This is a genomic window from Caenimonas soli (genome assembly GCF_013155545.1).
GTDB classification, from domain to species: domain Bacteria; phylum Pseudomonadota; class Gammaproteobacteria; order Burkholderiales; family Burkholderiaceae_C; genus Ramlibacter; species Ramlibacter soli.
On sequence record NZ_JABJVV010000008.1, the window covers coordinates 57,672 to 168,751 of the forward strand.

Below are 111,080 nucleotides of genomic sequence, written 5' to 3' on the forward strand. Positions count from 1 at the left end.
GTTTTCCACGGCGCGGCGGATGATCTTGTCGTCGATGTCGGTGATATTGCGAACGAAGGTCAGCTTGTAGCCACTGGCCTTGAGCCAGCGCTGGACGACGTCGAAGGCCACGTTGGCGCGGGCATGGCCCACGTGGCACAGGTCGTAAACCGTCATGCCGCATACATACATGCGAACATGGCCCGGCTCGAGCGGGGAAAAATCTTCCAGGGCACGCGACAGCGTGTTGTAGATGCGCAGGCTCATGGATGTGGGTAGGCGCCGTGTCGCGAAGTGGTGATCGGGTGGCGCGGGTTCAGATTGTCTCTCGCTACAATCCAGCGGATTATGACGCACGCCGGCTCCTTCCTGCACGCAACCTTTCGCCTGCTGGCCCTTGCAGCGGCGCTGTCGGTGGCGCCTGCCTTTGCCGATGACTATGCCGATGTCAACCAGTTGATGCGGTCCGGCAAGCCGGCCGAGGCCTTGGCCAAGGCCGACCAATACCTGGCGGCCAAGCCCAAGGATCCGCAGATGCGCTTCCTCAAGGGCGTGATCCAGACCGAAGCCGGCCGCACCGACGATGCCATCGCCACCTTCACCAAGCTCAACGAAGACTACCCCGAACTGCCGGAGCCCTACAACAACCTGGCCGTGCTCTATGCCGGGCAAAGCCAGTTCGACAAGGCACGTGCGGCGCTGGAATCGGCCGTTCGCGCCAACCCGAGCTACGCCATCGCGCACGAAAACCTTGGCGACGTGTACGCCAAGTTGGCCGGCATCGCCTACAGCAAGGCCCAGCAACTCGACGCGGCCAACGCCAGCGTGCAGCCCAAGCTGGCGCTGATTCGACAACTGTTTCCCCCGGTTGCCAAGGCCAGGTAACTGCCGGCGTAGCTCTGCAACCCCCACCGGGTCCGCGGCGCCGCTACCATGCTACTTTCGGTGTTTTCAGGAGTGTTCCGTTTGATGACTGTCATGACTCGCCGCGCCGCGGCCTTTACGCTGTCCCTCATGCTGGCGGGAGCGGCCTGGGCCCAAGAGGCCCCCAAGGTCAAGTTCGCCACGACTGCCGGCGACTTCGTCGTGGAGGTCTATCCGGACAAGGCGCCCAAGACCGTGGAGAACTTCCTTCAGTACGTGAAGGACAAGCACTACGACGGCACCATCTTTCACCGCGTGATCGAAAATTTCATGATCCAGGGCGGCGGTTACGACGCCAAGTACGTCGAGAAGCCCACGCGGCCGCCGGTCGCGCACGAAGGCCAGGAGGCGCTGGCCAAGGGCGGGCCGCGCAACGTGGTGGGCACGCTGGCGATGGCGCGCACCAGCGACCCGAATTCGGCCAGCTCGCAGTTCTTCATCAACGTGCGGGACAACGCATTCCTCGACCCGGTCGTCATCCCGCCGGGCGACCCGGTGCCGCGCTTCGAGTTCCAAGGCCGCGTCTATGAAAACGTGGCGCGCTCGCAGTTGACGAAATCGCCACAGCTTTACGGCTACACCGTGTTCGGCAAAGTCGTGAGCGGCATGGACGTGGTCAACAAGATCAAGGCCACGCCCACCGCCGGTGCCGGCCCCTTCCCCAGCGATGTGCCCAAGACGCCCATCGTCATCAATTCCGCAACGATCATCCAATAAGGCAGGCAGCCCATGAGCAACCCTAAAGTCGAACTTCATATCGCCAAGTACGGCGTCATCACCCTCGAGCTGGACCAGGAGAAGGCGCCCAAGTCGGCGGCCAACTTCCTGAACTACGTCAACAAGGGCCACTACAACAACACGATCTTCCATCGCATCATCCCGGGCTTCATGGTCCAGGGCGGCGGCTTCGAGCCGGGCATGAAGCAGAAGCCGACGGACGCGCCGGTGGAGAACGAAGCCAACAACGGCCTGAAGAACAAGAACTACACGGTGGCGATGGCGCGCACGCAAGATCCCCACTCGGCCACGGCGCAGTTCTTCATCAACATCGCCGACAACGAGTTCCTCAACCACACGGCGCCCAGCGCGCAAGGCTGGGGCTACGCGGTGTTCGGCAAGGTCGTGGGCGGCGCCGATGTGGTCGATCGCATCAAGGCGGTGAAGACCGGCCGCAAGGGCTTCCACGACGACGTGCCGAACGAGGACGTCGTGATCGAGAAAGCGGTCGCGGTCTAGCGCGCGTGACCGCCACGGCCCTTCCCCGGTTCGAGGAGCTGCTGGCTCCGGGGACGTGGCGCACCATCGATTTCATTTCCGACCTGCACCTGCAGGCGGCGGAACCCGAAACCTTCGACGCCTGGCGCCGCTACATGAGCGAGACGCCGGCCGATGCGGTGTTCATCCTCGGCGACCTGTTCGAAGTCTGGGTCGGCGATGAGCCGGCGCAGGAGCCGGGCTTCGCGGCGGATTGCGCGGCTGTGCTGCAGGCCACCGCCGACCGCGCCTCCCTCTTCTTCATGCATGGCAACCGCGACTTCCTGGTCAGCGATGGATTCCTGCGTGCCTGCCGGACCACGCCGCTGCCCGACCCGACGGTGCTGGGCTTCGCGGGCCAGCGCTGGCTGCTCACGCACGGCGACGCGCTGTGCCTGGCCGACACCGATTACATGAAGTTCCGCGAGCAGGTGCGCAACCCGGCGTGGCAGCGCGAGTTCCTGTCGCGGCCACTGGCGGAACGCCAGGCCATCGCCAGGGAACTGCGCGAACAAAGCGAGGCGCGCAAGCGTTCGGGCGTCGAATACGCCGACGTCGACGGCGCCGCCACGCAGGCGTGGCTGGAAGCCGCCGACGCGCAGGTATTGATCCACGGCCACACGCACCGGCCCGCCGACCATGCACTGGCGGCGGCGCGCCAACGCACGGTGCTGAGCGATTGGGACGCGCGCGCCGAGCCCGCCCGCCAGGAAGTGCTGCGCCTCACGGCCGCGGGCCTGCAGCGCATCGCATTCGACTGATGTTCGGCTGGCTTCGCAAGCGCCGGGCGGCACGTCCCATTCCCGACGAGATGTGGCAGGCCGTGCTGGCCCGCCACCCGTTCCTGGCGCAACGTCCGCAAGCCGAGCTTCAGCGGTTGAGGGAGCTGGCCGCCCAGTTCCTGGCCACCAAGGAGTTTCATGGCGCCAACGGCTTCGTGATCACCGATGCGGTGGCGCTTGCCATCGCAGCCCAGGCGGTGCTGCCGGTTCTGAACCTGGGACTGGGCTGGTACGACGACTTCGTGGGCATCGTGGTGCATCCGGATGAAGTGCTGGCGCGCCGGACCGTGACCGACCATGACGGCGTGGTGCATCACTACGACGAAGTGCTGGCCGGTGAAGCGATGGACGGCGGCCCTGTGATGCTGAGCTGGTCCGATGTGGACAGCGCAGGCGCGAGCGCCGAACGCGGCTACAACGTGGTGATCCACGAGTTCATCCACAAGATCGACATGCGCGACGGCGCGCCCGACGGCTGTCCGCCCCTGCGATCGAAGGCCGCGCGCCAGGCCTGGCTGGCCGTGATGCAGGCCGAATACGATGCCTTCCGCGAGAAGGTGATCATCGCCGAGCGCTTCGGCGGCGAAGAGCCCTGGCTGGACGCCTACGGTGCGACGGGGATCGACGAATTCTTCGCAGTGGCCTGCGAAGCCTATTTCGTCAACCGCCATCGCTTCGAGACCGAGTTCCCGGCCCTGCTGCCCTTGCTGGACGGCTTTTTTGGCTTGTCTTCTAGCGCCGCAGCAGGTTCTTGAGAACCGATTGCAGACGGCGCGCCGTGCCCGCGTCGTAGCCCGAGGCCAGCACCCGCGCCGTATCTTCACCCCAGGTCTGCGCGGGCGACGGATCGTTGCGCCGCGTGAGCAGCTTCAGTTGCAAGGCGCGCCTTGCATCCAGGTGCTCGGCCGGCGTCGGCGCTTCGGCCGCGATCTCCAGCCGCAGCAGGGATTCGGACGCATCGCCGTTGGGCGCTGATCCAAGCGCCTTCACCCAGGCGCCGCGCACGGCCGGTGTCACGGCCTTGCCCAGTTCCTGCTGGCTGGGCACCTGCTCGGCGGTGCGTTGCTCCCACGCCGTCATGAGCTGGGTGAGCGCCTCGCCATGCGCCTGTGCCGCCAGCTTCTTGAGGGCCAGTTGCGCATGCTCCAGGGCTTCGCGCTGCGCGCGGAAGGCCACGTCGCCCAGGCGCGGACCACGGTCCTCTTCCGGCCTGTCGCCGAAGCGGCCACCACCGAAGCGCCCATCGCTGCGTGCATCGCCGAACTTGCCGCCGGGTCCGCCCTTGCGGTCACCGAACTTGCCGCCCCTGCCCATAGGCATGGGCTCGGCCTTCTTCATCCCGGGCCGGTCGTCGCCGCGCATAGCGACCACGGGCTTGGGTGCGGGCTTCTTCGGTGCGACGGGCTCCGCCGCAGGTTGCTCTTCGCCCTGCGTCTCGGTTGAGTCGGCCTCGCCGCTCGGCTCGGCCGCAGCTTCGGCCGCTTCGGGAGCCGGTCCCTCGGCGACCGGCGCAACCACGGCCGGCCCGGCAGCTTCGACCGCCGCAGCCGCCTGGGCCTGACCGCGCAGCGCTGCTTCCAGCGCCGCCATCGCAGCCTTGATCTTCTGCGCATCGCCGGTGGCGTTGGCCGCTTCCAATGCCTTGGATGCCTCCAGCACCGTGCGATCGCGATCGCTCAACGCCGATGCGGCCTTCTCGCGCTCTTCACTCTTACGGTTGAAGGCTTCGTCGATCGGCTTGCGGAACGCGTCCCACAGTTTTTGCTCGTGCTTGCGGTCCAGCGGGATCGTCTGGGCTTCGGCCTGCCAGCGCTGCTGCAGGGCTTTCACGGCATCCACCCGCAGTTGCGGCGCGGCGCCGAGCACCTTGGCCTCGTCGATCATGGCGTGGCGGCGCTCCAGGCTTTGCTTCTGGATGGCTTCCAGCGGGGCGGCGGCCCCCTGGATGGCTTCCTTCCACACCGGCTGCAGTTCGGCAAACGCCTTCTCGCTCAGGTGGCCGGCGTCGCGCCAGCGTCCTTCAAATTGATGCAGGATGCGGCTGAAGCCCTTCCAGTCGTCATCCTTGGCGGTGCGGTTTTCCGCGCCCCAGGCTTTCACTTCCTCGATCAGTGCCAGGCGCTGGGCCTTGTGTTCCGCGGCCTCGGTCTTGACCTTGTCGAGCCAGGCTTCCACGACCTTGTGAGCCTCGTTGCAGGCGTCGTCGAAGCGTTTCCACAAGCCGTGGTTGGGCACCCCACCCTGGTCGGTCTGCTTCCACTGCTCACGCAACGCGCGAAGCTGCTCCTGCATCTTGCGCCCGCCGTAGCGCGGCTTCGGCGGCTGCGGCTCCTGGCCTTCCACCGGGGCGGGGTGTTCGAACAGGGCCTCGGCCTTGGCCACGAGTTCCTGGCGCAGCTGGTCGGCGCGCCAGCGCTGCCAGCCTTCCATCTCGCCGGCGGCAGCCAGCGCCGCGTGGGCCTGGTTCTCCAGCTTGTCGTCGATCAGCTTGCCGTGCTCCTTCAGCGCATTGCGCAAAGCAGCGGCAGCGCCGGCGCTGGCCTTGCCATGGCCTTGGGCGATTTCCTGCTCCAGCTTGGAGAGCACATCGCGCACCGCCTGCGAGGCTTGCGCACGCAGCTCGGGATCGACCTTGGGTTTAGAAGGTTTTGCCGGCGCTTCCACGGGCACGCCGCGCGCCACGCGCAGCTCGTCGGCCCACACCGGGACCGGCGGCAGCGGCGCGGCCGCATCCTCGGCGGCCTTCACCGCCTGGGCCAGTGCGCTCTGGAACGCATCCCACACGGCCTGAAGCTGGGTGCGCGAAGCATCCAGCAACGGCGGAAAGCGGGTGTCGACGCTGGCCCAGTTCGGGTCTTCCAGCAGGGCCTGGGCCTGGGCTTGCCAATCCGGGATGTCCGTGGCCAGGGCGCCGGCGGCCGCCTGTGCGTCCCGCCACGATTTGGTGGAAAGCACCTCGATGCGCTGGGCCAGCAGGACCGCGGCCTCACGCTGCACCTGGACGTGGTGCTGCAGATCTTCAATGCCCTTGATGCGATCGGCGAGTTGGGCCTTCAGCGAAGCCAGCGGTTCGCGGCTCAGGGGAGCGCCTGCCTTGGCGGCATCGCGCTGCCAGGCCATGGCATCGGCGATATTGAGCTTGCCCAGAGCGAGCAGCGCCGTGGCTTTCTCCGACCATTCGGCGGCGAGCACCTCCTGGCCCCTGCTGCGCTTGATTTCGTCGAGCTTCTCGCGAAGCAGCTTGGCCGCGCCCTTGTCGCGCCCACTGAGCTCGCGAAACACCTCTTGCATCTGCTCCAGGCTGGGATTGGCGGCCAGCCACTCGCGCACGCGCGCGGCGCGTTCGCCCGACGTGGGGGCAGAGAAAGCGCCGCCGGTGAGCGTATCGAGTGAGCGGGTGTCGTTGGGTTTCAGGGTGGCTTGGGTCACTGCGATTTCTTGAAGCTAAGGGTGAACGCCCACGATCAGGGCAAACCGCTATTCTCGCCGCGAAACATAGCCGGGCGCAGAAGCCGGTAACTACGGCTCACATACATAAAGAGGAATAGATGGGGAAGAGCAAACGAGAAAGCCCGGACAGACAGCGAAACCGCCTGCCGGGCTTGACGGCTGACGTAAAGTCCTTCGCCGCCGGGGTTCGCGAACAAGGAGTTTTGATGTCCTCGGTCGCGTCGGAAGCAACGGATTGCCTCCAAGTGGGGCCGGGGCTACCACCGAAGTGGCCCTACCGGCTATTTGCCTGATCGCTCAGACCCTATGAAAGTAGATGAGGAGGGACCCCTTTTCAAGAACGCCTTTTCAATGACGAGGACGCCCGCGATTGCGGATATTGGCTTGACAAGAACGGCTGCTCTAGGGTGAAACCCGTAGCTCGGCAGTATTTAGGGTACTCAGCCAAACCCTGTTACCAACGGGCCATCCGACGAGCGGTGGCTTGACAGGCGTTTTTCGTAATACGAAATATTGAGAGGCCCATTGTGGTCGAGCGGTTCTCAGCCAATCCGCCCCATAATGCCTTTAGTCATAAGGGCTTTATGCTATCTAATTTGCAGCAATCCAGCATCGGATCGGCAGGATGTGGGGCCCGTCCGACACGAAAACGGCCGCGCAGCCGACACGAAACAGTGGCTCAGCAGGCGTAAAGTATCTCTTCATTATGTTAATGGAGAATGAAAAGGTAACTTGATATTCTTGACTCGATATTAAGTCGGCACCTAGAATCCGCCCGTCCCCAGCAAAAGTACCGGGGACCCCGAACCCGCTGCCGACCCCGGCTAAGTTGAATCGCTGCGGCGAGCCCCAGAAAAAGGCTCCCGGCAATTTGATGGCGTACCAATCCAAACGAGAGCCTGAGGTGTGATGCTGCCGACGCCGCATCGCGAACCAGGCCCGCGCGTAGAAAGGAAGTGCTATGACAGCGTTAGGAAAATTGGCCGACGGCCTGCGGACCTTTGCGTCCGACATCGCCCAAGGCTTTTTTGAGATCACGCACAACAGCTTCGCCCTCGTCGGCCTGGCCACAGTATTTGCCGTGATCACCCTGACTGCCCGGCCTGACCTGCGTCAAGCCGGCGAATCGAGACTGATGGGCTGGCTGCAGGCTCGCCATGAGGCGACCATCGGCATGCCCGTAGAGCTGGGAGCGATCGACCGCGCCACGGCTTCCCATCCCCAGGACCTGCCCAAACAGCAGGCGGCTGTGGCCTATTGGCTCAGCAAGAAGTACCGAGTGGCGCCCGAGCCGCTGAGCGCCCTGGTAGCCGAGGCTTACGAAATCGGCGAACGCGCCAAGCTGGACCCGACGCTGATCCTGGCCATCATGGCCATCGAATCGGGCTTCAACCCGTTCGCCCAGAGCCCGGTCGGAGCCCAGGGGCTGATGCAGGTGATGACCGGCGTCCACAAGGACAAGTACGAGAACTTCGGCGGCCAGCTGGCCGCTTTCGATCCCGTCACCAACCTGCGCGTGGGCGTGAAGGTGCTGCAGGAATGCATACAGCGCGCCGGATCCCTGCACGCCGGGCTGAAGTTCTACGTGGGTGCGGCCAACCTGGAAGGCGACGGCGGCTACGCCGACAAGGTCCTGGCTGAGCATGCCCGCCTGAAGCAAGTGGCCTCCGGCAGGTCGGTCCCCCTGCTCCAGCCTCCGGTGCTGCGCACGAGTACCCCGATCGAGGCGCCGCGGGCGCCGGCCGAGGACAAGGTCGCCCTCATTTCCGTCTCCTAAGCCGGCGGGCCGGTGGTCCGCTACACTTAGGCTGTACGCGACTGGCGATAGGCGCGGCGCCCCCTGGGGCGACCGGCGCTGACGTGGGATCTAACCACTGGGAAGCGTACCGCCGTATCAGCAATGGGCCGGCGTTCAGCCGTTCGCCTGGGCAGCCCTTGTTTCATATAACAGGGACCACCGTCTTAAGGACTGCCGCATGTACAACCGCAACATCCTCGTCGAACAAACCGATCCCGAACTCTGGGCCGCCATCCAGTCGGAAAACAAACGCCAGGAAGAGCACATCGAGCTGATCGCCAGCGAGAACTACGCCTCCCCGGCCGTCATGGCCGCCCAGGGCACGCAGCTCACTAATAAGTATGCCGAGGGCTATCCCGGCAAGCGCTACTACGGCGGCTGCGAATTCGTGGACATCGCCGAACAGCTGGCGCTGTCGCGCATCAAGGAAATCTTCGGCGCGCAGGCCGCCAACGTGCAGCCCCATTCCGGCGCCCAGGCCAACGAAGCCGTTTTCCTGGCCTTCCTCAAGCCCGGCGACACCATCATGGGCATGAGCCTGGCCGAAGGCGGCCACCTGACCCACGGTATGGCCCTGAACATGAGCGGCAAGTGGTTCAACGTCGTTTCCTACGGCCTGAACGAGAAGGAAGAAATCGACTACGACGCCATGGAGCGCAAAGCCCATGAGTCCAGGCCCAAGCTGATCATCGCCGGCGCCTCGGCCTATGCCCTGCGCATCGACTTCGAGCGCTTCGCCAAGGTGGCCAAAGATGTCGGCGCCATCTTCATGGTCGACATGGCCCACTACGCCGGCCTTATCGCCGCCGGCGTGTACCCCAACCCGGTGCCGCATGCCGACGTGGTGACCTCCACCACCCACAAGAGCATGCGCGGCCCGCGCGGCGGCTTCATCCTGATGAAGCCCGAACACGAAAAGGCCATCAACAGCGCCATCTTCCCGGGACTGCAGGGCGGCCCGCTGATGCATGTGATCGCCGCCAAGGCCGTGGCCTTCAAGGAGGCCCTGGCCCCGGAGTTCAAGGTCTACCAGCAGCAGGTAGCGAAGAACGCCCAGGTGGTCGCCGAAACCTTGGTGCAGCGGGGCCTGCGCATCGTAAGCGGCCGCACCGAAAGCCACGTGATGCTGGTGGACCTGCGGGCCAAGGGCATTACCGGCAAGGAAGCCGAGGCCGTGCTGGGCGATGCCCACATGACGATCAACAAGAACGCCATCCCCAACGACCCGGAAAAGCCGATGGTCACCAGCGGCGTGCGCATCGGCACCCCGGCCATGACCACCCGCGGCTTCAAGGAAGAAGAAGCGCGCATGACGGCCAACATGGTTGCCGACGTGCTCGACAACCCGCGCGACGCGAACAACATCGCGGCGGTGCGCGAGAGGGTCAACGCCCTCACCCGCCGCTTCCCGGTTTACAGGTAGCGCCATGAAGTGCCCCTTCTGCAGCAACGATGAGACCCAGGTGGTCGAAACGCGTGTGGCGGAAGACGGCGACTTCATCCGCAGGCGCCGCCAGTGCCTGAAGTGCGAGAAGCGCTTCACGACCTACGAGCGCCCCGACGTGACCTTTCCGGCGATCGTCAAGAAAGACGGCCGGCGCATCGACTACGAGCGCGCCAAGCTGCAAGCTTCGATGAACCTGGCGCTGCGCAAGCGCCCGGTGAGCACCGAGCAGATCGACAGCGCCGTGGAGCGCATCGAGGAAAAGCTGCTGAACCTGGGCGTGCGCGAAATTCCTTCGGCGCGCATCGGCGAACTGGTGATGCGCGAGCTGAAGAAGCTGGACAAGGTGGCCTACGTGCGCTTTGCCAGCGTCTATCGCAGCTTCGAGGACATCGACGAATTCAAGACGCTGGTGGACGAAGTCAGGCGCTGAGGCGCCCGCTCAGGCGCAGTCGGCAACTTTGATCTTGTTGACGCGCATGCGCCCCACATTGTTGAGAACGACTTCCCGCCCCTCGCTGCTGCTGGCGGAGGCTTTGCAGAGCGTGACTGTCCCGGCCTGGAACGCGCCGCCTACGGTGCGCGTCGTGCCTGTGGGCGAAAACGAGATATAGCGGCTCAGCAGGTGGTTGCCGGAAAGCCGGAACCCGGCCGGCAAGGCCTGGACGCGCTGGATCACCTGTTCCCCAATTTCGGCGGCGCCGTCATTGTCGGCGTCGTGGAAAACGATCCAGCCCTGCCCCCAATCGCCCGTGGCGGCGCAAACGTTCCCATCCATCGACTTGCACAGGGCCACGCGACCATTGCGCTTGATCGCTTCGGCGCGCGCCAGGTGCATGGACGAAAGGAACTCGTTGGCGATCGAGCGCATGCGGATCGAGTCCACGACCGCAGCCAGGGAGGGAAAGGCGACGCCCGAAAGGATGCCCGCAATCGTAAGGACGATCAGCATCTCGATCAGGGTAAAGCCGCGTACGCGGCGGGGAAGATGGGTGGGCGGTGTGGTCATGACCGCACGATACCCAGGATGAGCTATTTAGACTTATGAGAAAAAAGACCTTATTTTGGTGACAAGTTCACATCGCCCAGTATCAATCGGCCGTGTTGGACTTCCAGAAGATCGTCTTGCGCTTGGAGCTGATCGGGGGCTTGACCTCCTGCGGGGCGATACCGGCGCTGGCACCGCCGCTGCGCTGCGCTGCGCCGATGGCTACCGTTTCGTCCTTGTCGCCCACGCGCACGGTGGCGAGCGTCGGGGAAGGTGTCAGACCGCCGCCCGCAAAGACCGAGGAACGGGAGCCGCCACAGGTGGCGCTGCTGACGCCGATCGATCCGCTGGCGTTGAACAGGTTGACCCAGTAACCGCGCGCCTCACCCAACGGGTTGGTACAGGCGTTGGTGCCGCCCGGGGTGGCGCGGTTGGTGTTGAAGGTGACCATGCCGGCCGCAATCAGGGCCGACGTGACGCTTTGCTCGCCCCGGCCGGGCAACCCCATGTACCAGCCCTTCAAGCCCGAGCTCGGCGTGACGCCGGGCGTGGCGCAGGTGGAGGCCGTGGCATCCGTGAAGTTCTTCATGCCGGTGTCGGTGTCCATGTTGACTGCCGTAGCGGTGGTCGATGAGGCCGGGACGGTCAGGTCGTCCAGGTACACGTAGAAGCGGTTGGTGATCTGGTCGTCGTACGGGTACTGGCTGGACAGGGGATGCTCCCGGTCGCCCGAGCCCACCGCGACATACATCTTGGTGCTGGTCCGCAGCAGCGCCGGCGGATAGAGGAACTTGCGTCCGCCACCGGTGGTGTAGGCCACTTTACGGATGCTCCACGCGGCATCGGCCTGGGGCACCAGGGTCGCATTCGAAAAGTCGATGCGCCAGATGTCGCCGGTGGTCGTGACCGCGTAGGCGTAATCGACGGAACGGTCGCCATTGGCATCGGACATGGCGATGTCCGCGACTACGCTGCCGCCGGGGGTATCGAGGTGCTTGATCAGGGCCCCGGTATCCGCATTGATGATGTAGACCCCGGTGCCCTTGCGGCTAGCGCAGGTCGGCGAGGCGTCGTCGGTGTCCTCGCAGCTGTCGTAGCCGCCGCCCACGACCACGACCGGGGTCGTGGTGGAATGGCCTTTGAGGAAGGCCACGCTGGGAATGGACCAGGTTTGGCCCATGTTCTCGAAACCAGTCGTGCATCCGGTGTTGTCGGTGAGGTTGGGACAGCCGACACGCCACTTGAGCGTGGGCGCCGTGGGGTTGGTCACGTCGAACGCGTACAACATCCGTCCACCCCGGCGCTGGCTCGGGAAAATCCAGACTTTCGAGTTATCCGCGGTCTGGTAGATGCCCACAGAACCATCGAAGAAGTAGTCCTTCGACTTGGGGGTCAAGGCGGCGGGAACGTTCGGAAAGTTCAGGAAGGGCGAGTTGTCGTGCAGCCGCTGGAACTTGGTGTAATGCTCCGGCGCCACAAAAGCCCAGCGCTCCTGGCCCGTCGCGGCATCCACGGCCCGGAACATGCCGTCGTTGGAGCCGTAGTAAACGGTCACGCCGTACGTCGCGGTGCCGTAGTTCACCGGCAAAGGCCGCGAGTGGATCACATCTCCGTGGAGGGACGGACGGGTTCGCGCAGTCGCCGAGGGGGTGATGAACTCAGAGTACGGATACGTAGTGACACCGTCCACCACCGTCGACGTGCCGTCGTCGTAGCCCTTGACCCAATTGAGCATGGTTGTCGACCACCCCGTGTTCGTGGTGGTGATCGGCTCCAGCTTGGAGGTTGTGGAGGTCGAGTAAGTCTGGATCGAGCGGCTGACGGTCCAGGTGGGCGAAGCATTGGTCACGGAGGGGTTGTTGCCCTTGCGAATGACCTCGGCCACGCCGCCCTTCTCCACCACCGGGCCATCGGGCATGTCGGACCATTGACTGCCTGTCACGCCATTCAATGTGGGATAGACCGTACAGCCGCTGCGCGACAGCGCGTTGTCCCGGGTATCTGTCCAGAAGCTGCCGGAATCGCTGGTCCAGTGGCTGATGGCGCAGCCCGTCACGAAACCGGTCTGAAGGTTCACGACGCCGGTGCCGAGGACATCGCCCAGATCGATGGCGCCGCTGGCAGTCTTGATCAGCTGGTACTGCTTGAGGTTGCCCAGCCAGCGCGGCTCGGCCGTCGTGTTCGGCCTGAACATACCGATGAACACCTGGTTCAGGCTCTGCGAGCGGTTGGTGGCGCTGATCGGAAGGCTGGCCGCCGCGAAGTTGGAGTTCACGGCATTGATCTGGGCCAGGATCTTGTCGAACCCAATCTCGATATCCGCCTGGTTCTTCACCGCGAAATACATACCCCCCGCCGAGATCGCCGCGCGCTGCAGGACCGCGGAATGGGAGACGTTGTGCTGCTTGTTGTACGCATCCAGGATATGAACGGTGATGCCGTTCTGATAGAGCATGCGCGCCCACTCGTCCGTCCAGCTGACGTCGGATACGCCTGCCAGCAGCGGAAGCGGATCCCCCGCGCTCACCGACTCATAGCTCTGGCTGCCCGTCGGGATAAGGCCCTGGGCATTGTTGACGACGAAGATGACGTGGTTGTTGCCGCACGAGTTCGCGACCGGGCCGAGGTAGTTGCCGTTCGACTTGAGCGCGAACTCGCTGTTCAAGCCCTGCGCGAACGCAGTCGGCTTGTTGGTTCCGCTCGAGGGGTTGCCGAGGTTATTGTCCTTGTCGACGTTCGACGCCGGGTCATTCCCGCTGACGTACCCGCCGCGGAAGGGCGACTGGGCCTTGAAATACTTGTACACCTCATACAGCGCGGCGGCCTCGGCGTTGTCGTTGACCTTCTCGGCCGGGCTGTTGATGTCGGCCTTGATGTGGTTGAGGATGTTCGTCAGGGCGGTCTTGTTGGCCGCGGTGAGCATGTCGCGCAGGCCGAACCGGATATAGCCACCCGCCGAGCTGCCGCTGCCGGTGAAGCCCGCGAAGCCCATGTTGGCGTCCCAGGCCTTGGCATTCAATACGTTGATCAGCGCCTGGAGTTCGGCCGCACCCTGCTTGCCGCCGTTGTCCGGCCAATCTTGCGCGGAACGTGCCCAGTTGGACGAGTTGTCCACCATGATCATGATGTTGGGTTTGCCGCCCCCGGTGGTTCCCGCCATGAAGATGTCGATGTCGTCCGCCTGGGCGGGTGACATCCACGCCAGGGCCGCGAACGCCCCGGCGCAGCAGCCGACGGCGCGGGCCGTGGTCCGGAGTCGGGCGTACAGCTTTTGGTACATGGCGGGCTTCCTTTCGGGATCTTTCAATCGATGCTTGTTCTTGGGGCTGTCACGGGCAGGCGGTGCTGACGGCGTCGTTGGACACCCGCATCTCGATACCCTGTGTCACCACGGCCTTGGCCTGGGAAACCCGCTCGGTCGCTTGGGCGTTGAGCTCCCACATGCTGTCCGAGCAAAGGGAGGCGCCGGAGACGACGCCCTCGATGCCGAACTGCTGCTTTTCTTCCACGATGCAGGCCTGATCCTGCTCCTTGGTCAGGTCCAGGCTGGCGGCAGGGATCGACTTGACCTGCGTACAAAACGGCTGCGGCGACATCGCCACCACGATCACCGTCTTGCCGTCGCCGTAAAGGTCGACGCAGCGGCTATTGGGCGGAGGCGCCGTGCCGGCCGGACAATTCGAATTGTCCAGCACGTTGCCAGGCGCCTCCGCGAATGTCGGTGTGCTCACGACTTGGTCCAGCATGGCCTGAGCTGCGTTCTCAGCCTGCGCCTGCTGCTGCGCGTTGTCCACGACCTGCAGGCTGCTTTTGCCGATGGTGAAGGAGGACAGCGCCATGATGGTGAGCAGCACCAGCATGATCAGCGACAGGATCAGGGTCACGCCCTTTTGCTTGTGTCTCATGATGGCGAAAACCTCCTGCCGCTCGCATTCTGGAAACGCACTACTTCCTGGAACACGCTGCGCTTGTATGCATCGTTGAACGGACCCACCGAATTGGTGCCGGCGCTGCCCGTCGTGGCATGCGCGAGTTGCCCCAGCACGTAGGTCTTGGAGTCGATATGGCCCGGCGACGGGTCCACGCCGCGGCTGAGGACGAACACCTTCGCCGACACCACCGATGTCCAGTGCCCAACGCAAGTCGGCGTGGTGGCATTCGTGCAGTTCAGGTACAGGTCGGGCGAGGCGCTGTACACATCGGCGTTGCCGTCGCCATTGGTATCCATGCCGTATTCCAACTGGAGGTTCTCCACCCCTTGGACCAGCGAAGTGGTGGTGAAGCCGGTCGGCCCGAGTTCGGCCCGCTTGAGGGTCGGGATGCCGTCCCCATCCTTGTCGTTGGAGGCCACGTAATAGATCCTCACCAGGAAGCGCCGGATTTCTGCCTGGGTGGTGCAATCGCGCTTGGTCAGCGTGAACGTGGCGGTGCTGGTGCTGAGCTTGTAGTAGTTGTCCACCACGCCGGTGGCCAGCTCCGGGTTGACGGCATCGTTGCAGGACGACGCCTGGAACGCCGGCGCTCCCGCCGAAACGGCGGGACAGGTGCCCACGCCCGCCACGCACCCGCTGGCGCGGCGTGTCACCACGATATCGGTGTTGGCCTTCAAGCCAGTGAGGCATGCCGCCAGCGTGGTAGCCGCCGCGTTGTCGTAGCCCTGCACATAGAGGGCCATGGCCGACTGGAACGCCGCACCGGCCACATCGGTGTCGCACGCGTCGGGCTTCGCAGCCGGCGCCGCGAGCTGCCGCGGGTCGAACACGGAGAAGTAGCCAGCATGGTGCAAGTCGCTGCCCATGACCTCCAGCGCGTAGCGGCCGTTCTCGATCTTCTGGTTGGCACGCTCGGTTTCGTTGCGGCTGCGGCTGTTATTGGCGAACAGGATGGCCATGGCAGTGACGATCACCATGCCGATGCCGATCGCCACCAATAGCTCGACGAGGGACATTCCGCGCGCGTGCCGCGCGGCGCTGGGGATGATGCGGGGCTGAGTGTTCATGAGCAAGTGGGCAGTGGGATCACCACCTGGGTAGACACGGCCTTGCGCAAGGTTTCGTCGCCGTATTGGTTCTGGCCGCAGGTCACGGCGGGAGCAACCGTGGAGTTCATTCCCTGCCAGACGACGCTCAGCCGGTACTTGCCAGGCTGGCAAATGCCGATAGCGGGATTGGGCGCTTGCAGCTGTTCCACACAGCCGCGCGCACCTACCATGGCGCCGATATTGGCATCGGTGGCGGTCTTCTCCGCGGCTCCCTTGAGAGCGTTGCTCCATTCGCACAGGTCGATCTGCGCCCGCGTTCCTGCCGCAGCGCACGATACTGGCGCCGCGTCACCGGTGCCCACCGCTGACGCGGTGATATAGCTGGCGTTCTGGTCCCGGTTGGCTTGCAGCCGCTGGGTCATGTCCTGCACCAGGGTCAGGGCCTGCGCGCGCTGGTACGACTCCAGCAACGCCGCATTCATCTTGGTCTGCAGCCCCGCCAAGGCCAGCAGGCCGAATGAGGTGATCAGGATGGAAACCAGGACTTCCATCAGCGCGGCGCCACGCTGGCGCCTGATCGGCAAGGTGGATCGCCCACTCAGCATGATGAACCCTCCTTGACATAAGGCCGGCCGCTCGGGTCCGCCGAAATGCACCGCACCACATCCGTGCGCGATGAGCTGAAGACAAATTGCGGGACGGCGGCCGAGGCCCGGCCCGTCGAGCGGAAGATGACGCTGGTGGCGCTGGTGGTCACGGTCACGCTGGATGTCGGCCCACGGACATCGAGCGCCACCCCGCCATCGGGATCGAGAATGGACCAGCCGTTCGCCCAGCTCCCGGCCTCGGGGCTGATGGTGACGTCTTTATTGCGCTTGACCGCCTCGGATCGCGCCTTGACAAGCGTGAGGTGCAGATCGCCCGCCGCCGACCGCAGGCGCTGCGTGGCCACCAGCTTGCTCATGGAAGGCGCCGCCAGGCCGGCCAGGATGGCCAGAATGGAAAGCACGACCATCAACTCGATCAAGGTGAAGCCTTTGACGTGAGCTGCTCGCATGATTGGCTTACCACTTGCCCACTGGCAACTTGGTTCCGTTGTGGGTGATGCTCAACGACCCGTCCGGCACCTGGGACTTGCCTGCAATAGGCGCAGCCGTCGCGGTGAACGTGGGTACCGTGCTGGTTCCGACCGTGATGCTCAGCGTGTAATAACCGGTGACGTCCGGCGGCTGGGCGACCTTGAGATCGGTGGCGTTCGCCGCGTAGGACCTGTTGTCCATCAGGTACTGCTGCTGCTTCTGGGCCACGTCGGACAGATACGCTTGGGCAGTTGACCGGCGATTCTTCATCACCGCGTTGTTGTAGGACGGATATGCGATGGCAGCCAGGATGGCCACGATCGCCACGGTGACCATCAATTCGATCAGCGTGAATCCCTCCTGCTTGACCTTGCGCATGCCTTCTCCTCTTTTTGTTGCCATAGACCGAGGCTGAACCATAACTGAAGCCCGTGACAGCCTAACCGCCCGCCCGACAACCGGTCGCTTTCCCCGGGCGAGTGGTTTGCCCGAGAATAGGCCGTGATGGAATCGATGGACCCGTTCATGCAGCAAGCCCTGGCCCTGGCCCGCCTGGCCGTGGGCTTGTCCGAGCCCAATCCGCGCGTGGGATGCGTCATCGTTTCCTCCGACGGGCAGCGCGTGCTGGGCGAGGGCCACACCCAGAGGGCCGGCGAGGCCCACGCGGAGATCATGGCCCTGCGCGATGCCCAGGCCAAGGGCCATGCGGTCGCCGGAGCCACTGCCTATGTGACGCTGGAGCCCTGCTCGCACCAAGGTCGCACCGGCCCCTGCTGCGACGCCCTGGCCGCCGCCGGGATCGGCAAGGTGGTGGCGGCCCTGCCCGACCCCAACCCGCTGGTGGGAGGCCAGGGCTTCGCGCGGCTGAGGGCAGCGGGCATAGACGTCGTGGTCGGCCCCGGGGCTGCCGAGTCGCGCGAGCTCAATATCGGGTTTTTCAGCCGGATGGTGCGCGGCACGCCCTGGCTGCGCATGAAGGTGGCGGCCTCCCTGGATGGAAAGACCGCCCTGGACAACGGCGCCAGCCAGTGGATCACCTCCGAGCAGGCGCGCGCCGACGGCCACGCCTGGCGGGCCCGGGCCGGCGCGGTGCTGACCGGAATCGGCACCTTGCTCGAGGACAACCCCCGGCTCGACGTGCGCCATGCGCCGACGGCCCGCCAGCCCGACGCCGTGGTGGTGGACAGCCGCCTGGAGACACCGCCGGATGCCAATATCTTCCAGCCCGGGCGCCGCCTTTATATCTACAGCGCGGTAGGCGATGCCCAGCGCCAAGCGGCGCTCGAGGCCCGTGGCGCCACGGTCATCGCCATGCCGGGGCCGGGTGGCAAGGTCGATTTGGCGGCCATGCTGCGCGACCTGGCGCAGCGCGAGGTCAACGAACTGCATGTGGAGGCGGGCCACAAGCTCAATGGATCGCTGATCCGGGAGGGCCTGGTGGACGAAATGCTGGTCTACCTGGCTCCCAAGCTCGTCGGCCAGGGCCGGGAAATGGCGCATTTCGGCCCCTTGGCCGACCTGGCCCAGGTGGTGGCGTTCGAGTTCCTCTCGAGCCGGATGACAGGGCCCGATCTGCGCCTGATAGCCCGCATTCCCGGTCGCGACGCGTTCTAGGGGAAAATACGGGCATGTTCACCGGAATCATTACCGGCGTGGGGCGCATCGCCGCCGTCCACGACCTGGGAAGCTCTTTACAGCATGGCAAGCGTCTCACCATAGAAACGCCCGCCGGCTACCTCGACGACGTGGGCCTGGGTGACAGCATTGCGCTCAACGGCGCCTGCATGACGGTAACGGCCGTTGACCTGGCCAAAGGCCAATTCACGATCGATATCTCCGCCGAGTCGCTGGACAAGACCGCCGGCCTCACGGAGCCCGGCCCCATCAACCTGGAAAAAGCCTTGCGCGCCCACGACCGGCTGGGCGGCCACATCGTGGCGGGCCATGTCGATGGAATAGGCACCGTGACGCGCTTCGCCCAGATCGGCGAGAGCTGGGAGCTGCGCTTGATGGCGCCCCGGGCGCTGGGCAAATACCTCGCCTACAAGGGCTCCATCACGGTGAACGGCGCCAGCCTCACGGTGAACAGCATCGCCGACGTGCCCGAAGGCACCGAGGTCAGCATCAACCTCATCCCCCACACCGTGCAAAACACGGCGCTGGGCCAGCTCAAGGCGGGCAGCCGCATCAACCTCGAGATCGACCTGATCGCCCGCTACGTCGAACGCATGCTCACCGCCGAGCCCCAAATCCTGAAAGCATCCGCATGAGCGCCTCTGTTTCCATCTCCCCCGTCGAAGACATAGTCGCGGATATGCGCGCCGGGCGCATCGTCATCCTGGTCGACGAGGAAGACCGCGAAAACGAGGGCGACCTGGTGCTGGCCGCCGACCATGTCACGCCTGAAGCCATCAACTTCATGGCGCGCTTCGGCCGCGGCCTGATCTGCCTCACCCTCACCCGCGAACGCTGCGAGCGTTTGCGCCTGCCGCCGATGGTGGCGCGCAACGGCACCAAGATGAGCACGGCCTTCACGGTGTCGATCGAGGCCGCCGAGGGAGTGACCACAGGCATATCCGCCGCAGACCGCGCCCGCACGGTACAAGCCGCGGTTGCCAGGGACGCGAAGGCCGAGAACCTGGTCCAGCCCGGGCACATCTTCCCCCTGCAGGCCGTGGATGGCGGTGTGCTGATGCGCGCCGGCCATACCGAAGCCGGCTGCGACCTGGCCGCCATGGCGGGATTGACGCCCGCCTCCGTGATCTGCGAGATCATGAAAGACGACGGCACCATGGCGCGCCTGCCCGACCTGCAGCTGTTCGCAGCCGAACATGGCCTGAAGATCGGCACCATCGCCGACCTGATCGAACACCGCAGCCGCAACGAGTCGCTGATCGAGAAGGTCGGCACGCGGCCGCTGCAGACCGCGCATGGCGAATTCATCGCCCACGCCTGGAAGGACAGGCCCAGCCAGGGCCTGCACCTGGCGCTGGTCAAGGGCCAGTGGTCGCCCGACGAAACGGTTCCGGTCCGGGTGCATGAGCCGCTGTCGGTGTTCGACGCGCTCGAAATCAACCGCTCCATGCACTCGTGGAACCTGGACGCCAGCCTCGAGTACATCGCCGGGCACGGCAAGGGTGTGGCTGTATTCCTGAACTGCGGCGAAGACGCACAGCAGCTGCTGGCGCAGTTCCAAGGCACGGCCAAGGCCTCGCACGCCCCCGAGCGCGGCCGCATGGACCTGCGTACCTACGGCGTGGGCGCGCAGATACTGCGCGAATGCGGCGTGCACCGCATGAACCTCATGGGCAACCCGCGCCGCATGCCCAGCATGGCAGGCTATGGCCTCGAGATCGCAAGCCATATCGCCCCCCACGGACCTCAATAGAACACGAAAGAACAACAATGTTTGGCGCAGAAAAAGGCAAGGCCGGCAAACTGGACGGCAAGGGGCTGTATATCGGCATCGTCCAGGCCCGCTTCAACGAAAGCATCACCAACGCGCTGGCGCAAGCCTGCAAGGCGGAGCTTGCGGCATTGGGTGTCGCCGAAGACCACATCGACCTGGTGCACGTGCCCGGGGCGCTGGAAGTCCCGGTGGCGCTGCAGGCCATGGCCGAAAAAGGCGGCTATGACGCCCTGGTCGCCCTGGGCTGCATCATCCGCGGCGAGACCTACCATTTCGAACTGGTGGCCAACGAATCGGCCGCCGGCGTGACGCGCATTTCGCTGGACTACCAGCTGCCGATCGCCAACGTGATCCTCACTACCGAGAACCTGGAACAAGCCGTGGCCCGGCAGACCGAGAAAGGCCGCGATGCGGCCCGTGTCGTGGTCGAGATGTGCCACGTGCTGGACGACCTTTGATGAGCGACGACAACAAGCCGGCCACGGGCCCCGCCCCGCGCCAAAGCCGCACCGGGCTCACCAGCACCGGCGCCCGCAAGGCCTCGGCCAAGTCCGCGCGCAGCCGTGCCCGCGAGTTCGCCCTGCAGGCTCTCTACCAGCACCTGGTCGGCCACAACGATGCGCAGTCCATCGACGTCTTCACCCGCGACCTGGCGGGCTTCCACAAGGCGGATTCGGTGCACTACGACGCCCTGCTCCACGGCTGTATCGGGGAAGCCGCGGAACTCGACGCCCTGATCCTGCCGCTGCTGGATCGCAAGATGGAAGAAATCTCGCCTATCGAGCACAGCGTGATGTGGATCGGCGCCTACGAGTTCCTGCACTGCCCGGAAGTCCCGTGGCGGGTGGTCCTCAACGAGTGCATCGAGCTGGCCAAGGAATTCGGCGGCACCGACGGCCACAAGTACGTGAACGCGGTGCTCAACGGCCTGGCCGCCACGCTGCGCACGCCCGAAGTGGAAGCGGACAAGGCTTCCGGAAGGGCCAAGGGATGAGAATCTCCGCGCGCGCCGAGAAGATCGAGCCGTTCTACGTGATGGAGGTCGCGAAGGCGGCTTCGCAACTCGCCCGCGAAGTGGCGCACACCGACCGGCCGATGATCTTCCTGAACATCGGCGAGCCGGATTTCACGGCCCCGCCGCTGGTCCAGGAGGCCGCGGCCAAGGCCATCCGCGACGGCGTGACCCAGTACACCCAGGCCACCGGTCTGGAGACGCTGCGCGAGCGCATCAGCGGCTGGTATGCCGACCGGTTCGGCGTGCAGGTTCCGGCGCGACGCATCATCGTCACCGCAGGCGCATCGGCGGCCTTGCAGCTGGCCTGCCTGGCGCTGGTCGAGGCCGGCGACGAGATCCTGATGCCGGACCCCAGCTACCCCTGCAACCGGCATTTCGTGAGCGCCGCCGACGGCCAAGCGGTGCTGGTGCCCACGACCGCAGCCGAGCGCTTTCAGTTGAGCGCCGCCAAGGTGCAGGAGCATTGGGGCGACAAGACCCGCGGCGTGCTGCTGGCGTCGCCTTCCAATCCCACCGGCACGTCGATCCACCCGGACGAACTGCGCCGCATCCACAGCTTCGTGAGCGGCAAGGGCGGCATCACCCTGCTCGACGAGATCTACCTGGGCTTGAGCTACGAAGAGACTTTCGGCCACACCGGCCTGGGCCTGGACGACCAGGTCATCAGCATCAACAGCTTCTCCAAATACTTCAACATGACGGGCTGGCGCCTGGGCTGGATCGTCGTGCCCGAGGCGCTGGTGCCCGTGGTCGAGCGGCTGGCGCAGAACCTGTTCATCTGCCCCAGCGCGGTGGCGCAGCATGCGGCCCTGGCCTGCTTCGAAGCCGAGAGCCTAGCCGAATACGAGCAGCGGCGGACGCAGTTCAAGGCGCGCCGCGACTACTTCATCCCGCAGCTCGACGCCATGGGCCTGTCGGTTCCGGTCGTGCCCGACGGCGCTTTCTACGCCTGGGCCGATTGCTCCAAGGCTTGCCAGAAACTCGGCATCCGGGACAGCTGGGAATTCGCCTTCGAGGTGATGAAGCGCGCCCATGTGGCCGTGACCCCGGGCCGCGATTTCGGCACCGCGCAAACCCCCAACTTCGTGCGCTTTTCCACGGCCAACTCGATGGCGCAGCTGCAGGAATCGGTGGCGCGGCTGCGCGCCCTGCTCGCCTGACGATGTCCTTCGAATTCCCCATTCGCGTCTACTGGGAAGACACCGACGCCGGCGGCATCGTCTTCTATGCCAATTACCTGAAATTCTTCGAACGGGCGCGCACCGAATGGCTGCGCTCCCTGGGGATCGAGCAACGCAGCCTGCGCGAAAGCTCGGGCGGAATCTTCGTTGTCGGGGAAACCTCGGTGCGTTATCGGCAGCCGGCGCGCCTCGATGACGAACTTCTTGTTACGGCCCGCGTCAAAGAATCGGGCCGTGCGTCTTTGATAATTGCCCAGCAGGCGTTCCTGCGCGGCAGCCACACCCTGCTTTGCGAAGGAACGATCCGCATCGGGTGGGTCGAGGCCGACACACTGAAGCCTGCGAGAATCCCGCCCACTATCCTGGAAGCACTGAAACCATGAACCAAGACCTGTCGATCCTGCAACTGGTGCTCAATGCCAGCTGGGTGGTGCAACTCGTCATGCTGCTGCTGATAGGGGTATCCATCTCCAGCTGGGCCGCCATCTTCCGCAAGCTGTTCGCCCTGAAACGGGTCAACACCCTCAACGACGACTTCGAGCGCGACTTCTGGTCCGGCACCAGCCTGAACGACCTGTTCTCGGCGGCGGCGCAGAACGCCAAGACGGCCGGCCCGATGGAACGCATCTTCGCCAGCGGCATGCGGGAATACAGCAAGCTGCGCGAACGCCGCATCTCCGACGCCGGCACCCTGCTCGACGGCGCGCGCCGCGCCATGCGCGCCAGCTACCAGCGCGAGCTGGATGCCGTGGAGACCCACCTCTCGTTCCTGGCGTCGGTCGGCTCCGTCTCGCCTTACGTGGGCCTGTTCGGCACCGTGTGGGGCATCATGCATGCCTTTATCGGCCTGGCCAGCCTGCAGTCCGTGACGCTGGCCACCGTGGCCCCCGGCATCGCCGAAGCCCTGGTCGCCACCGCCATCGGCCTGTTCGCCGCGATCCCGGCCGTCGTGGCGTATAACCGCTTTGCCCGCGACATCGACCGCGTCGCGATCAAGCTGGAGACCTTCATCGAAGAGTTCTCCAACATCCTGCAGCGCAACCTGGGCGCGCACTCGGCGTCCGGGCACTGACACCGGAGCACCACATGCCAGCTACTGTCAGCCGGGGCCGCGGCCGCCGCACCATCAACGAGATCAACATGGTCCCGTTCATCGACGTCATGCTGGTGCTGCTGATCATCTTCATGGTGACGGCGCCGCTCATCGCTCCAAGCATGATCGACCTGCCCAGCGTGGGCAAAGCCCCCAAGCAACCCGACCAGGTCATGCAGGTGATCATCGGCAAGGACGAGACGCTGGACCTGAAGATCAACGACAGGACCGTGCGCCTGACCCTGCAAGGCGTGACCGCGGCGGTGACCGAGGCCCAGGCCGGAACCACGCCCGGCAGCAGCGCCGTCGTGATCAGCGCCGACCGCAACGTCAAGTACGACAGCGTGGTGAAGGTCATGGACAGCCTGCAGAAGGCGGGCGTGCAGCGCGTCGGCCTGTCGGTGCAACTGGCCAAATAAGCACAGCATGCACGACAGCGCCGATCGCCTCGATTTCGCGCCGCCGCCGGAACCGGCCGCCATTCGGGCTTTCGTGCTGGCCATCCTGGCCCACGTGCTGCTGATGATTGCCCTGACCTGGGGCATCAACTGGAACCGCGACGCCGAAAACGTCGCCGCCGAGGCCGAACTCTGGTCCAGCGTGCCGCAGCAGGCCGCGCCCAAGGTCGTCACGGCGCCTCCGCTGCCGACGCCGCCCCCTCCTAAGCCCGAGCCGAAGCCCGAGCCCAAGGTCGAGCCCCCGCCGGCGCCACCTGTGAGCAAGGCACCGGACATCGCGCTGGAGCGCGAGAAGAAGCGCCGAGAACTGGCCGAACGCCGGCAGGAAGAACTGGAACGCCAGAAGAAGCTCGAAGCGCGCAAGAAGCAGGAAGAACTCAAGCGCCAGGAAGAAATCGCGGAGCAGAAAGCCGAGGAAGAGAAGAAAAAGAAGAAGGCCGAAGAGCTGGCGAAGGCCAAGGAGAAGCAGGAGGCGGCCAAGGCCAAGCAGGACGAAGCCAAGATGGCCGCGCTGCGCAAGGAAAACATGGAGCGGATGATGAAGGGTGCTGCGGGCACCGGGCCGCCTTCGGCAACGGGCACTGCCGCGCGTTCATCCGGCCCTTCCGACAGTTATGCCGGCCGGATTCGCGCGCGCGTCAAACCGAACATCGTGTTCACGGACGACATAGCGGGCAATCCGACAGCCGAAGTCGAGGTGCGCCTGGCACCCGACGGCACCATCACCGGGAAACGCGTCGTCAAGTCCAGTGGCGCCAAGTCCTGGGACGAAGCCGTGCTGCGCGCACTAGACAAGACCGAGATCTTGCCTCGCGACGTGGACGGCCGTGTCCACTCGCCGTTGATCATCGAGTTCCGGCCCAAGGGCTGAGGGCCCTGCTCTACTCGTAGACGATCTGGGCACGGCCCTGGTCGGCTTGGGCCATCCAGCTCGCCAGCGCCGCATCGCTGGGAAAGAATTTCGCTTCCTCGCCCAGCTGCAGTTCGGCGACCGCTGCATCGCGTTTCAGCCAAAGCCGCACGCCCAGGCCGCGCACCAGCTCACCCTGCTCGGAGATTTCCCGCTTGGGCGGAAACTCCCGCACCAGGCGCTTGATGTCCGGCGCCTTGCCGTTGACGGCGACGCGCAGGAACTTGCCGAAGCGGCAACGCGCCGTGGCCAGGTCCCACACCTGGGTGATGCTCAGGCGAAAGCCGCCGGAGAAGCGATCAGGCTGCATCTTGGCCATCACGATGATCAGTTCATCGTCCTTGAGCAGGTGGCGATTGGCGTTGATCACGCCCTCGTCCGCCGTGGCCTCGATCATCCCGGACTTGTCGTCGAGCTTGAACAGCGCCAGCTTGCCGCGCTGGCCGTTGATCACGCGGAAATCGTTCACGATGCCGGCCAGCAGCTGGGGCTCGCGCGTGTCGATCAAATCGTCGATCTGGCGCTTCACGAAACGCCGCACTTCGAGCGTCACTTCGTCGAACAGGTGCCCCGACAGATAGAAGCCGACAGCCGTCTTCTCCAGGGTCAACCGCTCCTTCACGCCCCAGGGCATGGCCTCCACCAGCGGCGGCTCCTGCGTGCTGGCCGCGTGCGAATCGCCCATGTCGAACAGCCCGCCCTGGTTGGCGTTGGCTTCAGTGGCGTTGGCGAAGTCGAAAGCGCGATCGATCGAGGCCACCATGGATGCGCGATTCAGCTGCAGTGCGTCGAAAGCGCCGGCCTTGATCAATGCTTCGACCGTGCGCTTGTTGATCCGCGTGCGGTCCACCCGGACGCAGAAGTCATAAAGGCTGGTGAAGGGTCCACCCTCTTCGCGCGCCCTGACGATCGCGTCGATCGCCTGCTGGCCGGTTCCCTTGACGGCGCCCAGGCCGTAGCGGATGACCTTGTCCGAAACCGGCTCGAACCGGTAAACCCCGCGGTTGACGTCGGGCGGCTCGAAGGTGAGCCCGAAATTCTTCTGCGCATCCTCGAACAACACCTTGAGCTTGTCGGTGTCGTCCATTTCCACCGTCATGTTGGCGCAGAAGAACTCGGCCGTGTAGTGGACCTTGAGCCAGCCGGTGTGATACGCCAGCAGCGAGTAGGCGGCGGCGTGCGACTTGTTGAAGCCGTAGCCCGCGAACTTCTCCATCAAGTCGAAGATCTCGTCGGCCTTTTCCTCGACGATGCCGTTCCTGGCCGCGCCATCGCGGAAGATCTGACGGTGCTCGGCCATCTCCTCGGCCTTCTTCTTGCCCATGGCGCGGCGCAGCAGGTCGGCGCCGCCGAGCGAGTAGCCGCCCAGGATCTGCGCGGTCTGCATCACCTGCTCCTGGTAGACCATGATGCCGTAGGTCTCCGACAGCATTTCGGCCACCAGCGGGTGCGGATACTCCACCTGCTCGCGGCCGTTCTTGCGGGCCACGAAGGTGGGGATCAGGTCCATCGGACCCGGGCGGTACAGGGCGTTGAGCGCGATCAGGTCTTCCAGCCGGGTGGGCTTGGCATCGCGCAGCATGCCCTGCATGCCGCGGCTTTCAAACTGGAACACCGCCTCGGTCTTGCCGTCGGCGAACAGCTTGTAGGTATGCGCGTCGTCCAGCGCGATGTTCTCGAACGCGAACTCTTCCTGGCCCTTGTGGCGCGCGCGGATGAAGTCCTTGGCGATCTCCAGGATCGTGAGGGTGGCCAGTCCCAGGAAGTCGAACTTCACCAGGCCGGCGGCCTCCACGTCGTCCTTGTCGTACTGGCTCACGGCCGAGTCGCTGCCCGGCTGCTGGTACAGCGGGGTGAAGTCGGTCAGCTTGCCCGGCGCGATCAGCACGCCGCCGGCGTGCATGCCGACGTTGCGGGTCAGGCCTTCCAGTTTCTGAGCCAGCGCCAGCAAGGTCTTGACCTCGTCTTCGCGCTGCAGCCGTTCCGCGAGGATAGGCTCGGCCTTGATGGCATCGGCGATCGTGATGTGCTGGCCCGGCTTGTTGGGGATCAGCTTGCTGATGCCGTCGCAGAAGGTGTAGCTCATGTCCAGCACCCGGCCCACGTCGCGGATGGCGGCGCGCGCCGCCATGGTGCCGAAGGTCGCGATCTGGCTCACGGCCTCCTTGCCGTACTTGTCCTTGACGTAGTCGATGACACGGTCGCGGTTGGACTGGCAAAAATCGATGTCGAAGTCGGGCATCGACACCCGCTCCGGGTTGAGGAAACGCTCGAACAGCAGGTTGTATTGCAGCGGATCGAGGTCGGTGATCTTCAGCGAATAGGCGACCAGCGAGCCGGCGCCCGAACCCCGTCCCGGCCCTACCGGGCAGCCATGGCTCTTGGCCCAGTTGATGAAATCGCCCACGATCAGGAAGTAGCCGGGGAACCCCATCTTCAGGATGGTGTTGATCTCGAACTCCAGCCGCTGCACGTAGCGCGGCATCTCCTTGTCGCGCTGCGCCGCATCCCGGTACAGGTGCTGCATCCGCTCCTTCAGGCCCTCGTGCGAGGCGAAGCGGAAGTACTCGTCGATCGGCATGCCGTTCGGCGTGGGGTAATCCGGCAGCCGGGGCTTGCCCAGTTCCAGCACCAGGTTGCAGCGTTTGGCGATCTCCAGCGTGTTGGCCACGGCCGCGGGCACATCCGCGAACAACTGTTCCATCTGGGCCTGCGGCTTGAAATACTGCTCGCGCGTGAACTTGCGCACCCGCCGCTGGTTGCCCAGGATCTCGCCCTCGGAGATGCAAACGCGCGCCTCGTGGGCCTCGTAGTCTTCGTCGGTGGTGAACTGCACCGGATGCGTGGCGACCACCGGCAGGTTGAGTCGCGCGGCCAGCTGCACGGCAGCGGCCACATGGGCCTCGTCGTCGGGACGGCCGGCGCGCTGCAGCTCGATGTAGAAGCGATGCGGAAAGATCGATGCCAGCTCGAGCGCCATGTCACCGGCGCGCTGGGGATCGCCTTGCACCAGGGCCTGGCCCACCGGGCCGGCCTGGGCGCCGGAGAGCACGATCAGGCCCTGGCCGTACTCGCGCAGCCATTCGAGCTTGCAGACGGCCTGCGCCTTCACGACGTTCTGCGTCCAGGCGCGTGCCAGCAGCTCGCACAGATTCAGGTAACCCTGCTTGCTCTGCACCAGAACCACCATGCGCGACAGCATGGTCGCGTCCTTGGCCAGGCCCTGCAGCAGGATTTCGGCGCCGATGATCGGCTTGACACCGGCGCTACGCGCGGCTTTGTAGAACTTGATGGCGCCGAACAGGTTGTTCAGGTCGGTGATGGCGAGGGCGGGCTGGTGATCGCCCGCCGCCGCCTTGATGGTTTCGTCGATGCGGTTGGTGCCGTCGACGATGGAAAACTCGGTGTGCAGGCGCAAATGGACGAACATGCACGCATTGTAGAAAGGGCGCGGCCCTTGACAGTTTCCTAAAATGAGCGACCGTGAATTCCGTCCTCAATATTTCCGCCTATCGTTTCGTAACGATTGAAGACCCCCAGGTGCTTCGGGAGACGCTGTCGAGCCGCGCCTCCTCGCTGGGCCTTTTGGGCACGATCCTGCTGGCGCAAGAAGGTATCAACCTGTTCCTGGCAGGCGACCCTGATGCGGTGCACGAATTTCTCGGTCAACTGCAAGCAGATGAATGCTTTGCCGACCTGCAGGCCAAGGAGAGCTGGTCGGACCGGCAGCCGTTTCGCAAGCTGCTGGTCAAGGTCAAGCCCGAGATCATCCGCATGAACCACCCCGCCATCCAGCCGGCCCAGGGCCGCGCGCCCGCCATCGACGGGCCCACCGCCAAGCGCTGGCTCGACCAGGGGCACGACGACGAAGGACGCCCCGTCGTCACGTTGGATACCCGCAACGCGTTCGAGGTGGATCACGGCACTTTCGAAGGCGCTGTCGATTGGGGCCTGAAGAAATTCAGCGATTTCCCCGCGGCCTTCGACGCCCACAAGGCGCAGCTCGAAGGCAAGACCGTGGTGAGTTTTTGCACCGGCGGCATCCGCTGCGAGAAGGCGGCGATCTACATGCGCGAAGCCGGGCTGGACCACGTGTGGCAGCTGGATGGCGGCATCCTCAAATACTTCGAAGAAACCGGTGGGGCCCACTTCAAGGGCAACTGCTTCGTCTTCGACGAGCGCGAAGCCCTGGACCCTGAGCTCGACCCAGCAAGGGAAAGCTGATCAGTCGCGCAGGGCGTGCAGCACCTCGGAGTGGAACTCTCGCGTGTAGAGCACGCCCACGACCAGCGCCGTGGCCACGGCAAAGATCAGTGGCGAGAAGAACCAGGCAATTGCGGCGAACGAGAAATAGTAGGCGCGAATGCCGTCGTTGAATGTCTCGGCGGCCATGCCCAGCAGCTTGCCGGCCCGGTCGGCGAAATGCTCGCGCTCGAACTTGTTTTGGGCAAAGTCTTCCGGCGGGGGCATGGAGCCCAGCACCAACGCCCCGAAGGTGTACTGGCGCATCGACCAGGTGAAGCGAAAGAAGGCATTGACGAAGATGCCCAGCAGCACCAGCACCTTCAGCTCGAACACCACCATCGTGGTGCGGGTCGCGAAGGGAATCTCGCGCACGAACTCCGCCGCCTTGTCCGTGGTGCCAAGCAGCGCCAGCAGGCCGCCCATGATGATGATCGTCGCCGAGGCAAAGAACGAGGGACTGCTGGACAGGCTCTGGATGATGATCCCGTCCAGCACTCGCGGGTCCCGCCCCGTCGCCTGCAGCATCCAGTAGCGGCGGTAACGGTTGGTCGTGGCCAGCAGCGACGCCCGGCGCACGCCCCAGTGCCGCGCGAACCACGCGTAGCCTGCCCAGGCCGAAAAGAGCCAGACTACGGCCAGCCAGTCGTACCAGGGCAGCAGGGTGAGGACTTGCATGGGCGCATCATAGATTGTCATTGCGGGCTTGACCCGCTACTGTCCGAGATTTCAGAGCGCTGGCAATTGCTCGTGGATGTGAGCTTGCCCCGGGACCCATGGTCGCGGCGGTTCGCTGCTGTTGCCGGCCTGCGGGCGGGCGGCGAAGCCACGTGTGGGCGGGCTGTGACGCGCGGTCAGCCCGTTCCGCGCCTTTTCAAGGCGCGAAAGCGGCGCCGGGGAACGGACTTGCGGGCTTCGGACTCATCGTGGACTGTCCTCGCACTCCGGAGAGGCCCGCGCGCTGATCACGCGCAACGCCCGCAAGTCCATTCCCCGACGCCTCGGGCAGCCCTGATTGCGCGCCCCAGCCCGTCCACACGCGGCTTCGCTCGGACTTGGCTGGCGCGCCGCAGCCAACCGGCGCACAGCCTTGCCGCGAGGTGTTGGCGCGCAACAGCTGGATTGCGGGTCGCATCGAGCGAAAGAATGAGCGCCGGCGAACAGACCTCTAAGACAGCGGTTCCGGCGGAGTGAAGCGCGTCGGCGGCAACGGGATGAACTCGTGCTCGCCCGGCACCTGGCCCATGCGCTGGGCTTCCCAGTCGGCGCTGGCTTCGATGATGCGTTCCTTGCGGCTGGAAACGAAGTTCCACCACATGTGGCGCGGGGCATCCAGCGGCTCACCGCCGATCACGACGAAGCGTGCCGGCCCGCCGGCTGTGACCACCGTGGACGCCCCCGGCTGCAGCACCGCCATCGCCTGCGGAGCGAGCAGTTCGCCATCCACCGACACCTCCCCCAGCACGGGAAAGAGCGCCAACTCGGGCGCCAGCGCAGGTAGCTCGATGGACCCGCCTGCGGGCAGTGTCACGTCAAGGTACAGGGTCTGCGAGAACACGGCCACGGGAGACGAAGCCCCGAAGGCCTGGCCGATCAGCACCCTCACCTTGGCGTCGCCGAGCGCTACCTCGGGGATGGCCGAAGCCGGCGTGTGCGAGAACGAGGGCTCGTCTTCCTCGTGATCAAGAGGCAGGGCAGTCCACAGCTGCAGGCCGTGGTTGACGTAGCTCTTGCCCCGCAGCGCGTCCGGCCTGCGCTCCGAATGCACGATGCCCCGGCCCGACGTCATCCAGTTGATGGCGCCCGGCTCTATGAGCTGCTCGGTACCCAGGCTGTCGCGGTGCATCATGGCGCCGTCGAACAGGTAGGTCACCGTGGCCAGGCCGATGTGCGGATGCGGGCGCACGTCGTGGTTCGCGCCCGGCAACTCGGTCACCGGCCCGAAGTGGTCGAAGAAGATGAAGGGGCCGACGCTTCGCTGCCGCGCCGCCGGCAGCAACCGGCGGACCTTGAATCCGCCCCCCAGGTCTTTCTCATTCCCCGTGAGCTGCAGCTGTATCGCCATGACGCCTCTCCTTTCTTAGCCTTTCAACCGCGTGGCGATGTCCGCCACGCGCTTTCCGAACAGCCGCGCCGTTGCCAGATCGCCGGCCGACATGTCCCCCGTTCCGCCGTCCGACGGCGACTGCGCGATGGCTCCGCTGTAAGAAACCAGGTAGTTGACGTCGTCGCGCTTGGCCGATTTGGTGTTGGCGGGCATCAGGCCCTGGCTGACCCAGATCATCCCGTGCTGCATCGCCAGCGTGAACAGCGTCGTCAGCGTGCCCTGCTTGTCGCCGCTCATGCCGGCGCTGTTGGTGAAACCGGCCGCCACCTTGTCCTTCCATTCCTGGGCGTACCAGGGCTTGGAGGAGGCATCGGCGAATTTCTTGAACTGCCAGCTCACACTGCCCATGTAGGTGGGCGTGCCGAAGATGATGCCATCGGCCGCCTTGAGCTGCTCCCACCCACCGGCGGCCAAGTTGCCCTCGGCATCGATGGGGACGAGTTCGCCGTTGGCCCCTTCGGCCACGGCTTGCGCCATGCGCTGGGTGTGGCCGTAGCCGGAGTGATAGACGACCGCGATGCGTGCCATGGCTTCAGGCCCTGCCGCGCTTGCCGTCGAGGCTCCAGCGCCCGGCGCCGAAAGCGGCGAGCACCAGCAACCCGCCCAGCACGCCGATGTTCTTGTCGAAGGCCTGCTTCTGCATCATTTGCTGCGCAGCTTCAACGGCCCAATAGTTGTGGAAGATCGGCGTGATGACGGCCAGGAAGATGGCCAGCCCCAGCGCCGCCCAGCGTGTCTTCAAGCCGAACAGGACCAGCAGCCCCAGGCCCAGCTCGGCGACGATGGCGATCGCCGCACCGACCTCGGGCAACGGCAGGCCCTTGGCCGCGATGTACCCGGCTACGCCGGCGAATCCGGCGATCTTGCCGTAGCCGGCCGGTATGAAGAGCCATGCAACGAGCGCGCGGCCGATCAGGGCCAGCGTGTCTTGTGCGGATGTGGATGTGGAGGGGGTCATCGGGACTCCTTTATTGTGGTTGAAGAAAAATCAGTCAGCCAGGTCGAACACCAGCACTTCGGCCTGCTTGCCGCCGGTGAACGTGACTTCGGCCTCGTTCTCGAGCATGGCCGCGTCACCCGCCACCACCCGCTTGCCGTTCACTTCGAGCTCGCCGCGCACCACGTGCACATAGCCCTTGCGCGCCGGATCGAGCCTCTGGCTGAAACTCTCGCCGGCATCGAAGAGCCCGGCATAGACGCGGGCGTCGGCGTGGATCAGGACGGAACCTTCGGCGCCATCCGGCGAAGCCACCAGGCGCAGGCGGCCCCGCTTCTCGCTCTCGGCGAAGGTCTTCTGCTCGTAGCTGGCCGGAATGCCGGTCACGTTGGGTTCGATCCAGATCTGCAGGAAATGCGTGGTCTGGTCCTTGGCGTGGTTGAACTCGCTGTGCTGCACGCCGGTGCCGGCGCTCATGCGCTGCACGTCGCCGGGCGGAATGCCCTTAATGTTGCCCAGCGTGTCCTTGTGGGCCAGGTTGCCCTCCAGCACGTAGCTGATGATCTCCATGTCGCGGTGGCCATGGGTGCCAAAGCCGGTGCCGGGGGCGATGCGGTCCTCGTTGATCACGCGCAGGTTGCCGAAACCCATGTACTCGGGGTCGTAGTAGTTGGCGAATGAAAAGCTGTGAAAGGACTTGAGCCAGCCGTGGTCGGCGTAGCCGCGTTCCTGGGATTTGCGCAAGGTCAACATGGTTCTGGCCCTTTCAAAAAACCGTTCGATGTCGTCAATGTAGGGGCGAACGCGCTGTCAGCGCATCACCCGGATTTGATGGCATCATTCAAAAAATCTGAACGCTAGCTCCCACCCTGCCCATCCATGCAAACCCCGCGTGAAGTCTTGACTCCCGACGCCCTGGCCCTGCTGCAGGCAGTGGCTCAGGCGGGCAGCTTCGCCGCCGCGGCCCGCGAACTCGGTCTGGTGCCCAGCGCCGTCACCTACCGCATACGGCAGATCGAGGACGCCCTGGACGTGCTGCTGTTCGATCGCAGCTCGCGCCAGGCCCGCCTGACCGACGCCGGCGCCGAGCTCCTGCGCGAGGGCGGGCGGCTGCTGGCGGAAATCGATGCGGTGGCGAACCGCGTCAAGCGGGTCGCCACGGGCTGGGAATCGCAGCTCACCATCGCTATGGATACGGTGATCTCCTCCTCCACGGTCATGGAGTTGGCCGAGGCCTTCTTCGTCCTGGCGCCGACGACCCGCCTGCGCCTGCGCGACGAGGCGCTTTCCGGAACGCTGGAGGCGCTCACGGCCGGGCATGCCGACCTCGCCCTGGGTGTCTCCCTGGATCTGGGGAATGCCGCGGGCATCCAGAGCGCCATGCTGGGAGAGCTCGCCTTCGTGTACGCCGTGGCGCCGCACCATCCGCTTGCAGCAGCCAAGGGCCCGCTGAAGGACGACCTGCTGCAAAAGCACCGGGCGATCGCCGTGGCCGATTCAGTGCAGCGGGGCACCGCGCTCACGCTGGGCCTTCTGGCCGGCCAGGATGTGCTTACCGTGCCCACCATGGAGGCCAAGCTCGATGCGCAATTGCGGGGGCTGGGCGGCGGTTTCGTGCCCGAGCCGATGGCGCGCCCCTATGTGGAGAGCGGCCGCCTGGTCGTCAAGGAAGTCGAGCGCGCGTCACGCGTGACGCGCGTGAGCTACGCGTGGCGCAGCAATGCGGTGCCGGGCCGCGCGCTGCAATGGTGGCTGGGACAGCTCGAAAGCCCGGCGACCCGGCGTGCCCTGCTTGGGCGGCATACCAGGGCGTGATGCGACAATGAACCGCAATGGCTAAACAACTAAGAAACATCGCCGTGATCGGCGCGGGCATCGCGGGCCTCGCTTGCGCCCGGACGCTGGCCCAGGCCGGCCACCGGGTGACGGTGCTTGAAAAGGGCGACGCCCCCGGTGGGCGCACGTCCAGCTGCGAAACGCCCTACGGCAGCTTCGACCACGGGGCGCAGTACTTCACGGTGCGCGATGCGCGCTTCGAGAAGGTCTTGTCGGTCTCGCCGGGCTTGCGCAAGCCCTGGAGCGCCAACGCCGTGCGCGTGCTCGACCCGCATGGCCGGGTGGCCGAGGCGGCCCTGCCCTCGCGCGAGCCGCACTGGGTCGGCGTGCAGGCCATGGATTCGATCGCCCGTCACTGGGCCCAGCCCCTGCTGGACGCCGGCCATCTGGAACTGCGGACGCGGGTTACCCGCATCGAACGCGACGCGCTCGATCCCCAGCGCTGGCAGCTGCAAACCAGCGGCCCCGAGGATTCGGTGCATGTGTTCTCGGGGTTCGACTCCGTGCTGCTCGCCGTGCCCAGCGCGCTGGCCGGCGGCCTGCTGCGCCAATCGGACCTGGCGCCGCGGCTGGCGCAACAGATCGAAAAGGTCGAGGTGGCGCCCTGCTGGACGCTGATGCTGGCGTTTCCGCAGGCGGTGCAACCCTCGCTGACGCACCTGGGGCCCCAATGGAACGCGGCCCTCAGCACCCACCATCGCATCGCCTGGCTTGCCCGCGAATCGTCCAAGCCCAGGCGCGCCCCGGTGGAACGCTGGACCGTGCAAGCCAGCCCCGCGTGGTCGCAGGAGCACCTCGAGGACGACGCGCCCCGGGTGCAGGCCAAACTGCTCAAGGCGTTCGCCGAGGTCACGGGCATCCGTGCGGAGCCAGGCTATGCCGAGGTTCACCGCTGGCGCTGGGCCAAGACGCTGGCCCCGCTGGGGCAATCGCATCTGTGGGACGGCAAGGCCGGTGTGGGTTTGTGCGGCGACTGGTGCCTGGGCCATCGCGTCGAAGACGCTTTCGTCTCCGGCCTCGAACTCGCGCTGAAGGTGCACGCGGACCGTTAAGAGCGGAGCATGAGCGTCGCCGGGCCGCCCCAAGACGCGAAGGCCCCCCTCGGGGGGCAGCGCAGTACACGAAGTGACAAGCGTGGGGGCACAATGACTAGAGTGGGGGCGACATACATCGGCCGGTTTGCGCCCTCGCCGACCGGGCCTCTGCATGCGGGGTCGCTGGTAGCGGCCCTGGCCAGCTGGCTGGACGCACGCGCCCACGGCGGGCGCTGGCTGGTGCGTATCGAGGATGTGGACATCCCCCGGTGCGCGCCCGGCGCGGCCGAAACGATCCTTCAGCAGCTGACCGCCTGTGGCTTGGTCCCCGACGAGGAGCCGGTATGGCAATCCCGGCGCGGCGCCCTCTACCAGGCGGCGCTCGACCAGCTCGTGAGCGAGAGCCGGGCCTACCCTTGCGCCTGCTCGCGCAAGGACATCGAGGAGGCCCTGGCAGCCCAGGGCCATCCCCGCGCACGGCACGCCGAGCTGGTCTACCCCGGCACCTGCCGCCTGGGCCTCGGCGGGCGCCCGGCCCGTGCCTGGCGCTTCAAGACCGAGCCGGGGCTCATCGAGTGGCATGACCGGAGGCTGGGTGCGCAGCAGCAGGATCTGGCCCGCGAAGTCGGCGACTTCGTGCTCAAGCGCGCCGATGGCCTGTGGGCCTACCAACTCGCCGTGGTGGTCGACGATGCGCAACAGGGAATCACCCAGATCGTGCGCGGCGAAGATCTCGCGGACAACACGGCGCGCCAGATCGTGCTGCAGCAAGCCCTGCGGCTGCCCACGCCCGGCTACCTGCACACCGCGCTGGTATTGGGGCCCAACGGCGAAAAGCTCTCCAAGCAGAACGGCGCCCGGCCACTGGATACCAGCCGGCCACTCCTGGCGCTCAACGCCGCCGCCCAGGTGCTCGGCCTGCCCGAGCAACGGCTTTCGACCGCGCAGGCGCTGGCCTCGTGGCAGGCGCAATGGCGCGACTCCTACAATCTGCCGGGTGACTGAACCCGGCAAGACCCCTCCCCCACCCGCTGCGCCCGATGGCGTGGCCCATCCCAGAACCATACGCAGCTTCGTGCGCCGTGCGGGCCGCACCACGACGGGCCAGGCCAAGGCCTTCGAGCAGCTCGGGCCGCGCTTCCTGCTGCCCTACCAGCCGCAGCCGCTCGATTTCCAGGCGGCCTTCGGCCGTGACGCGCCCACCATCCTGGAGATCGGCTTCGGCATGGGCGAGGCCACGGCGCATATCGCGGCGCTCATGCCCGAGAATAATTTTCTTTGCTGCGAGGTCCACGAGCCCGGCGTGGGCGCGTTGCTCAAGCGCATCGGCGAGCACGGCCTCGCCAACATCCGCATCGTGCAGCACGACGCCGTGGAGGTGATGGAGCACATGCTGCCTGAAGCCAGCCTGGCGGGCGTCCACATCTTCTTTCCCGATCCCTGGCACAAGCTGCGCCACAACAAGCGCCGCCTGGTGCAGCCGGCGCTGATCGCACGGTTGGTCTCGCGCCTGCAGCCAGGTGGCTACATCCATTGCGCAACCGACTGGCAACCTTACGCGCAGCAGATGCTGGAAGTGCTGTCCGCGGAGCCGCAACTGGCGAACACGGCGCCCGACTATGCGCCGCGCCCGCACTACCGCCCACTCACCAAATTCGAGAACCGCGGCCTCAAACTGGGCCACGGAGTCTGGGACCTGGTGTTTCGCCGAAAAGAGGATCAACGGTGAACAACACCCGCGCCCGCGTCTGCGCTCTCTACCTGGTGTTTCTGCTGTCCGGGTTCTGTGGGCTGATCTACGAGTCCATCTGGTCCCACTACCTGAAATTGATCCTGGGGCATGCGGCCTATGCGCAGGCGGTAGTTCTCATCATCTTCGTCGGCGGTATGGCGCTAGGCGCCTGGTTGACGAGCCTGCGATCGGAACGCATCCGCAATCCCATCCTGGTGTATGCCATCGTGGAGGCGGCGGTGGCCGTCATGGCATTCGGCTTCCACTTTGTCTTCGTCAAGGCCTCCGGCTGGGCCATGGACTGGCTGCTGCCGGCGGCCTGTCAGGGCGATGGACTCTGCTGGGCCGGCTGGCTCCTGGCCGCGGTCCTCATCCTGCCCGGCGCCGTACTACTCGGTTCGACCTTTCCGTTAATGAGCGCCGGGATCCTGCGCATGGGCGTTCAACCCGGCCGCGGGCTTTCGACCCTGTACTTTCTCAACAGCGGGGGTGCGGCGCTCGGCGTTCTGGCGTCGGGCTTCCTGCTGATTCCATCGCTCGGCCTGCCCGGCACGCTGCTCGTTTCGGGCGCATTGAACCTGTTGGCCGCGCTGGCGGCCTTCCTGGTAACGCGGCTGCCCGGCCCTGAACCTGTGGCACCGGTGCACGGAGCGACCTCCAGCCCCGCAGGCAACACGGGCCGCTGGTTGCTGCTGGTCGCCGCCGTCACCGGGCTGTCGTCCTTCGTCTACGAGGTGGTCTGGATCCGGATGTTGACCCAGGTGCTGGGGGCCGCTACCCACTCCTTCGAGCTGATGCTGGCGAGCTTCATCCTCGGCCTGGCGCTGGGTGCCTGGTGGATACGCAAACGCATCGACACTCTCGCCCGGCCCGAGCGCATGCTGGCCGGCGTGCAGATTGCCATGGGCGTCCTGGCGGTGGCGACCTTGCCGCTTTACAGCTGGTGCTTCGAAGCGATGGCCCTCACCTTGAAGGGCCTCTCACGCAGCGGGGAAGCCTATGCCTTCTTCATGGGCGCGAGCGCGGTGATGACGATGGCCGTGATGCTCCCGGCGACGTTCTGCGCGGGCATGACACTCCCCTTGCTCACCAGCATGCTGCTCCAGCGCGGCGGCGGTGAGCGGGAAATCGGCCGTGCCTACGGCGCCAACACCCTCGGGGCGATCCTGGGGGTACTGGCCACCGTCTTCTGGCTGATGCCCGCGGCCGGCCTCAAATGGACGCTGGCCGCCGCCGCGGCCATCGACATCCTGCTGGGCGCCGCCATCCTGTGGCACTTCCGCTCCAAATGGTCCGGCCGGCCCTGGGCATTGGCCTCGGCTGGCGTCTCGCTCGCGCTGGTCCTGGGGATCCCGCTGCTGGTGGCGCTTCCGGTGGAAAAGACCGCCTCCGGCGTCTTCCGCAGCGGCGAGCCCCGCCTCAGTGGCCACAGCAAGGCGATCTTCTCGCGCGACGGCCGCACCGCGTCCATCACGGTGCTGGAACGCCGCGATGGCGTGCGCACCCTGCTGACCAACGGCAAGTCTGATGGCGCCACACACCCGGCCGGAGCCCGACTGACGTCGGACGACCACACGACCGTCATGCTGGGCGCGCTGGGCCCCGCCCACCATCCGCAGGCCAGGCGCGCCGCCGTCGTGGGCCTGGGCACCGGGATCACCTCGGCCGTCCTGCTCGAGTCGGGGCGCATCGAATCGGTCGACACCATAGAGATCGAGCCGATGGTCATCGCGGCGGCCCAGCATTTCCGGCCGCGCAACGCCGCGGTGTTCGACGACCCGCGCAGCCGCATTGTCATCGACGACGCGCGGGCCCACCTGGCGCGCGCCCGGTTGAAGTACGACCTGATTGTTTCGGAGCCGTCCAATCCCTGGGTCAGCGGCGTCTCGGGGCTGTTCACCACCCAGTTCTATGAAGGCGTCGCCCGGCAATTGGCGCCGCAAGGTCATTTTGTCCAGTGGTTTCATGTGTACGAGGCCAGCCCCGAAATGGTCGGCTCGGTGATCAAGGCGTTGTCGAAGACCTTCCCCGACTACAAGGTCTATGCGCCCAACATTGCCGATCTGGTCCTGGTCGCGCGGGCCGACGGCGGCAAGGTCCAGCTTTCGCCGGACCTGTTTTCGTCTGCCGGCATGGCCGGCCATTTGCGGCGCATCGGCATCGACAGCGTCGAGCGGCTGGCCGCGCACGAGGCTGGGCACCACACCACCATCCAGCTGCTTTCGGGCGGCTACGGTGCGCCCGCGAATTCGGACTTCTCCCCCTACGTGGACAACCGGGCCGCCCGTGACCGCTTCATGTCGGCGCGCGCCGACGCGATGTTCCAGATGCATGTGTCGCCCATCCCGTTCCTGGAGTTCGGCAAGCCGGTGCCCGCCTATCTGGGGACGATCGACAGCGCCCTGCCGACCATGCCGCGCAAGCTGAACGACCTGGCGGGCGCGTGGCACGGCAGCCGCCTGCTGCGCGGAGAATCCCTGACGCCCGCGCAGCGCACGTACCTGGGGCAGCACGAACAGGACTACGAGATCGTGCGCGCGTGGCTATGGGGATGCCAGCCGATGAGCCACCAGACCAGATGGGACGCGGCGATCACTGTCGCCAGCGAGGTCAATCCGGGCCTCAGTCCCCAGCAGGCCGCGGCCTTGTGGACCGAGGCTCTGAACGGGCGCTGTGCACGCCAGTTCACCCCTGAGCAAACGCTGTGGCTCGAACTGTTCCGCGCCGTGGGCAGCCGCGACGCTCGCGCCACGCGCGAGCGCGCCGACCAGCTGCTGGCACTTTCACCGGGCAGCCAGCGCCAGCTCGAATACCAGGTACTGGCCGCTATCGGCGCGCGCTTCGCGCTCGGCGAGCACGCGGACGCAAAGCACCTGCTCGATCAAGCCGGAGCGGTGGTGCGCGCGGAACAGATGGAACTGCCGTGGTTTCGCTACCTCGCCTCCGCCCTCTCGGCGCCAGTTCGCGCGCCGTGATATAGCGAACAGCAACGAGACATATGCCCATCTTGCATGGGCTTTGCAGGCATATCCTTATTGTGGGGGGTGGGGACCCTGGGTTATGGTTTCCAGGCACCGAGGAGCAGGGCATGACTACGAAGCGCAGAACATTATTGGGCACGGCGCTCGCCGCAGGTTTGACAGGGCTGGCAGGATTGGGCCTAGGCGGTAACGCCTGGGGCCAGGCGAAAGGCGCCGCACGCAAGATCGTGCTGGGCCAGTCCGTGCCGCTCACCGGCGCGGCCAGCGAGATCGGGCTGGCATTCGCCGCCGGCGCCAAGCTTTACGTCGATTCCTTCAACGGCCGCAAGAGCAACCCCGGCTGGAGCTTCGAGCTGCGCCAGATGGATGACGGCTACGACCCGGCCAAGGCCGGCGCCAACGCCAAGAAACTGCTGGCCGACGGCGCGGATGTGCTCTTCGGCTTTGTCGGCACCGCCAGCAGCGACGCCGGCGCCGCAGTGGCCAAGCAGGATGGCGCGATCTTCTTCGCACCGTTCGCGGCTTCCGACACGCTGCGCGACGCATCCAACACCAACGTCTTCCATGTGCGTCCCAGCCTGGCCGACGAAGCCTTCAAGATGGTGCGCCACTGTGCGACGCTGGGGCAGACGCGCATTGCCGTATTGGCCGAAGACGACGCCATGGGCCGCGCCGGTCTGGCGGCCGTCACGCAGGCGCTGAGCGAGCAGAAGCTCTCTCCGCTGGTCGCCTCCGCCTTCGTGCCCGTCAACAGCGACAAGGTCGACGCCGCCGTGGCCGCGCTCGCCAAGGGACAGCCGCAGGCGATCATCCAGGTCTCACTGTTCAATTCCACCGCGGCATTCATCCGCAAGATGCGCAAATCCGGCTATGCAGGCGCGTTCCTCAATTTCTCTGTTGTGGGCATCGATCCCCTCTTCACCGCGCTGGGCAAGGAAATCGGCGGCGTGGTGGTGTCGCAGGTCGTGCCTTCGCCGCGCAGCTCGGCCACGCCCATCGTCAAGGAATACCTGGCCGCCATCGACAACTCGGACCAGTCGCCTTCCTACGAAAGCCTGGAAGGCTACATCGCGGCCAAGACGCTAGTCGAGGCCGTGCGCCGCGCTGGCAAAGGTTGGGACACGGCCGGTCTGCAGAAAACCATGGCCTCGATGACGGATTACGACGTCGGCGGTTTCCGCATCAACCTGCGCGCGGGCATTCGCGATTCGGTGCGCGCCATCGACCTGGTGACGATCACACCGGACGGCAAGATCGTTCGCTGAACCCGCTGCGCCGCAGCGTCTCGCTCGGCCGCTCGCCGTAGCGCTCACGGTAGCAGGCCGCAAAGTCGCCGAGGTTGCCGAAGCCCCAGCGGTAGGCGATGTCCGTGACGCTGCCCCGCCCGTCCAGCAATTCGCTGCGCGCACGCTCCAGCCGGCACTGCTGCAGATAGCGCATCGGCGACGTCCGCAGGCGCTTTTCGAAACCCCGTGTGAGCGCCCGCATGCCCACACCGGCGGCGCGCGCCAGATCGGCCAGCGTTACCGCCGCGCCCGGGTCCGCGTGCATGAATTCGAGTGCGCGATCTACCGCGTTACGCGGCGCGGCCTGAGCGCCGAGCCGAGGGGACAGCGAGTGCGGCCACGCCATCAGCAACTCCAGCAAGGCAGCCTCCTGCCAGCGCCGTTCCAGCAGCGGCGCGTGCGGTGACTCGCACACGGGCAACTGGTTCAGCCGCTGCATCAGGCCCGCCAGGTGCAGGGCGGGTGCGCTGCCGGCCGGCACGAGTTCGCGGCAGCGTAGCGCTTCGCCCGCAGCGTCGCCGAACAATGTGTGTGCCGCGTCCATCAGGTCCTCGTGCTCGACCTTGAGGTTGAGAAGCCGCAGGTCCGCCGACATGGGCACGTCGGCCGTCACCTCGGGCGGCCGCACGCCGGCGTTGCCGGCCCGTGCCATTTCATTGCCTACGAGGATCTCGCCGCGCGCTGCGAACGAGAACATCCAGTAGCTGTGCGGCGGCACGCTGCGCGCCGTGGCGGCGCAGCCGTATTCGATGCTGGAGACGTTCAGGCGTCCCACGTCGAAGCCCGCGAGCCGCATGTCCAGGCGGCCGCGCGTGCGCAGCGCGAGCGAATGCGGGCCATACAGCCGCTCCACCAGTTCCACGGCTTCGTCGGCCCGGTCGGTGTTGAACTGCGCCCGCCACCGCAGCGCCGGCACGGCGACGGCCGTGGCGTCCGGTGCGGCAGGGGCGCTGGGGGCCATCACCGCACGCTAGCGCGCGCCCGCACCGCGGTCAACCGGGTTAGACCCAAGCGCCGTAGCGGTTGCCGCTGTAGCCGAGCGCCCGGTACGTCGCATCGATGAGCGACTGGCCGCGCTCGTTCACCCCCGTGCCCGGACCCATGCGGTTCATCGTGTAGCCGAACGACAGCTTCGGCTGCGGATCGGCAAACCCCACGCTGCCGCCGAAACCCGCGTGGCCGAATGCGTTCGCGCCCATCAGCACGGACAGGCCCGGGCCGGTCGCGCGGTTGTCGATGGAGCCATGGAAGCCCTGCCCGAAGCGGGTGGACACCAGCACCGTGCGGTCGATCGGGTTGGCGCTGCGGATCAGGCCGATCTGCGCGGCGTAGTCGGCGGGCAGCAGCCGGGTCGCGCCGAGCGCGCCGCCATTGGCCAGCATCGCGTACATCGTGGCCAGCCCGCGCGCGTTCGTGACGCCGCCCGCGGCAGGGATTTCCGTCTGCAGCGATTGCGTCGTGTTGTACGCCGGCGGCGTGGCGGGCGGCATGCCGAGCCAGCCCCCGAGGTTGAAGAACGCGGCCGCCTGCAGCGAAGCGGGATCGACCAGTTTGGCCATGAACGGATCGACCGGCAGCACCTCGGCCGTGCCGAGCATCGGCGCCACGCGGGGCAGTTGCGCGGTCGGCATGCCGATCCAGAAGTCCATGCCCAGCGGCTGCGCTACCTGGGCCTGGAAGAACGTGCCGAGCGACTGGCTGCTCACGCGCCGCACCAGTTCGCCGACCAGCCAGCCGTAGGTAAGCGCGTGGTAGCCATGCGCGGTGCCCGGCTCCCACCATGGCGCCTGCGCTGCCAGCAGCGAGGTCATCAGGTTCCAGTCCGCCCAACCGCCGGGCGGCACCGGCGAGGAAAAGGGAATCGCCGCCAACCCCGCCGCGTGCTGCATCAGCATGCGCACCGTGATGCCTTGCTTGCCGTTGGCCGCGAATTCCGGCCAGTAGAACGCGACCGGCTTGTCGAGATCGAGCCGGCCCTGCGCGATGAGGACGTGGGCGCACAGCGCCGTCGCGCCCTTGGTGCAGGAGAACACCAGGGACACGGTATCGCGGTTCCACGGCGCCGAGGGCGTGGGTGACAGCGCGTCGGCATTGCCACCCCAGGCTTCCAGAACCGGCGTGCCCTGCAACGTGATCGCGATCGACGCGCCGATCTCGCCGCGCTCACGGAAGTTGGCGACGAAGGCATCGAACACCGGTCGGAATGCCGGCGCGCAGAACCCGTTGATGGCGGCGCCATTGGGAGCGCTCGCACTCACGGCCGGGTTGCCGGCGCCGGCCCAGGTATCGGCGCCGGCCGCCATGGCGGAGCCGCCGCACGCGGTGAGCGTGACGCTCGCACCGGAGGCGGCGCCGATCAGGGCCAGGGACAGGAAATCGCGGCGGCTGGGGATCGCGGGCTCGGACATGGTGGTCTCCTTTGTGTGGTGGAGACCATTGTTCGAGGCGAGGCACTCGCGTGCTACCGCCGGATAGACATCGGCTGTCGCCGGATGGAACTTCTACCGGAAATCAATCACATCCGTTCGGCCACCCAGCCTTGCACGGATTGCAGCGCGCCGGTGAGTTTGCCGGGGTCGGTGCCGCCGGCCATCGCCATGTCGGCCTTGCCGCCGCCCTTGCCGCCGACCTGCTGGGCGACGAAGTTGGCCAGATCGCCCGCTTTCACCTTGCCCATGCTGTCGGCCGTGACGCCGGCCGCGATCTGCACCTTGCCGCCCTCGACGGCAGCCAGCACGATGGCCGCGGTCTTGAGCTTGTCCTTGAGCTTGTCCATGGTGTCGCGCAAGGTCTTGGCATCGGCGCCGTCCAGCCGCGCGGCCAGCACCTTGATGCCCTTGACGTCGACGGCCTGCGAGACGAGCTCGTCGCCTTGCGAGGACGCCAGCTTGCCCTTGAGCTGCGCCACTTCCTTCTCGAGCGCGCGGACCTGATCCAGCACCTGCGTGACGCGGCCCTGGAGCTCGGTGGGGGCCGCCTTCAAGGTGCCCGCCACCCGGTTCACCGTGGCTTCCAGCTGCTGCAGATAGGCCAGCGCATTGGCGCCGGAGACGGCCTCGATACGGCGAATGCCCGCCGCGACGCCGCCCTCGCCCACCACCTTGAACAAGCCGATGTCGCCGGTGCGCTGCACATGGGTGCCGCCGCACAGTTCGCGGCTGGTGCCGATGTCGAGCACGCGCACCGTGTCGCCGTACTTCTCGCCGAACAGCATCACGGCGCCGGTCTGCTTGGCCGCCTCGATCTCCATCACGCGGGCCATCGTTTGCTGGTTGGCCAGGATCTCGGCGTTGACGCGCTTCTCGATCTCGCGGATCTGCTCGTCGGTGACGGGATTGTTGTGGGTGAAGTCGAAGCGCGTCTTGTCGGCATCGACCAGCGAACCCTTCTGCTGCACGTGGTCGCCCAGCACTTCGCGCAGCGCCTTGTGCATCAGGTGCGTAACGCTGTGGTTGCGCATGGTGGCCTGGCGCTTATCCATATCGACCTTGGCCGTCACGGCGTCGCCGACCTTGAGCGAGCCGGATGCCAGCGTGCCGTGGTGGCCGAAGACGTCTGACTTGATCTTCTGAGTATCGTCGACCTTGAAGCTGCCGCCCTGGCCTTCGATCACGCCTTCGTCGCCGACCTGGCCGCCCGACTCGGCATAGAACGGCGTGGTGTCCAGCACCACGACGCCGGTCTGTCCGGCCTTGAGTTCATTGGCAGCCAGGCCTTCGGCGTACAGTGCGACGACCTTGGCCGGCTCTTCGAGTTTCTCGTAGCCCGTGAAGACGTTGCTGATCCCGGCGTATTCCAGCGCGCGGTCCATCTTGAACTTGCCTGCTGCACGACCCTGGGCCTTCTGCTTGTCCATGGCGGCGTGGAAGCCCGCCTCGTCCACCGACACGCCGCGCTCGCGGCAGACGTCGGCCGACAGGTCCAGCGGAAAGCCGTAGGTGTCGTGCAGCTTGAAGGCGACGTCGCCCGGCAAGACCTTCTGGTCGCCCGCCAATGCAGCGTCCAGGATTTCCATGCCGTTTTCCAGTGTCTCGAAAAAGCGTTCCTCTTCCGCTTTCAGCGTGTCGATGATCTTCTTCTCGTCGGTGCGCAGCTTGGGGTAGGCCTCGCCCATCAGGCGCACCAGGTCGGGCACCAGCTTGTGGAAGAACGGCGTCTTCTTGCCCAGCTTGTAGCCATGGCGGATGGCGCGGCGCACGATGCGGCGCTGCACGTAGCCGCGGCCCTCGTTGGAGGGGATCACGCCGTCGCTGACCAGGAACGAGGTGGCGCGGATATGGTCGGCGATCACGCGCAGCGAGTTGTTCGCCAGGTCCTTCTCGCCCGTCTCGCGCGACGCGGCCTGGATCAACTGCTCGAACAGGTCGATCTCGTAGTTGCTGTGCACGTGCTGCAGGATGGCGGCCAGGCGCTCCAGGCCCATGCCGGTATCGACGCAGGGCGCCGGCAGGTTCTTCACGCTGCCGTCGGGCTGCATGTCGAACTGCATGAACACGTTGTTCCAGATCTCTATGTAGCGGTCGCCGTCGGCGTCGGGGCTGCCGGGCGGGCCGCCGGCGACTTCAGGACCGTGGTCGTAGAAGATTTCCGAACAGGGGCCGCAGGGGCCGGTGTCGGCCATCATCCAGAAGTTGTCGGAGGCGTATTTGGCGCCCTTGTTGTCGCCGATGCGCACCACGCGCTCGGCGGGCAGGCCGATCTCCTTGGTCCAGATGTCGTAGGCCTCGTCGTCGTCGATGTACACCGTGGCCCAGAGCTTGTCGGCCGGCAGCTTGTACACCTGCGTCAACAGCTCCCACGCCCACTTCAGCGCGTCGCTCTTGAAGTAGTCGCCGAAGCTCCAGTTGCCCAGCATCTCGAAGAAGGTGTGGTGGCGCGCCGTGTACCCCACGTTCTCCAGGTCGTTGTGCTTGCCGCCGGCGCGCAGGCAGGCCTGCACCGAGGCCGCGCGCACGTAGGGGCGCTTGTCGGTGCCCAGGAACACGTCCTTGAACTGCACCATGCCCGAGTTGGTGAACATCAGCGTCGGGTCGTTGCCCGGCACCAGCGGGCTGGACGGCACCACGGTGTGGCCCTTGGAGGCGAAGAAGTCCAGGAAGGTCTTGCGAATGTCGGCGACGGTGGCGTTGGGGGTCATAGCCCTCGATTTTACCGGGGGCGACAATCGGGGCTTCACCACGGCATCGCCAGTGTCTTGGACGGGCGCTATGCTGCGTGCTTGAAAATTGCTTAACAGCTTAACTAAATCCCCCAGGAGATGCTTTCGTGGACATGAAAACCTCGCCGCTGGCCCTGCTCAAGGACCCCAGCCTGCTCAAGACCGACGCGCTCATCAACGGCCAATGGCTCAAGGGCACGGCCCGTTTCGACGTGCACGACCCCAGCAACGGCAACAAACTGGTCGATGTGGCCAACCTGGGCCCTGCCGATGCGGAGGCCGCCATCGCCGCGGCCAATGCGGCCTGGCCTGCCTGGCGCAGCAAGACCGGCAAGGAGCGCAGCATCATCCTGCGCAAATGGTTCGACCTGCTGATGGCCAACCAGGAGGACCTGGGCCGCATCATGACCGCCGAACAGGGCAAGCCTTTCCCCGAGGCCAAGGGCGAAGTGGCTTACGGCGCCAGCTTCGTCGAGTGGTACGCCGAGGAAGCCAAGCGCGTCAACGGCGAAACCCTGCCGCCCTTCGACAACAACCGCCGCCTGATGGTGATCCGCCAGCCGATCGGCGTCTGCGCCGCCATCACGCCGTGGAACTTCCCATTGGCGATGATCACCCGCAAGGTCGCGCCGGCGCTGGCCGCCGGCTGCCCGGTGGTCATCAAGCCGGCTGAATTGACGCCCCTCACCGCCCTGGCCGCCGCGGAGCTGGCGATCCGCGCCGGCATTCCCGCCGGCGTCCTGAACCTGCTCACCGCCGACGGCGCCAACAGCATCGCCGTGGGCAAGGTGATCTGCGCCAGCGACATCGTGCGCCACATCAGCTTCACCGGATCCACCGAGGTCGGCCGCATCCTGATGGCGCAGAGCGCGCCCACGGTGAAGAAGCTGTCGCTGGAACTGGGCGGCAACGCGCCCTTCATCGTCTTCGACGACGCCGACATCGATTCGGCTGTTGAGGGCGCCATGGCCAGCAAGTACCGCAACGCGGGCCAGACCTGCGTCTGCGCCAACCGCATCTATGTGCAGGAAGCCGTGTACGACCAGTTCGTGGAGAAATTCTCGGCCAAGGTCAAGGCCTTGAAAGTCGGCAATGGTTTCGAGGAAGGCGTGGTGCAAGGGCCACTGATCGAGGACGCGGCGGTCGAGAAAGTGCAGCGCCACGTCGAGGACGCCGTGGCCAAGGGCGGCAAGGTGATGGTCGGCGGCAAGAAGCTGCAGGGCCAGTTCTTCCAGCCCACGGTCATCGCCGAAGCCACGGGCGACATGCTGTGTGCGCGGGAAGAGACCTTCGGCCCGCTGGCCCCGGTGTTCCGCTTCAAGACCGAGCAGGAAGCCATAGACGCTGCCAACAACACCGAGTTCGGCCTGGCCAGCTATTTCTACAGCCGCGACGTCGGGCGCATCTTCCGCGTCGGCGAAGCGCTGGAGTACGGCATGGTGGGCATCAACGTGGGGATCATCGCCACCGAGCACGTGCCCTTTGGCGGAGTCAAGCAGTCGGGGCTGGGCCGCGAAGGTTCGCGCCACGGGATGGACGAGTACGTGGAGATGAAGTACCTGTGCCTGGGCGATATCCTGAAGTGAACTGAAGAGGGGCGCTACGCGTCCCTGTTCTTGCCGACCCTCGAAAAGACATCGAGTTCGTCGAACTGGCTGGCGTCGAACTGGCTGTTGGCCGGCTTGTTGCCGTAAATCCTTGCCGAGTGGCTCAGGGATTGCATCTGGCTGTCCAGGGCGTTCACGGAATCTTCCCAAAGATCCCAGTCGGTGTGGTCGTTGCCCTCGACCACTTCCGGGGCGGGTATCGATCCGGCCACTACCGGCTCGGAAGCCGTGCTTCGTTTCCTGGACCTGCGCCTGACCGGCCGTGCCGGTGGCTTGGCCGTGAGGCCGACTAGACTCTTGAAGAAGTTGAACATCCTGGGCTCTCCGAGACCGGCAAAAGGCCGACAACAGACTCGACTCCCCTCCACTCCCCTCCTGCCCAAGCTCGCGCGCAATACGACGCCCAAGGGCTTAATGGACATTCTGTAACACATAACGGACAAACGCAACCGTACCCACGGCTTGCGCGCATGGATGAGTACTTAGTGATGAAATATCGGCACTCGATCGAGCCGCAAAGGAACAACACCAGGCATTGATAAATCAAACTGAGTTGCCCCCGAAGCCCGTCCTCAAGCAATGAAAGGAGTTGCCATGCCACGCCAATACATCGATTGCCGCGAAATCCCCAGTGATACGAAGTGCACGGTCGCGATCGCCGCCGACAGCGAACGCGAGCTGGTCGATGCCGCTGTCCAGCACGCAGTTGCCGTCCACGGGCACACGGACACGCCCGAGTTCCGCAAACAGATCACCTCCGCCATCAAGCAGGGCACGCCGCCTGTCGAAGCTCCGACCCAACACGCGGCCGCCGCGTCTTGAGCACTGATTGAGCCGCCGCCTGCGGGGCATTGGCAGATGACATAATCTCGCCAGTTCCGCGGGCGTCGTTCAATGGCAGGACCTGAGCTTCCCAAGCTCAAGACGTGGGTTCGATTCCCATCGCCCGCTCCACTTCTCTCTAAGTGCTCGTCCGCTAAGGAAGAAATCACGTGCATCTTCGTAGATGCATGGCCAGATCTGGCTACGTTTTGGCTAGCCCTAGCAACGCGCCTTTTCGCTGCAGCGTCCGTTCAGGCCCCTAGCCGCAGGCTACGCCCAAGCGCCAGCTTCCGGATGCACGATGCAAACGAGCGAACCGCGGGCGACTGCTTCGCATCCCTTTTCCACAGCATGCCCGGCGTGCGAACCGGAGTGGGACTTTCGAGCGGGATCACGCGCACGTCATCGCGCGGTTGCACCGCATGGCTGGAGACGATGGCCGCGAGTTGGGTGCGGGCCACCAGCCCGATCATGGGCGCGATGGTGTTCATCTCCGCGGCGATCACCGGTTCCGCGCCGCAGGAGCGAAAGCATTCGTCCAGCATGGTGCGGGTGGTGAAGGCGCGCGGCAGCAGCACCAGGCTCCTGCGGTGCAGCTCCACCATGCGCACGCGCTTGCGTTGTGCCAGCGGGTGCCGTGGCGACACCACCAGCACCATCTCCTCGGTGTAGAGCGGTTCGAACCATAAGCGCGTCGGGTCGCTCGGCTGGTAAGCGATGCCCACATCCATCGAAGAATCGATCAGCCGCTGCGCGATCGCGTCGGCAGCAAGTTCGTCCACCGTTACTTTCACTGTCGGATTGCGCTTGAGGAAGATCGACAGGCATTCGGGTACGAAGCCAATGTTGAAGGTGCCCGTGGCGCCGATCCGTACCTCGCCCGAGAGCTGGTCACCGGCGCGCATCAAGTCGGACAAGCCATGGTCCACCTCGCGCAGCGCCCGGGACGCATAGCCGAGATAAGTCTCGCCCGCTTCGGTGAGTATCACGCGCTTGCCGATGCGATCGAACAGTGGCTGGCCAAGCTCATCCTCCAGTTGGCGGATCTGATGGGACAGCGTCGATTGCGTGACGTGCACGCGCTCGGCGGCGCGGGTGAAAGACAGGCACTCCGCCAGAGCGACGAAATAGCGCAGGTGACGCAGTTCCATAGGGTTTACCCGGTCGATTGATCGATGACGTCGATTCGAATCATTGAAATTCTTCACTTCTTATTGCTGCTGTCAATCAATAGAGTCCCGAAGAGCGAATACCGGAGACATGCATGGCGCAGCTGGAGTACGACACCGAAAGCATCACCGACGCCGTCATCGCGCGACTGGTCGAATGCCAGGACCCGCGCTTCAAGCAGGTGATGACCTCGCTCATCCGCCACCTGCACGGCTTCGCGCGCGAGGTCGACTTGAAGGGCGACGAATGGTTCAAGGCCATCGAGTTCCTCACCGCCTGCGGCAAGGCCTGCGACGACAAGCGGCAGGAGTTCATCCTGCTGTCGGACACACTGGGCCTGTCGATGCAGGTCGTGGCGCTAGAGCACGCCCGCGCCTTGAAAGGCCGCACCGGCGCGACGCCGCCGACCGACGCCACCGTGCAGGGACCGTTCTACTGGGAGGGCGCCCCCGAGTTGCCGCTGGGCAGCGACATCGCCGAAGGCGTGCCGGGCGAGCCCGCCTTGTACAGCGGCCGCGTGACAGACCTCGAGGGCAGGCCGTTGCAAAGCGCTCTGCTTGACGTGTGGTCCGGCGACGGCGAAGGCGTCTATGACATGCAGCGCGCAGACGGCGGAATGCGCGCACGGGCCCGCATCCGCACCGACGATCAAGGCCGCTACTGGTTCTGGTCGATCCGGCCGACTTTCTACCCCGTGCCTGACGACGGCCCGGTGGGCGACATGCTGCGCAAGATGGGCCGGCATCCCAACCGCCCCGGGCACATCCATATGAAGGTTTCGGCGCCCGGCCACAAAGAGGTGACCACGCACCTGTTCGTCAAGGACAGCCCGTACCTGGACTCCGACGCGGTATTCGGCGTGCGCGACAGCCTGATCGTGGAGTTCGAGAAGCACGAGCCCGGCACGGCGATGGACGGCCGCAAGATGGACAAGCCGTATCACGTGGCGCACTACGACTTCCGGCTGATTCCCCAAGGCGCGGCATGAGCCGCCGGGCCGCTCCCAAGGCGAATACCGCAGCACGCAGTGCGGAGGTTTCCGAATGAGTTCGATCAACAAGATTGGCAAGTCCACGGTGCCCCGCACCGCCATCAGTACCCATGACGAGCACAGCATCACCGTGCGCGGCGAGGACCTGTGCCGTGACTTGATCGGTCGCATCTCCTTCACCGACTACTTCAGCCTGCTGGTCACCGGCCAGCGGCCCACGCCCGCCGATGCGGCGGTGCTCGATGCCACGCTGGTCGCGATCGCCGAGCACGGGCTCGTTCCCAGCGTGCAAGCCAGCCGCATGACCTACGCGGCCGCACCGGACGCGCTCCAAGGGGCGGTAGCGGCCGGCATTCTAGGCTGCGGTAGCGTGATCCTCGGCGCCTCGGAGACGGCGGGCAGGCTGTTCACCGAGGTGAATGAACAGGCCAAGAGCGGCGACGTTCCCAAGGCGGCCCGCGACGTGGTCGGCCGCTGGCACGCCGCCGGCCTCGCCATTCCGGGCTATGGTCACCCGCTGCACAAGGAGCGCGACCCGCGCGTGGCGCGGCTTTTCGCGGTGGCGAAGGAAGCAGGCACCAGCCTGCGTTTCGTGGAGATTGCCGAAGCCGTGGAGCAGGTCATCCCCGGGGTGGTCGGCAAGGACCTGCGGCTGAACGTATCGGCGGCGATCCCCGCCGTGCTGCTGGGAACCAACTTCCCGTTGCGCGGGCTCCGCGGCGTGCCGATCCTTGCGCGCACCGCGGGCCTGATCGCGCATCTGTGCGAGGAAGCCGTCAACCCGAGCGGCTTCGCGCTCTCCTACCAGGCCACGCGCGAACTGGTCTACGAAGGCAAGCCGGTGCCGGTGCGCGGAGGCCGCGAGTGATCGAAGTCCTTAAAGACGTGCGCGTGCTCGAACAGGGCACGTTCATCACCGGCCCGGCCTGCAGCATGCTGCTCGGCGACCTGGGCGCCGACGTCATCAAGGTCGAACAGCCGGGCACGGGCGATCCGTTCCGTGCCTTCAAGGGCGGCCTCTACAGCCCCCACTTCCAGACCTACAACCGCAACAAGCGCAGCATCACGCTCAACACCAAGGAGCAAGCCGATCGCGAGCGGTTGTACGCGTTGGTGAAGACGGCTGACGTGTACATCCAGAACTTTCGCCCGGGCGTCGCGGAGCAGTTGGGCGTGGGCGAGCAGCAGCTGCGGGAACTGAACCCGCGCCTGGTCTACTGCTCGATCAGCGGCTTCGGCGCGACCGGCCCCTCGGCCTCGCGCCCGAGCTACGACACGGTGGCGCAGGCTGCCAGCGGCTACCTGAAGCTGCTGGTGAACCCGGCGAACCCTCGCGTCGTCGGGCCCGCCATCGCCGATGCCGTCACAGGCTTCTACGCGGCCTACGGCGTGCTCGGCGCACTGTACGAACGCTCCCGCACCGGCCGCGGCCGCAAGGTCGAAGTCTCGATGCTGGAGGCGATGACGCACTGGAACCTGGACGCCTTCACGCACTACTACTCCGCCGGCGAGGTGATGGGGCCGTTCAGCCGCCCGCGCGTTTCGCAATCGTACGTGATGGAGTGCAAGGACGGAAAGTGGGTCGCGCTTCACATGTCATCGCCGGAAAAGTTCTGGCAGGGCCTGGCCAATGCGATCGAACGGCCCGGCATCTTCCAGGACCCGCGGTTCGCGACGCGCGAGGCTCGCATCCAAAACCAGGAAGCGATGATCCAGGTCTTGTCCGAGCGCTTCGCGACGCGCACCCGAACCGACTGGTGCAACCGGCTGCTGGCCGAGGACGTGCCGCACGCGCCTATGTACGACACCAGCGAGGCGCTACAAGACCCGCAGGCCCAACACTTGCAGTTGCTGGTCTCGGCGCGTCACGCCACGATGGGAGAGTTCCGCACCGTTCGCCCGCCGGTTTCCTTCGACGGCGAGCGGACGTTGTCAGTGCGGCCGCCTCCGACGCTGGGCGAACACAACTCTGAGATAGACGCCATGCTGCGCGCAATGGAGAGTCCAGCATGACGCTGCGGATCGGCCTCATCATCGGCAGCCTGCGCCAGGCTTCGTACAGCCGCCGCATCGCGCAGGCGCTGGGTGAGCTGGCACCCCCTGGCATGGTTTTTAACGAACTCGCGTTTGCCGACCTCGCGCTCTACAACGGCGACTTGGAGCCGCAGCTTCCCCAGCCATGGCAGCGCTTTCGAGCCGAAGTCGTGGCCAGCGACGCGCTGCTGTTCGTCGTCCCCGAGTACAACCGCTCCATCCCCGGCGGCGTGAAGAACGCCATCGATGTCGGATCGAAGCCAACGGCCCAGAACTGCTGGAGTGGCAAGCCGGCGTTGGTGGTCAGCCAAAGCGCCGGCCCGTTGGGCGGGCTGGCGGGCTCCTACGCACTGAAGCAGGCACTGGCCGCGGTGAACGTCGCCACCATGCCGCACCCGGAGGTCTACCTGGGCCGCATAGCGACACTATTCGACGGCGATGGGCCGATGGTTTCCGACACGCAGGAATTCCTGCGGGGCGTGCTCACCAGTTTCGAGACCTGGATCACGCGCTTCGTGCCGCGCTGAAGCGCTACACCAACCAAGAAGGAGACAGCCATGAAGACCCCCTCGATCCATCGCCGCACCGTGCTCGGTGCCGCCGTTTCCGCGGCCCTCGCCGCGTCGCCGTTAGCCGCCTGGGCGCAGCAGCCGCCCATCCGCATCGGCAGCACGCTCGCGCTCACTGGACCGCTATCGGCCACCGCGCAGGTGCACAAGCTGGTGGGCGAGATCTACGTGGAAGACCTCAACCGGCGCGGCGGCCTGCTGGGGCGACGCGTGGAGTGGGTGCTGAAGGACGACCAGTCCAAGGCCGACCTGGCCCGCACGCTGTACGAACAGCTAATCACCTCCGACAAGGTGGAGCTGCTCATGGGGCCGTACGCGACCGGCGCCATCCTCTCCGCGATGGGTGTGGCGCAGCGCTACAGCAAGGTGCTGGTGCACCACACGCTGGGCGTGCCCTCGCTCGCCAAATACGAGATGCAGTTCCCGGCCTGGTCGCTGGGATCGGACCCTGGTGTCACCACCACCAACACCGTGTTCGAAGCATTGGCCAAGGGACCCAAGCCGCCAAAGACGGTGGCCGTGGTCACCAGCAAGTTCCCTTCCATCCACTTCATGTCGATGGGCGCGCGCGAGACCATCAAGAAGCGCGGATTGCAGGAAGTACTGTTCCTCGAGTGGGAGTTCGGCAACCGTGACTTCGGGCCGATCGCCAGCCGCATCAAGGACGCCAGGCCCGACTTCGTGTGGGTGGGTGCCATCGGCCTGGACGGCAACCTGCTGCTCGACGCCATGAAGAAGATCGACTATGCGCCGCCGCAACACTTCTACCTGTACCCGGCGCCCGGGCCGCTGGTAACGCTGCCGGAAGCCAATGGCGCGCTGTCGGTCACTATCTTCGAAGAACATGCGCCCTTCAGCACGCGGCCTCGCGCCGCCGAGTTCATCAAGACCTACCATGAGCGCGCGGCCAAGGCTAATTTCCCGGACACTTCGGTTGAAGTGCAGGCCGCGGCGTCGTTCACGGCGTGGCAGATCCTGGAGGCAGCAGTCACCGCCACCAAGAGCCTGGACGACAAGGCGATGGCCGATTGGCTGAAGAAGAACCGCGTTGAGACCATCCAGGGGTCGCTGCGCTTCGACGGGCCGTTCAACTACGGCGATGACCTGATGCGCATCAAGCAGGTTCAAAACGGCAAGTGGATGGTCGTGTACCCGCCGGAAATGGCCGCTCCCGGCGTGAAGATGATCGCGCGCTGAACGCTGCCCGATGAGCTTCCCCAGCTGGACCCTCTTCGCGCAGTCGGTGCTATCGGGCGTGTTCGCCGGCGCCTTGTATGGCCTATTGGGGCTTGGGCTCGGGCTGAGCTGGGGACTGCTGCGCACCATCAACCTCACGCACTTTGCGTTTGCGTTCCTCTCAGCCTACATCTGCTACCAACTTTCGGCCGTCGGCAAGGTGGACCCGCTGCTGACGCTGGCCGGCATCGTGCCCCTGATGTTCGCTTTGGGCTCGGGGCTGCACTGGCTGACCGACCGCTTTCGACTCACGCCGTTCAGCTCGTTGCTGCTCACGTTCGGCGCCATGGGTATTGTCGAATCGCTGATGCAGACTGTGTGGACGGCCGACCCGCGCAAGCTGGAATCGCACTATGCCGAGATGAAGTTCCGCCTCGGCCCGTTGTACCTGCCCGTGCCGGAGGTGATGACGCTGCTGGCGGCGGTCGCGATCTCGGTCGCCGTGTGGGCGGTGTTGCGCTACACCGACCTGGGCAAGGCCTTGCGCGCATCCGCTGAAGACGCGCCGGTGGCGGCAGCCTTCGGTATCAACCAGCGCCGCAACGGCTTTCTGCTGGCCGGCACCTGCTCGGCCATAGCAGGCATTGCCGGTGTCTGCATTGCGCTGTCGAGCAGCATCAGCCCGTCGCAGATGTATGCCTGGGTAGGCGTGGTGTTCGCCGCCGTCATGCTGGGCGGGCTGGGCAGCGCACTGGGGCCCCTGTTGGCCGGCATCGTGATCGGCGTGAGCGAGGCAGTGACCATGGCGGTCACCTCGCCCTCGTGGGCGCCGCTGGTGTCGTTCACGCTGCTGATCCTGATCCTGCTTGCGCGGCCGGGGCGGGTGCGATGAAGTGGCCGCGCGCGCCCGCCGGCATCTTGGCAGCTGGCTTGCTGATGTGCTCCCTGCCCTTCCTCAAGCTGCCGGCCTTCTACGAGTCGTTCCTCTACCTGGCGCTGTTCTGGATTGTCCTGGCCACGTCCTGGAATATCCTCTCGGGCTACGCAGGCTACTTCTCTTTCGGGCACGGCGCGTTTTTCGGTGCCGGGGTCTACACGTCCGCCACCCTCGCCGTAAAGTTCAACTGGCCCTTCCTTTGGACGCTGCCCGCGGCCGCGTTGGTCGCGGCGCTCATCGGTGTGGGTGTCGGCGCTGTCGCGTTCCGTGTTCGCGGCGTTCGCGGCGAAGTGTTCGCGCTGCTCACTTTGGCAGTGACCTTTGTGCTGGCTACCATCATCGGCAACACGCCGATCGACGGCGGACCGGGCCTGTACCTGAATGAGGTGCCGGTGGCCGCGATCGGGCCGACGCCCACTTCCAGTCTGTACCTGATGATGCTGGCGGCGGCGGTGGCCACGCTGCTGATCTCATGGGCGATCCGCCATTCGCGCTTCGGTGCGGGCCTGTTTGCCATTCACGACGACGAGGATGCGGCAGAGGTCATGGGCGTGCCGACTTTCCGCTGGAAGCTGGCGGCACTGGCGGTGTCGTGCGCCCTCGCCGGCTGGGCGGGCGGAATTCATGCGCTGTTCGTTTCGTATGTGACGACGGCGGAGACGTTCAACCTTACCGTGCCGCTGACGGTAGTACTCATGAGTATCCTAGGCGGCACGCGGCACTGGGCCGGGCCCGCCCTCGGCGCGGTTGCGATCACCTGTCTGCTCTTCGCGTTCACCGGTGGCGAGTACGCGGTGCTGGGCAAAGGAGTGATCGGCCTCATCCTGGTGATCGGAATTCTGTTCATGCCCGAAGGCGTGATGGGCAAGCTGCGGCGCAAGCGCGCGGCCCCGCCGCTGCCTGCGGCCGCCGACACCGCGGTGCAGATCGCAGTGACGGCCCCGGTGCTGCCTGCCTCATCCAGCGCCGCCCCGCGGGCAAGCGAGGTCCTGCTGGAGGTGCGCGGCCTCGGCAAGTCTTTTCGTGGCCTCAAAGCCCTTTCCAACGTCTCGCTGCAGGTGCGCAAGGGCGAGATCCTCGGCTTGCTGGGGCCGAACGGGTCGGGCAAGTCGACGTTCATCAACGTCGTGAGTGGCCATTACCTGCCCGACGGCGGCGAGGTGCGGCTGGATGGCCGCGACATCGCCGGCCTGCCCGCCCACGAGATCGCCCGCGCCGGCATCGCGCGGACCTACCAGATCCCGCGGCCGTTCTCACAGCTGAGCGTGCTGGACAACGTCGCGATCGCCGCCATGTACGCCGGTCACGGTCGCCCCTCCCTGGAAGCCGGGCGGCGCGAGTCGATGCAATGGCTGGAGTTCACGCACCTGGCAGGCAAGGCGCATAGCCTGCCGGGCGAGCTGAACCTGCACCAGCGCAAGTTCCTGGAACTGGCGCGGGCGCTGGCATCGCGGCCCAAGCTGGTGCTGCTGGACGAAGTGCTGTGCGGACTCACGCCGACCGAGATCCAGGCGGCGGTGGAACAGATCCGCCGCATCCGCGACCAGGGCACCACCATCGTCTTCGTCGAGCACGTGATGGACGCGGTGATGGCCCTCACCGACCGGCTCGTCGTGTTCGACCAGGGCGCGATGCTGGCCGAAGGCGCGCCGCGCGAAGTGATGCAAAGCCCCGCGGTGATGAGCGCGTACCTGGGGGTGTCGCATGCTTGAGCTGAAACAGCTTACGGTTGCGTATGGCGAGGCGCGCGCCATCTGGGACGTTTCCCTGCAGGTTGCCCGGGGCGAGCTGCTCTGCGTAGTGGGGCCGAACGGCGCCGGCAAGACGACGCTGGTGAACACCGTGGCCGGCATCCTGAAGCCGATGGCCGGCCGCATCTCGATGGACGGGCATGACGTCACGGGCCTGCCGCCACACAAGTTTTGCGAAGCGGGGATCGCCGTGGTACCGGAAGGCCGCCGCCTGTTCAGCGGGATGACGGTGGCCGAGAACCTGGACATCGGCAGTTTCCTGCCCTCTGCGAAGGCGCGGCGGCGGGAGACGCTGGAGGAAGTGCTGGCGCTATTTCCGGCGCTGCGGGCCAAGCTACCCGCGCCGGCCGGCGAGTTGTCGGGCGGGCAGCAACAGATGGTGGCGATCGGGCGTGCGCTGATGGCACGCCCGCGCCTGCTGCTGCTGGACGAGCCGTCGCTCGGTCTTTCGCCGCTGGTAGTGGGTGACGTGTTCAACGCCATCCGCAAGATCAGCGCGAGCGGCATCACCATCGTGCTGGTCGAGCAGAACGTTTCGATGGCGTTGTGCATCTCGCACCGCGCCTGCGTCCTGGAGCTGGGGCGCATCATCGCCGAAGGCGCACCGGATGACTTGATGAAGCAACCCGAAATCCGGCAGGCTTATCTGGGCAAAGTATAGGAGTACACGTTCATGCTGTTCCCCACCACGATCGTCGGCAGTTACCCGCAGCCGGAATGGCTGATCGACCGCGCCAAGCTCGCTGGCCGGTTTCCCCCACGCGTCCGCGCGCTCGAGCTCTGGCGGCTGCCCGAGCCTTACCTCGCGCAGGCCCAAGACGACGCCACCCTGCTCGCCATTCGCTTCCAGGAGCAGGCGGGGCTGGATATAGTGAGCGATGGCGAAATCCGCCGCGAGAGCTACTCGAACCGTTTCGCCACCGCCCTGGAAGGTGTCGACCTGGACAACCCGGGCTCGGCACTCGACCGATCAGGGCATCCCAACCCCGTACCCCGCATCGTCGGCAAGATCCGCCGCAAGCACGCCGTGGAGGTGGAGGATCTCAAGTTCCTCAAACGCCACACCCAACGGATGACGAAGATCACCGTCCCGGGGCCGTTCACGATGCTGCAGCAGGCTCAGAACGACTATTACAAGAGCGAGGAGGAAGCCGCCGGCGACTACGCGGATGCGGTGAACGCGGAGATCAAGGACCTGTTCGCGGCCGGCGCGGATGTGGTGCAGATCGACGAGCCCTACATGCAGGCGCGGCCGGAGAAGGCGCGCCAATACGGCCTGGCCGCGCTGAACCGGGCACTGGACGGCGTGCAGGGGACGACCTGCGTGCACATCTGCTTCGGCTATGCGGCCATCATCCACGAGCGGCCCAGCGGCTATTCGTTCCTGCCGGAACTGGCGGGCTGCCGGTGCCGGCAGGTCTCCATCGAAACGGCGCAGTCGCACCTGGACACCAGCGTGCTCGCGCAACTTGATGGCAAGCAGATCCTGGTCGGCTGCATCGACTTGTCCGACATGAACGTGGAAACGCCCGAGGTCATTGCCGACCGCGTGCGGCGCGCGCTGAAGCACGTGAAGCCCGAACAGGTGGTGCTGGCGCCGGACTGCGGGATGAAGTACCTGCCGCGCGAGGTGGCGCAGGGCAAGCTCGAGAGCATGGTCCACGCCGCGCGGATACTGCGACGCGAGTACCGCGCAGAGTAATCTCGTCAGGGTGCCGTATCTCTGTAAGTGAAGTCACCCCACCTGCCAATCTGCGCCGGCCGAAAGTCTCCCCCGACGCGACTGGCTCTGCACTTCTAAGCGCCGCAGCGACATTTCTTTCCGCTTTTTTAGTGCCTGGGCGACCCCGATGGGAGCGCCGAAGCGTAGAACAGCGTCCAGCAGCGCTCCCGGACGCTGCAAGGCATTGCCATGGCAGCCCTGGTGCAACGGGCTGCCAAGGTTGCTGGGTTTGGTCAGCGCTGCGGAGTCGGCGCCGGGACCACGACGATGGTGTCGCCAGTCTTGCCGCGCTGACCGGTGTCACCGGTTGCGCCGGTGTCACCCGTGCTGCCGGTTGCGCCGGTGCTGCCCATTGCGCCAGTGGAGCCGGTGCTGCCCGCGGTGCCCGTGCTGCCGGTATTACCCGTGTTGCCGGTGGAGCCCGTGTCGCCGGTAGCACCGGTAGCGCCAGTTGCGCCGGCCGGGCCGGGAACGGTCACCACGGCGGGAGCCGGCGTGACGACAGTCTCGCGTTGGCAAGCCACCAGGGAGATCGCCACGAGTGCCATGGCCAAAGCCGTTTTCGAATATTGCATGAATGTTCCAATTGATTGAGGGGCAAGCCTAAAGGTCGAATGCCTGAGCCTGTGTAGGCGAAAACGGCCAATTGGGGCTGCGTACTACGTAGGGCAGGTCCTACTCATCGGTGGCAAGCTAATGAAAATCGCGGCTCTGGCTCGATTGCTGCCCAAGCCGGCCCAGCAAGGCCGTCAGGTCCTTCAGGCGGTGGGCCACCAGATGGCAGACCTGCCCGCCGCTCTCCACGTCCCGCTGCCACACGCCATCCACCGCCAGCAGGCGCGACTTGAGCAGTTCCTCGCGCTGCTGTTCGCGCAGCGATTTCCACACGATCACATTGACCGGCCCGGTCTCGTCCTCCAGGGTGACGAAGATGGTGCCGTTGGCCGTCTGGGGCTGCTGGCGCACGGTGACGATGCCGCAGGCGCGGACCCGCTTTCCGTTGGGCAGGTCATGCAATTGCGCGGCGCTGAGCAGCTTCATCCTTGCCAGGCGCGGACGCAGCAGGGCCAGCGGATGGCGGCGCAGCGTCAGGCCCAGCGAGGCGTAATCGAAGACGATCTCCTCGCCTTCCGGCGCAGCGGGAAGCGACAAGGCTTCTTCATGGACCGGCGCGTCCTGCAGCAGCTGCGGCACGCCACGCTGGGCTGCGGCATCCCAGACCTGCTGGCGCCGGTGGCCGGAAAGCGAAAGCAAGGCATCGCCCGCCGCCAGGGCATTGAGGTCTTTCACATCGAGTTCGGCACGCAGGGCCATGTCTTCGGTGCTGGTGAATGCAGCCTGGACGCGTGCCGCCACCACCCGCTGGGCCCCCTTCTCGCTCAAGCCGCCCACCATCCGCAGGCCCAAACGCACATGGGGCCGGGAAGAATTGGAATCTGACCCCGATTCAAGAGTGCAGTCCCAGTCGCTGTACGACACGTCGGGGGGCAGCACCTGCACGCCATGGCGCTTGGCGTCCTGCACCAGTTGCGACGGGGAATAAAAGCCCATGGGCTGGGAGTTGAGCATGGCGGCGAGGAAGCATTCGGGCTCGTGGCACTTGAGCCAGCTGCTGTCGTAGGCCAGCAGCGCGAAGCTGGCGGCATGGCTTTCGGGAAAGCCGTATTCGCCAAAGCCCAGGATCTGCTTGAAGATGTTTTCGGCGAACTCGCGGCGGTAGCCTTTCTTCAGCATGCCGTCGATCAACCGGTCCTGGAACTGGTGCACCCCGCCGCGCCTTTTCCAGGCGGCCATGGAGCGGCGCAGCCGGTCTGCCTCGTCCGCGCTGAAGTCGGCGGCGATCATCGCGATCTGCATCACCTGCTCCTGGAAAATCGGCACGCCCAGCGTGCGCTCGAGTGCCGGCTTGAGTGCCTCGCTCTCGTATTTGATTTCCAGCCCCTTGCGCAGCCGCTCGCGGCTCTTGAGGTAGGGATGGACCATGCCGCCCTGGATGGGCCCGGGGCGCACGATGGCCACCTCGATCACCAAGTCGTAGAAGCGGCGCGGCTGCAGGCGCGGCAGCATCGACATCTGCGCCCGGCTCTCGATCTGGAACACGCCCACGGTATCGGCGCGGCAGATCATGTCGTAGGTTTCCTCGTCCTTGTCCTGGATGTCCTGCAGCGCGAACGGATAGCCGCGCCGCTGGCTCACGAAATCGAGGCAGCGGCGCAGCGCCGTGAGCATGCCCAGGGCCAGCACGTCGACCTTGAGCAGGCCCATGTCCTCCAGGTCGTCCTTGTCCCACTGGATGATGGATCGGTCGGGCATGGCCGCGTTTTCCACCGGCACCAGCCGCGTGAGCTTGTCCTGGGTCAGCACGAAGCCGCCCACGTGCTGGCTCAGGTGCCTGGGAAATCCGCGCAGGGCTTCGGTCAGCTCCAGCCATTGGCGCATCCGCAACTCGCCGACGTCCACGCCCGCTTCGGCCGCCCGCTCGCACAGGCGCTCCACCTGCAGGCCCTCCTCGTCGAACCAGTAATGCTCCTTGGCGAACGCATCGACCAGGGCGGGCGGAATGCCCAGGGCCTTGCCCACGTCGCGGATGGCGCTGCGGGAACGGTAGCTGGCGACCACCGCCGCGATGGCGGCGCGGTCGCGCCCGTATTTTTGGTAGATGTACTGGATGACCTCCTCGCGCCGCTCGTGCTCGAAGTCCACGTCGATGTCGGGCGGCTCCTTACGCTCCTTGCTGATGAAGCGCTCGAACAGCAGCTGGGCGCGGCTGGGGTCCACCTCGGTCACGTGCAGGCAGTAGCACACGGCCGAATTGGCGGCCGAGCCCCGGCCCTGGCAAAGGATTTTCTGGCTGCGCGCGAAGCGGACGATGTCGTGCACCGTGAGGAAGAACATCTCGTAGCGGCAATCGGCGATCAACCGCAACTCGTGCACCAGTTGCCGGCGCACCTTCCAGGGCACGCCCGCCGGATAGCGCCTGGCCGCCCCCTCGATGGTGAACTGCCGCAGCGCCTGCGCGGGCGTCATGCCCTGGGGCACGGTTTCCATCGGGTACTGGTACTTGATGGATTCGAGGCTGAAATTGCAGCGCGCGGCCACCACCAGCGTGTTGGCCAGCAGCTCCGGGGGATAGATGCCGCCCAGCCGCACGCGCGGGCGCAGGTGCCGCTCGGCGCTTGCCTGCAAGGCCAGGCCGCATTCGTCCACGGCCTTGCCTTCGCGCACCGCGGTGATGACGTCCTGCAGCGCCTTGCGCGAGCGCACGTGCATGTGCACGTCGCCCGCCGCCACCAGCGGCACGCCGGTCGCCGCGCTCGCGCGCTGCAAGGTGTCCAGCCATAGCGCATCGTCCAGGCCCAGCAGCAACTCCACCGCCAGCCAGGCGCGCGAGCCGAACCAGCTCTTGGCCCACGCGGCGATCTCCATCGCATCCGCATCCGTGCGCGAGGGGACCACCAGGATTTCGCACTCGTCCAGCAGCTTGAAGTCACTGTTGCCGCGGCTGACGGTGTACTCGCCCTTTTTCGCTTCGCGCCGCGCCGCGGTGATGAACTCGCACAGATTGCCCCAGCCGGTCACATTGTGCGGCAGCGCCACCAGGCGGAAACCGTCGAACCCGAATTCGCTGCCCAGGATCAGCCGGAACGGGTCACCCGGGGCCAGCTTCAAATCCTTCCAGGCGGCATAGGCCCGCACCACGCCGGCCACCGAGCATTCGTCGGTGATCGCCAGCGCCGCATAACCGAGTTCGTAGGCGCGCTCCACCAGTTCGCCGGGATGTGAGGCGCCGCGCTGGAAGCTGAAATTCGACAGGCAGTGCAGCTCGGCGTAGGCCGGCAGCAGGGATGGCAACTGCGTGCTCATGCGTAAATCCCTTGCAGGTACCAGCGCACGGCGTTGGGTTGCAGCCGCTCGCGGTACACCCACAACAGCCCGGCCTCATCGCTGCGGGCAATGAAGTAGTCGCGCAGCGCCGGGCCTTGCACACCGTCGTCCCACCAGCCGGTCTCCAGCCGCTGGGGGCCGGCCAAGAGGCGCAGCGGCCCGTGGTAGTGCGGCTTTTCGCCCCGCACTTCCAGGCGCAAGGGCTGCGGCAGGAGCCAGGGCGGATAGATCGCATCGCAGGGCAACGGATCCTTGCCTTGCCTGGGTGCCCCTTCTCTTGCCGGCGCCCATCGCTGCATACGCTCCGGCCGATGATCGGCCTGTGCCTGCGGCACCACCACATTGCCCTCCCCCAGCCGCACGCTGAGCCGCTCCACCAGCTGATGCAGGCGCTCGCCCTTGACGTTGTCTTCGGGCAGCAGGCTTTTGCTGGCGCCGCCCCAGGGCGTGGTCTCGAGAGAGCGCAGCCGCAGGTGATTGGCAGGCGCCGACAGTGTGGCTCGGGACAGGTGCTCCGCGACCAGGCGCCGCAAATGCGCGATGTCCTGCGTGGGCTGGGCGGTGCGGACGGTGAGTTGCTCGTGCGGCGGCAGGCGCACGCCGTTCAGGCGCCGCAGGTCCAGCGTCCATTCGAGTTCCAGCGCCAGCACGCCGCGATGGCGCGCCTGCAGCCAGACCTGCAACTGGGTGAGCAGGCGCTGGGCGGCCCACATCAATTCGGGTGCGGTGGTCGCGAGCGCGGCGAGTTCGACCTTCAGGTCGAACTCCTCGGGCAACTGCAGCCAGGGATAGCGCTCGGGCCGCTCGCCATAGGCGACATCCAGAGCGTCCAGCAGGGGTGCGCCGAAACGCCGCGCCACCCCCGCCCGCGGCAAGGCCCGGAGATCACCCCAGCTGCGGCAGCCGATTCGCTCCAGCGTGGGCACATGCTCCCGAGCTTCGGTCAGCACATGAAGCGGAAGATCCTGCGGCAAATGCGCCGGCGGCGACTCGCCGCGCAGTTGCAGGCGCAGCAGGCCCAGGGCCGACAAGGCGGTGCGCGCCTGCGCCCATTGCACGGGGGCCAGGGGCTGCGTTTCCTGCAGCAGGCGCCTGAGCAATCCCTTGCGCCCACCCCACAGCCGCAGCGAAGCCGAAGCTTCGACCAGCAGGGCTTCGTCCACCTGGGCCACGCGCGGGGTGAACTGCAATGCCCGCCAGCCCCAGGCGGTGCGCTCGTCTTCATGTGAGGGCAGCAGTGCGATCCAGTACATGCGATCTCCGGGGCAATGGACCCACCGGCGGCGCGGCCGGCGGCAGACGTGTTTTTCGGGCCTCCAGCAGCTCAGCCAGCCGGGCGGAATAAGCGGGCAATGACAGCGGCGTTTCGATCGGCGGGCCGCGGCGTTTGAGGATGTGAACCTCGAGCGTGTCCACCCCTTCCACCAGCAGCCGCAAACGGGCCGGCGAAGCCTCATGGCGCGCATTCAAGCCGCGGAAAACGAACAGCAGCCGCCCCTGCTGCTGGGCGGCCATATGCAGTCGCCGCAGTTCGGCGCTCTTGGCCTGGGGCAGCCAGGCCAGAACGGCGGCCACCTCGGAACAGCGCAGCGCCTGCTCGGCCGCCCACAGCCGGGCCGCGGGCTTTTCGGCCCGCACGCACAGCAGCCGCTCGGGAGGCAGGCCCTGCACCCGCAGGCTGGGCCCAAAGGGCTCATAAGGGGCGCCCACCAGAACCACCGGCCCCGCTTGCCGGGTGATCGCCTGCGCCAGCGCCGGCAGCACCAACTGCCAGACATGCTGTCCGGCGCGTTGCTGCAATACCTCCACCATGCTGCCCACCGGCCAGCCGCCACCGGGCAAATAGCGGTCCAGCAGAGGATGGCCGCTGGGCAATACTGTTTCCTGTGCCGCAAGCTCGTCCACCCGCCAGACATCTGGCAGCAGGGCAGGATCGACAAGGCGCAGGCGGGAAAACTGGGACACGGCAAAAGCTGAAGTACTGTTTCTTTATACAGTGTTTGCCTTGCCCCCGGAAGTCTTCTTCCGACTTACAGCGCCCCAAAAGGCGATTTACGTTTAAAACTGCCGGATGACCAGGCAGCTCAGGCCGCGCGATTTCGCCGGGGATTCGCACGACGTTGCCCACGCGCTGGTCGGCGCAGTCCTGCTCGTCGAAGGAGTGGGCGGCAGGATCGTAGAAACGGAGGCCTATGACCGCCTGGATCCGGCCTCGCACAGCTTCTCCGGCCCCACGCCGCGCAACGAGGCCATGTTCGGCCCCCCGGGAAGAGCCTATGTGTACCGTTCCTACGGAATCCACTGGTGCCTGAATTTCGTCTGCCGCGAAAAGGGCCACGGCGCCGGGGTGTTGATCCGCGCGATCGAGCCCCTCTACGGCATCGACCTGATGCGGGCGCGCAGGGGGCTCGATGACCCGCGCCTGCTGTGTTCGGGACCCGGCCGCGTCGGCCAGGCCCTGGGGATTACGCGCCAACTCGACGGACTCCGGCTGGACCAGGCGCCGTTCCAGGTGCTGGCCGCAGCCGAGCCGGTGGCGGTCGCCCGCGGGCCGCGCATCGGCATCTCCAAAGCGATGGAGGTGCACTGGCGCTTCGGCCTCGCAGGGTCACGCTTTCTGAGCCGGCCTTTTCCAACTAGCATCTAAAAAAGTGCCTGCCCCCGCCCCATTCCTCTCTCGTCCGCGCGATGAAAACGATCCCCGCAGTTGGCTGGGCGACACGCCCATGCTCAATCTGCAGGATGACAAACTGCGCCTGCGCGTGCAGACCGTCCTGCAATTCAGCAGGACCGACCCCGAGAAGCTCAGGAGCATCTGCGCCTACGTCGCCTCTATTCCCTTCCACGTACCGGCTTTTGCGTCCCCCAAGCACAGCCGCAGGACCCTCGCCCGGCGCGAGGCGGTCGGCTGGTACAGCAAGGCCGCCCTGTTCCAGGCCATGCTGCGCACCGCCGGCTTTCCCGCCCGGGTCAGGATGATCCGCGTCGACAACCACATGTTCCGCGGCCTCGCCACCACTCGCCGGACGTTCGTCCTCCCCATGGTCGAGGTCTGGACCGGCGGCCGCTGGGTTGCCACGGACAACTACGTGTACGACCCGCGCTACCTGGCCGCCGCGCGCGAGGCGCTGGAACGCAAGGGCTGGCGCTCGGGTTATGGCATTCACCTCGACGGCCAATCGGCGTGGAACGGCGTGGACGATGCGCTGGTGATGATCGCGCCCGACCGTTCCGTGGGCGCGCTCCCTGCGGAGTATCTCGGGGTGTATGACGATCCCCATCAATTCGCCGAGCAGTTGAAGAAATCATCCATCATGCAATGGTTGTGGATGCTCGCACGCAACCGCCTTATGTCGATACGGATGAGCCGTAAAGTGCGCCAATTACGCTACGAAGCTGGTGGCTAGTGTTAGGCCTTGCGACTGCGCAATGCAGGCTGTCGCAATCCGCCGCGGAATGTATATGTTGTGTCCGAGTGCAGCGGAATGCTCAGGCAACACAAGTCGAGCGTAGGATTTAGCCGATGGAGCGAATCAGTGGCCCATACAAGGGCTATTTCATTGCAGCGTACACCGTGGAAGCCGGCCCGAACTTCGTCGGCTACGCCAAGGTTTGTGTGCAGGAACCCGAGAGCGTGTGGACCGCGAACTCGGTGGAAAAGCTGACCAGCGCCAGCGGCTGCAAGACTGAACTGGAGGCCGTGGCGGCCGCCGAACAGAAGGCGCGCCAAGCCATCGCCGAGATCACTTCCGGCTGGGATACAACCAGCCTGCCTGGCGCCCTGAGCTGAACAGCCCCTAGCGGCTGGGGCCCGCGCCCATCGCCCTCGTTCCTTGTTCAACGGACTCCACGATAGTGACCGGCGGGTTGCGCATTTCCGTGATCACGATCTGGCGGTTCTGCCTTGCGGCAGCCACGGCCACCGAAGGCACAATCGAGATTCCCGGCGCCATCGCCGCATCGCGCGGCTGAACCAAGGCGACGCCGCCGGCCAGCATGGTGTGGGGCACCTGCATCGCCAGGGCCGTCCGCTGATCGGTCAGCAGCGGCGATGACGAGGTGCTAACGGCAGGGGCGCGAGAGGGCACGATGATGTCCGGGCAGTTGGCAGCCGCGTCGAAGATCATGTGGCCGCCGGGGAATCGCTCGGGCAGTGTCTCGTGAATGGGCAGGCTCATGTCCACCGGAGGAGTGGATGCGTGATAGGCCACGCGGTCCGCCCGGTCGTAAACGGTGTAGCAGGCAGCGGCGGCCTGCATCGAGGCCGATCCCAGCAGGGAGCACAGCAACAGGCATTTCCAGTGTTTCATCAAGGCCTCCCGGTTTACGCGCGGATTCGCGTGCATTGAGGGGCATCCTGAGCGCGATACTGCACAGCCAGTGCAGGCCGGGGCACCCTCTGTTTGTCAGCGAGTTTCGATAGCTCGTAAGCGGCGGCCTGCAAGCTCAAGCTTGAACTAAGTCCCAGCTTGGCCGGTGGGTGCCTGGCGGTACAGACGGCCGCGCCCAACGGGCCGGTGTTCGCGCCAGATGAGCACTGTGGCGGAACGCCCTCAAGTTGCCAAAACCCGACTCGACCGTTTCCAGATAGGGATCGCGGTCCGGCCGTGCTGCATGCAACCCATCCGGCAGCCGGCCCAAAGAGCGCAACCAGTGACCCGTTTGCGCGAGCGAGACCTGCACGTGCCAGCTGCCGCCTTCGAGCTGCTGGCGGTGCACTGCCGCTGCCACGCCCATGGCGATCAGGTAGCCGGTCGCCTCGTCGAGGATCTGCATGGGCAAGGCGTGCGGCCTGCCGTCGCCCGCCGCTTCGCCTTCAGCATGATTGAAGCCCATGGCTGTTTGCACCAGTGAATCGAAGCCGCGGCGCGCCGCCCAAGGCCCCTGGCTGCCATAGGCCGAGAGCGAGGCATAGACGATGCCGGGACGCTGCGAAGCGATCTCCCGCGGGCCATGGCCCAGGGTTGCCAGGCCGCCGGGGCGATAGCCCTGGATGAATACGTGGGCCTGCTCCAGCAGACTGCCCATCGCGGCGCGGTCTGCGGGCGCGCGCAAGTCCAGGTGCGCGGAGCGCTTGCCCCGGCTGGTATCGGCGATGGCCTCGATATTGGGCAGGTGCGGCGCATTCACCAGCATGACGTCCGCCCCATAGGCTGCCAGTGCGCGGCCGCCCACCGGCCCGGCGAGGATGCGGGTGAGATCGAGGACCTTCACGCCTTCCAGGGGGCGCTGATCGGCCCCCAGCGGTGGCAGCGGTGGCAGCGGTAGCGGCGGCGCGTCGCCGATGCGCTCGATGCGCATGAGCGGTTGGCCGGCCACGGCCCGGCCCGGCTCACTCGCGTCCCATTCATCGAAGCTGCGCAGGGCCGTTGCCACCAGCCTCGCATCGGCGGCCGCGGTCTCGAACTCGATCGCCCGCCAGGAAAGCAGGGCCCGCTCGGCGTCGGCGCGTCCCGCCGTCGCCGGATCCAGTCCCAGCAGTTTCAGCGCGCCTTCGCGGTGGTGAGCAAAATTGGCGTGGACTCGCACCCAGCCGTCCGCGCAGGCGTACAGGCCCGAGAATTTGTCCCACAACTCGGGTACGCGGCCATCGATGCTGAACCAGCCGGTGCACTCCAGCGCCGCGTGGACCATGTCCACACCGACCGCCTGCCGCGCTGCGCCACGAACGTGTCCCACCTCGCAAGCCGCCAGTGCGGCGGCAGCTATCGTGGCCTGCGCGGCCGTACCGACCGCGAAGGAAGATGGGAGGACCGGATCGGCTCCGGCCAGGGTCGCGAAGCCCAGGGCCTGCGCGGGCAACCCGCCGAGCTGCCACAGCCCCGCCAGGGCTTCGCGCGGGTCGGGCTTCACCTCAATGCAGCTTGACGCCCGTCTTCGCCTGCAGCGCTTCCATGGTCACGCCGGGCGCCATTTCGACGACCTTCAGGCCCTGAGGGGTCACGTCCATCACGGCCAGGTCGGTGATGATGCGATCGACCACGCCGACGCCGGTGAGCGGCAACGTGCACTTCTCCAGGATCTTGAGATCCTCGGTGCCGTCCTTCTTGCGCGCGACATGCTCCATCAGCACGATCACGCGCTTGACGCCGGCCACGAGATCCATCGCGCCGCCCATGCCCTTGACCATCTTGCCCGGGATCATCCAGTTGGCCAGGTCGCCCTTCTCGCTCACTTGCATCGCGCCGAGGATGGAGAGATTGATCTTGCCGCCGCGGATCATGGCGAAGCTGTCGTGGCTGCCGAAGATCGACGAGCCCTTGATGGTGGTAACGGTCTGCTTGCCCGCGTTGATCAGGTCGGCATCGACCTGGTCCTCGGTTGGGAACGGGCCGATGCCCAGCATGCCGTTCTCGGACTGCAGCCACACTTCCTTGGTGCCCGTGAAGTTGGCCACCAGTGTCGGGATGCCGATGCCGAGATTGACGTAGAAGCCGTCTTCGAGTTCCTGCGCCGCGCGCGCGGCCATCTGGTCTTGGGTCCAAGGCATGTCATGCTCTCCAGTCAGTTGGGGACAGAGCTAAAGATCTGTCCCGCAAAGTTATCTAGTTGGTGATCGTCCGCTTTTCGATGCGCTTTTCCGGGGTCGCATTGAGCACGATGCGGTGCACGTAGATGCCCGGCAGATGGATGTCGTCGGGCGCGAGCTCGCCGACCTCGACGATCTTCTCGACTTCGACGATGCAAACCTTGCCGGCCATCGCCGCAGCCGGGTTGAAATTGCGCGCCGTCAGGTTGAAGCGAAGGTTGCCCGACTTGTCTGCCACGTGCGCTTTGACCAGGGCCACGTCGGGCACCAGGGAACGCTCCATCACATAGGTTTCGCCGTCGAACTCGCGCTGCTCCTTGCCTTCGGCCACCATGGTGCCGACGCCGGTCTTGGTGAAGAAGGCCGGGATGCCGGCGCCCCCGGCACGCAGCTTCTCGGCCAGCGTGCCCTGCGGCGTGAATTCAAGCTCGAGCTCACCGGCCAGGTACTGGCGCTCGAACTCTTTGTTCTCGCCGACATAGCTGGAAATCATCTTCTTGATCTGACGCGTTTCCAGCAGCTTGCCCAGGCCGAAGCCATCGACGCCCGCGTTGTTGGAAATCACGGTCAGATTCTTCGAGCCGCTATCGCGCAACGCGTCGATCAGCGCCTCGGGAATGCCGCATAGGCCGAAACCGCCGACAGCCAGCAATTGGCCATCCTTCACCACGCCCTGGAGGGCGGCGGCGGCGGAAGGAAAGAGCTTATTCACTAAAAGTCTCCTGCTAGAAACCCGGGGTCGCACGCGCCGGAATGCCGTTACGATACTACCTAATGAGTTACGTAGTTCTCCGTAGAGATTAGCCCGATGGACGTCGACTATCGCCTTGCCTTCAACCTCGCACCCGTGGGCCTGTGCCTATCGCGCAATCGCGCCATTGTGGACTGCAACCAGCAGCTGTGCGAGATGTTCGGTTCGTCCCGGGAATTGCTGATCGGCCAGTCGTTCCAGATGCTCTATCCCAGCGCGGATGAGTACGAGCGGCTCGGTGCGCGCATGGCGCCCATCCTCAATGCGCGGGGGCATTACGCCGACGATCGCATCATGAAGCGCGCCAACGGAGAAGTCTTCTGGTGCCACGTCACGGGGCGTGCGCTCAACCGCGAAACCCCGCATGAGTCGGGCATCTGGGCTTTCGAGGACCTGAGCTCGCAGCGGCCGGTGAAGGCCGAGCTCACCGCGCGCGAGCGCGAAGTGGCCGCCCGCCTGCTCGATGGCATGACCTCCAAGGAAATCGGCAAGGCCCTCACGATCAGCCACCGCACGGTGGAGATCTATCGCGCCCGCCTCATGCGCAAGTACAAGGCCAACACCACGGCCGACCTGGTGCACAAGCTGATGGCGGGCGCCTGAAGGGGGCGTCCCAACGCAAAACGCCCCACGCGGGGGCGCTTCAGGTCCTGCACTCGCGCTCGGCTTATTTTTCGCCGGAGGCGATCTGGCCTTTCTTGACGGCCTCGGCGGCGGCCGCCTTGCGCTTGGCAGCGGCGGCGACCCGCTCGTCCTTGGTCAACTTCCTGGCCACGCCCGCAGGTGCCGGGTCCGCATCAGCCTCGGTGGTCTTTGCCTTGGCGATGACCTTGCCCTCTGCCTTGCGCGCGGCCTTGGCAGAGGCCTTTTCCTCGGGCGTGACCTTGGACACGGCCGGGCCCTTCGATTGCGCCGGGTCCACTTCACCCTTCGTCTGGGCGAAGGCGCTGACGGCGAAAGCCTGCGCAACCGCCAGGCTCAGGGGAATAAGAAGCTGCTTCATAGGTACTCCAGTTGATGGTTGAGGGAAGGTAAGTACCAGTATTTCACGTGCCTCTCGCGCGCGCGTTGATATTCGTCAACTCGCCGGCGCTCTCTCACGGCCCCGCTCTAAGGCCGCGCTTGCTGCCGCTGCAGTTCCCTGCGCTTCATCTCCAGGTAGGTGTCGCGGTCGATCTCGTACAGCTGGCGCGGATACTTCTGCGTTCTGGCGAACCAGCCCTCCAGCCTTTGTTCCGGCTGCCGCGCCGGCTCCACCGACAGCGCATCGAGATAGGCTTCGATGGCCAGGTAGTAGCGCATCGTGTTTCTCTCGACCACGCCGCGCACGCCACCGATAAGAACAGGCGGCTCGCCGGCATGCGCTGCCGCAGTGGGGGTAAAGCCGACCTTGCCGCGGCCGACGGTCGCCAGGTAGAGCTGCATGGCGATGCGACCCGCGCGCCCGTAGGCGAAGGCATAACGCATGTGGATGAAGCTGCGGCCTTCCGCGACCGGAATCGCCTCGAGCACGATCCGGTAGTCGCGTGTTCCCAGTGGACCGTCGGCGGCATCGAGTTCGATGCGCAGGTACTCGGGGTCCACGGCCACCCTCTGATACGAAAATACGACAGGAGACGCTTCGGCCAAAGGCTGGTCATGCTTGCGGCCGATGCGCAGTTCGAGTTGGTTGGCGCCCCCTTCCTTCGCGGTTCGGCAGTATTTGGTGTTCAAGTGGAGGATCAGCACGTCGCACCAATGCTCGGCCTCGGCGAGCGCTGCGCTCACGGTTGCGAACGAATGCTCGACCAAGGCGTAGACGTCGCCCTCGAGCTGCCGCGCGCTTTCACGCGATTCGAGATACAGCGGCCCCTGGAAGTGATTGCTGGCCAGCTGGGTGGCCAGCGCGATGTGCTTGTCGCGCAGGGCGGCAGCCCCAAGCGCCTGCCCCCCGGCAGCGCCCCAGGCCGGCACGAGCAACACCAGCCAGACCGGCAACACGATCGCGTAGCGGGCGAGCCGCTGAAGGCCAGGGATGAACGACGGCATGTCCCTTATTGTTGCCAGTCGATCACCACCAGAACTTGCGAAAGATCAAGTTTCGTGTCGGCGCGCGCCGCCTGCAATGGCGAAGCATAATCAGCCCGCCACCAGGAGACCGATGTGAACCGCTACCCCGCCCCCGAACTCAGCGATGTGCCCGAAGACATCAGGGCCCGGATACTCGAAGTGCAGGACAAGGCCGGCTTCGTGCCGAACGTGTTCCTGGCCCTGGCGCGCCGGCCTGCCGAGTGGCGGGCGTTTTTCGCGTATCACGATGCCCTCATGCTCAAGGAGGAAGGCTCGCTCACCAAGGGTGACCGCGAGATGATCGTCACCACCACCAGCGCCGCCAACAGCTGCCTGTACTGCGTGGTGGCCCATGGCGCGCTCTTGCGCATCTACGAGAAAAAGCCGCTGGTCGCCGACCAGGTGGCGGTGAACTACCGCAAGGCCGACATCACGCCGCGCCAGCGGGCCATGCTGGACTTCGCCATGAAAGTCTGCCTCCGTTCGGATGAGGTCGCCGAGGAGGATTTCGCCCCCCTGCACGCGCACGGCTTTTCCGACGAAGACATCTGGGACATCGCCGCCATCACGGCCTTCTTCGGCTTGTCGAACCGGCTCGCAAGCTTTTCGAACATGATGCCGAACCCCGAGTTCTACTTGATGGGCCGTGTGCCCAAGCAGAAGTAGCGGGAACTCACTGCAGCCGGACGCGCAGCCAGTCCGGCATCGGCGCCGATTTCTGCGCGGGGAAATTGACCCAGATCGTGGTGGCGCCGCCGGCCGCGTAAATGACGCCGGGGTCCTCGGCCCGCTCCATCGTTCCCCAGCTCTCGAAGCTACTGCGACCCGGGTCGCTCACGTACATCTTCATCAGCACATCGCCCGGGTATTCGAGCTGCTTGTAGAAGTTGCAGAAGGCGTTGACGATGACCGGCCCCTCGCCCTGCGGATCGGGCTGGGCGCCGATGGAGCGCAACCAGTCGATGCGGATGGTTTCGAGATAGCGGAAATACGTCGTGTTGTTGACGTGATTCATCGCATCCATATCGCCCCAACGGATGGAGACGCGCATCTCATAGACCAGCTTCTTGTTCTCCGGGATCTCGATCCTCATTGTTCAGCCTAAACCGCGAAGCCGTCGTCGGCCGCGATCACGGCGCCGTTGATGAAGTGGCTCTGGCTGCTGGCCAGCAGCACGATGAGTGCGTCCAGGTCTTCGGGCTGGCCGACGCGCTTGCGCGGCAGCATCTGCATCAGCTTCTGGCCCTGCTCGGTGTTCCAGTGGTGGTGGTTGATCTCGGTATCGATGTAGCCGGGACAGATGGCGTTGACGTTGATCTCGAAGCGGCCCCACTCCAGTGCCATGGCCTTGGTCATCTGGACGACGGCCGCCTTGCTCATGCAGTACACGCCTATCTGCGGCAACACCTTGAGCCCGGCCATGGAGGCGATATTGATGATGCGCCCGCCGGTATACGTGCCGGGTGCCGCGCCGCGCGCCCGCGCCAGCATCCGCTTGCCTACTTCCTGGGCCACGAAAAAGGCGCCCTTGACGTTGGTGTCGAAGATGAAGTCGTACTCCTCCTCGCCGACGTCCTGGATGCGCTGCGTGGTGCTCACGCCCGAGTTGTTGACCAGGATGTCGATGGAGCCCACTTCGGTTTCCGCGTGGGCCACCGCTGACTTGATGCTGTCCATGTCGGTGACGTCCAGCTGCAGCACATGGGCGTCGCCGCCCTCGGCTTCGATCTGGGCGCGCAGGTCCTTGAGCTTTTCCACCCGGCGGCTGGCCAGGACCACGGCGGCGCCGGCACGGGAAAGCGCACGCGCGAACTGCGCACCCAGGCCGCTGGATGCGCCCGTCACAAAGGCGACCCGGCCGGACAAATCGATGGTGTAACTCACAAGAGTCTCCTGCCTAAAATAGGCGTCAAAAAGTAAGAGCAGTCGCTCGACTTGGCGCGTGCGCCGAATAGAATTAGTTCCACCTGCGAGCCGGTCCGCCGCACGCCGTCTTGTCAAAAACCATTATCAGCGAGAGAGCAATGACCCACGAAGAAATACTGGCGCAGCACGGGCCGCGCGAGGCCATGGAATACGACGTGGTGGTCGTCGGCGGTGGTCCGGCGGGGCTGTCCACGGCGATCCGCCTCAAGCAGCTGGCAGTTGAGCACGGCAAGGAAATTTCTGTCGTGGTGCTCGAGAAGGGCTCTGAGCCGGGCGCCCACATCCTGTCGGGCGCGATCATGGATCCGCGCGCACTTTACGAGCTGTTTCCGAACTGGAAGGAGCTGGGCGCACCGCTGAACCAGCCGGTGACCGAAGACGCGATGATCTTCCTCGGCAAGAACTCCGCGGTTCGCACGCCCAACTTCATCCTGCCCGAGTGCTTCCAGAACCATGGCAACTACATCGTCAGCCTGGGCAACGTGACCCGCTGGCTGGCGCAGCAGGCCGAGGGCCTGGGCGTCGAAATCTTCCCCGGCTTTCCCGCCGCGGAAATCCTCTACAACGATAACGGCTCGGTCAAGGGCGTGGCCACCGGCAACATGGGGGTCGGCAAGGACGGCGAGCCCACCGAGAACTTCCAGCTCGGCATGGAGCTGCACGCCAAGTACACGGTCTTCGCCGAAGGCTCGCGCGGCCACCTGGGCAAGCAGCTGATCAGCCGCTTCAAGCTCGACGAGGGCAAGGACCCGCAGACTTACGGCCTGGGCGTCAAGGAGCTCTGGGAGATCGATCCCAAACGCCACCAGCCCGGCTTCGTGATGCATACCGCCGGCTGGCCCATGGACTCCGAGACCTATGGCGGCGCCTTCCTGTACCACATGGAAAACAACCAGGTAGTGCTGGGCTTCATCACCGGCCTGGACTATACCAACCCCTACCTGAGCCCCTTCGAAGAGTTCCAGCGCTGGAAGACGCACCCCAACATCCGCTGGTACCTGGAAGGCGATGAGAGCCAGGGCATCAAGCCGGCCAAGCGCATCCAGTACGGCGCGCGCGCCATCACCGCGGGCGGCCTCATGAGCCTGCCCAAGACGGTGTTCCCCGGTGGCGCACTAGTCGGTTGCGACGCGGGCTACCTGAACGTGAGCCGCATCAAGGGCAGCCACGCCGCGATCAAGACCGGCATGCTCGCCGCAGAGGCCGCCTACCACGCGATCGCGCACGGCCGCCAGCACGACGAACTCACCTCATACCCTGAACATTTCGAGCAGAGCTGGCTGCACGAGGAGCTGAAGAAGTCGCGCAACTTCAAGGCCTGGTTCAAGAAGGGCCTGTGGACGGCGACGCTGATGAACGGCATCGAGCAGTTCGCGCTGGGCGGGCGCATCCCCTGGACGCTGCGGCGCGACAAGCCCGACCACGCGTACCTGAAGCCGGCGGCGCAGTGCAAGCCCATCGTCTATCCCAAGCCGGACGGCAAACTCACGTTCGATCGCCTGTCGTCGGTGTTCATCTCCAACACCAATCATGCGGAGGACCAGCCGGCCCACCTGACGCTGAAGGATCCATCCATCCCGGTGCAAGTGAACCTGGCGAAGTTCGCGGGGCCCGAAGCGCGCTACTGCCCGGCAGGCGTGTACGAGTTCGTCAAGAACGAAGACAACACCGACCGGCTGCAGATCAACGCGCAGAACTGCGTGCACTGCAAGACCTGCGACATCAAGGACCCTCTGCAGAACATCGTGTGGGTCACGCCCGAGGGCGGCGGCGGGCCGAACTACACGAACATGTAGGCCCGTCATCCGGCGTCCGCGAAAACCCGTATTCCGGCCGCGCCGGCCGCCGCGTCATAATCTCGAAGTTGTATGACAACTTTGGGATGCGCATCCTAGCGCGTCCTGCTGTAACCCCTTCCCACAGGAGACGCGTTCAAATGAAATTCGCCCAAATGATCCTCGGCGCATCCATCGCCATGAGCTTCATTCCCGCAGCCATGGCCCAGACGGTCATGAAGATCAGCATTTCCACGGCACAGAACTCGCACCAGGGAGTGGGCATCGACACCTTCGCCCGCGAAGTGGAAAAGCGCACGAATGGCCGCTACAAGGTCCAGACCTTCTACAGCGGCTCGCTGGGCGGCGAGCGCGAGTCGATCGAGGCGGTGCAGCTGGGCACCCAGGAACTGGCGATGACATCGACAGGCCCGGTGCCCAATTTCGTGCCGGAAAGCAAGATTCTCGATGTGCCCTTCCTGTTCCGCGACAAGGCTCACGCCCGCGCGGTGCTCGACGGCCCCATCGGCCAGGAACTGCTGGCCAAGTTCGACGCCAAGGGCTTCAAGGCGCTGGCCTGGGCCGAGAACGGCTTTCGCCACATGACCAACAGCAAGCGCGACGTCAAGGCTCCGGAGGACCTGAAAGGGCTGAAGATGCGCACGATGGAAAACCCGGTGCACATCGCCGCCTACAAGGGCTTCGGCATCATCACCACGCCCATGGCCTTCCCGGAAGTCTTCACGGCCTTGCAGCAGGGCACCGTGGATGGCCAGGAAAATCCGCTCTCGGTGATCATCGCCTCCAAGTTCGACCAGGTGCAAAAGCACCTCTCGCTAACCGGCCATGTCTACTCGCCCTGCCTGTTCCTCATGAACAAGGCGGCGTTCGACAAGCTGTCGGCCGCCGACAAGCAGGCGTTCCTCGACGCCGCCAAGGAAGGCACCAAGGCCAACCGCGCCCGGGTGGACGAGGACGATGCCAAAGGCGTGGCGGACCTGCGCGCCAAGGGCATGACCGTGATCGACAACGTCGACAAGTCCAAGTTCGTCGCCGCCCTGGGCCCGGTGAATGCCGAGTTCGAAAAGCAGTTCGGCAAGGCCAACCTCGAGAAGATCCGCAACTACAAGTAAGCCGACGTTGAAAGAAACTTTCCTTCGCTTCGAGCGCCGGGCCACCGGCTTCGCCATGGTGGTGGCCTGCGCCATGATGGTCATCGCCGCCAGCCTGGGCGCTTTCCAGATCGTCACTCGCTTCGTGCTGGAGCAGCCGGCCGAATGGACGGAAATCCTGATCCGCATGAGCCTGATCTGGATGGTGTTCCTGGGCATACCCACGGCGTTCCGGCAAGGCGCCATGGTCAGCGTCGACGTGCTCTATCGCTGGAGCCCGCCGAAGATGAGGCGGGTGCTCGATTGGGTGGTTTGCCTGGCGGCGCTCGCGCTGATCGCGGTCATCATCTGGTGGGGCTGGGATTACGCCCAGCGCGGCAGCGTGCAAAGCATGGCCGGGCTCGAGGAGGTCTCCATGTTCTGGGCCTATCTGGCCATGCCCGTGGGCGGCTTGTTCTGCGTCATCGGGATCATCGGGAACCTGCTTGATCCGGTGCGCATGGAACTGGAGACCGCGCAATGACCGCAGTCATGGTTGGAACGATGGTGTTGTGCTTCGCGCTCACCATCTCCGTTGCAGTCTCGATCGGCCTCGCCGGGATCCTGGGCATCCAGGCCTCCAATGCCAACATGCTGATCTCCGTCAAGGAGATGTTCAACTCGATCAACAAGTTTCCGCTGGCCGCCATTCCCTTCTTCATCCTGGCCGGCAACCTGATGGAAACCGGCGGCATTTCGCGCCGCCTGGTCGAGTTCGCCAAGAGCATCGTCGGCGGTGTCCAGGGCGGCTTGCCGATGACCTGCGTGCTGACCTGCATGATCTTCGCCGCGGTCTCCGGCTCCTCGGTGGCCACGACCTTCGCCATCGGCGCCATCCTGATTCCCGCGCTGATCAAGCACGGTTACCCCACATCCTATGCGGCAGCCCTTCAGGCCACGAGCGCCGAGCTCGGCGTCATCATTCCGCCGTCGATCCCGATGATCCTTTACGGCGTGAGCGCCGAGGTTTCCATCGGCGAACTCTTCATCGCGGGCTTTGGCCCGGGACTGTTGATCGGCGGCGCCTTGATGCTGTTCGTCTACATCTGGTGCAAGTGGAAAGGCTGGGGCAAGAACGACGGCGACGGCCGGCTGAGTTTCGGCAAGGCCACGGTGCAGGCCGGCTGGGCATTGCTGATGCCGATCATCATCCTCGGCGGCATCTACGGCGGCATCTTCACGCCCACCGAAGCATCGGCCGTGGCGGTGTTCTACGCGCTGGTCGTCGGCATGATCATCTACCGCGAAATCGGCGTGAACGACCTGTATGCCATCCTGCGCAAATCGGTGATCTCGTCGGGCGTGATCATGTTCATCATCGCCAACGCCGGCCTCTTTGCCTTCCTCATCACCCGGGCCGGCGTGCCCGACGCGATCGGGCGCTGGCTGGAGTCGGTGCTGCAAAGCCCGGCCATGTTCCTGCTCGGCGTCAACGCTGCCTTGTTCATCATCGGGATGTTCATCGAGACCAGCGCGGCCATCATCGTGTTGGCGCCGATCCTCGCGCCCGTCGCCATGCACTTCGGCATCGACCCGGTTCATTTCGGCCTCGTCATGGTGGTGAACTTGGCGCTGGGAATGATCACTCCGCCGTTCGGGGTGAACCTGTTCGCGGCCTGCACAGTTGCAAAGATTTCCCTCGACCGCATCGTCACTCAGCTCGTCCCTTTCGTGCTGGTGGTGCTGGCCTGCCTGATGGTCGTGACCTATGTGCCCGCGCTGTCGCTGACATTGCGCGATCTGGTCTACGCGAAATAGTTACAATCCCAACCGTCAGGAGAGAGTTCCCCCGCGGAACCGCCGAAGGCGCAGGCTAAAGCCGAACGCTCAGGCACAAAGGACTGACAAGGCGCCTCGATCGTGGGGCGTCCACCTTGCTGGAGAGAGGCCGCCGCCCCCACGGGCAGGCGGCCCACCGAAGGAGCAAGCCCGCGTAACGGGTGAATCTCTCAGGTAAAGCGGACAGCAGGGGCCGCCCGTGGTGTGTACCATGGTTTGTCCGCCCCTGCTCCGGAGAGTGCCGCGTGCCTGCATCGCAAGATCAAGACCTTCAGAAGACCCCCCTGCACGCTCTGCATTTGGAGCTCGGGGCCCGCATGGTGCCCTTCGCCGGGTACTCCATGCCGGTCCAGTATCCCGCCGGCCTCATGGCCGAGCATCACCACACCCGCAACTCGGCAGGACTGTTCGATGTCTCCCACATGGGGCAGCTGCGGCTGGTCGGGACGGATGCGGCAGCGGCCTTCGAAACGCTGATGCCGGTCGATGTCATCGGGCTCGCGCCCGGCAAGCAACGCTACGGGCTGCTGCTGACCGAGGAGGGCACGATCATCGACGACCTGATGTTCGTGAATCGCGGCGACGACATCTTCGTTATCGTGAATGGCGCTTGCAAGGTGGGCGACATCGCCCATATCAAGGCACGCATCGGCTCCCGCTGCGAGGTGATCACCTTGCCCGAGCGGGCGCTGCTCGCCCTGCAGGGGCCCAAGGCCGTCGATGCCCTGTCGCGGCTGGTGGCCGGCGTGGACAAGCTGGTGTTCATGATCGGCGGGCCCTTCGCCTGGAACGGCGGCGACCTGTTCATCACCCGCAGCGGCTACACCGGCGAGGACGGCTTCGAGATCTCGGTGCACGAATCGCAGGCCGATGCGCTGGCGCGCGCCCTTCTCGCCCAGCCCGAGGTCAAGCCCGTAGGCCTGGGGGCGCGCAATTCACTGCGGCTGGAAGCGGGCCTCTGCCTGTACGGAAACGACATCGACACCACCACCACGCCGGTGGAAGCCGGGCTGACCTGGGCGATCCAGAAGGTGCGGCGCAGCGGCGGCGAGCGCGAAGGCGGCTTCCCGGGCGCGGCCAAGGTGCTGGGACAGTTGCAAGGCACTGTTCCGCTCGAGCGCAAACGCGTCGGCCTGGCCGCGCTGGAGCGCGTACCGGTGCGCGAGCACACTGAATTGCAGGACACGCAAGGCAAGCGCATTGGCGAGGTGACGAGCGGCCTGCTCGGCCCCACCATCGACAAGCCCGTCGCCATGGGCTATGTCGCCTCCGAGCTGGCATCGCCGGGGACGCGCCTGAACGCCATGGTGCGTGGCAAACCGGTCCCCATGGAAGTCACTGGCATGCCGTTTGTGCCGAACCGTTATTACCGCGGCTGAAAATTGGAATCTGACCCCGATTAAAGGAGAAAAGCATGACCGTCAAATACACCGAAGAGCACGAGTGGATTCAGCTCGAGGACCACGAGGCTGCCGTCGTGGGCATCACCTTGCACGCGCAGGACGCGCTCGGCGACGTGGTGTTCGTGGACTTGCCGGAGGTGGGCCGCAGCTATGCCAAGGGCGAGGTTGCGGGCGTGGTCGAGTCGGTGAAGGCGGCAGCGGACATCTACATGCCGGTGGCCGGCGAAGTGACCGAGGTCAACGAGGAACTTCGGGCCGACCCGGCACTGGCCAACCGCGACCCTATGGGCAACGGCTGGTTCTTCAAGGTCCTGATCAAGGACATGGCCGAGTTCGACGTGCTGATGGACGAGCCGGCCTACGCCAAGTTTTCCAAGAACAACTGATTTTCCTGTCATCCCGGACTTGATCCGGGATCCATGGCCGCCATGGATTGCGGATCAGGTCCGCAATGACGCCCCCTGATAACGGAGCACCAATGCTGATGCAATCCGCCCGCCCGCTCGGCGAGCTCGAAAACACGACCGAATTCATTGCCCGCCACATCGGCATCGAGGAAGCCGACGAGCAGCACATGCTGTCCGCCATCGGCGAAACGTCGCGCCGCGCGCTGATCGACAGCATCGTGCCGCGGTCCATCGCGCGCAAGAACCCCATGAAGCTGCCCGCCGCCGCGACCGAGGCGGCGGCATTGGCGGAACTGCGCCGGATCGCCAACCGCAACCAGGTGTTCAAGAGCTTCATCGGCCAGGGCTACCACGGCACCTACACACCCGGCGTCATCCTGCGCAATGTCCTGGAGAACCCGGCCTGGTACACCGCCTACACGCCCTACCAGGCGGAAATCAGCCAGGGGCGCATGGAAGCCCTGCTGAATTTCCAGACCATGGTGTGCGACCTGACCGGCATGCCCATCGCCAACGCGTCCATGCTGGACGAAGCCACCGCCGCGGCCGAGGCCATGACGCTGGCCAAGCGCAGCGTCAAGAGCAAGAGCAATACCTTCATCGTCGCCGGCGACTGCCATCCGCAGACCATTGAAGTGGTCCAGACGCGCGCCAAGCCGCTGGGCATCGAGGTGGTGCTGGCCAATTCGGCCCCCGAGTGGGACCGCGCACTTTCCGGCGACTACTTCGCCGTGCTGGCCCAGTACCCCTCGACCAGCGGACGCATCGACGACCTGCGTGCCGATGTGCAGAAGGTGCACGCGAAGCAGGCTGCCTTCATCGTGGCGGCCGACCTCCTGGCCATGACGCTGCTGGTGCCGCCCGGCGAGTTCGGCGCCGACATCGCCGTGGGTACGACCCAGCGCTTCGGCATGCCGATGGGCGCGGGCGGGCCTCACGCGGCTTACATGGCGTGCCGCGACGAGCTCAAGCGCTCCCTGCCCGGGCGGCTGGTGGGCGTCAGCGTCGACACACACGGCAACCCGGCGTACAGGCTGGCCCTGCAGACGCGCGAACAGCACATCCGCCGCGAGAAAGCCACGTCGAACATCTGCACGGCGCAAGTGCTGCCGGCCGTGATTGCCAGCATGTATGCCGTCTACCACGGGCCGCAGGGGCTCAGGCGCATTGCGCAGCGGGTGGCCAGCTACACCGCCATCCTGGCCAGGGGGCTGGAGCAACTGGGCTATCCGCCGCGGCCGGGCGGCGCTTTCGATACCCTCAGCCTGCACACCGGCGCGGAAACCGAGGCGATCGCCGCCCGCGCGCGTTCCAAGCATGCCAATCTGCGCGTTTACTTCGAGGAGTACCTGTGCATCTCGCTGGACGAGACCACGACGCGTGACGACATCCAGCTGCTCTGGTCGCTGTTCGCCAAGCCCGGCCACGCCATGCCCGACTTCGCGAAGTTCGAGAAAGGCATAGAGCCGCTGATCCCCGCCGAACTGCGCCGCACCAGCGATTACCTGACCCACCCGGTGTTCAACACGCACCACTCCGAGACCGGCATGCTGCGCTACATCCGCGCCCTGTCCGACAAGGACCTGGCGCTGGACCGCAGCATGATCCCGCTGGGCAGCTGCACCATGAAGCTCAACGCCACCAGCGAGATGATCCCCATCACCTGGCCGGAGTTCGCCCACGTCCACCCCTTCGCCCCGCAGGACCAGCTGCAAGGCTATGCCGAACTGGACGAGCAATTGCGCGCCTGGCTGTGCGAAGCCACCGGCTACGCCGGCATCAGCCTGCAGCCGAATGCCGGCTCGCAAGGCGAATACGCGGGCCTGCTGGCGATCAAGGCCTTCCACGAGAGCAAGGGCCAGGGCCACCGCAACATCTGCCTGATCCCCTCTTCCGCCCACGGCACCAATCCCGCCAGCGCGCAGATGGTCGGCATGCAGGTGGTGGTGACGGCATGCGACGCCAACGGCAACGTGGACCTGGCCGACTTGCAGGCCAAGTGCGAACAGCACAGCGCCAACCTGTCCTGCGTGATGATCACCTACCCGAGCACCCACGGCGTGTTCGAGATGCAGGTCAAGGAACTGTGCGCGCTGGTTCACAAGCATGGTGGCCGCGTCTATGTGGACGGGGCCAACATGAACGCGCTGGTGGGCGTGGCGGCGCCAGGCGAGTTCGGCGGCGACGTGAGCCACCTGAACCTGCACAAGACCTTCTGCATCCCGCACGGCGGCGGCGGACCGGGCGTCGGGCCGGTCTGCGTGGTGGAGGACCTGGTGCCCTTCCTGCCGGGCCACAACTCCGGTGGCTTGGTGGGACACAAGGTGGGCGCCGTGTCGGCCGCTCCGCTCGGCAATGCCGCCGTCCTGCCGATCAGCTGGATGTACTGCCGGATGATGGGCGCCGAGGGCCTGAAGCAGGCAACCGAGGTGGCCATCCTCAGCGCCAACTACATCAGCGCCCGCCTGCGCGACCACTACCCCACGCTCTACGCCAGCGCCAACGGCCATGTGGCGCACGAGTGCATCCTGGACCTGCGCCCCATGAAAGAGGCCAGCGGCGTGACGGCGGAAGACGTGGCCAAGCGGCTGATCGACTACGGCTTCCATGCGCCGACCCTCAGTTTCCCGGTGCCGGGCACGCTGATGGTGGAGCCCACCGAGAGCGAAACGCTGGACGAACTGGATCGCTTCATCGCGGCCATGATTGCCATCCGCGAGGAGATCCGGCGCGTCGAGCGCGGCGAATGGCCGCAGGACGACAACCCCCTCAAGCACGCACCGCATACCGCCGCGAGCCTGCTCAAGGGCGAGTGGCCGCATGCCTATCCGCGCGAGGTGGGAGCGGCGGTGCTCGACGAGCGCCGGCATGCCAAGTACTGGCCGCCGGTGGGCCGCGTCGACAACGTCTACGGCGACCGCAACCTGTTCTGCAGCTGCGTGCCGATGTCGGCATATGAATAGTTCACTTGAAAAACACTGCGTGTTTTTGCAGGTGGGTTGATCGGTTGAGCGGGACCGGCAAAGCCGGTCTCCGCCCAAAGTGCGCCGCCTTGCGCGTTGCTCCAGGCGACCAGTGCCGCTAGCGGACTTGGAACTGACCCTCATCGTCATCGTCATCGCCGGCGCCGCGCTGGCCGGCTTCGTGCAAGGCCTTTCGGGCTTCGGCTTCGGCCTGACCGCGATGTCGCTCTGGGCCTGGACGCTTGAGCCGCAGCTGGCGGCGGCCCTGGCGGTGTTCGGCGGCCTGACCGGACAGATCATTGCCGCGGTCTCGGTGCGGCGCGGCTTCAACCTGGCGCGCCTGCTGCCCTTCGTGCTCGGAGGGCTGGCCGGTCTGCCGGTGGGCATCTACATCCTGCCCCGGCTGGACGTGCCCCTGTTCAAGGGGCTGCTGGGGCTGTTCCTGGTGGTGATGTGCCCGCTCATGTACTTCGCCGCGAGGCTGCCGCGCATCGCGCACGGCGGGCGCGCCGCAGACGCCGTGGCCGGCGCTGCCGGCGGCGTGATGGGCGGCCTGGGCGGCTTCACCGGCGTCGTGCCCACCCTGTGGTGCACCCTGCGCGGCTTCGAGAAGGACGTGCAGCGGGCCGTCATCCAGAACTTCAATCTGGCGATGCTTGCCGTCACATTCTCGAGCTACATCGCCACCGGCATCGTCAAGCGCGAAATGCTTCCGCTCTTCGCGATCGTCGCGCCCGCGATGCTCATCCCCTCACTGCTCGGCGCACGGCTGTACGCGGGCATCAGCGAAACCGGTTTTCGAAAGGTCGTGCTGGGGATGCTCACGGCGTCCGGCGTCGCCCTGCTGGCGGCCGCCTTGCCGGTGCTCGCGGGCCGGTGGTTCGCCGGCTCTTGAAATTGCGGCGGCCGCCGCTAACTCCATATCGCGCGGCTCGAAGGCTGCGCGACGCAACCAGGTGTTTTCTTTGTTAACAGTCAAGGAGAGCTGTGATGATGAACGCATCCTTCAGGCCTGCCGGAGACATCTTCTCGGAGCTGAACCGTTTGCAGGGCGTGCTCGACCAGGTGTTCCGCCCGGCCGAACGGTCCAGCATCCGGAGCTTGGCCGGCGCCGGTTTCCCGGTGATCAACGTGGGCACCACGCCCGACACCATCGAGGTCATGGCCCTGGCGCCCGGACTGGATCCCAACGCCCTGCAATTGACCGTGGACCGCGGGCTCCTGATCGTCGCCGGCGAGCGCAAGAGCGCCGTGCCCGAAGCGGGTGATTCCACCAGCGTCTACGCACAGGAGCGGTTTGCCGGCAACTTCCGGCGCGTGGTGAGCCTGCCCGAGGACGCCGACCCGGCCAAGATCCAGGCCAGCTACCAGGACGGCATTCTCAGGGTGACCGTGGCCAAGCGCGAGTCGTCCAAGCCGCGCCGCATCGAAGTCAGTTGACGTTTCCATGAAAAAGGAGATCGCCATGAATTCGCAAGTCCAGACTACCGAACGCCGGGAGCTCGAGGAACCTGGCCAGCCCTTCGTCGTGCCTCCGGTGGATGTATTCGAAAACGAGTCGGGCATCACCCTGCTGGCCGACCTGCCCGGCGTTTCGCGCGACAGGCTCGGCGTGCGCGTCGACGGGGACAGCCTGCTGATTGAAGCCACTGCCTCCACGGCCGGGCCACAACAGATGCAACTGATCTACGGTGAGGCGCAGTACCCGTCTTACCGGCGCCAGTTCACGCTCAGCCGCGAACTCGACGCTTCACGCATCGAGGCCAGCCTGAAGGACGGTGTGCTCAAGCTCGCCATTCCCAAGCTGGAAGAGGCCAAGCCGCGGCGCATCGACATCCAGGTGAGCTAGGCAGCCAGCGGAAGGCGCACGGCGAAGGTCGCGCCTTGCCCTTCGCCGGCGCTTTCCGCGCGAATCTCACCACCGTGCAGTTCCACCAGATGCCGGGCGATGGCCAGGCCCAGACCCAGGCCGCCTTGCCTGCGCGCGGCTGCCGAGTCTGCCTGGCGGAAACGGTCGAACACATGAGGCAGGAAATCCGGCGGGATTCCTATGCCCGTGTCGGCCACACGGATCTTGGCCCAGCGGTCCACCCGCTGCAGGGAAATCCTGATGTGGCCCTCCTCGGGCGTGAATTTCACGGCATTGGCCAGCAGGTTCACCATGACCTGCTCCAGCCGGCTGGCATCGCCTGAAATCGGACTGGCCGACAGGTCCAGCACCTTGTCGACGCGGATGCGCTTTGCCTCGGCGGCCGGCCGAATGATCTCCGCCGCCGCATCGATGAAGCCGCGCGGCTCCACCAACTGCAGTTCCAGGCGTATCTGGCCGGACGTGATGCGGCTCATGTCCAAGAGGTCCTCGATCAGCTTGGCCTGCAAGTGCACGCTTTGCTCGATCACGTCCAGCCCCCGGTTGAACTCCTCCTCGCCACCACGGCGGCGCAACATGTGGGCCCAGCCCAGGATGGCGCCCAGCGGGCTGCGCAACTCGTGCGAAACGATGGCCAGGAACTCGTCCTTCAGGGCGCTGCTCCGCTCGGCGTCCGCCCGTGCGGCTTCGCACTCCCGCAGCGCCTTGCGTGCTGCGGCAAGCTCTTGTTCGAGTTGCAGGCTCATGGAAGCCTCCGGAGCCACTTCCTTGCAAAATGAGCTCCCACGACACTATGGCCCATGTCATCATGGCGCAAAGCCGCGAGGGAAGCGGCGCGGAGACTGCAGTTGACCCTCAAGGCGTTTGTGGTGGAAGACAACGTGGCCATTCGCGAGAGCTTGATCGAAGCTCTGCGCGAGCTCACTGGGATCGAAACCACGGGCGTGGCCGGCAGCCAGGCGGCTGCGATAGCCTGGCTAACCGACAGTGCCAATGAGTGGGACGTCGCCATCGTGGACCTCATCCTGGAGCCGGGCGGCAGCGGATTCGGCGTCCTGAACGCCTGCCGCGACCGCAAACGGGAGCAAAAGATTTTGGTGCTGACGGCCACCGCCAACCCCGACGTGCGAAAGCAGTGCGAGGCACTGGGCAGTGACGGGGTGTTCGACAAGTCCATTGAGACTGATGCGCTGATCGAGTACTGCCTGACGCTGGCCCAAGCTGCGCGATGACCCGCGGCGCGGGCCCTGTTGTGATTGTGTCGGTGGAAAACCCGTATGTTTGTAGGACGCGACGCCGTCGCGTCGCCCCAAAACGGTGCCCTCGTTGACAGTGTCAATGCAATTGCCGCTGGGTGTGCGAAAATAGATTTACCGCTGGGCTTGCCGTGGCAAAACCGGCGGTCGCACAGGGAGAGTCCGGTCAAAAAGACCGGAGATAACGTGCTTTAGTTTGGGCAACAAGATGAACCACGCCGCGATTCTCGTGGTGGACGACAACCCGGATCACCTTGAACTGACGGTCATGGCGCTGAGCGAGTGCTGCGACCCCCGGGATATCGTAACCGCCACCGATGGCGTCGAAGCGCTGGACTACCTGTTCGGGCGCGGCAGCCATGCCGCACGCGACACCGCCCAGCAGCCACGGCTCATCATTCTCGACATGAAGCTGGTGCGCCTGCACGGCCTGGACGTGCTCAAGGCCGTGCGCAAGGACCCGCGAACCGCAACCATCCCCGTGGTCATGCATTCCTCGTCGACTGAAAAAGGCGATATCGCCGCCTGTTATGCCAATGGCGCCAACAGCTACGTGCGCAAGGCCACCGACTACGACGAGTTGCGTCGCAAGATGAGACAGGTCCACGATTTCTGGATGACCGTCAACGAGCGCTATCGGCCCATCGTCAACTGATCGGCCTCGGCTTGCGCGGCGATCTGCCGCAGGGCCTGCTCGAACACTTCCGGCGGCTGGCCTCCCTGGATCAAGTGACGGTCGTTGACGATGACGGCCGGCACCGCATGGATGCCGTGATCCAGGAAAAACTTCTCGCGCTCCCGCACTTCGGCCGCGAACTCGTCCCCTTGCAGGATTTCGGCGGCGCGCGCCGGGTCGAGCCCGGCCTGCGCCGCGGCATCGACCAGCACCTGCACATCTTCCGGGCTGCGGCCTTCGGTGAAATAGGCCTCGAGCAGCGCCTTCTTGAGCGCGTGCTGGCGATCGGGCGCCATGGTGCCGGCCCAGTGCAGCAACCGGTGCGCGTTGAACGTGTTGTAGATGCGGCCGCGTCCTTCCCTGCGAAATTTGAAACCCACCGCCGCACCACGCTCGCGAATTGCTTCGCGCGCCGCCGCCTGCTGCTCAGGCGTGCTGCCGTACTTCTGCGCCAGGTGCTCGGTGATGTCCTGGCCACCGGGCGGCATCGCGGGATTGAGCTCGAAGGGCTGGAAATGCAGTTCGGCGCGCGCATCGTCTTGCAGCCGCTCCAGGGCCCGTTCCAGAGAGGCCAGGCCTATCGCGCACCAGGGGCACGAAACGTCGGAGACGAAGTCGATCTTGAGGGTTGATGTCATGCGAGGCTGCGGATGAACTCCACCACCAGATTGGAAAATTCGGTCGGCCTTTCGACCGCGCTCAGATGGGCGGCCGGCAGCGTGGCCAGTTCCGCGCCGGAAATGGTGTTGCGGATCACCTCGGCCATCGCCGGCGGCGTGGCCTCGTCGCGGGTACCCGCGATGACCAGAGTGGGACACGCGATGCGCGGATTGGTGCCGCAGAACTCGATGCGCGAGACGGCCTCGCAGCTGGCCACGTAGGCTTGGGGATCGGTCGCCACCAGCACCGCCCGCAGTGCGGCGACCCGCTGCGCGCCTTCAGGGTCCGCCCGGAACTCGGGTGTGAACCAGCGCTGCATCGCCCCATCGGCGATGGCTTCCATGCCCTGGCTGAGCACGGTATCGATGCGCGTCTTCCACAGGGCGCGGGCAGCCTCGTCGTAGTAGCTGGACGAATTGGCCACCACGATGCTGGTAACGAGCTGCGGATGGCGCACGGCGAGCTGCTGCGCGACCATTCCGCCCATGGACAGGCCGACGAAGTGAACCTCGCCCGATGCATGCTCGTCGATCAGGGCGGCCGCATCGTCCGCCATGGCCTCGATGCTGTAGGGGCCGGGCACGACTTCGGATTTGCCGTGGCCGCGGTGGTCGTAGCGCAGGACGGTGTATCCCGGAGCCAGCTGCGCCGCCACCTGGTCCCACATGCGCAGGTCGCAGCCCAGCGCATGGCTCAGCACGATGGTGGGGCCGCGGCCCTCCTTGACGAAATTCAGTTGTGGCATCGCGGTTTTATACAGCTTTTGGCGGAAGCATGCCTTTTTCGCGCAGGATTTCCGCCGCCACCCCGAAGGCATGGTTCGCAGTGGGCACGCCGCAGTAGATGGCGGACATGAGGATGACCTCCTTGATCTCGTCGGGGGTCAGCCGCGATTCGGGCGGTCCGTCCAGCGCCGCCCGCACGTGCATAGCGAACTCTTCATAGCTCTTGATGCCCAGCATCATCGACAACACCATCAGCCGGCGGGCCTTGTCGCCCAAAGCTTCGCGGCCCCAGATCTCGTTCCAGGCGTAGCGTGTGATCAGGTCCTGGAACTCGGCGTTGAATTCATTGGTATTGCGCTGCGCCTTGTCCACCCAGGCATCGCCCAGCACCCGGCGGCGGTTGGCCATGCCGCTGTCCTTGTCGCTCTTGCGGTCGCTCATGCCATCTCCTTCAGTTGTGCGCGCAGCGCCGCCACCTGGGCGCGCGCGAGGCCGGCCGCATGATCGGCCAGCGCCGGATCGAACCATTCCTGTGCAGCCTGCGGCGGCAGCTCGGCGCGCAGCCGCTCCAGGTTGACCAGCATCCGGTCGGTATCGACCTGCAGCCCAGGCAAGGCCTGCGCCAACGCCCGTACGCTGCCATGGGCCGCCGACCACAGTAGCGGCCACTCCGCCAATTCGGCCTGCCAGGCACCGAGCGCGCGCTCATGTTCCTGCGGCATCGCGGCCAGCAAGGCGGCCACATGGTGCGGCACGCGGTGCGCGGCAGCCAGCGCGACCATCGCGGCGACGGGGTTGCGCTTGTGCGGCATGGCCGAAGATCCGCCCCGTCCCAGCTCGGACGGCTCGCTGACCTCGCCCACCTCCCATTGGCCCAGCAGCGACAAGTCCTTGGCGATCTTGCCGAGGCTGCCCACCATCAGCCCCAAGTCGCAGGCCAGCGCCACCCAGGCATCGCGCTGCGTATGCCAGGCCGCGGACGGCGCCGCCAAGCCCAGCTCTTTCGCGACGAGGCGCGCGACCTCCGGGCCCTTGCCTTGCATCTGGGCCTGGGTTCCCACGGCTCCGCCCAGCTGCACTGCCAGCGCCTGGGCGGCGGTGGTACGCAGGCGGCCTCGGCAGCGCACCAGTGGCGCCGCCCATTGCGCGCATTTCCAGCCGAAGCTGGTGACCGATGCGGGCTGCGCCAGAGTGCGTGCCAGCATCGGAGCGCCGGCGTGCCGTTCGGCGAGCGCCAGCAACGCCTCGATCGCACGATCCAGGTCCACCTCCACCAGTTCCAGCACGCCGCGCGTGACGAGTGCATTGGCGCTGTCGATGACGTCCTGGCTGGTGCTGCCGAAATGCACGAACGCCAGCGCCTGGGGGTCTGCCTGCGCGACCAGTTCCTTCAGCGCCTTGACGAGGGGGATGGCGACACTGCCGGCACGCGCGCTGTCCCGGGCGATGGCCTGCACATCGAATCGCTCCAGGGCGCAGCAGCCGGCGATGGCATCGGCGGCTGTCTTGGGGACGAGGCCGCAAGCGGCCTGCGCGCGCGCCAGGGCGGCCTCGAAACGCAGCATGGCCGCCACGAAACCACGCTCGGCGAACGCGTCCAGCGCCTCGGGGGTGGAAAGAAAGCTCTCGAAGATGCTGGCCATGCGCCGGTTATAAACCTTTTGCCGTTCGGTTCGCGAACGGCGCTCTGCTATGGTCTGGGCTGGCCCATTTCCTTGCGCAAGGGGACGCGACCGGATGCACTCCATCGACTTCATCCAGGACCTGGCGGTGATCATGCTGATCGCGGGCCTGGTCACCATCCTCTTCCACAGGCTCAAGCAACCGGTGGTGCTTGGCTACATCCTCGCCGGGGTCATCATCGGTCCGCACACGCCGCCGTTCGCCCTGATCCGCGACGAGCACACCATCCGTACGCTGTCCGAGCTGGGCGTGGTCTTCCTGTTGTTCTCCCTGGGCCTGGAGTTCAGCCTGCGCAAGCTCGCCCGCGTGGGCATGACGGCGCTGGTGGCGGCGGTGACCGAGATTGCCGTGATGCTGGCCATCGGCTGGGGGCTGGGCCGCTGGTTCGGCTGGAGCCAGATGGATTCGATATTCCTGGGCGCGATCCTGTCCATCTCGTCGACCACCATCATCGTCAAGGCCCTCTCCGAGCTCAAGCTCAAGAACGAGCGTTTCGCCCAGCTTATTTTCGGCATCCTGATCGTCGAGGACATCCTGGCCATCGCGCTGATCGCGCTGCTTTCGGCGCTGGCGACGACCGGCCAGGTCGATACACCCGAGGTCTTCGCCACGCTGGGCAAGCTGTCCCTTTTCATGGTGGTGGCGCTGGTTCTGGGCATCCTCATCGTGCCTCGCCTGCTCGACTATGCGGCGCGCTTCGACAGCCCGGAGATGCTGCTGATCACGGTACTGGGCCTGTGCTTCGGCTTTTGCCTGCTGGTGGTGAAGCTCGACTACAGCATCGCGCTTGGCGCGTTCGTCATAGGCGCGGTGATGGCCGAATCGCGCCAGCTCAAGCTGATAGAGCAGCTGACCGAACCCTTGCGCGACATGTTCAGCGCCATCTTCTTCGTGTCGATCGGGCTGCTGCTCGACCCGGCGGTGCTGGTGCGCTACGCCGGACCGATCGCCCTGATCACGGCTTGCGTGGTGATCGGCAAAGTCATCGCCTGCGCCGGCGGCAGCTACATCGCCGGCAACGACGGCCGCACATCGATGAAGGTGGGCATGGGAATGGCCCAGATCGGCGAGTTCTCGTTCATCATCGCGTCGCTGGGCCTGACGTTGAAAGTCACCAGCGATTTCCTCTACCCGGTCGCGGTAGCGGTTTCGGTCATCACCACCCTGCTCACGCCGTACCTGATTCGCCTGTCCGACCCGCTCACGGCACGGGGCGCCAATCTGATTCCCCCGCGCCTGCTGCGCTGGGTCGAGCGCTACCCCGCCTGGCTGGCGCGCCTGCAGCGCCCCGGGCAGGCCGCCGAGTTGCGCAGCATCGTACTGAAGATCCTGCTGCAAGTGCTGATCAACTTCGCCCTGGTGGCCGCTGTCTTCATTGCCGGAGCCTACCTGGTGGGCGAGGCGAGCGACCTGATCATGGCGTCCGCGACCGACCCGCGCCTGCCCCACACCTTGGCCTGGAGCTGCGCCTTGTTGATCTCGCTGCCCTTCCTGATCGCCGCCTACCGCAAGCTGAAGGCGCTGGCCATGCTCCTGGCCGAGCTGCTGGCCCCGCCGGGCGGCGCAGGTTCGTGGCTGCCCGCCTTCCTTTCCGAGGCCATCCCGGTCGTCACGGTAGCCGGCATCCTGGCGCTGGTGGCTGCGCTCAGCGCCAGCATCCTGCCGCCTTGGGAGTGGTTGCTGATCATCCTCGCTGCTGCCGGCGCGGTGTCGGCATTGCTATGGAAATGGTTCGTGCGCCTGCACACGAAGCTGCAGATCGCTTTGCTGGACACCTTGGGCGCGGAGGGCGACCACCGCTGACGGGACCACCCCCCGTATCAGATTCCCCCCACCGACCCGGTGATCGGCAGCACGATGCCCGTGATGTAGCTGGAGCAGACCGGTGAGGCCAGGAACACATAAGCCGGCGACAGCTCCTCCGGCTGGGCCGGCCGCTTCATGTCCGTGTGCTTGCCGAAATCCTTGATCTTCTCCGGCTCCTTGTCGGCGGGGTTCAGCGGCGTCCACACCGGTCCGGGCGCGATGGCGTTGACGCGGACCCCCTTGTCGATGAGATTGCTGGCCAGCGACATGGTGAAGGCGTGGATCGCGCCTTTGGTGGCCGAGTAGTCCAGCAACTCGCCGCTGCCGCGCAAGCCCACCACCGAGCCGCTATTGATGATGCAAGAGCCTTTCTTGAGGTGGGGGATGGCCGCGCGCGCCATGTAGAAGTAGCCGAAGATGTTGGTCTTGAAGGTTTCCTCCAGTCGTTCGTCCGTCACGTCCTCCAGCGACTGCGCGTGCAGCTGGAACGCCGCGTTGTTGACAAGGATGTCGAGGCGGTCGAATTGCGTGACCGTCTTTTCGACCGCGTCGCGGCAGAACTTCGAATCCTTCACGTCACCCGGAATCAGCAGGCACTCCCGCCCTTCCTTTTCCACATGGCGCTTGGTCTCTTCGGCGTCTTCATGGGCATTGAGATAGACGATGGCAACGTCGGCGCCTTCGCGCGCGTAAAGCACAGCCACAGCCCTGCCGATGCCTGAGTCGCCGCCCGTGATGAGCGCGACCATGCCCTTGAGCTTGCCGCTGCCGCGGTAGTCGGGCGCGTAGAACTGGGGCTTGAGCTCCATCTGCGCTTCGATGCCGGGCTTTTCCAGGTGCTGGTCGGGAAGCGGGGGCTCGGGCTGTCGGCGGGGGCCCGCCTGCACCGCCTTTTGCGGCTTTTCACTGCCCCGCTTGGATTTGGTTTGGTCCTTGCGATCCTGTTCGCGCTGCAGTTCGCGCTGCTTGTCCCCAGGATCCTCGCTGCCGGGGCCGCGTGGCGCGTTCTTGGCGGTCGGTTTGGCCATCAGGCTGCTCCTTCTCGTGGCAAAAAAAGCCACTATGGCGCGAGCAGCCGGTGCGCGCTGTCGAAAGACCTGCGCGCACCCCGTAGGACGGGGATTACACCGAATCGCCGGCGGTCGTCGGAGGCAGATTCTGGCTCAGGTATCTTCGAATGTCCGGTACCTGGTGCCCGGCGTGGTGGACAGCGTGGCGCAACTGGTCGATGCTGACATTGAAAATCCGGCACCAGTAAGCCACCTCCATTCCCTGGGTCAGGTCGACGCGCTGCACCGAGGCGGAATTCGAGGAATCGTCCATGAGAAGCCTCCTTGTCGGGTAGCCATTGAGACCCGCTGTACAGCGGGGAGTTCCTTCATCTGGTGAGCTGCTGAAGGCGCTCCGGATCCACCGGCTTGGTCCAATGGTCGTCGAAACCGGCTTGCGCGGCAAGCCGTCTGTCTTGCTCCTGCCCCCATCCGGTCAACGCGATCAGCCTGGGTTGGCGCACCCCCTCCAGCGCGCGAATCCGCCGCGCCGCTTCGTAGCCGTTGATGTCGGGCAAGCCAATGTCCAGCAGCACGACATCCGGGGCGAACTGGACCACCGTTTCTACGGCCGATTCACCGTCGTGCGCGACGGAAATCTCGCTGCCGAGCATCTGCAACAGTTCGGCCAGCGTGTCTGCCGCATCCTGGTTGTCATCGACCACCAGGATACGGCGGCCCCGCCCGGGCTCCGCTTGCATCTAGAGAAACGACGAGGCGATCGGCGCCATGGGCGGGTTGACGTCGCCGTTTTGCGCCCGCTGGCGCAGTGCATGTTCCATCACCACCAGGGCCAGCATGGCCTCGGCGATCGGGGTGGCGCGGATACCCACGCACGGGTCGTGCCGCCCCTTGGTGACCACTTCGGTCGCCTCGCCCTTGAGGTTGATGGTCTCGCGCGGGCTGATGATGGAGCTGGTGGGCTTGATGGCGATCGACACCTCCAGGTCCTGCCCGGTGCTGATGCCCCCCAACACGCCGCCGGCGTTGTTGGTCTTGAAACCTTGGGGAGTGGGCGAATCACCGTGGGTGGTGCCGCGCTGGGTAACGCTGGCGAAACCGGCGCCGATTTCCACGCCTTTGACGGCGTTGATGCCCATCATCGCGTAGGCGATGTCGGCATCCAGCTTATCGAACAAGGGCTCGCCCAGGCCCACCGGGACGCCGTAGGCGGTGACGCGGATGCGTGCACCGCAGGAGTCGCCGGCCTTGCGCAGGCTGTCCATGTAGCTTTCCAGCGCGGCGACGTCGGCGACCGGCGCGAAAAACGGATTGCGGGATACGTGGTCCCAGCTCTCGAAGGCAATGGGGAGATCACCGATCTGCTGCATGCAGCCCCGGAACACCGTGCCGTACTTCTGCCCCAGCCACTTCTTGGCCACGGCGCCGGCGGCGACCATGGGCGCCGTAAGCCGCGCCGAGGCCCGGCCACCGCCGCGCGGATCGCGCAGGCCGTACTTCTGCAGGTAGGTGTAGTCCGCGTGGCCCGGGCGGAAAGTCTGGGCGATCTCGGAATAGTCCTTGCTGCGCTGATCGGTGTTGCGGATCAGCAGGCAGATCGGGGTGCCGGTCGTCCGGCCTTCGTACACGCCGGAAAGAATCTCGACCTTGTCTTCTTCCTGGCGCTGGGTAACGTGGCGGCTGGTGCCGGGGCGGCGCCGGTCGAGGTCGGTCTGGATGTCGGCTTCCGACAGGCTCATGCCCGGCGGGCAGCCATCGATCACGCAGCCGATAGCCGGCCCGTGCGATTCGCCGAAATTGGTGACCGCGAAAAGGGTTCCGAAGGTGTTGCCGCTCATGGCCGGGATTATCCCAGAGCGGCTGGGTCGCTCTAGAGTTGGGCGCCGGGTTGCTCTTCGCCGCCCGGCCAGTCGCGAATGTAGGCCTTGAGCATGCGGTTCTCGAAGTTCTGGCTGTCCACCACGGCCTTGGCGACGTCGTAGAAGCTGATCACGCCCATCAGCATGCGCCGTTCCATCACCGGCATGTAGCGGGCGTGCCGCTCCAGCATCATGCGGCGCACTTCGTCGAGTTCGGTTTCGGAGGTGCAGGTCAGCGGATGGTCGTCCATCGCGCCGCGAACCAGCGCGTTGCCCACGGCGCCGCCACTCTTGACGATGCACAGGATCACTTCGCGGAAAGTCAGCATGCCCACGAGGTCGCCATGGTCCATGACCACCAGCGAACCGATGTCCTTGTCGGCCATGATCTCGATGGCGCGAGCCAGGGGCTCTTCGGGCGTGACGGTGTAGAGTGTGTTTCCCTTGACGCGCAGGATGTCGCTGACTTTCATGTGCTCTCCTCTATGGCACCGGTGACCTGCCGGTTCACCCAATATAGCCCACAATCCAGGGCAGTTCCATAGAGGCAATTTCCAGGAGACATCCCGATGCCCGGTTACTCCGATCCCGGCTTTGACACCCTGGCGCTGCACGCCGGCGCCTCCCCCGACCCCGCCACCGGGGCGCGCGCCGTACCGATCCACCTGACGACCTCCTTTGTGTTCGAGTCCAGCGACCACGCCGCGGCGCTGTTCAACCTGGAGCGCTCGGGCCACGTGTACTCACGCATCAGCAATCCCACCAACGCGGTGCTGGAGCAGCGGGTCGCCGCGCTCGAGGGCGGGATCGGCGCCATCGCCACGGCCAGCGGCCAGGCGGCCCTGCACCTGAGTATCGCGACCCTGATGGGCGCGGGCTCGCACATCGTGGCCAGCACCGCCTTGTACGGCGGGTCGCAAAACCTGCTGCACTACACGATGCGGCGCTTCGGCATAGACACCACGTTCGTCAAGCCGGGCGATATCGATGGCTGGCGCGCCGCGATCCGGCCCGAGACGAAACTGCTGTTCGGGGAAACCGTCGGCAACCCCGGCCTGGACGTGCTGGACATCCCGCAAGTTGCGGCCATCGCGCACGAGGCCAACGTACCCCTGCTCGTCGATTCCACTCTTACCTCCCCTTACCTGATGAGGCCGCTGGAACTCGGCGCCGACCTGATTTACCACTCGGCCACCAAATTCCTCTCGGGCCACGGCACGGTGATCGGCGGCGTGGTGGTCGACGGCGGCAGCTTCGACTGGGAACGCTCGGGCAAATTCGCCGAGCTCACGGCGCCCTACGAGGGCTTCCACAACATGGTGTTCAGCGAGGAATCGACCGTGGGCGCGTTCCTGCTGCGCGCGCGCCGCGAAGGCCTGCGCGATTTCGGCGCCTGCATGAGCCCGCACACCGCCTGGCTGATCCTGCAAGGCATAGAGACACTGCCGCTTCGCATGGAGCGCCATATGAGCAACACGCGCAAGATCGTGGAGTTCCTGGCGGCCCACCCGTTCGTGGCGGGCGTCGGCCATCCGATGCTGGAATCGCATCCCAGCCACGCGCTGGCGCAGAAGCTGCTGCCCAAAGGCGCCGGTTCGGTCTTCAGCTTCGACATGAAGGGCAACCGCGAGCAGGGCAAGCAGTTCATCGAGGCGCTCAAGGTCTTCAGCCACCTGGCCAACGTCGGCGACTGCCGGTCGCTCGTGATCCATCCTGCCAGCACCACGCATTTCCGCATGACCGACGAAGCGCTGGCCAACGCTGGCATCACCCAGGGCACGATACGGCTGTCGATCGGCCTGGAGGATCCCGATGACCTCATCGACGACCTCAAGCGCGCGCTGAAGGCCGCGCAGAAGGCTTAGGAGTCGCCATGTATCTTCAAGTCAACGGCCACAAGACCTTTTGCTACACGGGCGGCAAGCCCTTCGATGCGTCCAAGCCTTGCGCGGTCTTCATCCACGGCGTTCTCAACGACCACAGCGTCTGGATCCTGCAGACCCGCTACATGGCGCACCACGGCTGGAACGTGCTGGCCGTGGACCTGCCGGGCCATTGCAAGAGCGAAGGCGAGGCGCCCGCCTCGGTGGAAGATGCCGCAGGCTTCATCGCCGCCCTGCTCGATGCCGCCGGCGTGGCCCGCGCCGCGCTGGTGGGTCACAGCTGGGGCTCGCTGATCGCGCTGGAGGCGGCCTCGCGGCTGAAGGAGCGTGTGACGCATCTGGTGATGGTCGGAACCGCCTATCCGATGAAGGTTTCCGCGGCGCTGCTCGAGGCCTCGCTGCATGAGCCCATGAAGGCGCTGCAGATGATCAGCGTGTTTTCGCGCAGCACGCTCGCCGCGCCGCCTTCTGCGATGGGGCCGGGGACCTGGGTCTATGGCGCGGGCATGGCGCTGGGCCGAAGGGTGCTGGCCAGCAATCCCCGCGTCAACGTTTTCCATCGCGGCTTCAAGGCCTGCGACAGCTACGCGGGCGGCGAGGCGGCGATGGCGGCGATCACCTGCCCGGTGCTTTTCGTGCTCGGCGCGCAGGACCAGATGACGTTGCCGAAGGCAGCGCAGCTGTTGATCGGCAAAGCAAAGGACAGCGGCAAATCCCTCCAGGTCGTCAGCCTTCCGGTAGGCCACAACCAGATGTCGGAAGCGCCCGACGGCACGCTGTTCGCCATCCGCGACTTCCTCAAGACATGACGCCGGCGATGATCCCCGAACGGGCGCGAGAAATCGCCGCCGGCTTCGATCTGCGCGCGCTCCCGCCCGACTTCTACGCCAACCCGTATCCGGTGTACGCCCTGTTGCGCGAAACCGAGCCCGTCAAGCGCATGCCCGACGGCTCGTACTTTCTCACGCGGTATGCCGATCTCGTGAACGTCTACCGCGACGCGCATGCATTCAGCTCCGACAAGAAAGTGGAGTTCACGCCGAAGTACGGCGCCGGCTCGGCGCTGCTGGAGCACCACACGACCAGCCTGGTGTTCAACGACCCGCCCCTGCACACACGGGTGCGCAAGCTCATCATGGGGGCCCTGACGCGCCGGGCGATCGCCGACATGGAACCGGGCCTCATCACCTTGGTCGACAGCCTGCTGGACCGAATCGCAGCCCAGGGTGGTGGCGACCTGATCGAGGACTTTTCCAGCGCGATTCCCGTTGAGATCATCGGCAACCTGCTGGGCGTTCCCCATGCCGATCGCGGGCCCCTGCGTGCCTGGTCGCTGGCCATCCTGGGCGCGCTGGAGCCCAAGCTCACAGCGGAGCAGGAGGCACTGGGCAATCGCAGCGTGAGCGAGTTCACCGCCTATCTCACGACCTTGGTGGCCGATCGGCGGCAACACCCGGGCGACCCCGAGCACGACGTGCTGACGCGCTTGATCCAAGGCGAGGCCGCCGGGGAAAAGCTCAGCGAAACCGAGCTGCTGCAAAACTGCGTATTCATCCTCAACGCCGGCCACGAAACCACCACCAACCTGATCGGCAATGCGCTGGTGGCCCTGCAGGAGTGGCCGGCGGAAAAAGCAGCCCTGCTCGCGCGCATGCAGCGCCTGGCACCGGATCACGACGCGCTGGAAGCCACCCTGAGCGCCGCCGTCGATGAATTCCTGCGCTTCGAATCGTCCAACCAGCTCGGCAACCGCCGCGCCCTGCGCGCATGCCAGGTGGGCGGCGTGCCACTCGAGGAAGGCGCGCTGGTGACCCTGTGCATAGGCGCCGCCAATCGCGACCCGGCGCAGTTCGCCAACCCGGACGTACTCGATCTCACGCGCGAGAACAACCGGCACCTGGCCTTCGGCTTCGGCATCCACCAGTGCGCGGGCCTGAGCCTGGCGCGGCTCGAGGGCCGTATCGCGATCAGCCGCTTCCTCGCCCGCTTTCCCGGCTACCGCCTCACGGCTTCACCGGTACGCGGCGGGCGGGCGCGCTTTCGCGGCTTCCTGCATGCGGCGTTCGCGGTCGCCTAAAAAATCAGATTCAGCGGGATTTCGCGAACTTTTCGGGGCTCGGCCACTCCCTCCCTGGCATGAAACGCTGGACCCTCTTTGCCGCCGCTGTCCTCGCAGTCGCCCTCACGGTAGGTTGCGGCACCCTGGACGAGAAGCAACGGGCCTGGATCTTCCAGCCCAGCGACCGCAGCTGGGGCGGTTCGGCCAGCTCGGCGCGTGACATGGATGACGTATGGGTGGAGTTCAAGTCCGCTGCGACGGGGGAGCCCGTCAAACTGCACGGCCTGTGGATTGCCGCCGAGGAACGCGCGGCGGATGGCCCGGTGTTGCTGTACCTGCATGGCGCGCGCTGGAACGTCGCCGGTTCCTCGCCGCGCATACGCCGGATGCAGGAACTGGGCTTTTCGGTGCTGGCCATCGACTACCGAGGCTTCGGCAAGAGCACGCCAGGCCTGCCCTCGGAAGAGATGGCATACGAGGACGCGCGCGCAGCCTGGGACTGGCTCGCCGCGAAACACCCGGACCGCCCGCGCTACATCTTCGGCCATTCGCTGGGCGGAGCCGTGGCGATCGATCTGGCCGCCAAGGTCGACGATGAGCGCGGCACCATCGTCGAGGGCACGTTCACATCCATCCCGGACGTGGCCAGCTCCATGAAGTGGGGCTGGCTGCCTGTGGGGCCGCTGATCACCCAGCGCTTTGAATCCGTGCGTAAGGTGGCCAGAATCGGCTCCCCGCTGCTGGTGGTACACGGCGAGAACGACAACCTGATCAAGAGCGACCTGGGCCGCAAACTGTACGAGGCGGCCCGAGGCAAGAAGCGATTCGTGCTGGTTGAAGGCGGCTCCCACTACAGCACCATGGCCATGGGCCAGGGCAAGTACCGCGAAGCGTTGGCCGAACTGTTCAGCCTGGCCTACTCGCCCGGCAGCGTGAAGTAGAAGGTTGCGCCCTCGCCCGGCCGCGCCTGGGCCCAGATGCGGCCGCCGTGGCCCGAGATGATTTTCTGCACGAGCGCCAGCCCGATCCCCGTTCCCTCGAACTCGGTGAACGCATGCAGCCGCTGGAAAGCGCCGAACAGGCGCGAGGCGTACGCCATGTCGAAACCCGCGCCGTGATCGGCCACGAAGTAAACGGTTTCACCGCCCGCATTTTTCTCACTGCCGATGCTGATCCAGACCCCGGGCTTGCGCGTCGAGAACTTCCACGCGTTGCCCAGCAGGTTGGTCATCACCTGCGCCAGCAGGCGCGGGTCGCCACGCACCCAGAGATGCCCCGTCATTTCGACCGTGACCTCGCGCTCGGGCTCGCGCTCGCGCAGTTGGGCCAGCGAGAGCGCAGCCAACGCAGCCAGGTCGACTTCCTCGTACTCCAGCTCCACCCGCGACAGCCGCGCCAGCGACAGCATGGCTTCGGTCAGGTCGCTCATCTGGCGTACCCCTGCGCGTATGCGCCGCAGGTAGTGCTTCGCCTTGGCGCCGTCCTGTTCCAGGTTGCAGGCTTCCAGCAAGCGGGTGAAGCCGTCGATGGAGGTCAGCGGCGATCTCAGGTCGTGCGCGATGGAGTAAGAGAATGCCTCGAGTTCCGCGTTGGCCGCCTCCAGCTGCGCCGTGCGTTTGCGCACGCGCTCCTCCAGCTCGGAGTTGAGCAACGCGATCTCCTCCTCCCGCTGCTTGCGCTGCAGGAACTGGCCGACTTGCGAGCCGACGATGCGGAAGGTCTGCAACAGGCGCTTTTCCGGCTCGCGCACCGCAAAGCTCACGAACGACATGACGCCCAGGGTGCGCCCCTGGGAGGCTACCGGGAACATGCAGGCGCCGTGCAGTTCGACGCCCGGCGCCAGTGTGGCGCCAAGCACAGGCCTCTGCTTGGTGAGGTCGCTGAACCACAGGGGCTGGCCCGATTCCCAGACGCGGCCCACCATGCCCTCGCCAGGCCTGAACACGGCGGCCTCCGACGACGCCATGTGCGCCGCAATGGGACTGTCTTCGGGGTGCCAGGCAGCGGCAAAGCGCAGCACGCGCGCGGCCTCGTCGGCCTGCCAGAAGCGTCCGTACTCCCAGCCCTGGGTTTCGCACAGGGCCTGGATGACGGATTTCAGGGCCACCACCGTGTCATCGGCATCGGCGAGCTGGCGGGCTACCGCGTGCTCCAGGCGCAGCAGGTTGTCGTCGCGCTCATTGGGGGGCAGGTTCATTGGATTGGCAGCTGGGCGATCGGCTTCACTCTAGCCCCAATGCCAGCTAAAAGCCAGCCGGGGGTTCTGCTACGCTCAGATGGATGTCCGCCGCGCCACCGACCGCTTCGACCGCCGCGAGGCCCGCCATGACGCCGGGCCTCGTCGTACTGGTGTTGTCGCTGTTGCTGGGTATCCAGCCGGTCACCACCGACTTGTATCTGCCCGCCCTGCCTTCCCTCACCGAGGGTTTTGCGGCGCCGGTTTCGCAAGCGCAACTGACGCTCACCACCCTGCTGCTGGCTTTTGGCATCTCGCAACTGGTGTGGGGCCCTCTGTCGGATCGCTACGGCCGCCGGCCGGTGTTGCTGGTGGGGTTGGGCGCCTATACGCTGGCCTCCATCGGCTGCGCGCTGGCGGCCTCGATGCCGCTCCTGATCGTCTGGCGCACCGTCCAGGGAGCCGCCATGGGTGCCGCGGTGATGGGCGCCAGAGCCATCGTGCGCGACCTGTACACACCTGAAACGGGGGCGCGCGTCATGTCCAAGGGCCTCACCGGCCTGGGCGTCATCGCATGCGCCTGCGCGCCGCTGGGGGGCCTGCTGTCCGATGTCCTGGGCTGGCGTTATGCGCTGACGGCGCTCGCCGTATTCGGCGCCCTGTCGCTGGCGGTGGTTGCGCTGCGTTTCGAGGAAACGCTGGCGGTGAGGAACCCGCTGGCGCTGCGGCCGGCGAACCTGCTGGCCACCTGGCTCAGCATCCTGCGGCACCCCGCCTTCCTGACGTATTCGGCCCTGTCCACCGCTTCGTACGCGGGGCTGTTCACCTTCCTGGCAGCATCGTCATTTGTTTTCATCAAAGTGCTGGGGCTGTCGCGCACCGAGTACGGCCTCGTGATGTTTTCGATGGCGCTCGTCTACATCCTGGGCACTTTCATGTGCCGGCGGCTGCTGCCCCGCTACGGGGTGCGGCGCTCGGTGGCCATCGCGGGTGCCCTGACCCTCGCGGGCGGCACCTCGATGGGCGGGCTGGCGTGGGCGGGGCTGCATAACGGCTGGGCCATCATGCTGCCCTATTACCTGTTCATGCTGGCGCACGGCGTGCACCAGCCCTGCGGCCAAAGCGGCGCCGTCGGCCCGTTCCCGCATGCCGCGGGCGCAGCCTCGGCGCTCAACGGCTTCCTGATGATGGTGGCGGCGTTTGCGGTCGGCGGTTGGATGGGGACGCGGCTGGATGGCACGGTTTTCCCGCTCACCAACGGCATCTGGCTCTGGAGCGTGTGCATTGCCGCCGTGTCATGGACCCTGGTGCAAAGGTATGGCGAACCGCGCAGGGCCTGAGATGAGGGTCGTTGCCATTGCGGGACCCACGGCGTCGGGCAAGACCGCGGCGGCGTTGGCCATCGCACGGGAGCACGACGCGGAGATCATCAGTGTCGATTCCGCTCTGGTGTATCGGGGCATGGACATCGGCACGGCCAAGCCGTCGCCGGCCGAGCTTGCCGCCGTGCCGCACCACCTGATCGACATCCGCGATCCGTTGCAGGCTTACAGCGCCGCGGAATTTGCGGCCGATGCGCAGCGCCTGGTCGCCGAAATCAACGCCCGCGGCAAGCTGGCGCTGCTGGTGGGCGGCACCATGCTGTACTTCAAGGCCTTGTTCGAGGGCTTGGACGCGATGCCGGCTGCTGACAGCGCTGTCCGAGCCGAAGTGGAGGCCGAAGCTGCGGCGAAAGGCTGGCCGGCCATGCACGAGGAACTGGCGCGGGTCGATCCCGCGACGGCTGCGCGGCTCGCGCCCAATGACGCACAAAGGATCCAGCGGGCGCTGGAAGTGTTCCGGGTGTCGGGCCAGCCGCTTTCCAGCTTTCATCGGCGCAGCGCGGACGCTCCTGCCTTGGGCGCCACGCCGCTCTTCTCGCTGGAGCCCACGGATCGGGCTTGGTTGCACGAACGCATCGCCCGGCGTTTCGACGACATGCTGGCCGGCGGCTTCCTCCAGGAGGTGAAGACCCTGCGGGCCCGCGGCGACCTCAGCCCCGACCTGCCCAGCATGCGCTGTGTCGGCTACCGCCAGGCCTGGGAGGCGCTCGACGGCCTCTGGCCGATGGAGCAGCTGCGCGACAAGGGCATCTTCGCCACACGCCAGCTCGCCAAGCGGCAACTCACCTGGCTGCGCAGCATGCCGCAGCGCCGGGTGGTTCCCTGCGATGCGCCGGATGCGATGGAGCAGTTGCTGGCTTCGGTGCGGGTGTCTGCATGAGCTTGGTGGTGACCAACCTCGGCAAACGCTACGGCGACACGACTGTGTTCTCCAAGGTTTCGCTCGAAGTGGCGCGCGGCGAGTTCGTCGCCATCGTCGGCGAATCGGGCGTCGGCAAATCCACGCTGCTCAATTGCATGGCGGGGCTGGATAGCTGGGACGAGGGCTCGGTCACCCTGGAGGGCCAGGACCTCGGGGCCTTGAGTGACGACCAGCGGGCCCTGTTGCGGCGTCGGCAGATCGGCTTCGTGTTCCAGGCCTTCCATGTGCTGCCGCATCTGGACGTGGCGCAGAACGTGGCGCTGCCGCTGATGCTGCTGGGCGAACCGGACCACGCCAGGGTCGAGGCCATGTTGCGCGCTGTCGGATTGGACGGGCTGGGGCCGCGCCTGCCGCAGCAGCTATCGGGCGGGCAGCTGCAGCGCGTCGCCATCGCGCGGGCACTGGTCCACCGCCCCGCCACCGTGCTGGCCGACGAGCCGACCGGAAACCTCGATCCGCGGACAGCTGCCAAGGTGATCGACGTGCTGATCTCGCAAACGCGCGAGCAAGGCGCCTCGCTGGTGTTGGTCACCCATTCCGAAGCGGCCGCGACGCGGGCCGACCGGGTATTGCTCCTGACCAGCGAGGGCGTGGCCCCCAGGCTATAGCGGCGGTTTGCCGAAGGCCTTGCGCAGCACTGACAGGCCGGCGTTGATGTCCTCGATGGGCATTTGGCCTGGCGCCGAACTGCTCTCGCCGACGGCGAAGGTCATGGCCGATCCAAAAGTCCAGCCGCACAGCCGCGTCACCGATCCAAAACCGCCCATCGACATGCTGACCACCGGGATCTCCAGCTTCTCGCTGGCCTGCAAGGTGGCGCTGAGCAAGGTGAGCACGTCTTGCATGTTGTGCGGCATGACGGCCACCTTGGCCACATCCGCGCCCAGCGCCTGTGCCTGGTCGAACCGCTGACCGAGAACCTGAAGTGACGGGGTGCCCTGGAAATCGTGGAACGACAGGATGAGTTTGACGCCGTTGTCTCGCGCCAGCTCCCGCACCTCGCGCACCTGCGCGGGCTCGTTGCCCATTTCGTAATCGACCAGTTCGACTTGGCCACTTGCGCACACGGCGCGATACAGGGCGATGACCTGCGGTTCCGAGAGTGCGATGGATTCGCCGCCCTCTCTCGACGAGCGGCGCGTGAAGAGCAGCGGGATTCCGGGGGCTGCCTGCTTGATGCGTGCGGCCAGTCCGATGACCTGGGCCGTATCGCCAATTCCCTCGAAGAAGTCCACCCGCCATTCCAGGATGTCGGGCTTCTTGGCTGCGACGATCGCCACCTCGGCCAGCAGCTTCTCACTGGTGCGGCCGATCAGGGGTGCGCAGACGGCGGGAAAACGGCCGCTGCCTGCAGGCCTTCCGTTGACTTCGATGGCTTTGGCTTGCATGAATGGGATTGTACGAACCGCTAGGCCTGCGCCGAGCCGGCTGCGATGAGCTGGGCATAGCGCGCCAGGTCCACGTTGCCGCCGCTGATGATGATGCCCACCCGCTTGCCTTGCAAGTCCAGCCTCGCGTGGCAGGCAGCGGCAAACCCCAGGCAGCCCGTGGGCTCGACGATCATCTTCATGCGCTCCGCAAAAAATCGCATGGCCTCGACAAGCTGGGCGTCGCTGGCAGTGACCACACCTGAAACTTCGCGTTGGATCACCTCGAAGGTGAGCGTGCCCACTTGCTGGGTCTGGGCGCCGTCAGCGAGCGTCTGTGGCGTGGGGATGCTGACGATACGGCCGGCGCGCAGCGACAGCTGCGCGTCGTTGCCCGCCTGGGGCTCCACGCCATAGAGCTTGCAGCGCGGCGATAGCGCCCGGGTTGCCAGCGCTGTGCCGCTGAGCAGCCCCCCTCCGCCAAGCGGCACGAGCATCACATCGAGCTCGCCCACTTCCTCCAGCAACTCTTTGGCCGCGGTGCCCTGCCCTGCCATCACGTCCGGGTGATTGAAAGGAGGGATGAGGGTCATGCCGCGCTGGGCGGCCAGTTGGGCGGTGAGTGCCTCACGGTCCTGCGTGTAGCGATCGAACAGGATCACTTCGCCACCGTAGCCGCGCGTCGCGTCGATCTTGGCTTGGGGTGCGTCGAACGGCATCAGGATGGCCGCCGGTATGCCCAGCAGCCTGGCCGAGAGCGCTATCGCCTGAGCGTGATTGCCCGAGGAAAACGCAACGACACCGGCCTTGCGTTGGTCGGGGCTGAACTTCGACAGCGCGTTGAAGGCCCCGCGGAACTTGAAGGCACCCATGCGCTGGAAGTTCTCACACTTGAAGAACAACTCGGCCCCGGCCAGGCGGTTGGCTGTGGCCGAGCGCAGCACCGGTGTGCGATGGGCCTGGCCCTCCAGGCGGCGGGCGGCGGCAATGACGTCTTCATAGGTGGGCAACTCGAGCATGGCTCCAAGCTTAGCAAATCGTCAGCGTGTTTCGGCGGCCACTGCGGAAGTTCTCCTACACCGGGCCGCCTCAGCGCTCGCGAAGATGGCACGGTCCAAACCAAGGAGTACCCCACATGGCAACCCGTGCTGAAAAAGACGCCTGCGACCTGCTGGATGCAGACCACAAAGCCGTCAAGAAGATGTTCAAGGAATACGAAGAACTGACGAATTCCCGCTCGCGCAGCGCGGCGCAGAAGAAGAAGGATCTGGCCCAGCAGATCTGCCAGGAGCTCACGGTCCATGCCCAGGTCGAGGAAGAGATCTTCTATCCCGCCTTGCGCGCTGCGTTCAAGGAAACCGATTTGCTGGATGAAGCCGAAGTCGAGCACCAGACCGCCAAGGACCTGATCGCACAGATCCAGGCAGCGGCCGATCCCGACGACATGTTCGACGCCAAGGTCAAGGTGCTGGGCGAGTACATCGATCACCACGTGAAGGAAGAGCGCGGCGAGATCTTCCCGAAGGCCCGCTCGGCCAAGAAGCTGGACCTGATGGCCATGCGCGATGAACTCGAGGCGCGCAAGGAAGAACTGATGGCGGAAATGAGCGCGATGGCCTGAGGCCTGCGCCGCCCTGGAGGCTGCGAGCGGGCGACAATAGCCCATGCTCGCGCTGCTTCGCACGTTCTCCTGGCAGGAACTGCGCCACCATCCCTGGCGCAATGCGGCTGCTGTGCTTGCCGTCACGCTGGGCGTGGCTCTGGCGTTTTCGGTCCACCTGATCAATGCGTCCGCGTTGAGCGAATTCTCCAGCGCGGTCGGCTCGGCCTCGGGCCAGCCCGACCTGGAACTGCGCGGCGTGCAGGGCACGTTCGATGAGAGCCTTTATGCGCGGGTGGCCACGCATGCCCAGGTGGCCGTCGCCAGCCCGATCCTCGAGATCAGCACCTTGGCGCAGTCACCGGGCGGCGCGCGCAAGCCGGTACGCGTGATCGGTGTGGACGCGCTGGTCGTCCCCGCGGTCGCGCCGGCTTTGATGCCGGTGCCGCGCGAGGGAGCGGACCGTCTCTCCATATTTGCGCCGAACGCGGTCTTCCTCAATCCCGCCGCGCGGCAGGCACTGGCCCCGGGCGCGACGCTGCGGCTGCAAAGCGGCCTGCAGCTGCGCGAAGCCGCAGTGGCCGGCACCGTGGCGGCCGGAGGCGGTCCCCTCGCCGTGATGGACATAGGCGCGGCCCAGGACTTTTTTTCCCGGCAAGGCCAGCTTTCGCGCATCGATATGCGACTGCGGGCGGGCGCGGATCGCGCAGCCTTCGTGCGCTCGCTGCAACTGCCCGCGGGCGTAGTCGCTGCAGAGCCGGCTGACGCCGCGCAGCGCGTGGGCAACCTCTCGCGCGCCTATCGGGTCAACCTGACCGTGCTGGCCCTGGTGGCGCTGTTCACCGGCGCCTTCCTGGTGTATTCGGTGCTCTCGCTCAGCATCGCGCGGCGGGCGCAGCAGTTCGCACTGCTGGGCGTGCTGGGACTGACGCCCGGGCAGCGGCGCCGCCTGGTGCTGGCTGAGTCGCTGGTGCTCGGTGCGCTGGGCAGCACCGCCGGGATCGCGCTGGGCGCCGGCTTGGCGGACGTTGGCTTGCAGGTATTGGGCGGCGACCTCGGCGGCGGCTACTTCTCCGGCGTGGCCCCGGACCTGCAATGGAGCAGCACTGCGGCGGTGACCTACGCCTTGCTCGGCACAGCCGCTGCGGGCGCAGGCGGATGGCTGCCCGCTCTGGCGGCGCAGCGGTTGCCGCTGGCTCAAACGCTCAAGGGCCTGGGCAGCGGCCTTGTTGGCCCGCGGGGCCATGCGTTGGGCCTCGTGATGATCGCCTGCGCTGCATTGCTCGCCCTGTTGCCGCCCGTGCAGGGCATCCCCTTGGGCGCCTACCTTTCAGTGGGCCTGCTGCTGGTGGGCGGCATCACGGTCTTGCCGTGGGCCGTGGCGCTGCTGTACGACAGGCTCGCGCCGGCTTTTCGGGGCCACCTGCTGCCGCTGCTCGCCGTCGAGCGCGCGCGCCGTGTTCGCGAAAGCGCAGCGGTGGCGGTGAGCGGCGTGGTGGCTGCCTTGAGCCTCGCGGTCGCCCTCACGGTGATGGTGGCGAGCTTCCGCGATTCGGTCGCCCACTGGCTGGACGTGGTGCTCCCGGCAGACCTGTATCTGCGCACGGCGCAGTCCACGCAAGCCGGCGAGACGGCCTGGTTCTCGCCCGACTTCGTGCAAGCAGTGGCACGAATTGAGGGGGTCAAACGGCTGGCGGCGCAACGCAGCCGCTCGCTGCTGCTGGACCCTGCCCAGCCGCCGGTGGCCTTGCTGGCCCGCGAGATCGGGGATGCGGCGCAGACGCTGCCCCTGGTGGGTGATCTCGCGCCGGCACCGCCCGGCCACTTCGCGATCTATGTCAGCGAGGCGATGGTCGACCTGTATGGCGCGCGCCCCGGCACCGTCTTCGCGCCGCTGTCCGCTGCATTCAGCGCGGTGGGCAACGGGACGCCGGCCTTCTTCGTTGCGGGCGTGTGGCGTGACTATGTACGCCAGAGCGGTGCGATCGCGATCGAGCGCCGCGACTTCGAGCGGCTGACCGGCGACCGGCGCGCCAACGACCTCCAGCTCTGGTTGGCACCTGGCGCCGACGCCGCGCAGGTGCAGCAATCCATTCGCTCCCTGGCAGAGCGCGAGGGCGGCACTTCGGATGTGGTGGAGTTCGCTTCGACGCAGGAATTGCGCGCAAACTCGCTGCGCATCTTCGACCGCAGCTTCGCCGTCACCTACTGGCTGCAGGCGGTGGCGATCGCGATCGGCCTGTTCGGCGTGGCCGCCAGCTTCAGCGCGCAGGTGCTGGCGCGGCGCAAGGAGTTCGGCCTGCTCGCACACCTGGGCCTGACACGCAGGCAGATCCTCGCTGTCGTGGCCGGCGAAGGCGCAGCCTGGACGGCCATAGGATCGGCGGCGGGCCTGGCCCTGGGCCTGGCCGTATCGTTGGTGCTGGTCCACGTCGTGAATCCGCAGAGCTTCCACTGGACCATGGACTTGCGGGTGCCCTGGGCGCGCCTGCTGGGGCTGTGCGCGGCCGTGGTCGTCGCCGGCACGCTGACGGCATGGCTAGCAGGCCGGGCCGCGGCCGGGCGCGACGCCGTCCTGGCCGTGAAAGAGGATTGGTGATGCGCAGGCGCTCTCTCGTGCTCTCCATCCCGGGTTTAGCGCTGGCCCCGCGCGCCTATGCGCTGCCGCCCGCGCAGCTGCAGTTTCCGCGCGATCACGGCGCGCATCCCGACTTCAGGACGGAGTGGTGGTACATCACCGGCCATGTGCGGGCGGGCGAGCGTGAATTCGGCTTCCAGGTCACTTTCTTTCGCTCGCGCGTGGATGCCACGCAGGACATGACTTCGCGCTTCGCCGCCAAGCAACTGGTGTTCGCCCACGCGGCGGTGACGGATGTGAGCGGCCGCAAGCTCTGGCACGACCAGCGCATCGCGCGTGAAGGCTTCGAGTCCGTCGCAGCGGCACCGGGCGATACGCGCGTGCGGCTGCGCGATTGGGCGCTCGAGCGCGGGCCCTCCGGTTACCACGCGCAGATTCCGGCCGGCGACTTCACGCTGGACCTGCACTGCGTGCCCACCCAGCCTGTGCTGCTGCAAGGACGCCAGGGACTGTCGCGCAAGGGCCCCCAGCCCGAGCAGGCCAGCTACTACTACAGTCGGCCTCAACTGGCAGTCGCCGGGGCCTTGAGCCTGCAGGGCCGGCGCTTCGAGGTGACCGGCAAGGCCTGGCTCGATCACGAGTGGAGCCAGGAAGTGCTGCATCCGCAGGCCGTGGGGTGGGACTGGATCGGCATGAACCTGGAAGACGGCAGCACCCTCACTGCCTTTCGACTGCGGCGCCAGGATGGTTCGGCGCTATGGGACGGCGGCTCGTACCGCACCTCCGCCGGCACTTTGCACACCTTCAGTGCGGGCGAAGTGGTGTTCAGCCCGCAGCGCCGCTGGACCAGTCCGCTGTCGCAGGCCATCTACCCCGTGGAATGGATCGTGCGCACGCCCGCAGATTTCTATACCGTCAAGGCAGTGATCGACAACCAGGAACTGGACAGCCGGGCATCCACCGGCGCCATCTACTGGGAAGGACTGTCGGATTTGTTGGACAGCAACGGCAAACGTGTCGGCCGCGGCTACCTGGAGATGACGGGTTACGTCAAGCGCCTGCGGCTGTAGCTTTGCCATGGATGAGTTGTTATTTTCAGACCCTTTAGCGCAATAGCCCTTCACTGCTGAGTCTGGCGTCATGGTCCACTTTCAGGTACCGTGATGGCCATCCGCAAAATAGGGGCTCTCATGAAACCACAATCCGCCGCGCTGACCCAGGCCTCGCTGGTGTCCACGGCCGGACGCAAGGCAAAGAGAGTGCAGAAGAAACTGCACGAGGCCGAAGCCGAGCTGCATACCGCCAACGAGATCCTCGTCAAGGCCGTTCCAACACGCGACAAGGAGAGCATTGACGCCGCCCTGGAACAGAACGTGGCGGCGGAAGAAAAAGTCCACGACGCGGCAGAAGAACTGGAAGTCGTCACCGCGCTGCTGTCCGACGCCGATCAGACGGCGCAGGCCACCGGGATGTTGCCAGGCGCGCAAGGGCGCACCGGCCAAGGCGCGAGAAGCCTGATTCCCCACCTGAACCAAAGAGCAGCCGCCTCGCCCTAGATCCTGGGATCAGTACACTCGGGGCGATGGCTTCAGCCTCCCCTGCCGCAGGCGCCAAGGCCTCGCCCCGCTCTCTCTCGGGCCTGCTGCCCTTCATCCGTCCCTACCGCGCGCGCATCGCGTTGGCCGTGGTGTTTCTCGTCATGGCCGCCGTGGCGACCCTGGTGTTCCCCGTTGCACTGCGCGGCCTGATCGACGGCGGGCTCACGTCCGGCGACAAGGGCATGCAACTGGTGGCCCTGCGCTCGCATTTCCTCGAGCTGTTCGCGGTAGCCGTGGCGTTGGGCCTGTTCTCCGCGGCGCGCTTTTACATGGTGAGCTGGCTGGGCGAGCGGGTGACGGCCGATCTGCGCAATGCGGTGTATGCCCACGTCCTGGAGCAAAGCCCGGAATTCTTCGAGACTACCCAGACCGGCGAAGTGCTGTCGCGCCTGACCACCGATACGACGTTGGTCCAGACCGTGGTGGGCTCCCAATTGAGCCTGGGACTGCGCAACACCGTGATGGGCCTGGGCGCCCTCGCCATGCTGGTCTGGACCAACCCCTATGTCATGAC

111 protein-coding genes, 1 tRNA gene and 3 riboswitches (2 of these 115 cut by a window edge) are annotated in these 111,080 nt (G+C 65.9%); of the genes, 67 read left to right on the plus strand and 45 right to left on the minus strand.

The window, feature by feature from the left end; translation table 11 throughout:
* Positions 1-246 carry the 5' end (the start) of a cysteine--tRNA ligase gene (gene cysS / locus HNE04_RS13770; RefSeq protein ID WP_172219824.1) on the minus strand. Its footprint begins 1,185 nt before the window's first position, so 246 of the gene's 1,431 nt are visible here — the first part of the coding sequence; it begins with the start codon at positions 244-246; its stop codon lies beyond the left edge, outside the window.
* A gap of 81 nt (positions 247-327) precedes the next feature.
* Here cysS and HNE04_RS13775 point away from each other — a divergent pair, with 81 nt between their 5' ends.
* From HNE04_RS13775 to HNE04_RS13795, 5 genes are all read left to right on the plus strand, one after another.
* Positions 328-864, plus strand: a complete 537-nt coding sequence (locus HNE04_RS13775; protein WP_172219827.1) for a tetratricopeptide repeat protein — start codon at positions 328-330, stop codon at positions 862-864.
* Between the two features lie 84 nt (positions 865-948).
* On the plus strand, positions 949-1,620 hold the full coding sequence (locus HNE04_RS13780; protein WP_172219830.1) for a peptidylprolyl isomerase: 672 nt from the start codon (positions 949-951) through the stop codon (positions 1,618-1,620).
* A 12-nt stretch (positions 1,621-1,632) separates the two neighbouring features.
* Entirely contained in the window at positions 1,633-2,139 is a 507-nt protein-coding gene (locus HNE04_RS13785) for a peptidylprolyl isomerase (protein ID WP_172219833.1), read from the plus strand.
* A gap of 5 nt (positions 2,140-2,144) precedes the next feature.
* Positions 2,145-2,918 (plus strand): UDP-2,3-diacylglucosamine diphosphatase, encoded by a 774-nt coding sequence (locus HNE04_RS13790; protein ID WP_172219836.1) that lies wholly within the window; start codon positions 2,145-2,147, stop codon positions 2,916-2,918.
* Entirely contained in the window at positions 2,918-3,694 is a 777-nt protein-coding gene (locus HNE04_RS13795) for a M90 family metallopeptidase (RefSeq protein WP_172219839.1), read from the plus strand. Before HNE04_RS13790 ends, HNE04_RS13795 begins: the two co-directional genes overlap by 1 nt.
* On the opposite strand, the gene HNE04_RS13800 is transcribed toward HNE04_RS13795, so the two are convergent.
* Entirely contained in the window at positions 3,672-6,368 is a 2,697-nt protein-coding gene (locus HNE04_RS13800) for a DUF349 domain-containing protein (RefSeq protein ID WP_172219842.1), read from the minus strand. The genes HNE04_RS13795 and HNE04_RS13800 overlap by 23 nt on opposite strands.
* A gap of 982 nt (positions 6,369-7,350) precedes the next feature.
* On the opposite strand from HNE04_RS13800, the gene HNE04_RS13805 reads away from it, so the two are divergent.
* The 3 genes from HNE04_RS13805 to nrdR all read left to right on the plus strand — a co-directional run bounded on the left by HNE04_RS13805 (position 7,351) and on the right by nrdR (position 10,064).
* The gene (locus HNE04_RS13805) at positions 7,351-8,166 is read left to right on the plus strand and encodes a lytic transglycosylase domain-containing protein (protein ID WP_172219845.1); all 816 of its coding nucleotides are present in this window, start codon (positions 7,351-7,353) and stop codon (positions 8,164-8,166) included.
* A gap of 27 nt (positions 8,167-8,193) precedes the next feature.
* A riboswitch (ZMP/ZTP riboswitch) is annotated at positions 8,194-8,326 on the plus strand.
* A 39-nt stretch (positions 8,327-8,365) separates the two neighbouring features.
* Entirely contained in the window at positions 8,366-9,610 is a 1,245-nt protein-coding gene (gene glyA / locus HNE04_RS13810; protein ID WP_172219848.1) for a serine hydroxymethyltransferase, read from the plus strand.
* Positions 9,611-9,614: 4 nt separating this feature from the next.
* Positions 9,615-10,064 (plus strand): transcriptional regulator NrdR, encoded by a 450-nt coding sequence (gene nrdR, locus HNE04_RS13815; RefSeq protein WP_172219851.1) that lies wholly within the window; start codon positions 9,615-9,617, stop codon positions 10,062-10,064.
* 9 nt (positions 10,065-10,073) lie between these two features.
* On the opposite strand, the gene HNE04_RS13820 is transcribed toward nrdR, so the two are convergent.
* The 7 genes from HNE04_RS13820 to HNE04_RS13850 all read right to left on the minus strand — a co-directional run bounded on the left by HNE04_RS13820 (position 10,074) and on the right by HNE04_RS13850 (position 17,057).
* Entirely contained in the window at positions 10,074-10,640 is a 567-nt protein-coding gene (locus HNE04_RS13820; protein ID WP_172220415.1) for a GspH/FimT family pseudopilin, read from the minus strand.
* Between the two features lie 82 nt (positions 10,641-10,722).
* Complete coding sequence (locus HNE04_RS13825; protein WP_172219854.1) at positions 10,723-13,899, minus strand: pilus assembly protein; 3,177 nt, start codon at positions 13,897-13,899, stop codon at positions 10,723-10,725.
* 49 nt (positions 13,900-13,948) lie between these two features.
* Positions 13,949-14,524: a hypothetical protein gene (locus tag HNE04_RS13830; RefSeq protein WP_172219858.1), complete on the minus strand. Its 576-nt coding sequence runs from the start codon at positions 14,522-14,524 to the stop codon at positions 13,949-13,951.
* Positions 14,521-15,618, minus strand: a complete 1,098-nt coding sequence (locus HNE04_RS13835) for a PilW family protein (RefSeq protein WP_172220417.1) — start codon at positions 15,616-15,618, stop codon at positions 14,521-14,523. The genes HNE04_RS13830 and HNE04_RS13835 overlap by 4 nt, the downstream gene beginning before the upstream one ends.
* Complete coding sequence (gene pilV, locus HNE04_RS13840) at positions 15,615-16,205, minus strand: type IV pilus modification protein PilV (protein WP_235964992.1); 591 nt, start codon at positions 16,203-16,205, stop codon at positions 15,615-15,617. The genes HNE04_RS13835 and pilV overlap by 4 nt, the downstream gene beginning before the upstream one ends.
* Entirely contained in the window at positions 16,199-16,657 is a 459-nt protein-coding gene (locus tag HNE04_RS13845; protein ID WP_172220423.1) for a GspH/FimT family pseudopilin, read from the minus strand. Before HNE04_RS13845 ends, pilV begins: the two co-directional genes overlap by 7 nt.
* A 7-nt stretch (positions 16,658-16,664) precedes the next feature.
* A complete protein-coding gene (locus tag HNE04_RS13850; protein ID WP_172219862.1) occupies positions 16,665-17,057 on the minus strand; it encodes a type IV pilin protein in 393 nt (130 codons plus the stop codon).
* A 126-nt stretch (positions 17,058-17,183) separates the two neighbouring features.
* On the opposite strand from HNE04_RS13850, the gene ribD reads away from it, so the two are divergent.
* From ribD to tolA, 10 genes are read left to right on the plus strand one after another with little or no spacing between them, the layout of a single operon-like run.
* A complete protein-coding gene (gene ribD / locus HNE04_RS13855; protein ID WP_172219865.1) occupies positions 17,184-18,293 on the plus strand; it encodes a bifunctional diaminohydroxyphosphoribosylaminopyrimidine deaminase/5-amino-6-(5-phosphoribosylamino)uracil reductase RibD in 1,110 nt (369 codons plus the stop codon).
* A 14-nt stretch (positions 18,294-18,307) separates the two neighbouring features.
* On the plus strand, positions 18,308-18,949 hold the full coding sequence (locus HNE04_RS13860) for a riboflavin synthase (protein WP_172219868.1): 642 nt from the start codon (positions 18,308-18,310) through the stop codon (positions 18,947-18,949).
* Positions 18,946-20,067: a bifunctional 3,4-dihydroxy-2-butanone-4-phosphate synthase/GTP cyclohydrolase II gene (gene ribBA, locus HNE04_RS13865; protein WP_172219871.1), complete on the plus strand. Its 1,122-nt coding sequence runs from the start codon at positions 18,946-18,948 to the stop codon at positions 20,065-20,067. Before HNE04_RS13860 ends, ribBA begins: the two co-directional genes overlap by 4 nt.
* Before the next feature lie 17 nt (positions 20,068-20,084).
* Complete coding sequence (gene ribH / locus HNE04_RS13870; RefSeq protein ID WP_172219874.1) at positions 20,085-20,546, plus strand: 6,7-dimethyl-8-ribityllumazine synthase; 462 nt, start codon at positions 20,085-20,087, stop codon at positions 20,544-20,546.
* Entirely contained in the window at positions 20,546-21,082 is a 537-nt protein-coding gene (gene nusB, locus HNE04_RS13875; protein ID WP_172219877.1) for a transcription antitermination factor NusB, read from the plus strand. The genes ribH and nusB overlap by 1 nt, the downstream gene beginning before the upstream one ends.
* Positions 21,079-22,263: a pyridoxal phosphate-dependent aminotransferase gene (locus HNE04_RS13880; RefSeq protein WP_172219880.1), complete on the plus strand. Its 1,185-nt coding sequence runs from the start codon at positions 21,079-21,081 to the stop codon at positions 22,261-22,263. Before nusB ends, HNE04_RS13880 begins: the two co-directional genes overlap by 4 nt.
* A 2-nt stretch (positions 22,264-22,265) precedes the next feature.
* Entirely contained in the window at positions 22,266-22,667 is a 402-nt protein-coding gene (gene ybgC, locus HNE04_RS13885) for a tol-pal system-associated acyl-CoA thioesterase (RefSeq protein WP_172219883.1), read from the plus strand.
* On the plus strand, positions 22,664-23,356 hold the full coding sequence (gene tolQ / locus HNE04_RS13890) for a protein TolQ (RefSeq protein ID WP_172219886.1): 693 nt from the start codon (positions 22,664-22,666) through the stop codon (positions 23,354-23,356). The genes ybgC and tolQ overlap by 4 nt, the downstream gene beginning before the upstream one ends.
* A 14-nt stretch (positions 23,357-23,370) precedes the next feature.
* On the plus strand, positions 23,371-23,796 hold the full coding sequence (locus HNE04_RS13895; protein ID WP_172219889.1) for a biopolymer transporter ExbD: 426 nt from the start codon (positions 23,371-23,373) through the stop codon (positions 23,794-23,796).
* Between the two features lie 7 nt (positions 23,797-23,803).
* Positions 23,804-24,706, plus strand: a complete 903-nt coding sequence (gene tolA, locus HNE04_RS13900) for a cell envelope integrity protein TolA (RefSeq protein ID WP_172219892.1) — start codon at positions 23,804-23,806, stop codon at positions 24,704-24,706.
* A gap of 10 nt (positions 24,707-24,716) precedes the next feature.
* On the opposite strand, the gene dnaE is transcribed toward tolA, so the two are convergent.
* The gene (gene dnaE / locus HNE04_RS13905) at positions 24,717-28,175 is read right to left on the minus strand and encodes a DNA polymerase III subunit alpha (RefSeq protein ID WP_172219895.1); all 3,459 of its coding nucleotides are present in this window, start codon (positions 28,173-28,175) and stop codon (positions 24,717-24,719) included.
* A gap of 53 nt (positions 28,176-28,228) precedes the next feature.
* Here dnaE and HNE04_RS13910 point away from each other — a divergent pair, with 53 nt between their 5' ends.
* Positions 28,229-28,969, plus strand: coding sequence for a sulfurtransferase (locus HNE04_RS13910; protein WP_172219898.1), 741 nt, complete (start codon positions 28,229-28,231; stop codon positions 28,967-28,969).
* On the opposite strand, the gene HNE04_RS13915 is transcribed toward HNE04_RS13910, so the two are convergent.
* From HNE04_RS13915 to HNE04_RS13935, 5 genes are all read right to left on the minus strand, one after another.
* A complete protein-coding gene (locus HNE04_RS13915) occupies positions 28,970-29,665 on the minus strand; it encodes a DUF599 domain-containing protein (RefSeq protein WP_172219901.1) in 696 nt (231 codons plus the stop codon).
* A gap of 490 nt (positions 29,666-30,155) precedes the next feature.
* Positions 30,156-31,052, minus strand: a complete 897-nt coding sequence (locus HNE04_RS13920) for a pirin family protein (protein WP_172219903.1) — start codon at positions 31,050-31,052, stop codon at positions 30,156-30,158.
* Between the two features lie 15 nt (positions 31,053-31,067).
* Positions 31,068-31,622 (minus strand): flavodoxin family protein, encoded by a 555-nt coding sequence (locus HNE04_RS13925; protein WP_172219906.1) that lies wholly within the window; start codon positions 31,620-31,622, stop codon positions 31,068-31,070.
* A gap of 4 nt (positions 31,623-31,626) precedes the next feature.
* Positions 31,627-32,052 carry a DoxX family protein gene (locus HNE04_RS13930; RefSeq protein WP_172219909.1) on the minus strand — a complete coding sequence of 142 codons (426 nt, stop codon included), beginning with the start codon at positions 32,050-32,052 and terminating at the stop codon, positions 31,627-31,629.
* Between the two features lie 30 nt (positions 32,053-32,082).
* The gene (locus tag HNE04_RS13935; protein WP_172219912.1) at positions 32,083-32,784 is read right to left on the minus strand and encodes a pirin family protein; all 702 of its coding nucleotides are present in this window, start codon (positions 32,782-32,784) and stop codon (positions 32,083-32,085) included.
* A gap of 126 nt (positions 32,785-32,910) precedes the next feature.
* Here HNE04_RS13935 and HNE04_RS13940 point away from each other — a divergent pair, with 126 nt between their 5' ends.
* The 6 genes from HNE04_RS13940 to HNE04_RS13965 all read left to right on the plus strand — a co-directional run bounded on the left by HNE04_RS13940 (position 32,911) and on the right by HNE04_RS13965 (position 40,879).
* Positions 32,911-33,846 (plus strand): LysR family transcriptional regulator, encoded by a 936-nt coding sequence (locus HNE04_RS13940; RefSeq protein WP_172219915.1) that lies wholly within the window; start codon positions 32,911-32,913, stop codon positions 33,844-33,846.
* A 17-nt stretch (positions 33,847-33,863) separates the two neighbouring features.
* A complete protein-coding gene (locus tag HNE04_RS13945) occupies positions 33,864-34,919 on the plus strand; it encodes an NAD(P)/FAD-dependent oxidoreductase (protein ID WP_172219918.1) in 1,056 nt (351 codons plus the stop codon).
* A 102-nt stretch (positions 34,920-35,021) separates the two neighbouring features.
* Positions 35,022-35,906, plus strand: a complete 885-nt coding sequence (gluQRS, locus tag HNE04_RS13950) for a tRNA glutamyl-Q(34) synthetase GluQRS (RefSeq protein WP_328700327.1) — start codon at positions 35,022-35,024, stop codon at positions 35,904-35,906.
* Complete coding sequence (gene trmB / locus HNE04_RS13955; protein ID WP_172220426.1) at positions 35,890-36,630, plus strand: tRNA (guanosine(46)-N7)-methyltransferase TrmB; 741 nt, start codon at positions 35,890-35,892, stop codon at positions 36,628-36,630. Before gluQRS ends, trmB begins: the two co-directional genes overlap by 17 nt.
* A complete protein-coding gene (locus HNE04_RS28410; RefSeq protein WP_172219923.1) occupies positions 36,627-39,608 on the plus strand; it encodes a fused MFS/spermidine synthase in 2,982 nt (993 codons plus the stop codon). Before trmB ends, HNE04_RS28410 begins: the two co-directional genes overlap by 4 nt.
* 113 nt (positions 39,609-39,721) lie before the next feature.
* Positions 39,722-40,879, plus strand: a complete 1,158-nt coding sequence (locus HNE04_RS13965; protein ID WP_172219926.1) for an ABC transporter substrate-binding protein — start codon at positions 39,722-39,724, stop codon at positions 40,877-40,879.
* On the opposite strand, the gene HNE04_RS13970 is transcribed toward HNE04_RS13965, so the two are convergent.
* From HNE04_RS13970 to alaS, 3 genes are all read right to left on the minus strand, one after another.
* Positions 40,851-41,861 (minus strand): helix-turn-helix transcriptional regulator, encoded by a 1,011-nt coding sequence (locus HNE04_RS13970; protein ID WP_172219929.1) that lies wholly within the window; start codon positions 41,859-41,861, stop codon positions 40,851-40,853. The two genes, HNE04_RS13965 and HNE04_RS13970, sit on opposite strands and share 29 nt — an antisense overlap.
* Positions 41,862-41,901: 40 nt before the next feature.
* Complete coding sequence (locus HNE04_RS13975; protein ID WP_207717567.1) at positions 41,902-43,308, minus strand: serine hydrolase domain-containing protein; 1,407 nt, start codon at positions 43,306-43,308, stop codon at positions 41,902-41,904.
* Between the two features lie 107 nt (positions 43,309-43,415).
* Positions 43,416-46,037, minus strand: a complete 2,622-nt coding sequence (alaS, locus tag HNE04_RS13980; protein ID WP_172219932.1) for an alanine--tRNA ligase — start codon at positions 46,035-46,037, stop codon at positions 43,416-43,418.
* 128 nt (positions 46,038-46,165) lie between these two features.
* Here alaS and HNE04_RS13985 point away from each other — a divergent pair, with 128 nt between their 5' ends.
* Positions 46,166-47,644, plus strand: a complete 1,479-nt coding sequence (locus HNE04_RS13985; RefSeq protein ID WP_328700329.1) for an NAD-dependent succinate-semialdehyde dehydrogenase — start codon at positions 46,166-46,168, stop codon at positions 47,642-47,644.
* A gap of 14 nt (positions 47,645-47,658) precedes the next feature.
* On the opposite strand, the gene HNE04_RS13990 is transcribed toward HNE04_RS13985, so the two are convergent.
* The gene (locus HNE04_RS13990) at positions 47,659-47,979 is read right to left on the minus strand and encodes a hypothetical protein (protein ID WP_172219935.1); all 321 of its coding nucleotides are present in this window, start codon (positions 47,977-47,979) and stop codon (positions 47,659-47,661) included.
* A gap of 280 nt (positions 47,980-48,259) precedes the next feature.
* Between HNE04_RS13990 and HNE04_RS13995 the strand changes: the two genes are divergently transcribed.
* Both HNE04_RS13995 and HNE04_RS14000 read left to right on the plus strand, forming a co-directional pair.
* Complete coding sequence (locus HNE04_RS13995) at positions 48,260-48,487, plus strand: DUF1059 domain-containing protein (RefSeq protein ID WP_172219938.1); 228 nt, start codon at positions 48,260-48,262, stop codon at positions 48,485-48,487.
* A 58-nt stretch (positions 48,488-48,545) separates the two neighbouring features.
* Positions 48,546-48,619 (plus strand) — tRNA-Gly (locus tag HNE04_RS14000).
* Positions 48,620-48,738: 119 nt separating this feature from the next.
* Here HNE04_RS14000 and HNE04_RS14005 read toward each other — a convergent pair.
* Positions 48,739-49,638 (minus strand): LysR substrate-binding domain-containing protein, encoded by a 900-nt coding sequence (locus tag HNE04_RS14005; RefSeq protein WP_172219941.1) that lies wholly within the window; start codon positions 49,636-49,638, stop codon positions 48,739-48,741.
* Between the two features lie 113 nt (positions 49,639-49,751).
* Between HNE04_RS14005 and HNE04_RS14010 the strand changes: the two genes are divergently transcribed.
* From HNE04_RS14010 to HNE04_RS14050, 9 genes are read left to right on the plus strand one after another with little or no spacing between them, the layout of a single operon-like run.
* On the plus strand, positions 49,752-50,645 hold the full coding sequence (locus HNE04_RS14010) for a dioxygenase family protein (RefSeq protein ID WP_172219944.1): 894 nt from the start codon (positions 49,752-49,754) through the stop codon (positions 50,643-50,645).
* 55 nt (positions 50,646-50,700) lie between these two features.
* Positions 50,701-51,516 (plus strand): citryl-CoA lyase, encoded by an 816-nt coding sequence (locus HNE04_RS14015; RefSeq protein WP_172219947.1) that lies wholly within the window; start codon positions 50,701-50,703, stop codon positions 51,514-51,516.
* Positions 51,513-52,661, plus strand: coding sequence for a CaiB/BaiF CoA transferase family protein (locus HNE04_RS14020; protein WP_172219950.1), 1,149 nt, complete (start codon positions 51,513-51,515; stop codon positions 52,659-52,661). Before HNE04_RS14015 ends, HNE04_RS14020 begins: the two co-directional genes overlap by 4 nt.
* Positions 52,658-53,209 carry an NADPH-dependent FMN reductase gene (locus tag HNE04_RS14025; protein ID WP_172219953.1) on the plus strand — a complete coding sequence of 184 codons (552 nt, stop codon included), beginning with the start codon at positions 52,658-52,660 and terminating at the stop codon, positions 53,207-53,209. The genes HNE04_RS14020 and HNE04_RS14025 overlap by 4 nt, the downstream gene beginning before the upstream one ends.
* 30 nt (positions 53,210-53,239) lie before the next feature.
* Positions 53,240-54,448 (plus strand): amino acid ABC transporter substrate-binding protein, encoded by a 1,209-nt coding sequence (locus tag HNE04_RS14030; RefSeq protein ID WP_172219956.1) that lies wholly within the window; start codon positions 53,240-53,242, stop codon positions 54,446-54,448.
* Between the two features lie 10 nt (positions 54,449-54,458).
* Complete coding sequence (locus tag HNE04_RS14035; protein WP_172219959.1) at positions 54,459-55,319, plus strand: branched-chain amino acid ABC transporter permease; 861 nt, start codon at positions 54,459-54,461, stop codon at positions 55,317-55,319.
* Complete coding sequence (locus HNE04_RS14040; protein ID WP_172219962.1) at positions 55,316-57,076, plus strand: branched-chain amino acid ABC transporter ATP-binding protein/permease; 1,761 nt, start codon at positions 55,316-55,318, stop codon at positions 57,074-57,076. Before HNE04_RS14035 ends, HNE04_RS14040 begins: the two co-directional genes overlap by 4 nt.
* Entirely contained in the window at positions 57,069-57,776 is a 708-nt protein-coding gene (locus HNE04_RS14045; RefSeq protein WP_172219965.1) for an ABC transporter ATP-binding protein, read from the plus strand. Before HNE04_RS14040 ends, HNE04_RS14045 begins: the two co-directional genes overlap by 8 nt.
* 12 nt (positions 57,777-57,788) lie before the next feature.
* Positions 57,789-58,817: a uroporphyrinogen decarboxylase family protein gene (locus HNE04_RS14050; protein WP_172219968.1), complete on the plus strand. Its 1,029-nt coding sequence runs from the start codon at positions 57,789-57,791 to the stop codon at positions 58,815-58,817.
* Between the two features lie 254 nt (positions 58,818-59,071).
* Here HNE04_RS14050 and HNE04_RS14055 read toward each other — a convergent pair whose 3' ends face one another.
* The 4 genes from HNE04_RS14055 to imuA all read right to left on the minus strand — a co-directional run bounded on the left by HNE04_RS14055 (position 59,072) and on the right by imuA (position 64,688).
* On the minus strand, positions 59,072-59,413 hold the full coding sequence (locus HNE04_RS14055; RefSeq protein ID WP_172219971.1) for a collagen-like triple helix repeat-containing protein: 342 nt from the start codon (positions 59,411-59,413) through the stop codon (positions 59,072-59,074).
* Positions 59,414-59,531: 118 nt separating this feature from the next.
* Positions 59,532-62,702, minus strand: coding sequence for an error-prone DNA polymerase (locus tag HNE04_RS14060; RefSeq protein ID WP_172219973.1), 3,171 nt, complete (start codon positions 62,700-62,702; stop codon positions 59,532-59,534).
* Positions 62,699-63,976 carry a DNA polymerase Y subunit UmuC family protein gene (locus tag HNE04_RS14065; protein WP_172219975.1) on the minus strand — a complete coding sequence of 426 codons (1,278 nt, stop codon included), beginning with the start codon at positions 63,974-63,976 and terminating at the stop codon, positions 62,699-62,701. The genes HNE04_RS14060 and HNE04_RS14065 overlap by 4 nt, the downstream gene beginning before the upstream one ends.
* Complete coding sequence (imuA, locus tag HNE04_RS14070) at positions 63,945-64,688, minus strand: translesion DNA synthesis-associated protein ImuA (RefSeq protein ID WP_172219978.1); 744 nt, start codon at positions 64,686-64,688, stop codon at positions 63,945-63,947. The genes HNE04_RS14065 and imuA overlap by 32 nt, the downstream gene beginning before the upstream one ends.
* 106 nt (positions 64,689-64,794) lie before the next feature.
* Here imuA and HNE04_RS14075 point away from each other — a divergent pair, with 106 nt between their 5' ends.
* From HNE04_RS14075 to HNE04_RS14085, 3 genes are all read left to right on the plus strand, one after another.
* Positions 64,795-65,370 carry a DNA-3-methyladenine glycosylase gene (locus tag HNE04_RS14075; protein WP_172219981.1) on the plus strand — a complete coding sequence of 192 codons (576 nt, stop codon included), beginning with the start codon at positions 64,795-64,797 and terminating at the stop codon, positions 65,368-65,370.
* A gap of 79 nt (positions 65,371-65,449) precedes the next feature.
* Complete coding sequence (locus HNE04_RS14080) at positions 65,450-66,130, plus strand: transglutaminase domain-containing protein (RefSeq protein WP_172219984.1); 681 nt, start codon at positions 65,450-65,452, stop codon at positions 66,128-66,130.
* Positions 66,131-66,246: 116 nt separating this feature from the next.
* The gene (locus HNE04_RS14085) at positions 66,247-66,513 is read left to right on the plus strand and encodes a hypothetical protein (protein ID WP_172219987.1); all 267 of its coding nucleotides are present in this window, start codon (positions 66,247-66,249) and stop codon (positions 66,511-66,513) included.
* 7 nt (positions 66,514-66,520) lie between these two features.
* Here the strand turns inward: HNE04_RS14085 and HNE04_RS14090 are convergent, their stop codons facing one another.
* The 4 genes from HNE04_RS14090 to HNE04_RS14105 all read right to left on the minus strand — a co-directional run bounded on the left by HNE04_RS14090 (position 66,521) and on the right by HNE04_RS14105 (position 69,964).
* Complete coding sequence (locus HNE04_RS14090; RefSeq protein ID WP_172219990.1) at positions 66,521-67,033, minus strand: hypothetical protein; 513 nt, start codon at positions 67,031-67,033, stop codon at positions 66,521-66,523.
* 136 nt (positions 67,034-67,169) lie between these two features.
* Complete coding sequence (locus HNE04_RS14095) at positions 67,170-68,576, minus strand: CoA transferase (RefSeq protein WP_172219993.1); 1,407 nt, start codon at positions 68,574-68,576, stop codon at positions 67,170-67,172.
* A gap of 1 nt (position 68,577) precedes the next feature.
* Positions 68,578-69,213 carry a 3-oxoacid CoA-transferase subunit B gene (locus tag HNE04_RS14100; protein ID WP_172219996.1) on the minus strand — a complete coding sequence of 212 codons (636 nt, stop codon included), beginning with the start codon at positions 69,211-69,213 and terminating at the stop codon, positions 68,578-68,580.
* A 55-nt stretch (positions 69,214-69,268) separates the two neighbouring features.
* Positions 69,269-69,964 (minus strand): CoA transferase subunit A, encoded by a 696-nt coding sequence (locus HNE04_RS14105; RefSeq protein ID WP_172219999.1) that lies wholly within the window; start codon positions 69,962-69,964, stop codon positions 69,269-69,271.
* A 96-nt stretch (positions 69,965-70,060) separates the two neighbouring features.
* Here HNE04_RS14105 and HNE04_RS14110 point away from each other — a divergent pair, with 96 nt between their 5' ends.
* Positions 70,061-70,606: a PAS and helix-turn-helix domain-containing protein gene (locus tag HNE04_RS14110; protein ID WP_172220002.1), complete on the plus strand. Its 546-nt coding sequence runs from the start codon at positions 70,061-70,063 to the stop codon at positions 70,604-70,606.
* A 64-nt stretch (positions 70,607-70,670) separates the two neighbouring features.
* Here HNE04_RS14110 and HNE04_RS14115 read toward each other — a convergent pair whose 3' ends face one another.
* Positions 70,671-71,006: a hypothetical protein gene (locus HNE04_RS14115; RefSeq protein WP_172220005.1), complete on the minus strand. Its 336-nt coding sequence runs from the start codon at positions 71,004-71,006 to the stop codon at positions 70,671-70,673.
* Between the two features lie 107 nt (positions 71,007-71,113).
* Positions 71,114-72,031: a hypothetical protein gene (locus HNE04_RS14120; RefSeq protein WP_235964993.1), complete on the minus strand. Its 918-nt coding sequence runs from the start codon at positions 72,029-72,031 to the stop codon at positions 71,114-71,116.
* Positions 72,032-72,145: 114 nt separating this feature from the next.
* Here HNE04_RS14120 and HNE04_RS14125 point away from each other — a divergent pair, with 114 nt between their 5' ends.
* On the plus strand, positions 72,146-72,718 hold the full coding sequence (locus HNE04_RS14125; RefSeq protein ID WP_172220008.1) for a peroxidase-related enzyme: 573 nt from the start codon (positions 72,146-72,148) through the stop codon (positions 72,716-72,718).
* 7 nt (positions 72,719-72,725) lie between these two features.
* Here HNE04_RS14125 and HNE04_RS14130 read toward each other — a convergent pair whose 3' ends face one another.
* A complete protein-coding gene (locus HNE04_RS14130; RefSeq protein WP_172220011.1) occupies positions 72,726-73,145 on the minus strand; it encodes an acyl-CoA thioesterase in 420 nt (139 codons plus the stop codon).
* A gap of 8 nt (positions 73,146-73,153) precedes the next feature.
* Entirely contained in the window at positions 73,154-73,936 is a 783-nt protein-coding gene (locus HNE04_RS14135) for an SDR family oxidoreductase (protein WP_172220014.1), read from the minus strand.
* A gap of 140 nt (positions 73,937-74,076) precedes the next feature.
* Between HNE04_RS14135 and HNE04_RS14140 the strand changes: the two genes are divergently transcribed.
* The 10 genes from HNE04_RS14140 to HNE04_RS14185 all read left to right on the plus strand — a co-directional run bounded on the left by HNE04_RS14140 (position 74,077) and on the right by HNE04_RS14185 (position 85,305).
* Positions 74,077-75,774: an electron transfer flavoprotein-ubiquinone oxidoreductase gene (locus HNE04_RS14140; RefSeq protein WP_172220017.1), complete on the plus strand. Its 1,698-nt coding sequence runs from the start codon at positions 74,077-74,079 to the stop codon at positions 75,772-75,774.
* 140 nt (positions 75,775-75,914) lie between these two features.
* The gene (locus tag HNE04_RS14145; RefSeq protein WP_172220020.1) at positions 75,915-76,886 is read left to right on the plus strand and encodes a TRAP transporter substrate-binding protein; all 972 of its coding nucleotides are present in this window, start codon (positions 75,915-75,917) and stop codon (positions 76,884-76,886) included.
* Positions 76,887-76,893: 7 nt separating this feature from the next.
* Positions 76,894-77,388, plus strand: coding sequence for a TRAP transporter small permease (locus HNE04_RS14150; protein WP_172220023.1), 495 nt, complete (start codon positions 76,894-76,896; stop codon positions 77,386-77,388).
* Entirely contained in the window at positions 77,385-78,662 is a 1,278-nt protein-coding gene (locus HNE04_RS14155; RefSeq protein WP_172220026.1) for a TRAP transporter large permease, read from the plus strand. Before HNE04_RS14150 ends, HNE04_RS14155 begins: the two co-directional genes overlap by 4 nt.
* Positions 78,663-78,668: 6 nt before the next feature.
* A riboswitch (glycine riboswitch) is annotated at positions 78,669-78,758 on the plus strand.
* Positions 78,759-78,771: 13 nt separating this feature from the next.
* A riboswitch (glycine riboswitch) is annotated at positions 78,772-78,880 on the plus strand.
* Positions 78,881-78,928: 48 nt separating this feature from the next.
* Positions 78,929-80,062 carry a glycine cleavage system aminomethyltransferase GcvT gene (gene gcvT / locus HNE04_RS14160; RefSeq protein ID WP_172220029.1) on the plus strand — a complete coding sequence of 378 codons (1,134 nt, stop codon included), beginning with the start codon at positions 78,929-78,931 and terminating at the stop codon, positions 80,060-80,062.
* 35 nt (positions 80,063-80,097) lie between these two features.
* The gene (gcvH, locus tag HNE04_RS14165) at positions 80,098-80,472 is read left to right on the plus strand and encodes a glycine cleavage system protein GcvH (RefSeq protein ID WP_172220032.1); all 375 of its coding nucleotides are present in this window, start codon (positions 80,098-80,100) and stop codon (positions 80,470-80,472) included.
* A 92-nt stretch (positions 80,473-80,564) separates the two neighbouring features.
* Positions 80,565-83,456, plus strand: coding sequence for an aminomethyl-transferring glycine dehydrogenase (gene gcvP / locus HNE04_RS14170; protein ID WP_172220035.1), 2,892 nt, complete (start codon positions 80,565-80,567; stop codon positions 83,454-83,456).
* 127 nt (positions 83,457-83,583) lie between these two features.
* Positions 83,584-84,351, plus strand: coding sequence for a sulfite exporter TauE/SafE family protein (locus HNE04_RS14175; protein WP_172220038.1), 768 nt, complete (start codon positions 83,584-83,586; stop codon positions 84,349-84,351).
* Between the two features lie 95 nt (positions 84,352-84,446).
* On the plus strand, positions 84,447-84,896 hold the full coding sequence (locus tag HNE04_RS14180; RefSeq protein ID WP_172220041.1) for an Hsp20/alpha crystallin family protein: 450 nt from the start codon (positions 84,447-84,449) through the stop codon (positions 84,894-84,896).
* A gap of 25 nt (positions 84,897-84,921) precedes the next feature.
* Positions 84,922-85,305 (plus strand): Hsp20/alpha crystallin family protein, encoded by a 384-nt coding sequence (locus HNE04_RS14185; protein ID WP_172220044.1) that lies wholly within the window; start codon positions 84,922-84,924, stop codon positions 85,303-85,305.
* Here HNE04_RS14185 and HNE04_RS14190 read toward each other — a convergent pair.
* The gene (locus tag HNE04_RS14190) at positions 85,302-86,072 is read right to left on the minus strand and encodes a sensor histidine kinase (RefSeq protein ID WP_172220047.1); all 771 of its coding nucleotides are present in this window, start codon (positions 86,070-86,072) and stop codon (positions 85,302-85,304) included. The two genes, HNE04_RS14185 and HNE04_RS14190, sit on opposite strands and share 4 nt — an antisense overlap.
* Before the next feature lie 102 nt (positions 86,073-86,174).
* On the opposite strand from HNE04_RS14190, the gene HNE04_RS14195 reads away from it, so the two are divergent.
* Positions 86,175-86,558: a response regulator gene (locus HNE04_RS14195; protein ID WP_172220438.1), complete on the plus strand. Its 384-nt coding sequence runs from the start codon at positions 86,175-86,177 to the stop codon at positions 86,556-86,558.
* 232 nt (positions 86,559-86,790) lie between these two features.
* On the plus strand, positions 86,791-87,237 hold the full coding sequence (locus HNE04_RS14200) for a response regulator (RefSeq protein WP_172220050.1): 447 nt from the start codon (positions 86,791-86,793) through the stop codon (positions 87,235-87,237).
* On the opposite strand, the gene HNE04_RS14205 is transcribed toward HNE04_RS14200, so the two are convergent.
* From HNE04_RS14205 to HNE04_RS14220, 4 genes are read right to left on the minus strand one after another with little or no spacing between them, the layout of a single operon-like run.
* Positions 87,216-87,896 (minus strand): DsbA family oxidoreductase, encoded by a 681-nt coding sequence (locus tag HNE04_RS14205; RefSeq protein ID WP_172220053.1) that lies wholly within the window; start codon positions 87,894-87,896, stop codon positions 87,216-87,218. The two genes, HNE04_RS14200 and HNE04_RS14205, sit on opposite strands and share 22 nt — an antisense overlap.
* Entirely contained in the window at positions 87,893-88,663 is a 771-nt protein-coding gene (pcaD, locus tag HNE04_RS14210; RefSeq protein WP_172220056.1) for a 3-oxoadipate enol-lactonase, read from the minus strand. The genes HNE04_RS14205 and pcaD overlap by 4 nt, the downstream gene beginning before the upstream one ends.
* 7 nt (positions 88,664-88,670) lie before the next feature.
* Positions 88,671-89,084, minus strand: a complete 414-nt coding sequence (locus HNE04_RS14215) for a carboxymuconolactone decarboxylase family protein (protein WP_172220059.1) — start codon at positions 89,082-89,084, stop codon at positions 88,671-88,673.
* Complete coding sequence (locus HNE04_RS14220; RefSeq protein WP_172220062.1) at positions 89,081-90,286, minus strand: lyase family protein; 1,206 nt, start codon at positions 90,284-90,286, stop codon at positions 89,081-89,083. Before HNE04_RS14220 ends, HNE04_RS14215 begins: the two co-directional genes overlap by 4 nt.
* 94 nt (positions 90,287-90,380) lie before the next feature.
* Between HNE04_RS14220 and HNE04_RS14225 the strand changes: the two genes are divergently transcribed.
* Positions 90,381-92,129, plus strand: a complete 1,749-nt coding sequence (locus HNE04_RS14225) for a cation:proton antiporter (RefSeq protein WP_172220065.1) — start codon at positions 90,381-90,383, stop codon at positions 92,127-92,129.
* A gap of 17 nt (positions 92,130-92,146) precedes the next feature.
* Here the strand turns inward: HNE04_RS14225 and HNE04_RS14230 are convergent, their stop codons facing one another.
* The 5 genes from HNE04_RS14230 to HNE04_RS14250 all read right to left on the minus strand — a co-directional run bounded on the left by HNE04_RS14230 (position 92,147) and on the right by HNE04_RS14250 (position 95,474).
* On the minus strand, positions 92,147-93,160 hold the full coding sequence (locus HNE04_RS14230; RefSeq protein WP_172220068.1) for an SDR family oxidoreductase: 1,014 nt from the start codon (positions 93,158-93,160) through the stop codon (positions 92,147-92,149).
* A 94-nt stretch (positions 93,161-93,254) separates the two neighbouring features.
* Entirely contained in the window at positions 93,255-93,455 is a 201-nt protein-coding gene (locus HNE04_RS14235) for a DUF3606 domain-containing protein (RefSeq protein ID WP_172220071.1), read from the minus strand.
* 55 nt (positions 93,456-93,510) lie between these two features.
* Positions 93,511-93,846 (minus strand): response regulator, encoded by a 336-nt coding sequence (locus HNE04_RS14240; protein WP_172220074.1) that lies wholly within the window; start codon positions 93,844-93,846, stop codon positions 93,511-93,513.
* Between the two features lie 36 nt (positions 93,847-93,882).
* Positions 93,883-94,980, minus strand: coding sequence for a chorismate synthase (gene aroC / locus HNE04_RS14245; protein ID WP_172220077.1), 1,098 nt, complete (start codon positions 94,978-94,980; stop codon positions 93,883-93,885).
* Positions 94,981-95,012: 32 nt separating this feature from the next.
* Positions 95,013-95,474: a CBS domain-containing protein gene (locus HNE04_RS14250; protein WP_172220080.1), complete on the minus strand. Its 462-nt coding sequence runs from the start codon at positions 95,472-95,474 to the stop codon at positions 95,013-95,015.
* Between the two features lie 96 nt (positions 95,475-95,570).
* Between HNE04_RS14250 and HNE04_RS14255 the strand changes: the two genes are divergently transcribed.
* Genes HNE04_RS14255 through HNE04_RS14270 form a run of 4 tightly spaced genes read left to right on the plus strand, consistent with a single transcriptional unit; the run spans position 95,571 to position 99,884 of the window.
* Positions 95,571-96,866: an O-acetylhomoserine aminocarboxypropyltransferase gene (locus HNE04_RS14255; RefSeq protein WP_172220083.1), complete on the plus strand. Its 1,296-nt coding sequence runs from the start codon at positions 95,571-95,573 to the stop codon at positions 96,864-96,866.
* Positions 96,867-96,874: 8 nt separating this feature from the next.
* Positions 96,875-97,693, plus strand: a complete 819-nt coding sequence (locus HNE04_RS14260; RefSeq protein ID WP_172220086.1) for an alpha/beta fold hydrolase — start codon at positions 96,875-96,877, stop codon at positions 97,691-97,693.
* Positions 97,690-98,961 carry a cytochrome P450 gene (locus HNE04_RS14265; RefSeq protein ID WP_172220089.1) on the plus strand — a complete coding sequence of 424 codons (1,272 nt, stop codon included), beginning with the start codon at positions 97,690-97,692 and terminating at the stop codon, positions 98,959-98,961. Before HNE04_RS14260 ends, HNE04_RS14265 begins: the two co-directional genes overlap by 4 nt.
* A 59-nt stretch (positions 98,962-99,020) precedes the next feature.
* Positions 99,021-99,884 carry an alpha/beta hydrolase gene (locus HNE04_RS14270; protein WP_172220092.1) on the plus strand — a complete coding sequence of 288 codons (864 nt, stop codon included), beginning with the start codon at positions 99,021-99,023 and terminating at the stop codon, positions 99,882-99,884.
* Here the strand turns inward: HNE04_RS14270 and HNE04_RS14275 are convergent.
* The gene (locus HNE04_RS14275; protein WP_172220094.1) at positions 99,860-101,140 is read right to left on the minus strand and encodes a sensor histidine kinase; all 1,281 of its coding nucleotides are present in this window, start codon (positions 101,138-101,140) and stop codon (positions 99,860-99,862) included. The genes HNE04_RS14270 and HNE04_RS14275 overlap by 25 nt on opposite strands.
* Positions 101,141-101,223: 83 nt before the next feature.
* Here HNE04_RS14275 and HNE04_RS14280 point away from each other — a divergent pair, with 83 nt between their 5' ends.
* Genes HNE04_RS14280 through HNE04_RS14290 form a run of 3 tightly spaced genes read left to right on the plus strand, consistent with a single transcriptional unit; the run spans position 101,224 to position 104,031 of the window.
* Positions 101,224-102,459 carry a multidrug effflux MFS transporter gene (locus HNE04_RS14280; RefSeq protein WP_172220097.1) on the plus strand — a complete coding sequence of 412 codons (1,236 nt, stop codon included), beginning with the start codon at positions 101,224-101,226 and terminating at the stop codon, positions 102,457-102,459.
* A gap of 1 nt (position 102,460) precedes the next feature.
* Positions 102,461-103,381, plus strand: coding sequence for a tRNA (adenosine(37)-N6)-dimethylallyltransferase MiaA (gene miaA, locus HNE04_RS14285; protein ID WP_235964994.1), 921 nt, complete (start codon positions 102,461-102,463; stop codon positions 103,379-103,381).
* Complete coding sequence (locus tag HNE04_RS14290; protein ID WP_172220102.1) at positions 103,378-104,031, plus strand: ABC transporter ATP-binding protein; 654 nt, start codon at positions 103,378-103,380, stop codon at positions 104,029-104,031. The genes miaA and HNE04_RS14290 overlap by 4 nt, the downstream gene beginning before the upstream one ends.
* Here HNE04_RS14290 and aroD read toward each other — a convergent pair.
* On the minus strand, positions 104,026-104,811 hold the full coding sequence (aroD, locus tag HNE04_RS14295) for a type I 3-dehydroquinate dehydratase (protein ID WP_172220105.1): 786 nt from the start codon (positions 104,809-104,811) through the stop codon (positions 104,026-104,028). The genes HNE04_RS14290 and aroD overlap by 6 nt on opposite strands.
* A 20-nt stretch (positions 104,812-104,831) precedes the next feature.
* Positions 104,832-105,809 carry a threo-3-hydroxy-L-aspartate ammonia-lyase gene (locus HNE04_RS14300; RefSeq protein ID WP_172220108.1) on the minus strand — a complete coding sequence of 326 codons (978 nt, stop codon included), beginning with the start codon at positions 105,807-105,809 and terminating at the stop codon, positions 104,832-104,834.
* 116 nt (positions 105,810-105,925) lie between these two features.
* Here HNE04_RS14300 and HNE04_RS14305 point away from each other — a divergent pair, with 116 nt between their 5' ends.
* From HNE04_RS14305 to HNE04_RS14325, 5 genes are all read left to right on the plus strand, one after another.
* On the plus strand, positions 105,926-106,411 hold the full coding sequence (locus HNE04_RS14305) for a hemerythrin domain-containing protein (RefSeq protein ID WP_172220111.1): 486 nt from the start codon (positions 105,926-105,928) through the stop codon (positions 106,409-106,411).
* Positions 106,412-106,454: 43 nt separating this feature from the next.
* On the plus strand, positions 106,455-108,989 hold the full coding sequence (locus tag HNE04_RS14310; protein WP_172220114.1) for an FtsX-like permease family protein: 2,535 nt from the start codon (positions 106,455-106,457) through the stop codon (positions 108,987-108,989).
* The gene (locus tag HNE04_RS14315; RefSeq protein ID WP_172220117.1) at positions 108,989-110,038 is read left to right on the plus strand and encodes a lipocalin-like domain-containing protein; all 1,050 of its coding nucleotides are present in this window, start codon (positions 108,989-108,991) and stop codon (positions 110,036-110,038) included. The genes HNE04_RS14310 and HNE04_RS14315 overlap by 1 nt, the downstream gene beginning before the upstream one ends.
* A gap of 93 nt (positions 110,039-110,131) precedes the next feature.
* A complete protein-coding gene (locus tag HNE04_RS14320) occupies positions 110,132-110,524 on the plus strand; it encodes a hypothetical protein (protein ID WP_172220120.1) in 393 nt (130 codons plus the stop codon).
* A gap of 26 nt (positions 110,525-110,550) precedes the next feature.
* Positions 110,551-111,080, plus strand: the 5' portion of a protein-coding gene (locus HNE04_RS14325) for an ABC transporter transmembrane domain-containing protein (RefSeq protein WP_172220122.1). Its footprint extends 1,255 nt past the window's final position; only the first 530 of its 1,785 coding nucleotides appear in the window; its start codon is at positions 110,551-110,553; its stop codon lies off the right edge, out of view.

What these genes read in the sequence shown, in the direction of transcription:
- HNE04_RS13780 (WP_172219830.1), top strand. Translation starts at nt 949, where the DNA reads ATGACTGTCATGACTCGCCGCGCCGCGGCCTTTACGCTGTCCCTCATG.
- pcaD (WP_172220056.1), bottom strand. Translation starts at nt 88,663, where the DNA reads ATGCCACAACTGAATTTCGTCAAGGAGGGCCGCGGCCCCACCATCGTG.
- gcvP (WP_172220035.1), top strand. Translation starts at nt 80,565, where the DNA reads ATGCTGATGCAATCCGCCCGCCCGCTCGGCGAGCTCGAAAACACGACC.
- HNE04_RS13860 (WP_172219868.1), top strand. Translation starts at nt 18,308, where the DNA reads ATGTTCACCGGAATCATTACCGGCGTGGGGCGCATCGCCGCCGTCCAC.
- HNE04_RS13940 (WP_172219915.1), top strand. Translation starts at nt 32,911, where the DNA reads ATGCAAACCCCGCGTGAAGTCTTGACTCCCGACGCCCTGGCCCTGCTG.
- pilV (WP_235964992.1), bottom strand. Translation starts at nt 16,205, where the DNA reads ATGCTGAGTGGGCGATCCACCTTGCCGATCAGGCGCCAGCGTGGCGCC.
- aroC (WP_172220077.1), bottom strand. Translation starts at nt 94,980, where the DNA reads ATGAGCGGCAACACCTTCGGAACCCTTTTCGCGGTCACCAATTTCGGC.
- HNE04_RS14315 (WP_172220117.1), top strand. Translation starts at nt 108,989, where the DNA reads ATGCGCAGGCGCTCTCTCGTGCTCTCCATCCCGGGTTTAGCGCTGGCC.
- HNE04_RS13845 (WP_172220423.1), bottom strand. Translation starts at nt 16,657, where the DNA reads ATGCGAGCAGCTCACGTCAAAGGCTTCACCTTGATCGAGTTGATGGTC.
- HNE04_RS14260 (WP_172220086.1), top strand. Translation starts at nt 96,875, where the DNA reads ATGTATCTTCAAGTCAACGGCCACAAGACCTTTTGCTACACGGGCGGC.
- HNE04_RS14080 (WP_172219984.1), top strand. Translation starts at nt 65,450, where the DNA reads ATGCTCAATCTGCAGGATGACAAACTGCGCCTGCGCGTGCAGACCGTC.
- HNE04_RS14275 (WP_172220094.1), bottom strand. Translation starts at nt 101,140, where the DNA reads ATGAACCTGCCCCCCAATGAGCGCGACGACAACCTGCTGCGCCTGGAG.
- HNE04_RS14120 (WP_235964993.1), bottom strand. Translation starts at nt 72,031, where the DNA reads ATGCCGTCGTTCATCCCTGGCCTTCAGCGGCTCGCCCGCTACGCGATC.
- HNE04_RS14110 (WP_172220002.1), top strand. Translation starts at nt 70,061, where the DNA reads ATGGACGTCGACTATCGCCTTGCCTTCAACCTCGCACCCGTGGGCCTG.
- HNE04_RS14205 (WP_172220053.1), bottom strand. Translation starts at nt 87,896, where the DNA reads ATGACATCAACCCTCAAGATCGACTTCGTCTCCGACGTTTCGTGCCCC.
- HNE04_RS13990 (WP_172219935.1), bottom strand. Translation starts at nt 47,979, where the DNA reads ATGTTCAACTTCTTCAAGAGTCTAGTCGGCCTCACGGCCAAGCCACCG.
- HNE04_RS13915 (WP_172219901.1), bottom strand. Translation starts at nt 29,665, where the DNA reads ATGCAAGTCCTCACCCTGCTGCCCTGGTACGACTGGCTGGCCGTAGTC.
- HNE04_RS13880 (WP_172219880.1), top strand. Translation starts at nt 21,079, where the DNA reads ATGAGAATCTCCGCGCGCGCCGAGAAGATCGAGCCGTTCTACGTGATG.
- HNE04_RS13925 (WP_172219906.1), bottom strand. Translation starts at nt 31,622, where the DNA reads ATGGCACGCATCGCGGTCGTCTATCACTCCGGCTACGGCCACACCCAG.
- HNE04_RS14035 (WP_172219959.1), top strand. Translation starts at nt 54,459, where the DNA reads ATGAGCTTCCCCAGCTGGACCCTCTTCGCGCAGTCGGTGCTATCGGGC.
- HNE04_RS14130 (WP_172220011.1), bottom strand. Translation starts at nt 73,145, where the DNA reads ATGAGGATCGAGATCCCGGAGAACAAGAAGCTGGTCTATGAGATGCGC.
- HNE04_RS13820 (WP_172220415.1), bottom strand. Translation starts at nt 10,640, where the DNA reads ATGACCACACCGCCCACCCATCTTCCCCGCCGCGTACGCGGCTTTACC.
- HNE04_RS14005 (WP_172219941.1), bottom strand. Translation starts at nt 49,638, where the DNA reads ATGGAACTGCGTCACCTGCGCTATTTCGTCGCTCTGGCGGAGTGCCTG.
- HNE04_RS13805 (WP_172219845.1), top strand. Translation starts at nt 7,351, where the DNA reads ATGACAGCGTTAGGAAAATTGGCCGACGGCCTGCGGACCTTTGCGTCC.
- HNE04_RS14305 (WP_172220111.1), top strand. Translation starts at nt 105,926, where the DNA reads ATGGCAACCCGTGCTGAAAAAGACGCCTGCGACCTGCTGGATGCAGAC.
- HNE04_RS14255 (WP_172220083.1), top strand. Translation starts at nt 95,571, where the DNA reads ATGCCCGGTTACTCCGATCCCGGCTTTGACACCCTGGCGCTGCACGCC.
- HNE04_RS14025 (WP_172219953.1), top strand. Translation starts at nt 52,658, where the DNA reads ATGACGCTGCGGATCGGCCTCATCATCGGCAGCCTGCGCCAGGCTTCG.
- HNE04_RS14225 (WP_172220065.1), top strand. Translation starts at nt 90,381, where the DNA reads ATGCACTCCATCGACTTCATCCAGGACCTGGCGGTGATCATGCTGATC.
- HNE04_RS14075 (WP_172219981.1), top strand. Translation starts at nt 64,795, where the DNA reads ATGACCAGGCAGCTCAGGCCGCGCGATTTCGCCGGGGATTCGCACGAC.
- HNE04_RS13830 (WP_172219858.1), bottom strand. Translation starts at nt 14,524, where the DNA reads ATGAGACACAAGCAAAAGGGCGTGACCCTGATCCTGTCGCTGATCATG.
- HNE04_RS14270 (WP_172220092.1), top strand. Translation starts at nt 99,021, where the DNA reads ATGAAACGCTGGACCCTCTTTGCCGCCGCTGTCCTCGCAGTCGCCCTC.
- ribD (WP_172219865.1), top strand. Translation starts at nt 17,184, where the DNA reads ATGGAATCGATGGACCCGTTCATGCAGCAAGCCCTGGCCCTGGCCCGC.
- HNE04_RS14030 (WP_172219956.1), top strand. Translation starts at nt 53,240, where the DNA reads ATGAAGACCCCCTCGATCCATCGCCGCACCGTGCTCGGTGCCGCCGTT.
- HNE04_RS14085 (WP_172219987.1), top strand. Translation starts at nt 66,247, where the DNA reads ATGGAGCGAATCAGTGGCCCATACAAGGGCTATTTCATTGCAGCGTAC.
- HNE04_RS14200 (WP_172220050.1), top strand. Translation starts at nt 86,791, where the DNA reads ATGAACCACGCCGCGATTCTCGTGGTGGACGACAACCCGGATCACCTT.
- HNE04_RS14140 (WP_172220017.1), top strand. Translation starts at nt 74,077, where the DNA reads ATGACCCACGAAGAAATACTGGCGCAGCACGGGCCGCGCGAGGCCATG.
- HNE04_RS14185 (WP_172220044.1), top strand. Translation starts at nt 84,922, where the DNA reads ATGAATTCGCAAGTCCAGACTACCGAACGCCGGGAGCTCGAGGAACCT.
- glyA (WP_172219848.1), top strand. Translation starts at nt 8,366, where the DNA reads ATGTACAACCGCAACATCCTCGTCGAACAAACCGATCCCGAACTCTGG.
- dnaE (WP_172219895.1), bottom strand. Translation starts at nt 28,175, where the DNA reads ATGTTCGTCCATTTGCGCCTGCACACCGAGTTTTCCATCGTCGACGGC.
- ribH (WP_172219874.1), top strand. Translation starts at nt 20,085, where the DNA reads ATGTTTGGCGCAGAAAAAGGCAAGGCCGGCAAACTGGACGGCAAGGGG.
- miaA (WP_235964994.1), top strand. Translation starts at nt 102,461, where the DNA reads ATGAGGGTCGTTGCCATTGCGGGACCCACGGCGTCGGGCAAGACCGCG.
- HNE04_RS14060 (WP_172219973.1), bottom strand. Translation starts at nt 62,702, where the DNA reads ATGAGCACGCAGTTGCCATCCCTGCTGCCGGCCTACGCCGAGCTGCAC.
- HNE04_RS13785 (WP_172219833.1), top strand. Translation starts at nt 1,633, where the DNA reads ATGAGCAACCCTAAAGTCGAACTTCATATCGCCAAGTACGGCGTCATC.
- HNE04_RS14040 (WP_172219962.1), top strand. Translation starts at nt 55,316, where the DNA reads ATGAAGTGGCCGCGCGCGCCCGCCGGCATCTTGGCAGCTGGCTTGCTG.
- HNE04_RS14055 (WP_172219971.1), bottom strand. Translation starts at nt 59,413, where the DNA reads ATGCAATATTCGAAAACGGCTTTGGCCATGGCACTCGTGGCGATCTCC.
- HNE04_RS14265 (WP_172220089.1), top strand. Translation starts at nt 97,690, where the DNA reads ATGACGCCGGCGATGATCCCCGAACGGGCGCGAGAAATCGCCGCCGGC.
- tolA (WP_172219892.1), top strand. Translation starts at nt 23,804, where the DNA reads ATGCACGACAGCGCCGATCGCCTCGATTTCGCGCCGCCGCCGGAACCG.
- HNE04_RS14145 (WP_172220020.1), top strand. Translation starts at nt 75,915, where the DNA reads ATGAAATTCGCCCAAATGATCCTCGGCGCATCCATCGCCATGAGCTTC.
- HNE04_RS14215 (WP_172220059.1), bottom strand. Translation starts at nt 89,084, where the DNA reads ATGAGCGACCGCAAGAGCGACAAGGACAGCGGCATGGCCAACCGCCGC.
- HNE04_RS14100 (WP_172219996.1), bottom strand. Translation starts at nt 69,213, where the DNA reads ATGCCTTGGACCCAAGACCAGATGGCCGCGCGCGCGGCGCAGGAACTC.
- HNE04_RS14230 (WP_172220068.1), bottom strand. Translation starts at nt 93,160, where the DNA reads ATGGCCAAACCGACCGCCAAGAACGCGCCACGCGGCCCCGGCAGCGAG.
- HNE04_RS14280 (WP_172220097.1), top strand. Translation starts at nt 101,224, where the DNA reads ATGTCCGCCGCGCCACCGACCGCTTCGACCGCCGCGAGGCCCGCCATG.
- tolQ (WP_172219886.1), top strand. Translation starts at nt 22,664, where the DNA reads ATGAACCAAGACCTGTCGATCCTGCAACTGGTGCTCAATGCCAGCTGG.
- HNE04_RS14235 (WP_172220071.1), bottom strand. Translation starts at nt 93,455, where the DNA reads ATGGACGATTCCTCGAATTCCGCCTCGGTGCAGCGCGTCGACCTGACC.
- ribBA (WP_172219871.1), top strand. Translation starts at nt 18,946, where the DNA reads ATGAGCGCCTCTGTTTCCATCTCCCCCGTCGAAGACATAGTCGCGGAT.
- HNE04_RS14010 (WP_172219944.1), top strand. Translation starts at nt 49,752, where the DNA reads ATGGCGCAGCTGGAGTACGACACCGAAAGCATCACCGACGCCGTCATC.
- HNE04_RS13930 (WP_172219909.1), bottom strand. Translation starts at nt 32,052, where the DNA reads ATGACCCCCTCCACATCCACATCCGCACAAGACACGCTGGCCCTGATC.
- alaS (WP_172219932.1), bottom strand. Translation starts at nt 46,037, where the DNA reads ATGACCCCCAACGCCACCGTCGCCGACATTCGCAAGACCTTCCTGGAC.
- HNE04_RS13945 (WP_172219918.1), top strand. Translation starts at nt 33,864, where the DNA reads ATGGCTAAACAACTAAGAAACATCGCCGTGATCGGCGCGGGCATCGCG.
- HNE04_RS14290 (WP_172220102.1), top strand. Translation starts at nt 103,378, where the DNA reads ATGAGCTTGGTGGTGACCAACCTCGGCAAACGCTACGGCGACACGACT.
- HNE04_RS14310 (WP_172220114.1), top strand. Translation starts at nt 106,455, where the DNA reads ATGCTCGCGCTGCTTCGCACGTTCTCCTGGCAGGAACTGCGCCACCAT.
- HNE04_RS14155 (WP_172220026.1), top strand. Translation starts at nt 77,385, where the DNA reads ATGACCGCAGTCATGGTTGGAACGATGGTGTTGTGCTTCGCGCTCACC.
- HNE04_RS14320 (WP_172220120.1), top strand. Translation starts at nt 110,132, where the DNA reads ATGGCCATCCGCAAAATAGGGGCTCTCATGAAACCACAATCCGCCGCG.
- HNE04_RS13795 (WP_172219839.1), top strand. Translation starts at nt 2,918, where the DNA reads ATGTTCGGCTGGCTTCGCAAGCGCCGGGCGGCACGTCCCATTCCCGAC.
- HNE04_RS13965 (WP_172219926.1), top strand. Translation starts at nt 39,722, where the DNA reads ATGACTACGAAGCGCAGAACATTATTGGGCACGGCGCTCGCCGCAGGT.
- HNE04_RS14090 (WP_172219990.1), bottom strand. Translation starts at nt 67,033, where the DNA reads ATGAAACACTGGAAATGCCTGTTGCTGTGCTCCCTGCTGGGATCGGCC.
- ybgC (WP_172219883.1), top strand. Translation starts at nt 22,266, where the DNA reads ATGTCCTTCGAATTCCCCATTCGCGTCTACTGGGAAGACACCGACGCC.
- gcvH (WP_172220032.1), top strand. Translation starts at nt 80,098, where the DNA reads ATGACCGTCAAATACACCGAAGAGCACGAGTGGATTCAGCTCGAGGAC.
- HNE04_RS14220 (WP_172220062.1), bottom strand. Translation starts at nt 90,286, where the DNA reads ATGGCCAGCATCTTCGAGAGCTTTCTTTCCACCCCCGAGGCGCTGGAC.
- HNE04_RS14190 (WP_172220047.1), bottom strand. Translation starts at nt 86,072, where the DNA reads ATGAGCCTGCAACTCGAACAAGAGCTTGCCGCAGCACGCAAGGCGCTG.
- HNE04_RS13935 (WP_172219912.1), bottom strand. Translation starts at nt 32,784, where the DNA reads ATGTTGACCTTGCGCAAATCCCAGGAACGCGGCTACGCCGACCACGGC.
- HNE04_RS14250 (WP_172220080.1), bottom strand. Translation starts at nt 95,474, where the DNA reads ATGAAAGTCAGCGACATCCTGCGCGTCAAGGGAAACACACTCTACACC.
- HNE04_RS14115 (WP_172220005.1), bottom strand. Translation starts at nt 71,006, where the DNA reads ATGAAGCAGCTTCTTATTCCCCTGAGCCTGGCGGTTGCGCAGGCTTTC.
- HNE04_RS13975 (WP_207717567.1), bottom strand. Translation starts at nt 43,308, where the DNA reads ATGTCCGAGCCCGCGATCCCCAGCCGCCGCGATTTCCTGTCCCTGGCC.
- HNE04_RS13995 (WP_172219938.1), top strand. Translation starts at nt 48,260, where the DNA reads ATGCCACGCCAATACATCGATTGCCGCGAAATCCCCAGTGATACGAAG.
- HNE04_RS14180 (WP_172220041.1), top strand. Translation starts at nt 84,447, where the DNA reads ATGATGAACGCATCCTTCAGGCCTGCCGGAGACATCTTCTCGGAGCTG.
- HNE04_RS13895 (WP_172219889.1), top strand. Translation starts at nt 23,371, where the DNA reads ATGCCAGCTACTGTCAGCCGGGGCCGCGGCCGCCGCACCATCAACGAG.
- HNE04_RS13835 (WP_172220417.1), bottom strand. Translation starts at nt 15,618, where the DNA reads ATGAACACTCAGCCCCGCATCATCCCCAGCGCCGCGCGGCACGCGCGC.
- HNE04_RS13850 (WP_172219862.1), bottom strand. Translation starts at nt 17,057, where the DNA reads ATGCGCAAGGTCAAGCAGGAGGGATTCACGCTGATCGAATTGATGGTC.
- nrdR (WP_172219851.1), top strand. Translation starts at nt 9,615, where the DNA reads ATGAAGTGCCCCTTCTGCAGCAACGATGAGACCCAGGTGGTCGAAACG.
- HNE04_RS14300 (WP_172220108.1), bottom strand. Translation starts at nt 105,809, where the DNA reads ATGCTCGAGTTGCCCACCTATGAAGACGTCATTGCCGCCGCCCGCCGC.
- HNE04_RS13920 (WP_172219903.1), bottom strand. Translation starts at nt 31,052, where the DNA reads ATGGCGATACAGCTGCAGCTCACGGGGAATGAGAAAGACCTGGGGGGC.
- aroD (WP_172220105.1), bottom strand. Translation starts at nt 104,811, where the DNA reads ATGCAAGCCAAAGCCATCGAAGTCAACGGAAGGCCTGCAGGCAGCGGC.
- HNE04_RS14050 (WP_172219968.1), top strand. Translation starts at nt 57,789, where the DNA reads ATGCTGTTCCCCACCACGATCGTCGGCAGTTACCCGCAGCCGGAATGG.
- HNE04_RS14065 (WP_172219975.1), bottom strand. Translation starts at nt 63,976, where the DNA reads ATGTACTGGATCGCACTGCTGCCCTCACATGAAGACGAGCGCACCGCC.
- HNE04_RS13775 (WP_172219827.1), top strand. Translation starts at nt 328, where the DNA reads ATGACGCACGCCGGCTCCTTCCTGCACGCAACCTTTCGCCTGCTGGCC.
- HNE04_RS14045 (WP_172219965.1), top strand. Translation starts at nt 57,069, where the DNA reads ATGCTTGAGCTGAAACAGCTTACGGTTGCGTATGGCGAGGCGCGCGCC.
- nusB (WP_172219877.1), top strand. Translation starts at nt 20,546, where the DNA reads ATGAGCGACGACAACAAGCCGGCCACGGGCCCCGCCCCGCGCCAAAGC.
- HNE04_RS13825 (WP_172219854.1), bottom strand. Translation starts at nt 13,899, where the DNA reads ATGTACCAAAAGCTGTACGCCCGACTCCGGACCACGGCCCGCGCCGTC.
- HNE04_RS14015 (WP_172219947.1), top strand. Translation starts at nt 50,701, where the DNA reads ATGAGTTCGATCAACAAGATTGGCAAGTCCACGGTGCCCCGCACCGCC.
- HNE04_RS13970 (WP_172219929.1), bottom strand. Translation starts at nt 41,861, where the DNA reads ATGGCCCCCAGCGCCCCTGCCGCACCGGACGCCACGGCCGTCGCCGTG.